Raw genomic sequence first — 115,343 nt, 5'->3', positions numbered from 1 at the left:
AAGTCGAAATGTGCGCGATCGAATTGTTGCAGAAACCCTACAACTCGCTCGACAGCAATTTCATAATCTGTTGTATTCGCTTCGCTCGTCATGATTGCACCATCCCCTGATAAGGACGCTCCCAATAAACATAGCGCCCTCGCAAAGTATTAATAGCCGCATTCAATCCCTCACGGCTCATTTCAAACATTGGTACGGAACGGGCAATTTTGCCAGCAGTAGTATCCTGCCAGCTATCGTTCGGCATGGGATTCAACCAGGCATAATAACGGACTGACTGTTCGAGCTGTTTTAAAAATTTTACCGTATACTCCTCTCGTAGTTCATTCAAATTTCCCCGTGCCGCTCCTGCATCGCTGACTATCAATACCCCTGTCCTGCTATCGATCGCTCCTAAAACGTCTGTCACTAGCTGATATTTGAGCCGATTGGGGTCAGTATATAGATATTTTTCAGGATAGTTATAAAAGTAGTAAACGCCGATTTTTGTAAGATTTCCACCCTGCTGTGCTTTATCTATTAATTGACGGGACAAATGATGAAAAGGCACCATCGAACCGCCTTGATCAACGAGTAACACGAGTTCCGCTCGATTTTTGTAGCTTGGCATCATCACGGGTCCCAGTAAAACCCCTTGCTGACAAATTTTTTCTACCGTACCTTCCACATCCAATTCTGCTAGCGAACCTTCCCGCACTCGACGGCGGAGAAAACGCCAATTTTGCTTTATCTGTCGGGGAGTAACAGGCAAGTATTCATCGACGGAATTTTGGCGGTAATAGCTCATTTCTAAGCTGTTATCCCAATTTTGCCGAATCGCTTGAATTACCTGTTCTGGTTCGTCTATGTCTAGGGGAATTTCAGTAGATGAAGTGGGTTGAGATATAGATTCTTCTAGTTTTTGTAATGGAGTTTGAGAGGAGGACTGTTCTGATGTTTCTGGAACAGTTTGTGGCGATTCAGTCAGGGTGGATTGAGGGATTTCCACAGGTTGCTTTATGACTTCATCGAGCAGTCGTTTTAACAAACAAGCTTCTGTTTTAGATTTTGTCCACAGCGTACAGCAAAGTCGTTCCAGAGAGTTGCGATCGCCGATACCAAAACCAGCTTGGAGCGATCGCACCGCCAACATATACTCTTCCACACCTAGAGGAAAACCCCACTTTCGCAACTCCTTAAAAAGACTCAGCAAAACATTCAGTAAATGCACTTCAGCCGGATTCATGTTTTCTCCTCCCCTGGCGTGCGTAAGTAGTTCCGATAATCTTTCCAAGACTTCAGCAAAGCGCCAGCAAAAGGCAGTTCTCCATTGAGTTTAGCTAAGGCTTGGTCTTCAGGATATTGTCGCAGGATAGTAAACCAATCAATTAACTCACTGGTACTCACCTTTTTACCTGTTCCACTATAGTCTCTTTCCATATGTCCTCGGAGTATTTTAAAGCGGGAAACTGCTTTTTCGATGACCTCTGATGATGGATCGGGAAAGTGAGCCTGAAGAATCTTAACCAATTGTGATTCAGAAGGAAATTCAATATAATGGAACAAGCAACGGCGTAAAAAGGCATCCGGTAAATCTTTTTCGTCGTTACTGGTGATAAAGATAATAGGCGGCTGCTTAGCCTTAATTTCCTCTCCTGTTTCCTGGATGATAAACCGTCCTTCATCTAACTCCTGTAGTAAATCGTTGGGAAAGTCAATATCGGCTTTATCAATTTCATCAATTAGTAGCACAGTGCGTCGATCGTTTTGAAAAGCACGACCCAAAGGACCTAATTTAATGTACTCGCTAATATTTTTGACTTTAGACCGGTGTTCGTCATCAAATCGTGCTAGTTGAGCATCGTGAAGGCGACCAACTGCATCGTAATTGTAGAGTCCTTCTTTTGCTCTAGTTGTAGACTTGATATACCAACGTTCACAAGGTAAGCCTAACTCGCGAGCAACTGCCTCTGCTAGTCGAGTTTTACCGCATCCAGGTTCGCCTTTCAGCAATAGAGGACGTTTCTGCAAAAAGATAGTAAGGTTGACCGCTTCAATCAACTCTTCTGAAGGGTAGTAAGGCTCTATTCCAAGTTCCCGCTCTTCTGGAGACGGTTGCTTTGTACCCGTATATACGCGAGGAATCACTGAATCTGAATTAACCATTGTGCCAACCTCCTTCCCAACTACAACCGCAGTAATGACAAATTTTTTGATAAACAAGTTCTGGAACACCATTTTGAGACTCGTTTAGCAATGTCTTAACTGATAAACATTCTGGTACGATTTCTGCTACTGTTGGTCTGTCCAACCATTCATGAATGTTTTCCTCCGAAAATCTGCTTATTGGAGGCAAACGCAGAGGAATTCTGGGGTATTCCTGCTGACACACTTTCCAAGCTAAAGGCATTCCAGATTGACAGACTTTGCCTTTATTATCCACTAGAAACATGACCAAGTAAGTTTCCTTTAAATTAACTCTATCTACGATCGGTTGCCAAAATTGTTCGATTAATTCAGGCAGAAACCCAATATAAGTACGGTGAACTTCAGTAAAGATAAAAATTAAGTGCTGAGTTTGCAAACATTCAAGAATTAAAGCCATAACTTGCTCTGCCGAAAAGAAACTAACCGGGTTGAAACCCGTTAATTCAGCAGCAACTGCATTCCATAACTCGGAAACGTCACCCATACCAACCATTGGAATCGGGATGCGCCGACCGTTCCGCAACTTCGATAATAGAGAGAGTCTATGAACTAAAGTTTTTTGTCCAAACTCTTGCTCACCATGAATTAGAAATGCGCCTGCTCTCTTGAGCGATTCTTGTAAGTTTAGAGCGTTGTTTACCTCCTCTGTCTGGTCTTTAAAGTCTATTTCTAGAATGGAGTTAAAGAGTATTTGGTCACGCCGATATCTTTGAGAATACTGTACTTTAGGCTGATTGCTACATGACTGTATCTTAGAATATAAGTCATTCAGTCTGCTTTGACGATCGTCATCTTTATAACGGGATGCCAAAGCTTTCACAAAAATAGGGAATACCCAGCCATATCGTTGATGTTTACTTTCAAGTAAAAGCGGTAAATTGAGGTTAAATAAAGATGAGGGACTAGCGTCTTTGCCTTTGAGTTTAAAAGTCAAAAAATGAAACTCTTCTCGCACTCTACAAAATGAACGGAGGCTGTCGTAACTCTCAAATTCGTCGCAGATCAAAAAGACCTCCTCGCATAGGTCGCACAGTTCATAAGGTAATCCTTCCACAGTCAATCTCCTGAAAGATTATACTCCTCAAGCAATTGCTGAGAAACCTCCAATGCACCCTGATAATCTTGAACCAACTTGCTAAGTTCTTGCTCAGTCCGCACACCGAGACAATCTTGCAACTCAGGCGGTAATTCTTCCATCCCAAAGGCTTCGTTCGCTCTTTGTGGTGCTAACTTGTCATCTACTTTAACTTGAGCCGCAGCAATAATTTCTCTGATTTCTGGTAATAAGAACCCCCGTTGCTTGCGAGCTAATACCCGAACCTGAGTCAGCGTAGAACGCCAGTCAATTGAAAGCTTGCGACGTTCTTGATCGTTAGCAAGTTCAGCATCCAGGATTTGTTCTTTGACAGCTTCCAAAAGTTCCCACCAGGGTTCGTCACGAGCTATTTCCTGTCCGCGCCGCTTTAATGCTAGGACTTGAATAACGGCATAAGAAATACGCGAAAGCGAACTCCCACTAACATCTGTCAGGTGTCCGTTTGCGTCGATTTTCAGTGAAGTCGGCAAAATTTCATTGCTGTGCGAGCCAACTAAAACATGATAGCCCGCCTTCAAATCTTGGAGGTTGAGGTCAATCGTGGGGGAGAAAATCTCCTGTTGGGAGCCTTCACGTAGTAGGTAACTCACCAATTGCCCAACAATTTTGCTCACTTTAAGAGCTACGGCCCAATCTGGCCGAAGTAACGATACTTGAGCGACTAAACCAGTTTGTTCGAGTTGAGCCATTAAATTCTGTAAGGGTTTATCCTTCCATACCGTATATTTCAAGTTGATACGCAACCAGTCAGTAGGGCGGGCAGGCAACCAGTCAGTTAAATTGATACCAAGACCCAAGCGACAAGGCTCATTTTTTTGCACAGAGTAGATTTTGTGCAGGCTTTGGGTCGAGGAACTTGGCTGAAAGGAGCTTTCGACTGACGAACTAAAAGTGACAAATTCAGGCTCAGTTAGCAAACCAGCTTTGTAAAATGCCTGGGAATCGTGCAGCTTAACCAGAAAGTAGCTGTTGTCCAAATCCAGGTTTAATCGGGGGTTAGGTTGGTTAGGATAAAAAAGTTGACTAGCACCTGTTGCCATAGTTCACTCCTTGTGCGATTTTTGTGCTTTCATGATTTCTTCGTACAATTGAAGACGATTTTGCTTCAGATCGGATAATATATCACTTATTAGAGTAGCTTCCCGCAGAGCTTCATTTTTCTTTTCCCCATTATGCAGCGCTATTACCTGCCAGTTGTTGGTTTTTAGAACGGGCGCTCCAGAAGTTCCTTTATCAGTAGGAGCATTATAGAGAATGCAGTTAGTATCTGGGGCAATCTTTACAAAATATCCACTACTTCCCTGCTTAGGCTCACCTTTTGGATGTTGAATAACAAATAGTTGAGTTTGAACTGTAAGCGGAGCATTTTGATTCGTTTCTAACTTCAAAAAGCCTCTTGACTCTAAAGAGAAATTTTCATCCTTTAATCGCAGCAAAGCATAGTCAAAATCTCGATTGTAATGTTCCAACTTTTTTACGCCATATTCAGTTCCTTGACCTGGTAATATATTGTCAAAAAATAGCAAGGTATTGGCAAGTTGTGCTTGAATATCGACCTCGCTAATACAATCTTCTCTATAACTTCTGGCCTCGATAACATGCCAACAGGTAAAGGCTAATTCAGGAGTTACTAACCAAGCTGTACCTGTAGGAACTTTAGGAACTTTATCTATGCATCCATTAATAATTTTCGGCACGCTTATCCGGGCAACTGAAGCGGCACAAGTTAATATTTTTTCATATTCTGAAATATAAACCATTGACTCACCTTGGGGATTAGCTTCTTGTGCCAAGCGATCTGTCGGTGAACTTTCAGAATGGGCAATATCAAGTTTCTTTGTAAAAGGTACAATTTTGGAGTTGTTATTAGAATCTGAAAGAACACTATTAAGTTCCTGTGCTAGTTTATTTAATATTTGATGACGACTATCTGCTGAGTCTATTCGATTTGCTAGTAGACGTACCAAGATAACTAGCGCATTTTCCTTAGTATCATCGCGATGTTTATCACATAGGTAGCCGATCGCCTCTTGAACCAGGTTAGATGGGCTGCCTTGTTGCCAATAGTTTCGCCAAGGGTTGAGTGGAGCGTTCCCCTTAAAGAATTTCCGCAATGTTCCAGCGTCGTCAAACTGGTCGCAATCTAACAACGCTTCATACAATCGATCGTAGATTTCAGAAGGAATCCCAGACATATTATTTTTTAAGGCATTATTCCCATAATAATGTAATTCTTTTTGCAAAGCAAGTGCCGATTTACACTCCTGCTCTCCAGACCCCTGACCAGACCAAGGTTCGCTAGCAACGGGTTCAGTGGTAATACTTTCCCAGACTGTAGCTTTTAGACGTTGCAGGCGATCGCGCCCTATTCTCTGAGAGTCCCGATCTACTTGAATTTGCCGTTGAAATTTATTGCCAACATGACGCAAAAACTCTTGACAAAAACTCAGCTTAGTGTGTGGGAGCTTCTCTAGCTTTTCCAAGTAAGTTTTGTAATTGATGTAGTTGATGGCGATCGTCTTTTCGTGTTCTGTCAAATCATCTAGGTAGTTAGTATAATCCAGCTCCACTTGTTGTAACTCAGCGTGCAAGTTTATTAGAGGCGATCGCCGATTTGTTGCTTCAGAAATTTGACTAAAATTGCTTCTATACTTCTCGTAGCTGCCATATATTTTTTTAGCTTGTTCTAGACAATGGCGAGACTGTTGATAGACATAGAGAATTTTATGGCGACACCACAGTAGATGAAGTAGGATTTCAGCTACCCTATCCATGTGGTTTGAACTCATATCGTGGCATTTTAACCAAACTAGGATATGAAGTTTATTGGCTAGGTTAGTTAATCCACTTTCATACTCAAAAATTGGATTGCCCAACAAACTACCTGTATCGACTAACTCGCTTGAATATTGACCTGGAAATAATTGAGCAACGCAAGCATCTGCTAAGACTTGATAATTATCTTCTTGTGTTTCTAAAGGTTGACCGAATAGCAATAGTGTTTTTCCCAAAGAAGCCTGAATATTTTGTAATATCAGGTTTTGGGGATTGAGATACTTTAATTGTGATAGAGTAAATGTATCTTGAGAACATAGGGTCAGATCGATCGCATAAGTATCGTGCAAGCGAAAAGGGCAGAGCAATCCCTGAAGTTCCAATCCGCCCGGTTGAGGAGGGACTTGGAAGTCGAGACTGGGTTCGTTATTTTGTAATAAGGTTAAGTATTCTGCTCCCAAAGTATCTTCAGATTCTGGTAAATAGCGCTCGCCTTCATAACATATCAATTGTTGTCGTAAAGTTTGTAATTCCAGAATGTTGAGTGCATTTCCAAAATCGACTAACTGTTCCCACAACCGGGGTGCTGCTGCTACGGTTGGCTGTAGTCCCTGATTGATGCTGTTGCGGAGGTGGAACGCATAGAGGGTGAGACTGGGAGTTTGCAGTCTCATATTCTGGGAAATTTCGTTCATGATTTGGGCTGCTTGGACTGGAAATATCGGGTCTGTGCTTCTATCGATATTGTTTCATTATTGACCGATCGCACAAAATGCAGCCCAGTGAAACGGGTCTTGAAAGGGTTTTTGGTCATCTTGCAACTTGTGCAGCCTTTTATTGAGATTCTGCCGCATTGTGGGGTCAAGTGGAAGGGAATTAGCTGCGATCCAGGCTTTTAATTCAGCTTTTGTAATGTTCCGCAGCCAAATTTGAGCTTGATTAATCGCCAAAACCACAGCCAAACCTTTTTGGAGGTTTTGATAAAACTGAATCATCAAAAATGTAGTGGATAAGTCGTTTACTGTCCACAGACTGCTGACTACACTGGGACTTCCTGCAACTATAAAGCCGCTAGGTAAACCTACATATTCATCGCTGAGTATGCGAAAATCGATAAAACCCGTTTCGCACGCTGATAGGGTAACGAGACGACATTGACTGAGATCGAGTGCAAAGATTTCTCCTAAAGTCAGACATTTAGTCAAGTCGATTGCACTGCCATCCGGAAAAGAAAGACAATATGGAGGATTATGGCTAGAACCGGCAGGAACTTGAGAATCATTCAGCAAGAGCGCTGAGAGCATAGAAATGTCTGAGTTGAAGTAGCCATGACAAGAAAAGTGGATACAATTGGCGGCGCCAAACAGCCGATTTTCAATCAATTCTTTCTTAGCTGCTTTTTTAATGAGAACATCATCATAGGGGTAAAAAAAATTCCGAATAGTTTGCACTTCAATATCACTATAACTCAGGTCTTCAGTGGGATTCTGAATAGCAAACAGATGGGTAAAGTTTGAACGTTTATGCTTTAGGCTCACCTGTAGTACCTGACAACTAGGCGCGTAGCTTACCCCTTTAGAAAAGCGGTCTAAAAGACAAGAGTCATCAACAATTGGAAGGGCGTGTAAGGGAAATAGGTGGAGGAAAAGATGGGGAATGATAATCAATTCTTGGCAGCTATTGGGTAAGTTACTGAGGATGTCATCAACATGAAGGATTTGAGCTAAATGCTGAAGGCTTTCTGATAATTGGCTCTGCCACTGATTTTTGTTTTGAGCGTAGTCTGAGATATATTCTTTTATCCAATCCAACAAAGCTGTTTTTTCTGCGAGGGAAGATTGCCAAACACGAGGATACTCCGCTTGCTGAGTAACCATGAATGTAAAGATGGCTTCACCAGTAATGTACCACTCAATAAGAACCGTTTGGTCATCAGTTAGTAATTGCCTAATTTCCTCAAACGAGATAGATTCAATTTTATGGGTAACGCTGAAGTCAGGGTCTATTGCCTCAATCTGATTTAGCAATTGATTGAATTCTTGCTGCAATGAATGCAATTCTTGGTGTAACTGCTGCCGATAGATGCGATTAGTTTCGTCTAACCGTTCAAGTTCTACTACTAGATCCAGTTGGCGCTGTTTTGCTGAAATTCCTCGGCGCAATCGTTTCAGTTCGTTGATGATGTTTTCGGGAATATCACCTTTGGTATAGAGGTCAAGGCTGGCGAGAAGTTCCACTAAACTCCGCGCTTTGCTACGCTCTACATACTCGATAGCCCTGGCGTAGTATTGTGGGTCTGCAATCGCCAATTCCAGGCAAACTTCCACCATACTCCAGTAATACCTAGCCCACTGCGAGGCTAATTTTTGCTTAACTGGCTCCCCAGAGGTGATTTTTCCGCTTTGGTATTCCACACATTCAATGGCAGAGTTAAAAGTGCTGTAGGCATCGTGAAGTTGCCCGAATTGTTGGTAGAGCAAACCCAGGGTAAATAAAATTCTGGTGTAATCTTGAGGAGAAACATCAAGGGTATAAAACCGTAGAGCTGACTTACAAGCAGCAATTGCTGCCTCCAAATTTTCCTCGCGACTACCGCGAATTCTGTCATAGTATGCAGCAGCCAGATTGGATTGCGCTCTAGCCCAATCTTCAGGAGATGTTTCGTAGGTAAAAACTTGCAAAGCCGATTTACAAGCAATAATTGCCGCCTCTAGATTTTCTTCGCTATCACCACGAATTCTTTGGTAGTACGTCCCTCCCAAATTAGTTTGAATCAACGCCCAATCTAGAGGAGATTCTGTGGTAGTAAAAACTTGCAAGGCAGACTCGTAAGCAACTATTGCTATCTCTAAATTCTCTTCTCGGTCTCCTTTAATTCTATCCCCATAGGCATTACCTAGATTACTTTGGGTTTGTCCCCAACTTTCAGGGAAAGTCTCCTTAGTATAGACTTGAAGTGCTTTTTGGTAGAAAGAAATAGCCAGTTCTAGGTTTTGACTACGGTCTCCTAGAATGCGACTGTAATGAGCAGAGCCAAGATTAACTTGGATTCTTGCCCAATCTTGAGGAGAATCTTCGCGAGTGAGAACTAATAAAGCAGATTCATAAGCAGCAATGGACATCTCTAAATTTTCAGCTTTGTCCCCTTTAACTCTTTCCTGATAAGCACTAGCCAAATTAGTTTGGGTAAGTGCCCATTGTTGTGGATATATCTCGCGGGTAAAAACTTTTAGAGCTTCTAGGAAAGCAGCAATTGCTCTTTCAAAGTTTTCACGGCGATTGCCAAAAATTCGAGTACGATAGGCATTTCCTAAATTCATTTGTACTTCAGCCCAACCTTGAGGAACCGTTTCGCGAGTACGAATTTGCAACGCTTCTTGGTAAACAGCAATCGCGACCTCCAAATTTTCGGCTCGGTTCCCTCTAATTCGCTCTTGGTAGGCAGTTCCCAAATTGGTTTTGGTAATAGCCCATTCTTGGGGAAAATCATTCTGGGTCAAGATTTGTAATGCCTCTTGACAAAAAGCGATCGCCTGTTCAAGATTACTAGCTCGGTCTCCATAAATTCTTTCACGGTAGGCATTGCTCAGATTAGCCTTAGTCTGTGCCCAGTCTGAGGGGACTGTCTGGCGGGTACGGATTTGTAATGCCAAATTGTAGCAGTGAATTGCTTCTTCCAAGTTCTGAGCGTGTTCTCCCTGGATTCGATCCAGGTAAACGTTACCTAAGTTATTTTGCGCTAGTGCCCATTCTTGGGGGAAAGCTTCAAGAGTAAAAATTTGTAGAGCAGCTTGATAATAAGTTATCGCTTGCTCCAAATTATTTCCGCGATTCCCATGAATTCGGAGATGGTAGATATTGCCTAAATTAATTTGAATCCCAGCCCATTGTGTAGGGAAAACTTGGCAATCGAAAAAGGTTGCTGCGATTTCACAGCCAGTCAGGGCAATTTCTAAATTACTAGCTCTACTCCCCACAGGAAAATCCTGTAGTATATTACTTAAGTTAGCAATTCCTGCGGCAATTTTCCCAGCGGATTCTGACGCAGCTCTGGATAAATTTGCTTTCGCCCATTCCTGTAACTCTCTCACACATCCCCGATCGAGTTTGTCTAAATTGTTATGAAGGAAAGGGTAGACAGTTTGTGGATTGCTGTCGCTTTCAAGAACTAAACGTAATGCTTCAGTTAAGAAATCATTGTATTCTAAGGAGTGTATTGTAGGTGATGTCTCGCCACTTTTATCAGTAGATTCTGCTGCCAACGACTCCAAAGCCCCAGCAATCTGACTAGCGACATTAGTTAAAAAATCAGCAGTGTTTTGCTCTCCTCGCTGTACGCAAACCGCTGCTACTTGTTTCATAACCTCCACCAATCCAATGTCAATGAAATCTGGGTTGGCTGCCATTATGACCTGCGGTTCTTCTCCGCTAGGACAGCCAAGCAGGGCATCGATTATCTCAAGATAGGCTTCTTGACGTTGTTCATCCATAATTACTTACCGATCGCACAAAATGCCGCCCAATGCCGAGGATTTTCAAATGGTTTGGCTTTATCATCTAACTGATGCAACCTACGACGTAGATTCATTTTCAGAGTAGCATCGAAAAATGTCTCATTTGTTTGCACCCAAGCTGCCAATTCTATCTTATTGATTCCCAGCAACCAGCGCTGGGCTTCATTAAGGGCGATCGCAGCCGCTACTCCCTGCTGAAAAATTTGGTAGAACTTCACCATTAACAAGGCGGTGGACAAATCGCCTACTGACCAGAGAGAGACGATTACACTTTTGACCCCAGCAGCGATCAAACAACGAGATAGCCCAACTACCCCATCTCCAGTAATTTTACCCTGCCCGGTACTGCAAGCGCTCAGCACTACCAGTTCGGCGTTTAGTTTCATCTCGTAGATTTCGCCAGCAGTAAGAAAGCCATTATCTTCGTCGCTGGGAGCAAGAGCGATCGCTCCTGGTATACCTAACTGTTTGATATCGCTTAATAACCCATGAGTGGCTAGATGAATCAATCGTGCTTTGAGCATCTGTCGCACAATCTCTACCTTAGTTGCTTGATGACCTGTGAGCGCTTGAGTATTGAAGAATGATGCGATCGCTTTCGCTTCTGTTTCGGCTCCTGGTAAACGCTCTAAGCATTGAGGTGGTTGCGAGAGAGGGATGATTGGCATTATTGGATTGCCAACTATAAGAGCATCGACGAAATTGTCAGCAGCTTGTCCCTTTTTCTGCTGACAGATCGACTCCAACACCAGAATGGATGGAGCCGTTAGAATCGCGTGTTGTTCGATTAAATAAATACCTGTGGCATCTTGCAGTGCTGTGAAGGGAACAAGAAATAAGGCTTCCTGGGGAATGAAGATTACAGGATCATTGGGTTCAGTAGGAAGAAAGTCAGCAATCGGCTCAATTAGGTATTGATGCAGTTGCCGTAAAGGCGGAGAAATATTTGTAGCTAATGAGATAGCGTCAAAGCTATTACCTGTTGCACCATCGCGCAGCCTTTCCTCGATACCAAGGGATTGACGGGCTTGCAGAACTAGATTTAACAAAACTGAGCGAAATGGGATAGTAGAGGATATATTTAGTGACTGTTCCAGCGGTTTTAAGTTAACTGAGCGAAAGATAATTTCACCACTGGGGCGGATAACCCAAATATAGAGTTCTTGCTCGAAAACAAGTGAATATTCAACGAGAGTTGCATTTTCTGCCTGAGCAATTTTTTGGATTTGAGTAATCGATGGGGTGGGCGCTGTAGTTGAGATTTGCTGTGTTCTTGTGGATAGCCGTTGGTCTAATAACTCTACAAAAGCCCGGGTGCGCCCCCGCTCGGCAATTTCCAGAGCAGTTAATGGTAGATTTTGTGCAACTAAAACGTTTTGCAGCAGGCGGTAAGCAGCGGTCTGCGTATCAAAAATTGACACTTTATTGATATCATTTCTACCCAAGTCTTTCCGTATAGATTCCCAGATTTCTATTGCCTTATATAGGCTGGTCTCCGCTTTGGCTAATTGACTAGATTCCCAAAAGGCCACTCCTAGATTGTTTAGAGATGCACCCTCTTCAAAGCGAGCGCCGATTTCTCGTGCGATGACTAATTGCTGCTCGTAATTCTGAATGGCTTGCTGGTATTGCCCTAAAGCGTAGTAAGTTAAGCCCAAATGACCCAGACAACTAGCTTCTCCACGGCGATCTCTTATCTCCCTAGCAATAGCTAGGGAATTTTCGTGATTCTCAATAGCCTGTTTGTATTGATGGTGGAAGTAGTACACGTTGCCCAGATTGCCCAGACAAGCAGCTTCCCCCGAACGATAGCCTATCTGGCGTGCAATGGCTAGCGACTGCTCATACTTACTAATAGCTTCTTGGTATTGGCTTTGGGCGTAGTAAGTCAAGCCCAGATTTCCCAGAGAAGTTACTTCTCCAAGGCGATCGCCTATTTCTCGCACGATAAGCAGTTGCTGTTCGTAATTGCTAATTGCCCGTCCATACTGCCCTAAAGAACGATAAGTCAAGCCAAAATTTCCAAGAGCACTGGCTTCCCCAAGGCGATCGCCGACCGCTCGTGAAATAGTTAGATTCTGCTCGTGATAATCAATCGCCTGCTGGTATTTTCCCACACAGTGGTAAACCAAACCCAGATTGCCCAGGGTTTTAGCTTCCCCACAACGATCGTCTATTTCTCGTTTAATCACTAATGATTCTTCATACTTTTCGATAGTCTGTTGATACTTGCCCTCGGAAAAGTAAGCACTGCCCAGATTATTTAGAGAATTGGCTTCCCCAAGGCGATCGTCTATATTTCTTGCAATGACCAGTGACTCGCCATACATTTCAATAGCCTGCAGGTACTTTCCCAAAGAATCATAAGCGGTGCCTAAATTGTTCAGGGCAGTGATTTCCCAACTGGACTTATTTACCTCCCGTGCAATTCCTAGGAACTGTCTGTGACTTTCAAGAGCTTCTTGGTATTTTCCTTGAAAATTGTAAGTGTTGCCTAAATTATTCAGTACAGTCGCTTCTACTTGCCAATTGCCTATTTCTCGTGCAGCTAGTAGAGATTGTTCGTAATATTCAATAGCCTGTTGGTATTTCCATTGGGATTCGTAAGCTCTACCCAAATTGTTTAGAGAATAGGCTTCTCCCTCGCGATCGCCTATCTCCCGCGCAAGAGTCATATCTTGCTCGTGGTATTCAATAGCTTGCTCGTAATTTCCCTGCAAGTAGAAAGTATTACCCAGATTGCCCAGACATTGGGATTCTCTCTGGTGATTCCCAAGCCTTTGATAAAGTGTTAAAGCTTGTTGCCAGCAGTGTAAGGCATCTTGAAATTGATTTGCCTGAAAGTGCTGAGTCCCTCGCTCAAAAAGTTTTTCTGCTTCAGAGTCAGCAGGAGTTGACGATGATATATTGTTCATAGTGTCAGCCACTTATTCATTCATAATTACTGTCCAATCGCACAAAAAGCTGCCCAGTGAAAGGGCGATTTAAAGGGTTGCTCCTTATCTGACATTTTATGTAGTCTGTGGCGCAAACGTATGTTGAGAGTTGCATCTAGAGAGATTTTATTTTCTGAAATCCATTCTTGCAGTTCTTTTTTGGTCAGGTTTCGCAGCCAAATTTGAGCCTGGTTGAGGGCGATAGCTACGGTCTCATACAACGACATATTTTGATAGAACTTAATCATTAAAAAAGCTGTTGATACATCTTGAACTGTCCATAAACTGCTGACAACGCTAGGACTTCCTGCATAGAGAAAGCTACTGGGAATCCCCACGTATTCATCGCTGAGGATTTTGTAGTTAGTTAGACCTGTTTCGCAGGCAGAAAGGGTAACAAGACGACATTGAGAAAGGTCGAGGTCAAAAATTTCGCCAAGGGTCAGACGTTCCCCATCTGCTAATAACAGGGCTGAGTCTAAAGGAGATTCAAAATTAAACTCTGCATGACAAGAAAAGTGAGCGCAGTTTGCTAAACCGAGTTGGGAGTTTTGAATGACCTCTCTCGTTCCATTATCTTTAATCTTTACTTCTACAAGAGTGGCTTTTTGGGCAGCATTTTCAATAAAAACATCAGTATGGGAGAAGTAATGCTGGATAGTTCCTACCTCAACAGTTGTATAGCCTAAGTCTTTAGTGGGATTTTGAATAGCCAAGAGGCGATTGAAATTTCGTCTCTCTTGATTGTGAGTTAGTTGCAATAGCTGACAGGAAGGAGCATAGCGCACGCCTCTAGGAAAGCGATCTAGAAGACATCCCCCTTCAGACAAAGGCAAAGCATGAAGGGGTATTAGATGCAAAAAGCGATGGGGAATTAGAATTAGTTGATCGCAACTCGCTGGAAGATAACTCAGGATTTCATCAATATGTATAATTTGAGCAAGGCGTCGGAGGTTTTCTGAAAGTTCTTCAATCCATTGCTGACGATTTTCCTGGTAGTTATGCAAGTATTGCTTAAACCATATTTGCTCCTTTTCAAATTCTTCTCCACCTCTTTCTTCAGTAGGAGAGGATGACCAGATGTAAGGACGCTCAAATTTTGTGGTAATGATAAAAGTGTGAAAACCATGATTTGTGAGATACCACTCAAGGATGGCAGTGCGGTCATCTATAAGAGATAAATTTTCATCTCTGCCTATAATTTCTTCAAAAGAGATCGGCTTAACTTGTTGAGTAATCTTAAATTTATAGTCTATAGGATCAATTTCATTAGTAATCAACTCATCTAGTTGTCTAAGTAATTCATTCAGCCGGTTACGATCTGCCAGCCAAGATGAAGGACTAGCCATCGATTTACTAATTCCAGAAATTAAGTTGGTTGTTCTATTCTGTTCAACAACATCCAGGTTACGTTGTTCTGTCACAATTTCCTGGCGCAATCGCTTTAGGTTATCCAGAACGATTGTTGGGATATTTCCCTTGGGGAATAGGTTACGGGTAGCAAGAAGTTCCGCTAGGTTGCGTGCTTTTATTCGCTCAAGGTATTCAATTGCTTTTTCTACCTGACCAGCTTTGATGCAGGCATATAATATGCCATCGTATACATCAATTCCTTCTGATAAAATGCTCTGGCGTCTGACCTCAGTTCTCGCCCATAGACGGCTTTGCTCGACGGCTTCAATAGCGAGGCGATATATCTCAATAGCTTGTTTCCACTGATTGGCAGCTAAAGCTAAAAAGCCGAGTTGACGTCCAGTTGTAAGGCACTCTAAAGGAAATGCAGTAGCGGTACGAATTTTCAGGGCTTTGCGGAAACACACCATTGCTTTGGCAATCGGCCCTAAATTAACGTAAGTCATTCCTAAATTGCCTTGGACCATCGCCCATCGTTCGGGAAACTCGTCTGTTGTATAGACCTTTAAAGCAGCTCTGTAAGCTTTAATTGCCTGCTTCTGGTTCTCTATCCATGCTTCCTTAACTCGTCCACTAATCTCTTGGTAAGGGTTTTGCGTCCATCCTTTCTCAGAATACTCACTGTAGGTAGCGCCCAGTAGCATTTGAGTCCAAGCCCATTGTTCTGGAAATACTTCAAAGGTGTAAACCTGTAAGGCGGCTTTATATGCTTTAATCGCTTGTTCCTGATACTGCTCCCAGTCCTCTCCAGTATTTTCGCTGTAAGCATTACCCAAATTGTTCTGATTCATCGCCCACTCTTCTGGGAATGTTTCAGGGATATATATTTGCAAGGCAGCTTCATGATATGCAATTGTACGTTCCAAATTGGCGGCTCGATTTCCTCTAATTCGCTCTCTGTATGTAACACCTAAATTGTTTTGGGTCATCGCCCATAGTTTGGGAAATGTTTCAGGGGTGTATATTTGCAAGGCAGCTTCATAAGCCACAATTGCCCGCTCTTGATTCTCTTCCTGATCTCCCCGAATCCGTTCGCTATAGGCATTGCCCAGATTGCTCTGAACCATAGCCCAATATTCCGGTAATGTCTCTTTACTAAAAACAGTGGCAGCAATCTCGTTACCTGTAATAGCAATCTCCAAATTATCAGCTTTGCTACCCAGTGGAAATTGAGCTATTAACAGGCTGAACTCGTTTATAATCTTCGCTATCCATTGGGCTTTTTCTGGCTCTGCTTCCGAAAGATTGGCTGTAGCCCAACGGCGCATCAGTTGTGCAAAATTATTATCCAGTTTGTCAAGATTTGCTTCCAAGAGTGGATACACTACTTCGGGGTCAGTATGACTATCTTCAGTTGCCTGGAGTACCTGTAGCAAAAACACTCCACAAAGATTGTTTTGAACTTCCTCCCATTCTTCTGGGAATGCCTCACGAGTAAAAACGGAAGCAACCACCTTGAAGCCAGTAGTGGCAATTTCCAAAATTCTAGTTGGTAAACCACACTGGAACTGAACCATCAGATTACTGAATTTCCAAATAACTGACGCAAGTTCTTGCGCTACTTCTGAATTTATTTCGTGCAACTTAGTGCTTGCCCAGTTATCCAAAACCTGAGCAAAATTATCATCCAGTTTGTCTAAGTTTAATTGCAGCAGCGAATACACTATTGTTGGATCGTCACTGCTCTTTATAGTTGCCTGTAAGACTTTAACTAAGAACTTGCGCTGTTCATCCAGCGTGATTGCTGAGGTTTCACCTGGTTTAGATATTCTATCCATTTTTTTTTGACAATTTAAAGTCTTACCAATTTGATAAGCAACACGAATGAAAAAATCAATCTCATTCTATACCAGTCCTAAATCAGTCGCAAAATCGATCAAGGTCAGAATCCTTGCAGTGTGAGCATCTTGCTCGCGTATAATGCAAGCAAATCATTTAGGATTGCTATAGTTTCCCATGAGTGCTAAATAGGGCTTGCTGAATAAAAGTAGAAAGCTTGCCAGATAAGGGGTTTAAGCTTTTTTTGCTTGAAAAAGTGCAAGTTATAGGATTATAGAGGCTCAAAACCCTTGCAATGAAAGTTGTTGATTTCTGGATAAATTTGGGATTTTAGCAATAAACCTACTATTTTTTAAGCTGTGTAGCCTCGTTTTTCCACTACGTACACTTTTTCAGCAAGCCCTAAATACTGATGCTGCCTGTTTATAATCTGTACTACTCTCCTCATGAATCAGCTCTATGATAACATTCAAGTGTCGGGTTTTGAAATTATGGTACAGCTCGCTAGCGCATTAATTGAATTCAAATAAGCTTTTTGGAGGTGTTCATTCATAAGCCACTAACCAACCGCACAAAATGCTGCCCAATAAAAGGGCGATTTAAAAGGTTGGACATCATCCTCTAACTTATAAAGACGACGACGCAGATCCATCCTAACGGCTGGTTTCAATGGTAACTGGTTTTCTTCAATCCATATTTCCAAAGCCCTTTTGGTTAAATCCTTTAACCAGAGCTGAGATTGATTGAGCGCCAAACCCACAGTCAAACCATTTTGTAAATTTTGATAAAACCGAATCATCAAAAAAGCACTCGATAAGTCATTCACCCTCCAAAGAGAACTAACTACACTAGAAGCACCTGCAAAAAGGAAACCACTGGGCAAGCCAATATATTCGTCGCTGGTATTCCGAAAATCAATCAATCCGGTTTCGCAAGCAGATAGAGTGACGAGCCGACATTGTTCTAGATTCAGAGTGAAAATGCTATCTAAAGTAAGACACTTATTTAGGTCAAGTACGCCACCATTTTCCACACTGATATAATTTTCTACATCGGATTGTGTCGGTGCAGAATTTAGCTGGGAATCAGCTAGGAGGAGGGCAGATTTGCGCGGTTCCGTTCCGTTAAAGTAGCCGTGACAGCTAAAGTGAGCGCAGTGAACAGTATTAAGAGAAGTATCCTCAACAGCTTCTTTGGTTGCTATTTCCTTTTTGAAAATAGTCCTAGCGTTAAAGTAGTTTTGAATTGCTTCGACTTCTACATCAGCATAACTCAATGGTTTCCCGGAATTAGTTGGGTTTTGAACGGCAAATAGGTGAGTAAATTCTGGGCGTTGTCGAGTTTGAGCGAGTTGCTGTAATTGACAGCTAGGGGCATAGCTGACTCCTTCAGGAAATCTCTCAAAAAGGTTGGAATCTCCCTCAAGTGGCAAAGCATGAAGAGGTAGTAAATGTAAGTAGCGATGGGGAATTAGAATTAACTTGTCGCACTCTGTTGGAATTTGCTCAACAATTTCATCAATATGCAGAATTTTTGCCAACAGATGTAAGCGGGTAGTTAAACGGCGCTGCCAGTGAGATTTTTTGTTACTATAGGCTTTCAGATAGCTGTTTGCCCAATTTGCTAATTTGTTTTGGTTTATTAAATCGGGTGATAAAACGATAGGTTGTTGGGTTTGGTTGGTAATAATGAAGACGAGTAGCTTATCGGTTGTAATGTAAAATTCAACAATTGCAGTGCGATCGCTCAGAGCTAACCGGCATGGGTCAAGCTGAAAACCAGAACCGATTGGCAGATATCGATCTTGCAATTCGTTGCGCTGCTGTCGAAGCTGTTGGAGATGTTGGGCTAAAGTAGTTGGATCTTTTGCGGTGGCATTTTGGAGTTCGTACTGACCGCTGGCGATTTCATCTCGAAGTCGATCTAGTTGAGTTACCACTTCTGCGGGGAAGATAGTGTGGCGATCGCGTGTGAGGATAAGCTCAACTAAGTTTCGGGTTTTGCTGCGTTCAACGTATTCTATTGCTTCTGTAGCATTGTCCAGTTTTAGACAAACTTCCACCATACACCCATAAAGGTTATTCCAATCTTCAGCTAACTTCTGTTTATCTTCTTCTCTATCAGAGCCATAAGTAATTTCATATCGTAGGGACTCAATACTATTAATAGCAGCGAAAAAGGCATTGTAGGCATCAATCCACTGACTCGCTTCTCGGTAGGCTATACCCAGACAAAATTGCGTGTTTATATGGTCTTGGGGGAAAGCTTCATAAGTGCGTACTTCTAATGCTTTACAAAAACAAAAAATTGCTGATTTCAATTTTTCTTTTTCTATATCTTGGCTTTGCCTGCTGTGGTGGTAGGCTAAATAATAAGCAAGCCCCTGATTTTGCTGGCTCTCTGCCCAGTATTGAGGAAAAACTTTGCGGTTGAGTACCTCCAAAGCAGATAAAGAATAGCAAATTGCCTTTTCTAAGTTTTCTTCCTTGTCTCCTTGGATTCGGTAAGTGTAGATTAAACTTAAACTATTTTGACCTCTTGCCCATACTTCGGGAAAATCAGAACGGTTAAATACTTCCAAGGCTATAGAAATATAACTAATGGCTTCTTCCCGATTTGTTGATTTATTTCCCCGAAGGCGATGAAGGTAAGCAGCACCGAGATTGTGTTGAAGCTTTGCCGACTCTTGGGGGAATTTTTCGCGTTTAATAGTTTCCGAAGCAGATGATAAGTAATGGATGGCTTTTTCTAAATTATCAGCTTTGTCTCCTCGGATACGGTGAGCGTAAGCATTACCAAGACTAATTTGAGTTTTTCCCCAATCGTCAGGAAAGTCTTCATAGCTGTACACTTTTAAAGCAGCTAAACCAAATTCAATTGATTTTTCCAAATTATCAGCTTTTTCTCCAAGAATTCGATTTCGATATGCCTCACTTAAATTGGTTTTAATATTTGCAAAATATTGTGGAAATTCTATTTGGGTATGTACGGTCAAAGCTTCATAAAAACATTTAATTCCTAATTCTAAATTTTTTGCTTTCTCTTCCTGAATGCGTTCGAGATATGCAGTTCCTAAACTGTTTTTTGTCAAAGCCCATTCTTTTGGACATTCGTCCCTGTTTTGAATACTTAAGGCTGCTAGGTAATGGTTAATTGCTAATTCTAGATTATCTGGCTTGTCACCTCGAATGCGTTCGCAGTAAGTATTACCCAGATTATATTGAGTATTTGCCCAATTTTGTAAAGATTTTGTCTCCCAAAAAATTTTAGCTGCAATCTCATAGCCTGTTATAACAATTTCTATATTTTCTGCTCGAACTCCTAGTTCAAATCCAAATAAAAAGTTACTGAATAGTCCAATATCCGCTGCTAATTCATGTGCTGCATTAAGAGTTATTTTTTGTAAGATAGAGCTTGTCCATGATTTTAATAAGGACACAAAAGTATGATTAAGTTTATCTATGTTATTCTGAAGTAACAAGTATAAAAATTGCCGCTCGTCGCTAACATGATGAGCTGCCACCAAAACCTGCTTGATTAATGATAAAGAAGCAGATTGCTCTGATGAAAGCTGCATTGCATTAATTAATCTAGTAGCAATATTCATTAAAAAATTAGCTTCATGGAGATGTCCTCTTTTTTTTATAATTTCAGCTTCTTGCTCCAGCTTCTGTATCAATCCAGCATCAATTAAATGTGAATTTTTTATCAAAATCGCCTCCTCTAGCTCAGAAGGACTAATGAGTAACTGGTGAATCAAATTTAGATACGCTTCTTGGCGTTGTTTATCCATAATCATTGACCTACCGCACAAAATGCTGCCCAATAAAAAGAAGACTGAAACGGATATCGATTCTGCCTAAACCGCCGTTGCAGCGACATCTTCAGCGTAGGATTCAACGGCAACTGTTGTTCTTCCATCCACTGTTGTAACTCATCTCCAGTAGCGTCTCGCAACCAGCGTTGAGCTTGATTGAGCCCCACCGCGACGGATAATCCCTGTTGCAAATTATCATAAAACTTGGTTATTAAGAATGTCGTGGATATATCGCTGACTTCCCAAAGAGAACTTACAACGCTGGGAGTACCAGCGTATAGAAAACCACTGGGCAAACCCGTATATTCATCACTGATGCTATCAAGTTCGCTTAAACCTGTTTCGCAAGCTGAAAGAGTAACAAGGCGTGTCTGCTGCAAGTCTAGCGATAAAATTTCTGCTAATGTTAGCAACCCATCTGCTAATTGCAACCCAGATTCTAAGGGCGATACAAAATCAAAAAAGCCGTGACAAGCAAAGTGGATGCAGTGGGCATTTTTTAGACTGTTGTTACTCATTATAGATTTAGTTACTTCATTGCTTTTGAAGACAGACGAGCTCTCAAACTTGCAGGTAATTCCTTGAACTTCGCTATCAGCATAGGCAAGATCGTTTGTAGGATTTTGAATAGCTAAGAGGTTAGTCAAGTTAGGTCGCTGTCGTGCTTCAGCTAGTTGCAAAAGCTGGCAACTGGGGGCGTAACGAACTCCTCCGTAAAATAAATCTATGAGAGTATTCGAGGATACAGGTAACGCATGAATTGGTAAAAAATGCAAATACCGATGGGGGATAAGAATTAACTGATCGCAGTTTTTGGGCAACTGCTTGATGATGCATTCGACGTGCCAAATTTTGGCAAGTCTAGCGAGACGCGGCGTCAGTCGTTCGAGCCAACTATTTTTATCCTCGTAATAATCTTTTAAATATTCTCCTAACCAAGTCGTTAATGCTTCCCATTCTTCTGTACTAGACTGGAATACTGAAAGCTGCCACTGGTTTTCTTCAAATGAGAGAATTTTACGGCTTGCAATCTCACTGGTGTCAAGAAAGGGAGAATGATTTTTCGATGTGAGGATAAATGTGAAAAATTTTCCGTCGGCAATAAACCATTCAATAATCGCTGTGTGGCAATCCAAACTTTTGCATAAAGAAGATAAATCAAAACCTGAACCCACAGCTAAGTAGCGATTTTGTATCTGATTGCGCTGCTGTCGCAATTTCTGGAGACTTTGAGATAAATCTACAGAGTTAGAAGTTCCCCCTAATTGGATGCAGTTTTGTCCTTGTATAATTTCGTCTTGTATCTGTTGTAACTCGTTGGCAACCTCTGGAGGAAAAATGCGGTTAATATCGCGACTGAGAATTAGTTCTACTAAAGTTTGGGTTTTGCTACGTTCAACATAGGCGATCGCTTTTGCAATATAGTACGATTCAGCAACAGCTAACTCAAGACAAACTTCTACTATATTTAAATAAAGGAGATGCCATTCTTCAGCCAACTTGCGCTTAGTAACATCTCCTGAAATAATTTCACCTCGCAAAGATTCTACTATATCGATTGCTACTGCAAAGGCAGAATAAGCTAATTCTAACTGCTTGCTCTCTTGATAAATCAACCCCAAATTAAGTTGAGTTTCGGCATAAAGGTAAGGGAAAGCAACGGCAGTGCGTACTTGTAATGCCGCCTGACAACAATTGATGGCTTTTTCTAAATATTGCTTCCGTTTACCCAGAGTGCCATTGCTGTAAGCCACAGCTAAGGCATTTTGAGTTTCAGCCCAAGATGCTGGAAATTCTGTTTGGGTGTAGATTTGTAGGGCATTCTGATAACAGACGATTGCTTTTTCTAAATTTTCCGATTGTTGCCCTTCAAGACGTTGCCAATATGCGACGCCTAAACTCTTCTGAGTTTCTGCCCATTTTTCTGGAAAATCAGTTGGAGTAAAAATTTGCAGGGCATTTTGCAAATAATTAATAGCACGTTCCAAGTTCTTACTTCGCGTTCCTCGTTGGCGTTCGCTGTAAACTATCCCCAGATTTTTCTGAGTATCTGCCCATTCTTGCCCAAAAACACTACGAGTACGAACCCTAAGACTGCGACGAAAATAAGCGATCGCCTGCTCCAAATTATCAGCCTGTTCCCCCTCAATTCTAGACCTGTATGCTACTCCCAAATTATGTTGTGCCATAGCCCAGTTTATAGGAAAAGCCTTGTAAGTGTAGATTTGTAAGGCGTTTTTGTGACAGATAATTGCCTGCTCTAAGTTAGCCGATCGATCGCCTAAAATTCTAGCACTGTAAGCCGTTCCAAAATTGTTCTGGAGCATTGCCCACTCTTGGGGAAACACCTCTTGAGTGAAGACTCGAAGGGCATTTTGATAGCAAGAGATCGCTTGCTCTAAATTCGCGGATAGCTCGCCGCGAATACGATTGTTGTAAGCGACAGCCAGACTATTTTGCGAGATCGCCCACTGTTCTGGAAACTGGTCTTCAGTAAGCACTTCCAAACCGACTTCATAACCTGCGATCGCGATTTCCAGGTTACTTGCCCTGCTCCCCAAGGGAAACTTAAACATCTGATTGCTAAAGTTAACAAGCAATCCGGCGATTGCAAATCTTGACTCCGGTACTGCAAGGGGTAAAGTGCTAGCTGCCCAGTATTGTATGGTTTCAGCTAAGCGATCGTTGAGCTTATTTAGATTAGGCTGCAACAGGGATGCGATCGCTTGAGGATCGCATTGGCTTTCTAAAATCTTCAACCACACTTCATTCCAAAAAGGCAAGGCAGTCTTGACATTTTCAAGCGCAACCAATTGAGCTGCATAATCTCGCAACGCATAAATCTTTTTAACTCCCTTCAAGTTACCTTGTTCGGCTATGCGATCCGCTGTTTGTTCTAGCATTTCTACCCAGCCATCATCCACCCATTCTCGCCTTTCTTCCAAAATTGCCGATGCGAGATTGGAGTTGTAGCTAAGTAACTCTTGAGTCAATTCCAGATATGCTTGGCGGCGCTGTTCATCCATTATTCACCTATTGTATAAAATCCGACCTATGTTTCATGCTTTACGTTCTGAAAGTAACAGATTTTTGGGCGTTCATAACACCGCGCTAAGAGAATTATTAGTCAGTAATCTAATTCTACTATTGTTTAATTTTACCTGCAACCTTTTTTGCTATTACACCTTTACTATACAAGTCGGCTGCAAGCGGAAACGAGATCAACGCGATTGGGCAGTATCTCCAAAAACTGATAGCTTAGCCAGAGTTGAGCTTTGAAAATAGTCCGTCAAATCTAAATTCCAATTGATTGATTTAAGGAGATGTCGCGCTGCAATTTCTTTATCAAGAAATTGACCTGAAAACCTATCAAAACAAATCAGGTGCTCGATGCACAGTTAAAAACTCATGTCAATCTCAAAAGCAAAGCGAGATTTGATTTCGGCACTGCCACTAAAACATTTGAAGGATATACCACCTTCAACTGAGTTGCCTGCAAGTTTTGCCAAAATTCATCCCCCGCGCTTTGAGTGCGGCGAGATGGTGCGCTGGACTGATGTTGGCAAAGAAGCTGATTGGGGAATAGTTATCGGCAAATTTTACAACTGCGAACCGCGTCAGTGCTCCTGGATGTGGTGCTACATAATTTGGCTTGCTTCTAATTCCAAAAGTGCGAATTGGTGTCAATTTGATACGGCGTGGGAGGAAGATTTAGAGAGGTGTGAGGATGAAAAAGCCGCATACTATGACAGATAGAGAACGCAATTTAATTGCGGTTTACAGCCAATGCCAATTGGGTATGACGCCGAAACAGTTTTATGTCAAGTGGGGGGTAAGTTACGAGCAAATTGCCGAAATTTGTTCCCGCTCTGATTCGACAGTGCAGGGTTGGTTTAAGCGGGGGAAAAATCGAAGATTTCCTACTGCTGTAGATTTGCGCCATTTGGCTCTAATGGATTTTCTGCTGGAACACTTTGAGGAGATTCCCGACGTACTGGCGGACTTGCTGTGTCCGCCTTCCGAAGATAAGAAGCTGCGTTAGAAGAGAATTTGAGCTGTTTGAACCACAAACCTAATTAATTGTCAACATCAGCGTGACCTGTCTTTGAGAATTTCTCTTCACTAGCGTAATGGCAAGCACTGAAAAAAGAACGCAACCTGTTACTGTTATCAGGAGGTTAAAATGACTTATTTTGAGAAGCTGCACCCGTGGTGCATCATTAAGCTGCTACCTAATTGTCAGCGTATTGTTGTGGCGCGATTTCGCAGGAGGAGGGATGCAGACGATCATTTTCGGGTTTTGCAGCGGTTAGTCAAAGAATTCACATTTGTGATTGTTTTTGACATCCCACCCAAGCCTACTTTGCCTAAAGAATAACGGCAAATGCAGCTCTGTCTGAAATCAAATTAATCGAGATACTTGCGTTAGATTAATATCAGGAATTACCCACAGACTCTATCCGTAGGGTTCTCCTCGGCGCACGTTACCGCTATGAGTAGTGTGTTAAGCCAATTTTTGCGTAAGTCCTGAAATGAAATATCCGCTTTGCCGCAAATTCTCCCAGTTATAGAACCAACTAATAACTGGGAAAATTTTTTATTCATTAGGTACTGTTAACTCCATAGATTGTCAAAATCAGACTTGTTAAAGTTTACTAACAAGTCATTTGCTGCAATTCAAGTAAGAACCACTGGTTGAGAAAATCACTAAAATTTAAGCTATTCCCTAGCGGGAGAAGTTGAGGGATAACCAACTTTTTACCGTTATGAATACTAACAACTCTAATATCAACCCCCACAAAACCTTTCCTGAATCAGCCAGCCAGCACTCCCCTCAAATCCAAGAAGTAGTTGCAGTAATTTTCCCTTTCCTCCCGGATGCACCTGCTGAAGAACATCCCTTCAGGTTAAACGATATTGTTAAAACTGGCAATCAATACGGTACTGTTACTTCTCTCAAAAAAACTGAAAAACCTGTGACAATTACTTGGGACGCAAGTTCGGGCGAAGATTCATTTTCTTGGACTTATAACCTCGACGAAATCCGCGCCCTCAAAATCTCCATCGTTCCTCAGTTTATCCCTCAAAAAACTGCTGGAGAACTTCCAACTTGCACAACCATCGTACTCGCTAATTCCGAACAGGTACAATTGGGAAACGCAACTCCTTTCAAAGTAGAATCGCTGAGCGAACACCACATTCTCATTTCCACTCTCGACCAATTGTATCGCTTTCCCCTTAATTTGTTTCCCGGATACCCGACAAGTTGTACTATAGATATTCCTGCACCCCAGCAATTAAAAGATACCCGCTGTTTGTCTGTCAATGAACTCAGAATCAGAGCTAAGACCTATTTAGCTCTTGAAGTGACCGACAACTTCTTAAAATTCGTTATACCAGTCCAAAAACAGCAATTGAAAGAAAAAATAGCTCAACAATTGAGCGAAGAAAATTATGAAATTCTCGACTTTGACATAGCTTGGGAAGAAGCCTGGATGCAGCAGTTAGAAAACCTAGCCAAGAAACAAGGATTCTACGGATTTAGAGAGGGAGATTGCATATTACAGCACCGAGAAGGATTTCAACGAATGGGGAAAGTCCAACGCTTGAATGTTGAAGAGCCACGTCCATTTCAAATCCTGTGGAACAGCGGAGAAATCCAATGTTACAGCTTGAGAGAACTCAAAATTTTGGGTATTGCCCGCATCGAACCTATTGTTAAATTATCGCCCAATGTGGCTTATCAAATTAGCGAAGACGGCTCCTACTTTACAGCTTGGATTGGGTTCCGTACTAAAGCACTAGCTAAGGCGTGGCTAATACCTGTCAAAAAGCTAGTCGGCTACCTGAGCAACTTAATTGATTGCCAATTTTTGGAACTTCAACATACAGGTTCTAAATACGAGTATGCTGTAGAATGTCCCCGCCATAAGACATTAAACAAGCGTTTAGAAGCTCTGGCTAAAGTTGCTGAACTTGATTTAGAAAGGACGCCATTTAAGAGATGAGTGGGAATTGGCGAACACTCCGTAGGGATTGAAGAGTGTTTTTTTGCTGAAACAAAAATCGGATTACTTAATAAGCGTCGAATTCCCCCATTTCCCACTCCCCAGTTCTCTCAAAAGTGGGTTTTTCATAATTAGGAAATTGAGGGTAAGTAAGTGGCGAATTTTAAAGACATAAAAAGTTGAAATCCGGGCTTTTTTGCTTCTCCCCGTCTCCTTCTCTCCGTCTCTCCTTCTCCCTCCCTCTCTTCCTTGCCCGGAATCTAAAAAACCTACTCTTGAAAGACTTCCCCGTCAAGCTAACGCTTAATCTGAGGTTGATAAAATTAGTAATGGACACTAACTAATGATTCAAGCCTTACTAGAACAACCCCAGAAACTTACACAATTTGCCTTCACACTCAAACCGCAACAGCAGCAAGCCCTCGACAAATTGAGAACCTTTCTAACCACTACCGAGTCATTCTTCTTGCTGTGCGGCTACGCAGGAACTGGAAAATCCACAATAGTCTTCCAAATTATCCAAGAACTTTTGAGTCAAAGCAAACGCATTGCCCTCACAGCACCTACGAACAAAGCAGTCGGTATCCTCAGAAAAATGGCAGCGTCTCAAGGCATTTTCGGAGTAGATTTTATGACGATACACCAACTTTTAGGATTAGGCATGGTCAGAAAAGAACAAGAAAAAGCCTTGTCACAGACAAGTTCCAGCAGCCTTCACCTCTACGATATCATCTTCCTCGACGAATGTTCGATGGTCGGAAGCGAATTGTGGAAATGGATAGAACGCAATTTTGAACGCACGTTCTTCAATCACCGCAAGCTAATTTTAATGGGCGATCCCGCTCAACTCAATCCTGTAGGAGAAAAAAAGTCGCCTGCTTTTAGCATTGCCAATAAAGCTGTATTGACCCAAGTTGTCAGGCAAGCAGGGGAAAGCCCTGTACTCGATTTCATAACAGAATGCCGCTCTTTTGTCAATAGCAGAGCCGACATATTTTTGCCGCATTCCAAATACAAGAAAGGAGACAAGTCGAACGGTGCATTCAAAGTCAAATCAGAAACGCTGCTACAATATGCCGTCAAAACGATCGATCGAGAATTTGGTCAAAATCCCGATCGCTTCAGAATTCTGTGCTGGACTAACAAACGAGTCAAATACTACAATCAGCTTATCAGAGAGCAAGTCTACGGTCAAGCTGCACCCAGATTTGTACCGGGAGAAAGGTTAATTACCAAAAAGCCCGTCATGGCACCCGACGGCAAAACTGTAATTTTGCCGACTTCAACGGAATTTACCGTCAAAGAAACTGAGATTAACCAGCACTGCGGGTATCGAGTTTGGCTGTTAAAGATTGTGACTGATGGCGGTTTCTTGCGGCAAATCTTTGTCCTGCACGAGTCCGAAAATAAGCGTTACCAGGCTGAACTTAAAGAAAAGCTCAAGAGTGCCAAACGCAATGGATTCCTTTGGAGGAAATACTATTGGTTCAAAGATGACTTGTTTGCTGAAATTGACAATTGCTTTGCTTTGACAATTCACAATTCGCAGGGCAGCACTTTTGATGAAGTTGGCATTGACGGAAGCGACCTTTTTAGCAGATTGTTAATCGGCAAAGATTTGAGCAGTCAACAGAAACTTAAAGAGTACCATCGACTTTATTATGTCGGTGCAAGTCGCTGCCGATATCGGATATTATTTGTTGCCCCCAATGACTCGTACTCAAACAATAAAATTCTCAAGTACAATGTAAACTTCTCAACCAAGAGGTAAAGTCTTCAACCAACAGGTAAAGTCCTCAACTAACAGGTAAAGTCCTCAACTTAACAGGCACATATAGCCGAGTCTCAGTAACATGAGGTGCTCATAGGGCATAGGGCATAGGGCATAGGGCATGGGCATACCTCACTTTCTTGAGAACCGCTATATGCACCGATTTTGATACAAAATGTCCATGCTTCACTCCTATGCTTTTAAGCGTGGGTTCCTTGCCATTCTTCTTCCCATTTTCTTTCCCATTCTCCTTCCAATTCTCCTTCCCATTTTTCTTCTTCTCTTTCTCCTTTCCCTTCTCACTCCCTTTCTCAGACAGCATAACAAATGCTGCTACCGCAGCGGTCAATCGCACCCCTGACACCAGACTAATTATGGCAAAATCTCGACTGACAGGAACACCGCATAAAAAGGAAGTATTGGAGAGAGCAGTTAAGAAAAAACGCTCGACTGCAAGAGCCACTAATTCTGCAAAAACTGTGAATAAATCAGTCAAAGCAACAACTAAAACTGACTCGGTTTGCGAACCCTCAACAATCTCTCCACAAGAAGGAGAAGCCTCGCAAACTTGCCCAAGTTTTGTAGAACTTCCAGCCGTCGATGCTCCTTCTCTAGAAACATTGTCAAATGAGGCAACATTGCCTTCTTCTTCCCCTCTTCCCTCAGTTATTGAAGTTGCCTGCGATTCAAGAAAATTCAACGATTACGTGCAAGTTCTGAAAGGCATCATTCCCAGCAATAGCAGCCATCCCATTTTATGCAATGTTTTGATTGAAGCTGATGCTGAAACTCAACATTTGCATCTGACTGCTTACAACTTAGAATTTGGAATGCAAGTAAGCTTTGATGCCAATGTCAATCAATCTGGAAAGCTTACCCTCCCCGCACCCATACTTGCTGACATTCTGGGAAAATTTCCTAACGGTAGCCTCACCTTAAAGAGTTCTTCTGAAATTATTAAAGGAAGTGACGTTCCATCAGTCAGTGCCACTCTGAGTGCGTCAAGGAGCAAGCACGCCATTCGCGGGCTAGCTGCGGACGAATTTCCGGCTATCCCCAGCGTTAAACAAAAACTTGTAACGCTTCCTGCTAGCGTGTTAATTGCTATCCTCAAAGCTAGCTTATTTGCTGTTAGTTCTGAGGAAAATAAACGCATTTTAACTGGAGGTAATTTTCAACTCAGCCACGACGCAGACAGAGGACTCGATAAACTGAGAGTTTGGACGACTGACGGGCATCGGGTAGCAATGGTTTTAGGATTGAACGAAAGCAGCAATTCCCACCTTGTGAGCCGTCAAATAGTTAATTTTACTGTCCCTGCTAAGGTACTTCGGTTATTGGAGCGTTCTTTGAATTCCACTGACAAAGTTACGATTTACTATGAAGGTTTGCCGGATCAACCTAGTAATTTTGTCGCATTCGAGTGGAAAAATTGGCGGTTGACAGCGAAATTGCTCGAAGGGCAATATCCGATTTGTGACCAAATTATCGCTCCTTACCGACCTGAATTTAGCCATCAAGTGGTGGTTGAGAGGCTGAGCTTTTTAAAAGCCTTAGAGAGGTTAGCTTCTCACAGCGACAAATCTCACGTAACAGCTATTTTAGAATTCGATTTAGATGCCCAACAAGTGCGAGCATCACTCAACAATACTCTCAGTTCAGGAACTGAAACAGTTGATGCTAAACTCTGGGGCTGTGAGTTTCGTCTCAAGTGCGACATCCGCTATTTGATTGATACAGCCAAAGCGATTTCCAGTTCTGATTTGCGGGTGTTAATGGCAACTCCTACCGCTCCCTTACTGATTGCACCGTTTGGAACGCCTGCGTCGGGTACAGAGGCTTTAGAGTGCGAATATATTGTCGCTCCGCAAGAATAGTCGTGCATTTGGGGAGGGGCATCTAAATTTGATGCTCTCCCTTACCGCAATCGTATAGCCAAAATTACGCAGAGTGTTCGTATATGGTGTAATAGGAGGCCAACCCCCCGATAAACAGCCCCGTCTGTGGTGTTGCGTAAATTATGTATAAATCCTACAGATTATGAAGTGCTCTATCATCAGTTTGACCGACCTCATGCCGTTCTTGTGCCGATCGCCCGGAAAGCCTAAAAATCGTTTACCGAAGTGTCCCCAATTCAGATTTAATCATCCCGCCCTCCTGCACAAGAGCAAATGCTGCTTCCCCCAAAATCCGGTGTGCGGCAGTCGTCGGATGAATGCCGTCCCAAAACAAAAATCGATCGGCACTACCACAAACACCTCCACCCGATAAACACGCACTCGTCACATTAGTCAAGCCATATTTAGCCGGAGAAGCGATCGCTTCCCGATAAAGCGCATTAGCATCCAGAGTCGCAATCTTTAAGCCAGAATGCTGTTGACTTAATACCTTAACCGTTCGCCTTAAACCCTGATTGTGTGCTTGTGTTAATACAGTGAGCCTTGCAGAATTAACGCCTGTTCGCGTCGCCGGTAACTGCCCCAAATCTGGTAAATTTGCCAGCAGGATATTTTTGGCACCCACACCAGCAAGAGACGCGATCGCCCCCGCCACATTTTCAACGGGAATATTCGCATTATTTGCCCCCTGCAAATAGTCATTCGCACCCGCCCACAGTACATACACCGCATGAAGATTTGCCTGTTTTTGGGAGTTAGTCCATGACTGAACTTGAGTTAACAAACCCGGGACAAGGCTATTGCGATCGCTTCCGGTTGTTGCACCTCCATAAGCAAAATTAGTGACTCGTTCGGGCGGCAATTTCAGGCGCTCGGCAAGATACTCTACCCAAACTTTACCATTCGAGTAACGCCCTTGAAAGTAAGTCGATCGAGGCGGATATTGACCCCCGGTCGATCGAAACACCGTTCCCATATCCGAAAGACTGTCCCCAAATACATAGAGTTCACTGACAGCCTCAGAACTTTGAGCTGATAGGATAAGTGCAACCATAAAAGATAAAAGCGCAAGAATTACTGCAAAAAACTTTTTTTTCAACATTGTTAAAATTTTTAAATAACTATTTAATTTTAATTTAAATTGAGCATTTTTTTGCCCTATATGTACGTTATAGCGAACGAATTGGCGATTAAGTAATTACAACAAAAACTCAGTTTGTTACCTCATAACTTTATGTTCATCATAAAACTAAATGTTATTTTTGATAAATTAATTGCTAATTCTTCCTCCGATATTTGAAGTTTTTGAAGTATAATAAACCAATGGTAATTACGCCTTTCGCCTTTCGCTATTTGTAATCAAAGCTCGCAATTAAGAATTGCAAATTAACAATTATGACTTGTTCAGTGAATGAAATTTTACTAATTGTAATTGTTGGGAATTGCAAATTAACAATTACGACTTTTTCAGTGGAAGGAACCTCTACAAATTGTAATTGTTGCGAATGGCTAATTAACAATTACGACTTATTCAGTATTGGAAGAACCTACTAATTGTAATTACGAACTTCGCATTAACAATAGTCCGGACAGTTTTTATATGGCCCAATGGCTTATTCTCGCTTGACTTTGAGCCACTGTGGATAATTAAATCAATGTCAGCTCCACCCCTGGCTTGCATTTAATTCGACTTTATTTATGATCCTTGCCCTGTAAAGCTTGTAGTCTCGTTCCAAAAACTGTCCGGAGTATTGCATTAACAATTACGAATTATTTTGACACTTTTCTAATGGTATCTAGCTCATAGCGCTGTGGAGGGGACGTAACCGTACATATTTTGGGTAATTACCCCATAAAGTTAGGCAAGAGTCGAACAACCGGACGATCGATCGAACTGCTGCTGGGTAATGCCTCCCCTATCGGGGAATAGTCAGCAGAAGTATTCTAACCACTCAAAATGTACCAACCACTGCACCTCAAATACCGCCCCAAAAGCCTGCAAGAATTAGTGGGTCAAGACACAATCAAAACAACCTTGACCAATGCCATCACCTCCTCCAAAATTGCTCAAGCTTACCTGTTTACTGGCCCCAGAGGAACAGGCAAAACCTCAACCGCTCGCATCCTTGCTAAATCCCTCAATTGTTTGAATAACAAAAAGCCAACCGCCACTCCTTGCGGAGAATGTTCAAGCTGCAAAACCATTGACTCCTGTTCAAGCTTAGACGTAACTGAAATCGATGCTGCTTCACATAATGGCGTGGATGATGCCAGAGAATTAATACAACACAGCAACTTTGCGCCAGCGATGAGCCCTTACCGCATCTGGATTTTAGATGAGTGCCACCAACTCAGTACCAGCGCTCAAAATGCTCTCCTCAAATGCCTTGAAGAACCTCCGGCTCATGTGGTGTTTATTCTCTGTACGACTGAAGCACATAAAGTCCTGCCGACAATTATCTCCCGCTGCCAAACTTTTAACTTCCGAGCCTTGTCAGTTGATGCTATTGTCGGACAATTGCACAAAATTAGCTCCGCTGAATCTATTGCGATCGCAAGTGAGGCCATGCGGGCGATCGCTCGCACCTGTGACGGGGGGTTAAGAGATGCCCTGCAATTACTTTCTCAGCTTTCACTGCTAAACTCAGAGATTACCCTAACTCAAGTTGCAGAAGTATCTGGCAGTATCAGCGAGCAAGAGTCGATCGCCCTTCTCAAAGCCATTCATTCTGGCGATACCCTAAGCGTACTGCAATCTTCGAGAACGCTGATTGACAGCGGCAAAACTCCCAAACTTATTCTCAGTAGCTTGCTAGCAGCAATGAGAGATTTGCTTATTGTCAAATCAACGCGCCACTGCCAGAATTTAATTGCAGGGCCAGTAGGCTACTCACAACTGCGATCGATCGCTAGCACTCTTGATTTTGAAACAATTGATGTGGCTTGTGCACAATTGCAGAAATCAGAATTTCAATTGAGAACTAGCACTAATGCGGCTACCTGGTTAGAAGTCTGCCTGCTGAACTTGATGCTGTTAAGTAAACCCGCTGCCAAGGAAATGCAATTGCCTGCAACTTTCTCATCTAATCAGCCTGACAAATTTGATAAAACCCCTCAAAAAATAGAGGCAGATTCTCCTGACTTTGAGACAACTTGGGCGCAAGTAGTAGCAGCAGCGAAACCAGGCAATCGTAGCCTCTTAAACCGCGCTCAAATTGCCGAACTTTCGGCTGATTCATGTGTGTTAGCAGTAGAAAGAAAATACGCGAACAAGTTTCAGAGTCACCTTGAATCCGTGCAGCGGATCGTTACTAAAGCTTTAGGCCGCTCTGTTACTGTTACTGTTAAACAACAGGAGGAATTAGCAGCATGATTAGCATCCTAATTGGGAATGATACTTACGCAATTGAACGAGACGTTGAAAATTTTAAGACTCAAACTCATCCTCTCTGGCGAGATTTCAACATCCACCGCTTCTCCTCTTCTTCCCTGGATGCAGCCCTCTCTGCTGCTGCTTCAGTTCCTTTCGGCGGAGGAAACAAACTTATTGTCGTTGAAAATTGCGATTTCAAGCAATTTGGAGAAATGGGGCTAGAATTGTTGCAAATTTTGCCCCAATTACCTGTTACAACGCACTTAGTCTTCACTGCTGCTGTTATCGACAAACGGCTCAAGGTAGTCAAGCATTTATTGCTGTTTGGTAAACTTAAGGAGTTTACTCTCATTCCCCCTTGGCGTACTGATTTAATTGAAAGTGCGATCGCTACTACGGCTAAACAAAAGAATCTCTCAATTGCCAGAGATGCTGTCAGCTATCTAGCAGTAGCGATTGGCAACGATTCTGCTAGAAGAGTCAGTGAACTGGAGAAATTAGCTATTTATGCAGCGGGCGAGCGCATTACGAAAGAAGCTGCTAAAATCCTCGTTCCAGCTACCACAGCCAACTGTTTTCAACTTGCCGAAGCTCTTTTAAAAGGTCAAGCAGTGGCGGCAATTAAGGTGCTTGATGAATTGCTATCTCGGGCCGAGTTTCCTTTAGCAATTATTGCCACTCTCCAAACTCAGTTTAAAACTTGGCTGTGGGTAAAAGCTACTATCAATTCCGACCAACAACGTTCTGATAGCGAAATTGCTAGTATGTGCGGAATTAGTAACCCCAAACGGCTGTATTTCCTTAAGCAGGAGGTTAAGGAAGTATCTGCGAACTTCTTAAGTCGATCGCTCTCCATTTTGTTTGATTTAGAAATTGCTCTCAAAACAGGAGATAAGCCTGACTCGATGTTGCCTGCTTTGCTCAGCATCACTCAACTCACTCACCTTAAATAACCGGAAAGCGCTGCCGAGTTAATTCGGCAGTCTTTCATTAACAATCTTGGAGGCAAAAACTGCTTTGCAACACTATTGGTAGCAATAAGGTGCGCGGCGTACCCTACAGATAGAGTTTATGCGTAAGTCTTAATTAACTGTAGTGATAAAGAAGTTGTTTTTATCATTAATTTATCAAAGAAGTTTTTGAGTTTATTTATCGCACTAGGTCGCTATTTTTGTTTAATAACAGCTCATCTTTCCTGCATCATCCAAACGAGAAAGCCCAAGATTTGCTCAACAGGAGGTAGTGGATAATCTGTAAGGTCAATGGACGCGCATTGCTCTTCTAGTTTAAGAAACCGCCAGACAGTACCGCTAGTTACCGTTCCGTAAATCGTCGATATCGGCTGTTGCTTTTGTTGGTTAAAGCGTTGAGCTGCAACCATTTCTGCAAGGCATTGCCCAAGAGCCGGTTTAAGGTCTTCTTTTTTGGCTTCCACCAATATAACCGCAGGGGCTTTGATAAATAGTTGCTCCGGGGAACGACTAAGAAGAAAGTCAACATACCCTGTGAGTTCAGCCTCCGGTTCTACATTGAATTCCTCGCCTGAAAAAACGCTAATCTGTCCTTGAAGCTGGCGTTTTACTTCTAGTAACACAGGATTGATAATCCCCTCAGAACGAGCTTTTTCGCTACTCACCGCGATCGCCCAGGGAATCGTTTCTTTAAGAGTATCCTGTAGTAAAGGGCTAGGAGTGACAGGGGAAATTTCTGGTAAGAAACGCGAGCCTTCAATGATTGTGAGATGGAAATCATCTACAGCTTTGCTGAGAGTAAACTTACTGTAAGGCATAGGTTTATTATTTTTAATCGGATATTATAACACTTCGGGGTTAAATGAGGTAAGTCTGGTAATTGGTAAGCTGTCGCGTCTTTAAATTATATACTTAAATCCTTGTAGAAAAAGCGTAAAATTTTCTCCCTCTCTCCCCTTCTCCCTTTCTCCCTCTCTTCCCCTCATTCCCAACATACACTTTAGATGCGTAGCAGCTTAGGCAGTTGACATCTCACTTGCTTGAGAATCGCTATATACATGGCAAGTGTACTGTGTTAATGCTAGCGTCTCACGAGGCGGGGCGATCGCGCAGTGAGGTGGAAGTCTACCGCTTTGTTGGTTCCTGAACCAAAACCCATAATTGCTACCAAAATCAGTCCGACTCCCAGTTTTTTTATTAATTTCTTCTCTCGTTCTTTTTCCTACCTATCGGTAGTAAGAGAGAAAAGATTCATTCTTAGAGTGACCAATGCCTCCCAATTATATCAACCTTCTTTCCCAACTAATAGCCAGACATGATTTTCACCAAATTAACTTCCCAGAAGCCAGCCACTTGCAGCCAACTGCAACAGCCGATTTGTGTGAATTTTTAGGCGAAGAGGTTATTTATCAGACAATCGCTACTGCTATAACTCCTAAGCTCTACAAAATTCCTCAAGACTTGCCGCCTTCAATAATTTCTGCTTTGCACCGCCAAGGCATTCAACAGCTTTATTCGCACCAAATTAAAACACTCAAAGCCGTGCGCCAGGGCAAAGATGTCATCCTCAGCACAGCAACAGCTTCTGGCAAATCTTTAAGTGCGTACTTGCCTATTTTAGAGGGCATTCTCCAACATCAATTTACTGCACTCTCTATTTATGGTTTGAAAGCTTTAACAGCCGACCAAAGTCAAAAACTTGCCGATTTGCTCCAACTGATTCCTGAGCCTGCGCGCCCGCGCCTTGCCCTTCTAACTGGAGATACTCCTCCCAAAACCCGAGAACAATTATTAGCTGCAAATCCTAGCATAATCAGCGCCACACCAGAGTTAATTCACTATGCGCTGAAAGGCGTTCACTGGAGTCAGCCTTGGCAGCATTTTTTAAGTCGCCTCCGCTATATTGTCCTAGATGAAGCTCACACTTTTAACGGAGTTTACGGAGCTAACATGGCTAGCTTAATTCGCCGCTTAAAATTGGCAGTAGACGAGCGCGGAGGTTCTTCTCAAAAACTGCAATTCCTGATATTGAGTGCTACCGTTGGCAATCCCGTTAAATTAGCGAAGTTACTATCTGGTAGAAGTCGAAAGCGAAATATCAATAAACCCGAGCGGTTAGTTTGGATTAACTCTAGCGGAGCTGCTGTCCCAGAACGGCAATTAATTGTTACTAAACCGACTCATGATGCTAATTCAGATGTTGCTCGCATCATTATGTTTTTGTTGCAGCAAGGGCAAAGCGGAATTTGCTTCGGTAACGGCAGACAAGCAATTAAGAACTTGTGGGCAACTTTTAAGCAAGAAGCTGTAACTCAAACTAACTCGGGAATTGAGTCGCAAGTAGCAATTTTCTACGGCAGTTTAACAAGCGAGCGCCGCATGGAAATTATTAACTCTTTGCAGTCAGGAACAGTTAAGTGTATCCTGAGCACTAGCGCTCTCGAAGCAGGAATTGATTTGCCTCAACTTGATTTTGCTATTATTAGGGGATGGCCGGGAAGCTTGCAAGCTTTCAGGCAGAGGGCTGGCAGGGCTGGTCGCGCAAACTCCGGTTTAATTGTCTTCATTCCTATTGCACAATCACCTTTGGATAACTATTTTGCCGAGCGCCCTGAATTGTTGCTGTCCGCCGAATCTGAATTGGTGAGCTTTAATGCCAATTATCCCATAGATATTGCCAAACATTTAATGTGCGCGGCTGTTGAAACTGGCATTCCTGCCAATAAGCTCAAGCACTACTTTGGCAAGAGCGCTCATATAATTGCAACGGCTTTAATTGAGCAAGGTGTTCTTCACAGAAGCCGGGATAAATTATGGGCTAAGGGCTTTCCCCATAAAGATGTAAACTTTCGAGGGGGAACGGGTTCTAGCACGATACAACTGGTGGATGCGGAGACTCAAGAAGAGATTGAACTCCTCAGTGCGGAGATTGCTTATCGAGAGGTATTTCCTGGTGCTATTTACCGCACGCAAAACTCAGACGGCTGTTTGGTGACTTATACTTCGCGCTCGCTCTTGAATGGCAAAGCTATTTTGCAAAACACCCCTGAAACTCGACTGTTTACTGTAGCGATTAGCCACACTCATACCAGCCTCAAGCAGAATTTGAGTTTGCCTCAACAAATCCCGTTGGTCATTCCAGAAGTTGAAGGAAATGTTCAAACCAATTCAACGGATAGTAAGGCAATTCCAGCTCAAGCTATTCTGGAACTGGTTTGGGGAGAAATTAGCCAACTCGTCACTGGTTATCAATTATTAACTCGCAATTACGAGTTAACTTGTCTCAATAGAAAGTGTGTTAATTACAAAGAGCATTTACCAAAATGTACTGCCTGTCCTCTTTGTGGCAAGAGAACTCGCTCTGCTGAGCTAACATCGGTTCTTAATGAGGTAAACTTTGAGCAACCTTACGAAATAAAATTTGCGACTCCTGTACTGCAAATTAGTTTTAATTCCCCGGTTGAATGTTATCTGCAACAGGTAGTAACAGCTACTCGCCAGGAATTGCTTCAATCTCAACAGCAGATTCCGCCCGGATATCAGCAGTTGTGGGAGTACCCCGCGAATTTGTTGGCTATTCACAGTTTCGGTCATCAAATTTTAGCAGCTTTACCTCTGACTATTTTGGCTTCACCTAATGATGTGAATTTTCTGGTAGAGAAGAGAGGTGCAAATGACTATGCAGGACTCTTTTACGATTTAGCAGAAGGAGGTTCGGGAACCTCGGAAGCTATTTTTCGTTCTCTCCCTCAATTAGCTCATGCGGCTGCTGAGTTAGCCCGCAGTTGTTCTTGCAGTTCTGGCTGTCCTAAATGTTTGATTCAGTCGGGATGCCCTGATGGTAACAAAGCTTTACTCAAGCAGGTGGGGCTGCTGCTGTGCGAAGCATTTTCTACTCCTTAAATATCAAAAGATTGGTGGAATAGACGGCTGAGAAATGGGAGGGAATGGGAGAGAGAAATAGGGAAAATGGGAGTGGGGAATAGAGTGTAGCTTTTTTAAAACAAAAAAGCTACGCTCTATTCCCAATTTGTTTTTACTGTTTTTATTAAACAAGACGCTGCTTGCATCAACATAAAATTGTGCGAACCGCTACTGCGGTTTTTAGGGGTGCATTTTTCAGACTTGTACTCATGAAAAACAAGCTTGTCTTGCCAATCATTGACTCCAAAATTAGAGAGTCAACGCTGTTACATTTCAAAAATCAACCCTATAAACAAAAGAAAAAGCAAGCTTTAATCCCCAACCTCACACGAGATTTAAAGCATGGCTGGCTTTTAACAATTCTCGCACAAATAGACCGATGTTTATGGGGAAGGTGGGATTATTGGGCTTTGTGTCAAGCTGTCCCCGCTCATGCCTGGATGCGGTGGAAGATGGAGCCAATGCTAGCCATTCTGGAGAACAGAAAACCAGAAATTTTACCCAAATTTGTAATTGAGGAAACTTTGCCAGCAGAACCGATTCCCCAAATCGAATGGCAGCATTCTCCTACCGCAGAAGCCATGTTAGATAATAGCCTCAATTGCATTCCTCAACATGGAGAATGGAAAACTTGGTCAGCTTGGGACTATTTGGAGTTTTTCTTGGACTGGGTTTTGTTCGCATTCGGACATCCAGCTTACAAGATTTTACCCAAAGAACCTGCCGGCTGTGAAGGTGCATCAATGCGTCTTTATCAGATGTTTGACCTGTCAATTCTCATGCTGTATCCTGAAGATTACATGGGCCGGCTGCTACCCCAAATTTGCGGAAAGACTGCTCAAAAAAGTTCAGGGTTTTATCCGACACCCTTAGCTTTGTGTCAGTTCATATCTAAGTTAGTCAGTGGCGATAAAACAGAGCGAATTTCCAGCTTCAATGAACCTGCGTGCGGTACGGGTGCTTTAATGTTAACACAGTCAAATTACTGTCTGAGCGGTATCGGTCAAGATATAGACCCTACTCTGTTAAAATGCGCTTTGTTTCAGTTTTATCTGTTTTCACCTTGGCTGGCTGTTCCGATTTGGTGGTTGGGTCAAACTGATTTGCTCCTTGGCAATACTTTAAGTAGCGATCGACCTCAATCAACGAACGCCACTTATTGGTATAATGAGTGGTTTGAGCCTGTCGAGTCTCCGGCTAAAAATCATACTGATTGTCCAGTCGAACATGAAATAAGTTCAGGAGAAAGCTCAGAAGTTATTGACTTGAATGATCAGACATCAATTCACTCAAATTCAGTAGTGCAAGAAGTTGTTAAGGGCAAACGCCGACCCAGAAAGACGACGATATCGCCTCACCAATTTACGCTATTTAATTTGGACGATTTCTAGTCCAATACTACTTACCAACTGCTGCTTGAAGGATTTGTGCTGCCCAATCTACTACAGCCAGCCCTTGAGTTTTAGCCACATCTTGCATCTGGGCTTGCAGGTGTATCGGGAGCTGTATAGTTAAAGTAAAAGTATCTCGTTGGGCTCGTTTTGCCTTTTTGACTAACTCTGGCTCGATCCATCGATCGAGCCACAATTTACATTTAGATCCTCGTTCGTTACCATCTTTCTCAATAAAGCTTAGTTTGCCTAGCTTTTGACAATAAAAACTGTGAGGGTCGTCTTGAACAGGCTCAAAACTGCAATGATAGCAATTCCAGCAGCTTCGGCATTGACTTTCTGTCTGACTGGATGTTGCTCCCAATTCCCCAGCATTCTTTTGAGTGGCTGCTGAAATCTCACGGTTTGACGGATGATTGGCTGTTTGAGTTCGTTGGTTTTTGGAACTGTTCTCGTTGTTAGACTTATTCCTCGAAATTTTTTTCTGGTGTTCTTCAACAACTCGGGCAACGTGAAAAGCCGTAAGTTTGCCGTTCGGAGCAGTAGAAACGGCTTGGGCCCAAGCCCTAGGCTGCTCTTGGGAGGGTAGTGCTGTTAGAGGGCGAACTTGGCGCTCATTGGCGGGAAGGATTTGTGCGCCATGGCGCACATTTTCGTACACGGTTGCCGCCTCGATCAATTGGTAAGCCCAGCGACGAGACATTTCCCACCGATTAGTGCAATAGTCTTCAAAAGTCGAGAAGTCTTGTCGGTAGAGACGTCGATCCCGGATATGGCGCAAAGCTTGCCCTATTTCCCAAAAAGCTTTCAAGCTCCGTTCGACTGTAGCTTCCAAGCTGCTTAATTCTAATGCTTCAGCATCAGTGAGCGTGCTCTGGGCAGACAAATCTTTAGCGTCGGCTTTGTTTAGCTGGCAGTCCTGTGCAACTCTCGCAGTGAGTTCAGCGCTGCGAACAACAGAGAAGTTATTTGCATCAGAACCGCGAACTGTGTTGGAGGATGACATTGATGTTCCGTCCGTCTTGCGGGGTGCAAGATCAAGTATTGCATAATGCAAGAGTAGTTGCGTAATCGATTAAGGCTTTGATGGCTCAAAGTTTGTAGAAAGGGGGTAAAATAGCGAAAAACTATCGGTTTCAACGCAGCAAAAAGTAAAATAGTGTACGGTAAAAGCGTCAGTTGACATCCTCCGGGTGCGTTCGCGCACGGGGATTCCAAAGACCGCTCTTTGGGCTACCTCTTTCCACGACTCGGCTTACAAAGGAGGAGTCTCCTCACCCAAACTCTTGTCGATGTCTCGCAAGGGCGTTAGTTCCCGTGTGCCCCAGGACTTTAAACCTAAATTTTCGGTAAGAAATTGTGACTGTTAGCTCTGTATCTTCTCTTATACTCGATCGCCAAAAGCGGCTGACTCAGTTGATCGAGCTGCTGCTGAAAGAAGGCTGGACTCAAAGCGCTTTAGCGTCCGCTATCGGAGTAGATTTTTCAACTGTATATCGGTGGTTAAAGGGGAAAACGATACCCGAATCCGATTCTAAGAACTTTCGGCAACTGGCAAAGTTAAGCGGTGGCAGTACCAAGACTCTGCAACTTTATTTGGATGGAGAAATATCCCTATCAGTTTATCAACGCGGTTTGGATGAGGTGGCGATCGGTCAAGTGAGTGGCAGCAAGAGGATAGGCTCTGAAAAAATTAAAAAAGAAGTTTTAGCAAAGATTTATTCCCTCGATCCAGATGATATTGCCGATATCATTTCTTCATCAGTAGCATTTTTAGCCAAACTTGTATAGTTGGTAACAAGCAGCCTGCACCCTTACGGTTTTCTGTTGAGAAGCCGGAAAAATCACCGTCTCATTCCCCACTCCCCCCAATTGGTGACAACTTAAGTTAAGGAAGCATTTGTCAATCAGCAATTACGATCTGAATTGACTCGGATTTTGACTAGAAAACTCAAATCGGAGCGATCGAAAAATCGTTAAGTATCCGAATCCTGACTCCTGACTCCAGCGAGCGGTCTTAAGTTGTCAGCAAAGACTCTCCCGGACTTTTTCTGTGGCGATCGCCGCTATTGCGAGCGCCTTTTATGCTCGCTCGCAATGTACCTTCTTACTCTATCCGACCTCAATCAAACTATTCATAATAGCCAATTACAAGAGTCACCTCTTGTTCCTTCATATCTGCAAGAACGCTTGCAACTGCTTGTCAAGCAAAATTTAATGGGATTACCTGTCGAGCCAATTCTCAACAGTCACCCCCAGTTCCAGCAGTGGGTTTTCCAACTCAAAGAACTATCGCCATCACTGTTTTTACCGCAGCGAAAACTATTTGTTGACATTCCACTTCAAACAAAACTAGACCGAACAAAAAGGGGAGTGACAGAAGAAAACTCTTCCCCTTATCCTCCATTCAAAGTGATACAAGTCCGTACAAATGTGGGTTTAGTCAAAGGAACACCCAGACTATTTGAGTGGGCGATTCGCCATCCTGTACTGACTTGGCAAGACCGAGTTAAGTTATGGGTAGCTACCGAATTTTTCGAGCTTGAGCCTCACAAGCTGCAACTGATTGTTTTGGCACTGCACCCGACTCAACCAGCAAAAAAAGTTCAGTTTGCTTGGGATAGCAAACAACACCGAAAAACTCAAAATTGGCTTTTGACTACCATTGAACGAGAGACAGAACAAACAGTTGTCAAACTCAACGGTTATCTAACATCTCAACCGAAAGAAGTAGTAACAGCTATCAATTTGGATGAAATTAATTTGGATGAAATCAACGAAGTGTCGATCTAATTTGTTCAGACTGTATGGGTCTCCTGAATTTGTGGTGAAAACGGTAGTGTGAGCCTCTCGCGCGGGCTTTCTGCCCCGCATCACGAAAATTTTTATTATCACCTAAAACTCAGGAAAACGGACTTTATTGCCATCCTCCTATCGAGAGACATCCACTCTATTCCAGACGAAATTGCCCAAAAATTAATACTTTTATTCTCTCGATAGGAGGATGACACTCTTTAATGTCAAGAAAAACAATATAGAATGGATAAAATGTAGTAGGAATTTTAACCGTGACTGCAATTACCCCCACCCAACCAAAAACAAGCCAACTAAAAACCATCCTGATAGTTGAAGATGACCCGATGATGCAGCTCGGTCTAAAGCATATCCTCAATCAGCAACCCCATTTAACAGTTGTCGCCCAAGCTGTTAACGGTAACGAAGCCGTCAGTGTCGCACTGCAACACCAACCAGACATTGTGCTGATGGACATTGACTTGCCCGGAATCGACGGTATTGCAGCCGCGCAGCAAATCAGAGCCGCACTGCCGCATACTCGCATCCTGATGCTCACCCACCACAGCAATCCAACTCAAGTTATGGCTGCTTTGTCAAGCGGCGCTCACGGTTACTGCGTTAAAGGCACTAACGCAGAACAACTTCTACTAGCGATTGCGACTGTGCAAGAAGGTGGCAGCTACCTGGACTCTAAGATTGCCGACTGCGTGCTGCAAAATCTCAAAACGCTGCCCGATAACTGTGCGAATGACGACATCAAGCTGACAGAAAGAGAAATGCAGGTTTTGCAGCAGCTAGTTGAGGGTAGAAGCAATAAACAAATCGCTGCTCAACTAGGAATGAGCGTCCACACCGCCAAAGGTCATGTAGAGATGATTCTAGCTAAATTTGAAGCGAACGATCGCACCCAGGCAGCCATTAAAGCACTGCGCTTGGGGCTGGTTTAACCGTTAGAATAGAGAAAGTGACATTTTCCTACACCTGTAACCGAGTTACTAAACGGTTCAAAGATTACTGTTGCGGTTGCCATTTTTCCGAAAACTCCCAAGGTTGCTGCATATTCTGGAGTGACAGTCGGACTGAAGTAAACGTTAATTTCGCGTATTTAAGAAGTGATATCAATTCCGTTTATACCGGAATGATATCATTTCAGATTTGATAGAAATATGTCATTGCGAGCTCTTAGCGAAGCAATCGCAATCGCTATGATATCATCCCGATGCTGCCGGAAGTGATATGACATCGCGATCGACATTAACTGTTCCTAGTGGAGACAGCAGTTATTAGAGATATTCTTTGGCTTGCACGATAGTGAATAATAATACCAAATCCGGTTGGCTCGGAATGATTTAACCGCGAAGGCGCTAAGGATGCAGAGGAAGAGAGAGAGGAATAATTTCGAGGCCAACGGATTTGATATAAATCGGGTCAGTAATTTTTTTTTATTGTTCTCAAATAGGCGTTCATATTTGATAAATTTTAGTCGTAAAACAATTATAGTTTATGATATCTTGTCACTCTTCAAACTTTGGCAAGGTCAACCAAAACCTCGCTCCTTTTCCCAATTCGCTATCAACACCAATCTCTCCGCCTTGAGCCTCAACAATTTGCCTGCAAATGAAAAGTCCCAATCCCAACCCTTGCCTTAAAGTAACCCCAACTCCCCTCGTATAAGGCTCGAATAATCTTGCACATTGCTGAGGAGAAATTCCGGCCCCATTGTCTGCAACCGTACAGCGAACCATCTTACCTTCCTTTTTAGCTTCTACAGTCAAAATAAACCCAGACTGATTGTATTTAACAGCATTGTCGATCAGATTGCCAAACACCCGCCATAGCTGCTGGGCATCAGCATTGACTAAAGGCAAATCTGCTGCAAAAAGCTGCTTAACCTTGACTCGATGCTGGTTGAGAATTGGTAATCTTTCAATAAGAATATTTTGGACTAAAGTAGCCAGTGACAGCGGCTTCATTGCTAAAGAAGCACTTTTTACGTCAAACTGCTGTGTTGCTGTTAGTGACTCAATCAACTGGAGTTGGCGCGAACAACTTTGCACCATAACCTCCACAGTCCGCCTATCAATAACAATGTTGCTGCCAGCATCAGCTAGGCGATTTTGCAGCAGCAGCGACATTCCCGATAAAGGCGATCGCAAATCGTGAGAAACAGCGTGCAACAGCATTTTTAAATTAGCTTCTGCTTGCTGTCTTTCTTGAATTTCCTGGCTTAGTTGAACATTTTGTGCAGCCAATTGCACGTTAGCGCAGCGAAGTTGCTGCTGCAAGCGCTGCATTTTAAGTTGGGCAGATACCCGCGCTAACACTTCAACAGGCTCAAAAGGTTTTATAATGTAGTCAGCACCGCCCGCCTCAAACCCTTTTACTTTGTCAAATACGTCATCTAAAGCGCTGATGAAAATTACAGGAATAGCACAAGTAGCTTCAGATGCTTTAAGTTGACGGCAAACTTCATAGCCATCCATACCGGGCATTTTTATGTCGAGCAAAATCAAGTCGGGCGCTTGCAACTCTACTGCTTTTAAAGCTCGCTCTCCACTAATCAGCTTCCTGACTTTGTACCCATGTTCAATTAGCACTTGAGACAGCAGTTGAATGTTGGCTGGAATATCGTCAACAATCAAAATGTCAGCCAAAAATTGTTTAGTTTGCTCCATCATCTATCGCCACCAAAGGACAGATTTTTAAGTTTTTTCCGAATATTGTCAACCGCTATTTTTTCAGCCGCGCTGTTCGCACCAGCAGCATTGACTGGCGACTTAACATCAGCCACAGTCACGGGTTCTTCTGGATCGTTCGGATGTGGCAGCAATTGGTAAGCGAATCGAATCCGCTTGTCGAGCTCTTCATCTATATTGAGCAGTTTACCCGTCTGCTGCTCTACTGACAAAGCTTTCGCCCGCCTTTCAAGCTGCGGTCTGATGCTGCTGTCCCACAGTTGTTCAGACTCTTTAGCTCGCTTTATGTCGCCGGGCCGCACCGGAATCTTGAGAGGGTAGGGAAATAAAGCTTCCGTTCCCGTTGCGTAAGCCGGTGAAGTGATGACGCACTTGCCTTGAGGAAACCTCAGAATTTCGTCAGGACTAATCAGCGGTTTCTTTTGCAACTGTTCGCTCCAGTTGACAGAACAGCTCGTTTGCTGCCCCGTCGAGCTGCCGGTCGATCGATTTTTTACCAGCACTTCCACTTCCCCGTACCGCTTAGAATATTTCTCGGCTGTCTCAAAATCGCCGGGGTTAAAAAGGACATGAGTTGACAGAGCACTGGCGATCGCAGCCCCTTTTTTATCCCCATAGAGATTATAGAGTTGATTGAGTGATTGAATGCCAACAATCGGTACGCCGCCAGCAGAACGATATTCGTTAGCCCACTGATCCATTCTGTCAAACTTGAGAGACGGAAACTCGTCTAAGCAGTACAAAAATGGGTCAGAACGTACCCGACTCAAATTAGACACCACACATAAATGAATAGCAGCAGCTAACAGCGGCCCCACCACAGTGCGCCTTTGGTCATCTAATTTGAAAATAATGCACTTTTTGCCTTCTAAAGCAATGGGAATTGTGCTGCGACCGATAAATGCCCGCAGCAAATCTTTTTTATATAAAACTTTCGATTAGCTTTGGAAGTAAACTCTACAAAACTAAAACTGCAAACACACACCCTACTAACCTGAACTTCTGTCAGTAGCGAAACGGCGGATTAACATTGTCTAAACCAAGAACACTGCTTATTATGCCATTCAAGTACCTGTTTACTTGGTCGGAATTGCTTGTCTTTTGGCAGCAATAGTTTTCTACCTGACAGCTTGCCGTATTCGGTATCAATGAGATCACGAGCAACACACACTTTTCTTGTTAAGGTATCAATTGTGATCAGATACTTGTCAAAAAGTATATGGATATCTGCTCGTAATAGTAGACCATTGGAAACATGATAAGATTTAAGACCACTACTGATGTGAGCAGCTTCTAAATTTGCAGATCCCACTTCCTCATAACCAGTAATCGCACATTTCCTGTTATAGACGCTGAGTAAGTGCTCGCGAAAATCTCTTTGTTCTGGTCGTAGAGGTACATCTACATTAGTCGTCTTTCTATCATTCCTAGTGAGGGCGGAATCCAAAACTTTATTTCTGGTCTGAATAGATTCCTCTAAATCATCAAGGTATATATCATTTAACTCATCATCTTCATCCTCTATCAGCTCTTTATTTTGAGTACCTATTTCTCTAGGATTAGTAACCTGTAAGGTTGGACTGGTAATAGGGTGTTGTGAGTTAGAGGGAGAGCTTGTTGACCGAGACTCCATAGACTGTTCGGTGCTACTATCGCTACTGGACAATTCCCGTGATGACTCAGCTTTAGAATTAGCGGAGGTCGTTGGGAGTAGCGACTTATTCGGCACAATAGCTGTACTTCTGTGATAACTGCTATTGTTCTGCTTAATTGGTAGAAAATTTGTTTCTGGTTCAGTTTCAGGCAGTTCATTTTCTTCCCTATCCTCTTGCTGAACATCATTGAAATTATCTATAAAGTTAAAACTATCATTGCTATCTGGCTCAAATACTTCCTCATTTTTAAAATTAATTTGGGGAAGTTCGCCTTGGATAGTTCGCACATTTTGAGTGTTTAGAAAACTTTTAATATCTTGTGGATTTTCATCTAGAATAGCTACTAACAAGCTTCCCCGATCGCCAACCTTACACTCATGCTTAGCTAGTTGCTGATTTAGGCTTTCTATAAGGTACTGACGCATTGTACTTTTTTTATTGTCACAACGCAAGTAAAATGTTTTTTGCTCTTGATGGAAGTAAAAGTGACCCGGAACCTCCGAAGCAATACAATCACCATCTAAAAATAAAGAAGTTTCTATAAAATTAGCTGGTTTAACACTACTTTCTGCTAGCCACTTTAGGTTAATTGACCAGTTGATACCTCGTTCATCTAAAATCAGTCTTTTGAGAGCTTCTTCAACTTCGGGCGATCGTAAACTTTCTTGCCATTGCTGACACCACTCAATTGCTTGTTTATCTTGAGATTGTTTGATATTTTGGCACTGTTCTGTTACATCTTTAAGTAACGATCTGCTTCCAGCAATCTCAGCAAGTTTTTGACTAACATGAGGGTGAAGTAAATTAACTTTGTCAGAGTTAAGATACTGTATGCGCCAATCAGCATCTGGGATAAGGACTTGGCGGGCTGGTAACAGTCGATTATCATTGGTGAGAACTAACTTTGGATTCATCATGGGTTCTTTCTTATACTCAAATAACTATGCACTTATCTGACTGATTCTACTCGGTTATTTTAAAACTTATTCCTCATTTTTAGGGAATCGCTCTTCATCGATAATCTGCAAAACTTTAACTACGCATTTTGCATCTTCCTCATTTAAAGGCTGGTCACCATAATCCTTCCTGATTTCTTCCAAAAAATCTAAGTAATCGTTTGTCGAAGGCGATCGCTTCAACCCTAAAAATTCATATACTTCGCGAATAGGCGAGTTTTTACTCATAATAATTCGGCGTTTACCGAAAGGTACTGGTTGTTGAAATGCGTGTTCAGCTTTCCATAATTTATTGTTGTCCCACAAGCATGGGCGATTTTTGCACCACTGCTTAACCCATGCTCCATCTGCACTACCTTTGATAAAAATTATATAAAAATACTCATAAATTTTTAGAAGTGATTTGTTAAAGGCAACGCTGTTACTGTCTGATACACCTTCTTGTTCAAAGAAAACAATAAGTTTCTCAAAATGAGCGACGACTTCCTTAGCCTCGACTGGCTTAAATCCGAGCGCTTGTCCTACTTCTCTTTTACATTGACCTTTAAATAAAGGTCTTTGGCTAGCAACTTGGTAAGCATCTTCAGTAAATGCAACTTCGCTAGGACAGTACAGTCTTATTTCAGGTGTCATCGCAGCCGGGTATTGCTGTAGTTCTTCAGGACTTTGTAGCACAGGCAGCCATCGTTCAGACTTCAGCCAACTATTCAAAGGTTTATTACCATAAGTTGCTTGATCTTTTAAACTATCCCACTGTTCTACAAGGTGCTTGAAGACTTTAGCGCATTCACGAGCAACTAGATTGGGGTTTTTATTCTTATACGCTTTTTCTCCAAGACTTCTGATATAATCTAAAAAGTCTTTAGCACTGGGAGTATCAGCCATTCCTAGGGTTCTAAAAAAATCTAGCCATTTCTCATGATTATTGGAATAAACTGCCTCGATATTGGGGTAGAATACTCTCTCACCCAGAATGTCTTGGACTATCGAGCTAGTGGGGTCATATATAGAGTTTGCTGGATGCAAATTACCATCTGTACAGCGCACTAGAGCTTTATTAGCAATTTTTTGTTTGATAATATCAAAATTTGCACCTTGCCTTTTTAGCTCAGATTCAGCAATTTTAATGTGCTCGCGAATCCACTCTAATGCTTCTACCTGTTTCGTCTCACTAAGATTCTCATATTCAGGAAGTATCAGTTTACAAATCGAGTCTGTAGTATTGGGGTTCTTCATCCCTAAGTTTTTGAAGAATCCAAGCCAACGCTTAGGCTCATCGGAGTAAACGCCTCCAATATCTGGAATAGATAATATATCTTTGAAGAGATGGCACACAACTTCGTTGTTGGGATCGTAAACTTGGCTAGCGGAGCGTAATTCACTATTTGTGCAGTGTACCAAAGTCGCTTGGGAAAGTGATTCCATGAGATCGTCATAATTTTTGCCTTCCTTAATCAAATCAGTTTGTGCTTTGTCTAACTCATCTCGAATCCATGCAAGAATTTCTAATTGTTGATTAGTGTTAAGTCTTTCGTATTCACTCAGAAATTTTTTGATCAAGCTGGCTCGATTGACAGTTGCTACTGGTAAGCGGTCAAGTAGGGGTTTCCATTGTCGATTCGTACCCAGTTGTAGTAAAAGTAAATTACCAGCAAAAGTTGGTGGTTTATAGTCCCCAGGAATATAGATACTGGAGTCACTTAAAGTTACAATCTCACCTGAACTTGTGATAAAAATTTTCAATTCACACAACTTATCTAAAATTTCTTCTGTATATTTTTTTACCCAATCAGGGTGAGTAAGGAAGTCTAGCAAACTCGTATATTTTTCCACAGCAAGAACAGGTATATTTTGAAAATTTTCAGAATATTGACTATGTAAATTCTCTATAACTTTAATGGGACTTAAAAGCGTAATTAAGGGTTGAGTAGGTTTTTTAGAGAAAAAACCCTCAATAGCTTGTTTTAAAGCTTCGGGAGCTTCAATGAAAAGAATACCAAAAGCTTTTAGAGCCTCTCTAGTTTCTGATTCAATGTTATTATCGCAAAGTAAAGGAGATTGAGAGCGACTAGCTTGGTGGAGCTTGCCATCACTGCCTGGAACGATCGGAGAATCTTTAAGCTGCTCGAATAGCGTAGATGAGAAAGAACTTTGAGTAAAGTAGCAGTAAACTTGAGTAAGCCAGTTCGCATTGGGAAGAGTATTTCCATCCGGTTGCCATCGGCATCCTCCTATTTGTCCTTTTCCAAAAATTACACTTAGCCTTTTTACTACCTCTGCTGGATTCATCTTGAGAAGGTTAATTTCAGGAATTTCTTCAATATCAGAAAATTCCTTTTGCAAATCAGGATGTAAAAACCATTCTAATTGATTAACAAAAATCTCTCTCTCCTTCTTATCAGCTAGGTAAATAAATCCTGGCGCGTTATAGTCAAATGCTTGCAGAGTCCCATCAGCAAGAATTGCCAAGGGTAGACCTTTCAAATCTTTATAGTCTTTATCTTGAAGGCAGTAGCGAAGTAGATTTATAATCCAATCCCGCTTTCGCAAGCACGGTTTTGGTGCTTGCGATAGAGCAACGCCAAGAGGAGTTGTAATCTTCAAAAGCTTACGCAAATCAGCGGGTCTTAGCTCTACAGGGTTTAATTTAACGATTTTAAAAGCTTTTGTGATTTCTGTTGATAAGGGTGGGTCGGGGAAAGTAAGTCCCTCCGCACACAAAGGCTCCATTAAATCTCTCGCCTTTTCAGGAAGTACATAGACATCCGAGATTTTGCGCCATTTTTTCTTTCCCGTTGTACTAATAACCTCTCTCTCGTGTAAGAGCTTCACTATATGATTAGGTAGTTCTTTAAGTGGCTTAGGTAGCTTATCACTGCTTACTGGCCACAAACTATAGTAATCGTCTGGCTTGTTTTCGCCGACATCCTGAACCAAGCTAGTAATCAAATTTGCACAAGCATAAGATAAGACATGGTTAGTCAATAGACGATTCCATGTAGTTTGGAGTTCATAGTCTTGAGCGTCGATAAGCAGGTGTCGCCGGGAACTATCCAAATCGAAATATCCATTGATATGAATATGTAAACCCGTCTCATTTTCTTGCTGTGGAAGTGGTAGAAAACAGTAAATATTTCCTTTTAAAGATTTAGTAACTAAATCACTCTTGGAACTGGCAATACAAGCAGCAGCACCCCCCCAAGGTATGGCTTTATCCTTTTGCTTGCTGGAAAATATTTTATTCATTACACCAATCAGTTCTCCACCTTGATCGATCCTAATGAGGCTAGACACTCTCCAAGTCGAAGTTGTAGGCTTTCCTTGGTTATTGACTTCAATTTTATGAAGATAAGATACTGACGGTAGGGATTGCGGAGCGGTGTGGCATAGTTGTAGCAGGTTTTCAGGCTTATGTTGCACCACCGAAAGCAATTTTTGTCGCTCGTTTCGCACTTCTTCACTATTTTTAGTGGTGATGCTGAGGAGTTCTTCAATAGAACCATCGCCATTTTCAGCAATTTGATAAACCTGAAGTTCCTCAAGATTTTTGAGAAATATAAAATTTTCTTCACCATCTTCGATAAGTTTATCTAAAAGCTCCTTTACTTGTGATTTATCAAAAACTTTTGCTGAAATTTCGCTGCGACTGGCGTGTTCCGCTGTCCGTAACGGAAAACGAAAAATTGTATTGTTAAAGTCATCCAATCCAGGTGGTAAACCTATTTTATAAAGTTCCAAAAAATTAGGATAAAACTTAGTGTTTTCCCTTTGAAGAGGCCAGCCTTCACCGAGTTTACCTAAAATCGAACAATGGGGATCGAAGAAAATAATCCTGTCACCGGAAACAAAGCTTGGATAATCTGTTATATTGTAGACTGAATTAAATCCTAAACCAAACTTTCCGGTCTTCCACAAGTTTTCTCCGTCTCGTTTACCACCAATGCCTATTTCTTGGATTCCTTTAAAATCTTGCTCATTGAAAACTTTATCATTATAAACTAAGAGTGCTGGTCCCATTAGCTCAGTCATTTTAGCCAGAGGAAGCTCATCAATTGAGTGGTTTCGCCAATCGAAAGTAAATCGTATGACTGTGGCTCCAGCATCATCGGCATTCTGAATCAGCTCTTTGATAATGCCAATCCCTCCAGGATAAAGCCGAACCAGTTCTTGCAAACGTGCTATCAAGTCTTGGCGTGGCCCAGCATAAAAACCCTCACCGTAATTTCCGTAGTTAGACATCAGAAATTTTCCTCCGTTGGTTTTATATTAATAACATAACTCACTAACAATTAAAAAATTGAGTCAGTTTCGATTAAATCGGATCGTAAGCAGGTGGCTGATACTCGAATAATTCTTGCTCTCAGACCGCAAATAAAGACCGATCGCCCGCCCGCAGTTGCCAGATCCTTCGGTACAAACCATTTCGCCAATAGCTTCGTAGTCGCCGCTGCTTGCACTTTCCAAATTGGCTATCGCCTCTCCTAATAAAGCCGCATCCACACCGCTAACGTAAGTTGCGGGATGCGCGCACTCTCGCTTGGATTCAGGTAGAGGCTGAGTTGGTAAAGGGTTTTTTTTAGCTTGATTGGAACTCAGCGGCTTTGAAGGTTTTGTTTCAGATGCGACACCTTTTGAACGCGAAATACTGTTAGAAGAACCGCCCTCTAATCGACCGACAAACATAGACGAATTAACGCTGTAACTGAGAAACGGAACCGGGCCAATAATGTAAGGCGATTTGCCGCAGGGCAAACTAAACCTGAAGTACAGGGCAGTGTCAACAGTATCGCTGGTTTCTGACGGTTCCATTACCACTACTTTAAACACTTCTCCAAAAGGATGCCGGCCCGTCGGTTCCCAACCTGTCAAACAGCCAGAACCGCCTCGCACTTCCTGATATTTGCCGCTAATCCACTGCTTGCCTTCTAGCGGCCCTGTGGCGCGGCGACCGGCGTTTTCCATGTCGTCGAGTTCGATATAAGCGCAATCATTCTCGCACGCTACCGCAAATCCTTCTACATCAGAACCGGAAATTGTGTTATTGCGTTTGCTTTCGTACCGACTGTAAATCGTGTCAATTCGCATGATTGTGCTGCCAATAGACGCAATAGGAACCGGAAAGCTAGAAAGCGGGACTTGACTCAGCAGGGGAATATTGCTGATGAGTTCCTCTGACCAGCCAGAGAACTGTTCTAAATTTACGCTATTAAGGTTGGGGATTTGGGCGAGCGCAAACTCAGATAGGTCAATTTGGTTAAGTTTTGCCTGCGCTAGTTGCGGTACTTGTTTGATAGCTTGACCAATTGGTAATTGGTTGATGTTAGGGTTCACTGCGGCTATTTGAGAAGATAAAGAAGCAATTGGAGGGACATCGCTCAATTGAAATTGGCTAAGATTGGGAACAATTTCAGCCAAGTGACCGACAGTTTGCTTACCAGCTAAGGGAAATGCTGACAAGCTGATATTCTCTAAATTGATATCCCCTAGTGCCAATTGTTCAATTGCTTGCAAAGACAGAATTTCAGGTTTTACATCGTTAATGTCCCCCAGCTTCAAGATGTTGTCAAGAGAAGTGCCAGCTTGCCAGCTTCGACCGCCAGAACTTCCAGAACTAGCAACGGCTGGTAGGGAATTGAAGGTAATCTGGCTCCAATCTGGCAGCAAAACTCTAGATTGTTCTTTTTCCCAAATTTTAGTAGGTAAGGAACTAGCGCTAGCCATTGATGGAAAGCTTAAGAAAATAATGCAGATGAAAGCAAAAATTAGGCAAAGTGTACTGGCAGCTATTAAAGCCGATTCTACCTGGCTTAATTTTATTAACTGCTTTGGACTGTTCATGGGAATCCTATTGATGTTAACTCAAATCAGGTTAAAAAGCTGCTCTATTGTTTCTGGTTTAGAAAACATTTTTACTGTGTTTAAAAGATTAGGAAAATTAGAGCAGCCTTGCAGAAATAACCAATCAGCTAAACCTCCCTATCCCTCTCTCCCTTTCCTGCTCTCCCCTCTCCATTTTAGGACTTACCCAAAAACCCGGTTTTTGAGGGTAAGTTCGTCATTTTAGGTTGAGAATGAGAACAACAAACCGGGTTTTTTAGGTTGATGCGTCCAGGACTACATTTCTTTAATCAAGCTCCAGCTCCAACTGTGGATTCGGGCGGACTGCTGAATCTGTCCAAGGAGTATCTGCTAGGTTGGACAAGTCATAGACATTTTCTTGGTAAGCGTTGTCAAAATTACCTTGACGAACTTCTGTGGATGATGAGTAACCAACTGTCAAATCAGGTTCGGACTCGTAACCCGATTTGCTATAGCCAGAATTAGGTTCAGTCCATGAATTGTGCATGGTTTTTGTTATTTTATGTGGTAAACAATTCCAATTTAAATCGCATCTAGTTCCTGCAACTTCATTCCTGTGAGCGATTTTGTTCAGTAAAAATTACCCCCTCTAAATGGAGGGGGCAGCTTTATGAAAGTTGCCTAACGGCTCTCAGCACTGGGCAATTCTACGAAGTCGGTACAAATGTCTTTTAAGAAAAACGATCGTTGCCATTACTGAGGTTTCCTCTGTCGGCGCTGCCGCGATGCGGCCTTGATTGCTGACATATCCAGCGGAGTTGCTTCACCACTGTCTAGCCCTACCTGAATTTCCTGCCGCAATTCCTGTAAGCGAGTTTGTTGGAATTGTTCCCGTTCTTTCAGCAGGCGCAACCCTTCACGGATTACCTCGCTAGCAGAATAATACAGTCCGCTTGAGACTTTCTCCTGGACATACTGCTCTAACTCCGGTGTCAAAGACACGTTCATGCCTGAGTCCTCCTGTAATTTGGGCTATTCCATTTTCGCTTTAATAACAGGGAATAGCAATTGTTGTTATTATTGCACTAAAAAACTCGCTCTTGTGTACAAGCGAGTTGAGCAATTGCTAAAGTAAATCTCGCGATCGGTCGAAATGAACCAATAGACATCTCCAAAAATGAATCTGAAACCCTTATCGTGCTTAGACTTATCTGTAATTTATGGAGATGTATAATCATGCCCCAAGCATCATTGGTAACAAGTTAAGCCTGTATGCCAGTTGTCAAGGGGATTTCAGAAGAGGCATCAAAGAAAAATTGGTGATTGCCTCGCTGTCGATCAGGGAAAGGTGAAACAATTAACTTAACATTGGGCTTTCGTTGAGATTTAACAATACCTAAATCTTGGTTTTCGGGCGCGGCGAAATACTCGATCAAGTCAGTTGCCTTACCTTTTTGATGAGCCACATAAAAATGGTAAAGACCCCGGTAAATCATTTCTAATGAAATCGAATCTATTGGTAAAGAGAGTTGGTCAGCAACGGCATCACCTAAATCAACCAAGAGTGCATAAAATATCCAAGTCCCCCAAATTTGAAGCTGGATGCCGTTGAGAGAACCTGTCCACAAATAACTTAATCCCAAAAGCCTTTTTACGGTATTAAAAGCATCTTCAATCCTCCAGCGCCTGCGATATAAATCTGCGACGACGTAGGGAGGTAATACATGAGGATCTAGTACGCTTGTCAAATAAGAATGCCAAATTTTACCGGAACGAACTTCAATCAAACGTAAGGTAATAAATGGAGTTTTTGAAGTTCCTGAGCCTAGCCGTATCCGACTATCTCGGAGTTCGTAACTCTTGGTATATACTTGCTCTACTTTAATTGATGCTCCTTTTTTCAAACGAGTAATTAAGTGGATATCTCGTTCAATTAATTTGAGCCAAAAACTAAAATGATAAAATCCTCTATCCAGTAAAAGTAAGGTTTGAGTTGGGACTAATTGCAGAATATTTTCTTCAAGCTTAACATCAGAAGCTCTGGGATTTTCCAAAAACCAAATCTCGGCAGGAAGCCTGGTCATTAAATCTATGACTGTTGCCATTTTTCCTGCCAACTGCCCTTTGGGTATATCTTCCAGGCTTTTGAGCTTACAAAATAATGCTTCGAGTGTTGAGCTATCCACTATCCAAATTCGGGAAAATTTAGTCAAGGCAAATTGAATGCTTTCTGGTAGAGGTCTTTGGTTTCTCTGATACCAAGCAGTTCTTAAACTTGGTAATAAATTTTTGAAGACTCCTTCAAATAAAGTGGCAGGAAAACTTAAAAATCTTTGAGACATTGCTTGTTGAGTGACTGTTGTGGGTCCGCACCACAAAAAACCTTCTCTTGCTAGCATTCTTGTGAGTTCTGTCACTCCAGCTACGTCTCGCCATAGCAAGGTTAATACTGCTGCTACCATCAACGGTAAGTTGAGAATTCTACCTCGTAAACCCAGTTGACGGTAGTAATTTTCTTGTGAGGTGATGGCTGGTGTTAATAATGCAGATAGTTGCGAGGCGATTGCCTCATCTTCCACCATCGGTCTTGTGGTTTTTTTGGCGTGGTCACGGTTGGTTTTTTGACTTTTAGCCATATTTACTGACCTACACAATCGCTCAATTATTTGTCAATTATATCGTTTGATCATACCAACGCCCGCGACTCTTATCGATCGCCCGCGACTCTTATCGATCGCCCGCGACTCTTATCGATCGCCTGCGACTCTTATCGATCGCCTGCGACTCTTATCGATCGCCCGCGACTCTTATCGATCGCCTGCGACTCTTATCGATCGCCCGCGACTCTTATCGATCGCCCGCGACTCTTATCGATCGCCCGCGACTCTTATCGATCGCCTGCGACTCTTATCGATCGCCTGCGACTCTTATCGATCGCCCGCGACTCTTATCGATCGCCCGCGACTAGAGTCAGCGAACAACTTATTAATAATGATAATCACTGCCGGTGGGAGAGTCCGCCGTCGGGGACTCTCCCACCCTTACCCCTTGTTTGATTATCATTATTATTCAATTATATTTCTACATAAAGGGGTATTGACAAAATCTACTTCCTTCTAACTTGTTACCAATGGACCGGAAAGGGAATAAAGTCACGGTGCTGCGGGCATGAGGGTGGGGTCAAATCAGTGGCATTTAGTCCGGACGGCAAGACGATAAGGCTGGATTGAAGCAATAGACCTTCTTTTCAGGACATAATAACACTATGTCCCCGGAAGCGATTCTCCTATCCTGAGTTGTATTTTTTGTTCATGCAAGAATCTTTCTCGATCGAATTTGCCAACGGTCTGACGGCAACAGCTCTCTATCCTCAAGCCAATGCCGACCTGACCTTAACTCTAGAGCAACTGGGACTCTCTAGTCCGCGTCCGGTCATCGTGGTGGTGGGCGGTGCCAGTAAACTCAGCGAAGTCGATCGGGAACGGTTGCGATCGCTCTTTCTAACAGTCCTAGCTCCTCTCGCCGAGTCCTTAAATGCCTACGTCCTCGATGGCGGAACCGATGCGGGTATTATGCAAATGATGGGGGAGGCTCGTTACCAAACGGGTGGCACTTTTCCTCTGATTGGCGTTACCGCCGTCGGTTTGGCAACATTACCGAATCAGCCACCTCCAGCAGAAGATGCCTGTGCCTTAGAACCCCATCACACCCATTTTGTTCTGGTTCCGGGTTCGCAATGGGGGGATGAGTCGGCGTGGATCGCACAGATTGCCCGCACCTTATCTGGCTTTTGCCCCTCGGTGACGGTGTTGGTGAATGGCGGAGAAATTACTTGGAAAGATGCACAGGAGAGCGTGAAGGCAAAACACCCGATCGTGGCGATCGCAGGCAGTGGACGAACGGCAGATATTTTGGTGGCGGCGTTGAATGGAACGGTGGAAGACGATCGGGCCCCCGCACTGGTGGATTCGGGCCTGCTACAAGCGGTGAATCTGGATAACCCCAAGGCGTTAGACCGAATTCTCAAGCAAATTGTAGCAACTTGTAGTGGTACCTCAAGCTGAAACCTTTAGGGTTTTAGGACTTACTTCTGTCTTCACTCCCAGCAAATAGAGTTTTGAGTTTTTAGGTCATTTTACCAGCACCTATTTCCTTCGGGAGTGGGTGCATTTTTTTGTGCAATTTTAAAGCAATTGAATTTCGCGATCGCCACGGACGCACTGATGAATCTGTCGGGCTGCAAAAGAGAGTCCGGGATCTGCCTATCGATCGGTTTACTTACTTCTGTCTTCGGCTATAAGTCCTTTTACCGCTCGCGAAATGGCGATCGCCCTCTCTGTAAAATGAGTGACACTCATTGGAGTGTCACTCAAAAAAGTGACTGACAAGGCATTTTCTTCAGGGTTATACCTAAGAAATAAATGCAAACAAGGGGTCACGCAATGCTAGATGGAGAAACAATGCAACACGAATTGGAACGCGAATTTGAAAACGAATTCGAGGGCGAAGGAAATTACGAATACGAAAGCGAATACGAGGGCGAAGAGTTTTTTGGTAGCCTGATGCAAGGAAGTGGTGGCGTATTGGGAGGAATGGGTGAAGGCGAGTATGAGTACGAAAATGAATATGAAAGTGAAGCTTTCTTCAAAAAAATTCGTGGATTTGCTCGCAAATTAGCTCCCATACTCAAACAAGTTGCACCCATCGCAGCTCGAGCTGTGGGTACTGCGATTGGTGGGCCCGGTGTGGGTCAAGCAGTAGGGGCGATCGCAGGTCAACTTGCGCGCGAAAGCGAATACGAATATGAGAGCGAATACGAGTTTGAAGGTGAATTTGAGAGCGAGTACGAATCCGAATCTGCACCGCAGCCGGAAGCCTTAGCAGAAGCACTCGCAGCCATGGCAAGTCAGGTACAAAGCGAAGCAGAAGCAGAAGCCTATACAGGTGCTTTTACTGCTCGAATTATCCCGATTAAATCCCATTCAATGCGGCAAATTTCGCCCAAATTAGTCAAGGGTGCGGCCACATTAACCCGGACTTTGCGCAAATCTCCGGCCACTCGCCCACTGGTAAAAACAGTACCCACGATTGTTGCCAGAGCTAGCAATACCCTAGCGCGGCAAGCAGCTCAAGGAAAACCCATCGCACCGCAAACAGCCGCTCGCGTCATGGCTGCTGAAACCCGCAAGGTATTAGGAAATCCCATGACTTGTGCCAAGACTTTAATGCGATCGTCCGGCGCTGCTAGCAAAGTTAACAAACCATTACCTGCAAAAACACAGAAGCGCAGAAGACAGCCCGTTTACGAGTAAGAGCAGTTGGAGTTGCCAACACACAGAAACAGAGGTGAAAAAATGTTTGAATACGAATTAGAAACCAATCTCGATCGCGAATATGAATGCGAATTCGCCAGCGAGTACGAAAGCGAGGAATTTTTACCTTTCTTAGTCCCCTTGCTCGCCAAAGCTGCTCCGATGGCAATTAAGGCCATTGGTGGCTTAATTGGAGGGCGACGGAGAAATCGGCAGCGAGAGTTTGAATTCGAGTACGAAGGGGAGTACGAAGGCCAGTACGAAAGCGAATACGAAGGCGATCCTTTTATCGGCAATTTGCTACAGGGATTGGGAAGTGCGATCGGACTAGGCGAAGGCGAGTATGAGTACGAATACGAATTTGAGTCCGAATTTGAATCTCCTTCTAGTTCTAGTTCGCGATCTAGTTCCATGAGCGAGTACGAAATGATCATGGAAAATCTGGCTTACAGAGCAGCTCACAGCGAAAGTGAAGCCGAATCAGAAGCTTTTTTAGGAGCCTTAGTGCCGATGGCAACACGATTGATTCCCTCAGCGGCTAAAGCAATTTCTGCTGTCGCTCCCCAGCTAATTCAAGGAGTAGCAAAAATGGGTCGTGCTCTGTACAACAGCCCCAGTACGCGCCAACTTTTGCAGACTGTTCCAGAAGTTTTGAAAGGAACTGTCAAGACCCTAGCTCATCAAGTAGCACAAGGCAAACCACTCTCACAAAAAACTGCTGTGAGGGCACTAGCAGCTAATACAGCTAAAGTCTTAGACAACCCCAAAAAAGTTAACACAGTAATGAAAAAATCCCATAAAGTGCAACATCAATTGCAGCCGAAAATTAATGGGAAATGCCGCTGCGCTTAAATTAGGTTTGGTTGAAGTAACGAAACTCAACATAAGAACTTTAAAATTAGATCAATAACTTTTAAATTGATGATGTTGAGTTTCCCTAGCGCTCTGTCCAATTTATTAAAAGCATACTTCATGCTTAATTATTCATTTTTCCTTCGGCTATATCTGGTTCATGCTTGGGGATAAAAAATATGAACGGACTGTTAGAAACATTAACAGATTTAGAAACAGATGAGGATGCCTATGAATTGAAGATTTTGAATGGTTTTGAACACAATAACTCTGCACTTAAATCACAAATAAAATTGCCTAGTTTAAAACCTTGGCTGAGAGTACAAGCCCTCAATGTTACCAGACACGCTGCTGCTTTGCGTCCCTTCCAACACGACGAGTTTGGTACAGATCCGGCTAGTCCTTCTGACGCTCACATCGATGCTGTTAATGAGCTAATTAGTTCCCTGAGAGTGCAATTGATGGATATGTCGAAAAAAGTCGGGAATATCGCAGAAATAGCCATCCGCGAACCGGATACCAAACACCTGCAACAACTGATGTCTCGCAAAGATCGTGCTCACGATTGGGTAAGAGCGATCGAACAAATTTGGGATTTTTATTTCGAGTTGTTCGGACAAAGACAGAGTAAATTTGGTAATTGGTTACTGGGTTGCGATCGCATTGCCCTTGACTGCTATCAAGACGTTTATATGGGATTGGGAATTGCCCAATCAATTCCCGCACCCGCACCATTTTCGTACATGAAAACAGGATTTTCACCAGCGACATTTAGGCGCGGGATTCCTCTCAGCAAACTCGGACAGCAAATCAATCCATTTCCGTTAATTCAATTACCATATCACCGCTTGATTAATCCTTGGACATTGGGAGCAGTTTTGCATGAAGTTTCGCATAATTTACAAACAGATTTGAACTTGCGACAGGCTATTCCCAGGGCGATCGCCCAGCGTTTGCTCAAAGCTGGAATGAGCCGAATGGTTGCCACAACTTGGACTAACTGGCATAGTGAAACCTTTGCCGATATGTCTGGTTTGCTGCTAGGTGGGCCTGGAATTGTAGCATCGCTAATGGATATTGCTGCGCGATCGACTCAATCTACTTTGTACTTCCATGCTGGTGCGCCACATCCTGTTCCTTATCTGCGAGTATTCATCAGCATTGAATTGCTGAAGCGCATGGGATTTCCCGAAGAAGCTGACAGATATAGCCAGATGTGGCAGCGCATTTATCCCAATCCCCGCGCCGGGAATCTTCCCTCAGAATTACTATCAACATTCAGTCAAGCAAATCAACTGGTAGTAGACACTATTTGCTTTACCCAATACCAACAACTAGGCGGTAAAACCCTAGCTGAAGTAACTGGATTTAAGCCACACCACCAGCGAATGATTGAAGAAGCAGGCGAGCGTTTAGCCAAAGGAAATGACCCCGGAATTATTCCCGAACGGTTCTTAATTCCTGCCTCTAGGTGGGCCTTAGATAAAAAGTTAGCAGAACCGGGAGTAATTACCGACAACTTCTACAAAGCTTTGGCACGCAGATAGTTTTTAGTCAATAGTCAATAGTCAACAGTTAGTAGTCAATAGTAGAGGGATTAAGTGATATCTTGCATCATTCTTAATAGCCTGTAGGGGCGGGTTCACCAGCACTCTTAAAGGTTGCAAACAGATTAAATAAACCCGCCTGACGAAAAAACCCTTTATTGACATTGATGCCCATGACTAATGACCAATGACTAATAACTAATGACCAATTACCAAACAGGAGAAATGAGAATGACAACTTATCGCATTCGGGGACAAGTAATCACAAATGTTCCAACACAAATACCAACACCAACACCAACAACTCAATCTGCCCCAGAAGCAGGTTTAAGAGTCGAAGCTTGGGACAAAGACTTGAAATTTGACGATCGCCTAGGCAGCGGAAAAACAGACTCCAGAGGGTTTTTCGAGATCGAGTTTACAGACGAAAATTATCGGCCAGAACCCCTAGAATCTGAAACTAGAATCGAACTTTTCTTCCAAGTATTTCGCGGCCGAGAACTTGTTGGCATTAGCGACAACGGCAGGACTTCCAATATTGCGATTGTTCTGCCAACACCGGGAGGTTTTTTTTCTAGTTCAGTACCTCTGTTCGTAGACACAAATAATCCCAGTGAATACAGCATTGAAACACTCAGAATTGAAGAACTAATTGACCAAATTACTCAACGCCAAATCATCGAAAATCGAAGAATTACCGAAGATACAGTGGTGGATATTTTGCCAACTTTAGACCAAGTTTCTAGCTCTGGGATTCGCAATTCTTATGCTGTTATTGATAGTCAAGGTGGCTCGTTGCAGCAGATGGTAGATAGTGCTTTTAGTGAAGTTTTAGGCCGCAATCTTAAGGTAGGAGATGCACAAATGTTGCGCGCTTCTATAACACAAGCTTTTGCACCTCAAGAAAGTAACGGGCGCACTGATTATGTATGGACTCCTCGTGCTTATGCCACCGTACAAACTGAACTCGGTGGTATGCTAACGGGAGCGCAAGCTAGCCTTTATCACCGCGCCAAAGCTGCTTTCAATGAAATGCTGCCGCTACTGAACAAACTCTATCCACTAGATACAAATGCCGATGGGCAAAATCTTGAAGCTACTCGCTCAATTGTGCGCACTGAAATCACTGAATTAGTCAACGAAATGGGAACTCAAGGCGGGCCTCGCGCTCAGCGAGTTGAAAGCTTATTCCAATTGTTAATTGGCGATGTTAATCCTAATGAACCGGAAATAGTTGCAGGACAGCTTAAAGATTTAGCTGATATGTTTGGGCTGACTCGATCGCGCATTAACACCGTCGATGAAGAACAAAATTACAGCAACTTTTTGATTATCAGAGATTACATTGCTTCTCTGAGATCTAGCTGGAATGCTTATATCAATAATTCTGGTGCTGGTGCTTTTGTCGGGCCACAACTGGTGCTATTGTCGCAAGCTTTGTCAGTGGTTGCAGAATCAGTTCAAGAAGTTTATCGGATTATGGATCTAGTCTTCCTCGGTCCTGCGGAAAGACAGGCAGTATGGCTTGATTTCACCAAGGCAAGAGATGAAAAATTGGATAGTGGTGAGATTGCTTTCCTGCTGCCGGATGGTACTGGATACCCCATTTCCCAAGTCAGACAATTAGTCCCACCAATGACAGTGGAATCATTGCTCTCATGGGCTTTGCTGGCGGCGACTAAAGAATGGCCGGCAATTGCTAAAGATGGTGGCAAGTTAGGCATTGCCAAAACCATTGCCGAAACGGCAGAAAGACTGATGATTTTGGTGCAAGCTGCTTCTTATATTCCCCTTCGCAACACTGCTTTCAATCGGGCAGGTGTCCTGCGTTCCCTGCGCGATTTGGCATTCCAAATTTATCAAGTCAAACGATTAGCATCAGCCTTAATTTCACCTATACCGCCTTACTTTATCGACGACCGGGATGACATTTTGGCGCTAAATAGTGGTGAAACAAATAGCCTACCAGGCAGATAACTTCTGTCATAAAAAATTTTAGCTCACAAACACTCCGCTGGGAGTGTGTTCGCAAATTAACAGCAACTCGCCTGAAACTTTCAGCTAGGAGACTCAATTATGTCCACGACTGGAGACAATCAAAGTTTATACGATCGCATTGCTGCTCTGAGGGAAACTCTCACTGAAAAACTCGCCCCTCAGTTGATCCAAAACCCACAGCTAGCCGATGCTTTAACTCAGCAAATCGAGACCATAGTTTCGCAACTGGTAGCTGCCGATAGCCAAATTCAAGCGCCGCCAGATGGTGGTTTAGCCGAATTAATCGGTATTGGCAAAGATGCCGCCACTAAAGTCAGTTCAACTCGCTTGCCCGAAAAAGTTGAAGACTACGACGAGCAAGTTGCTTCCGAACGAATTCTAGCAGTTGCTGACCTTTACTATCTCTATCAGCACGAGAAATTAGGGGTTTTTCGCTCTGTTTGGAAACTGCAAGAATTATTCAATGCTGGTACTGTGAGATTATCGACTGGTGATGGTGCTTACGGTTTGTATCGGTTCGATCGCCGTAGCGTTTTGCGCTATACCCAAAAACAACGGATGCAAACCTATCGACGGGTATTGGGATATACTCCTGTCGAACTGATGCCCAGCGCTCAACCTAACACTAAATTTCACCCGTTATTCACGCAATTCATCAATAATGTAGCCGAATTTTGGCGCGATAAACGGATCTCAGATGTGATTCGCGATCGAGCTTTTGACCCCAGTTTTGGCAGTATTGCTACCGTCAGGCGAGCGGGTTTAGATTTGCGAAATAACTTGAAATGGTCTTCCTACGGACACGTCAATGTCTTTCGGATTGAAGTGCTGCAATTGCTGGAAGAAGCATTCACAATTCTCAATGCTGAAGATGTGAGAAAACTGTTTGGTGCAGACAATGCTTGGGATGTTGTGGAAGAAGTAATGCTGCGTTATTTCAAGGAAAATGTCGATGCTTCTCAGCGTCACCGGATGGCTGTTTCTGGACGAGAACTGATTCGCTGGTTGGCGCACAAACACATCCTCAAAACATCGCGTGCTGAGTTTGAAGCTTTGCTGCGAGAAATTGCAGATAATGCCGAAGAATGGCTGACCAGTGCTGAAACTTTGGGCATAGCTTTTCGGGGTCATACGCAGCGAGTTGTGCCGCTTGATTCGCGTCGCAATGGTGGGAGAGGTTTGAGAAGTGCGGAACCTGGTTAAAGTGGAAATTTAAATTTACCTCCTCTATTTTTCGGCGGTTGAAACCGCTTCTTGCCACAGGAATTCGGCTTCCGCAGACTAAAAGAATTGAGGGATTATTTCCGCCGGATTTAGGTTTGCACAACCATTCCCAGGTATTCGCGACACTGCTTCGGTGTCCGCTTTGGGAAACAGAAAAAGGACGAAAAAACTAACAACTAAAAACTAGGAGCAATGACGATGTACGGAACTATGTCTGAATACGAACTCGAATCTTTATTAGCAGGGGAATATGAATTTGAAAACGAATGGGAAAGCCAATTACAAGGAGAGTTTGAAGGTGGAGATGGGAAGTCGCCGCCCGCCCCAAATCCAGGGTGGAAGAAGATAGCCACCAACAGTGCGAGAGAGGTTCTGGTACAAGGATTGCCTGCGGCAGGTGCGGCTTTGGGAGCGGTGGCTGGCAGAAAATTGCGTGTTGGCCCAGCAGCATCAGCAGTTATGGGGCAATCTTTGGGAGCGGCTTTAGGTGGAGGACTCGCGAGTCTTTTGCCCAAGGATAATGAGTTTGAGTTCGAGTTGGAAATGGCAGGGGAAATACAGCACAACCAGCAGCACTATACCGATGGGCTGATGGAACACCTGGGATACGCGGCAGCTACGGCAGAAAGCGAAGCTGAGGCAGAAGCTTTTATTGGGGCATTACTGCCACTGGCTGCACAGCTTATTCCTCAAGTTGCTCCTGCGATTATGCGTGCTGCTCCTAATTTAATTAGTGGGTTAGCTGCTGCTACGAAAAACTTGCGACGCAGCCCTAGTACCCGTCCGTTAGTACAAACACTTCCTACTATAGTTCGTCGCACCGCAGCCAGCATTAATCAGCAACGCGCTCAGGGAGTTCCGGTGACACCACAAACGGCTGTACGATCGCTCGCAAAACACACCTACGGGGTTCTGAGTAGTCCCCAGCAAGCTAACCAAGCACTGCGTCGATCGCGTGCTATCAATCAGCGCTATCAGCACGAGATGTTGCCTGAAGACAGGGAGTTGGAAGGGGAACTCAGTTCGGCTCAAGAAAAAGAGCTAAAACAGTGTCTTAATGCCGCTGTTTTGAAGCTGGTACACAACAGCAATGCAAGTCCGAGCAATCTTGCTAAGCATCAGAAGGGAATAGCGAGAAAAAGACAGGATATGTGGAATAAAGCCCTGCGGATTGCTGACCAACATGGTTTTCAAGCTGCGAAGAAATACTTGGATTGCTGATTGTGATAGGACTTATGCGCGAGTGTTAAGAAACCGGGTTTATTTGTAAAATCGTCACTTTGGTACTATAGCTTTTCTCAGTTAGGTGGGTATAGGGCATTACTAATTACCTATTAGCAATTACCTATTACCCATTACCTATTACCAACGCATCTATCAACCGGGGGATTTGACCAATAGCAATCTGGAGGCGATCGCCAAAGATGCGATCGGAGACACTTATAAAATTGCGGTTGCCAAAAAAGTTAGTGAAATAGGAGATGGATATCAACGTAAATTATAACCCATATAACCGATTTTTCAAATTAATCTCTAGGTTTAGTCGCGATGAAATGTTGAATACAACTTGCTAATTGGTAGGGTGCATCGCGATGAAATATGCGAGAAAACTTGCAGATCGTAAATGACGAAGCACCTGACGCTAAGGAAATATTAGCTGTTTTCAACCAAGTGCTAATTTGTTGATTCTACCGTCTGATGAACAGGCCGACATCCCGACAATATACCGTGCAAATTGACGACATTTCCGATTACCGCGATCGCCGGTGCTGCAAATCCAGTCGTCTCAACTTGCTCTACAATTGTAGCCAAAGTTCCGATCAATTCTTCCTGTTCCGGTCGCGTTCCCCAACGCACCAAAGCTATCGGCGTTTCGGCACTCAATTCGGCTGCTGTCAACTGGCCGATGATGTATGGTAAATTGTGAATTCCCATGTATATTACAATGGTTTCGGAGCCGTGGGCGATCGCCTGCCAATTTACCTCTGGTCGATATTTTCCCGCTGATTCGTGACCGGTCACAAAAGTGACAGAGGAACTGTACGATCGATGGGTTAAGGGAATTCCCGCATAGGCTGCTGCTGCAATCCCAGAAGTGATACCGGGAACTACTTCTACAGAAACTCCTGCTTTGACCAAATCTGCCATTTCTTCGCCACCACGGCCGAAGATAAACGGATCGCCACCTTTGAGACGAACAACGATCGCATTATCTTGAGCTTTTTCGATCAATAATTGAGTAGTTTCGTCTTGGATTAGGGAATGGCGGCCGCGACGTTTCCCCGCATCTATTCGTTCTGCTTGGGGGTTGATTAATTCCAAAATTTGAGCGCTGACTAAAGCGTCGTAAATCACGACATCGGCACACTGTAACAAAGCTTTTCCTTTCACCGTCATCAAACCTGGATCTCCTGGCCCTGCACCTACCAAATAAACTTTACCAACAGACATTGTTACCTCTTGTTTTTGTTTTGCCTCTTGTGTATCTTTGCGGTTCATTGTTTAATTAACTCCCCAATTAAGTCTGCTAACTCTACAGTTGCTCCTAGAGGATTTGCTAGATGAATTTCGGCTGTGGAAAATTGCTGCTGTAATTCTGTAACTTTTTTGGCGATCGCATCTGTAATTCCTCCCTTAAATAGGAAGTATGGCACAATGCCAATTTGCTGCTGTCCATCACGAACTAAACTCTCAATTTGTGATTCCAAACTCGGCTTTACCGACCAATAAGCTGCTACAGCACCCACTTGGTTAGCTATTTCCTCCACTGTCAAGTTCCCGGACGGACGGCGACTACCATGAGAGAGTAAAATCCATTTTGGAACTCGCAAATTGGGGAGAAAAGCCACCTCTTGCATCTGAGTTTTCACCAAGTTAGCTAAACCTGCTTCTTGGGTTCCCAAATGGGGCAGCAATTCAATTTTCAGTTTAGGAGAAAGAGTTTTTTGGGCAATTTCTACCTCTGCCGGTATGTCTTCAGCGACATGAACACCGGGCAATAAAAATATGGGTAAGATTTGTAATTCTGTCAATCCCAGGGAGAGGGTATCTTCGGCAAAACGGCAAATTTGCTCGTGTAGTGGCGCCGGGCCCAACTCTAAGGTGGCGGTTCCGACTGTGGGAACACCGGAAGCGCCAGAAGTGCTCCACATGGGTAATTTTTGAGACAGCAGTTGAGCTAGGTTTTCCAAAGCGACTTGGGGTCGGGGGTCACGACTGCCGTGAGAGACTAATAAATAGGTCGATCGCAATTTCAATATGGATGTGATGTTAATGGTCGATCGGAATCTTCAACAACTATAACATCTTCCAGCCGAAACTACTCAACAAACAGAACACCTAGAACCCCGACTTCTTTAAGAAGTCGGGGTTCTGATGCAATTCTAGTTGCCAAATCTTCTAATTAACCTTGAGGAGCAGGATCGGCGATATACTTGAAATTGGGTTCTGAATTCAAAGCAGTGGGTTGATCCTTGCCATCGCTAGACAAGTTAAAGAAAAGATCCACAGTGGAATCTGGCGGAATATTACCAAACATGGGATCGGTAAGTTTGCCCATAGATTCCAGAGCATTCATAAACATTTCAGTGTGAGAAATTTCGCGAGTCAGCAAGAAGTGCAGCGTCTTTTTGGTACCCGCATCCGGTGCCAGATTAATCAATGCTTCGTAGGTTTGGCGAGCTCCGGCTTCCGCACCGATATTAGCACGTAAATCGCGCACCACATCGCCACCTTCGTTGACATAAGCTCCCGTCCAAGCTTGACCTTGGCTGTCCAACAAATGGGGGCCTACACCTCGCACAGCAAACAAAGTGCTTTTGTAAGCTTCTGTTTGGTCAACATTTTTGGTGTGTGATTCGATGAGTTTGCCAACCATTTCTAAATGGCTGAATTCTTCGATCGCAATATCTTGTAGCATATCCTTAATCTGTGGATCTTCACAGTGAAAGGACTGCACCCAGTATTGCAGAGCTGCTGTCAGTTCTCCGGTAGCTCCCCCAAACTGTTCTAGTAGTAGTTGGGCAAAACGAGGGTTGGCTTCGTCTACCTTTACCGCAGCCATCAATTGTTTTTTATGAAAAAACATAACTCTATCTCTCCACTGAGTTCTGTTGTTAAAATCTGAGCAATTCAGACTTTAGCTGTGTTCACCTTCGTCATCCATTGTGCGATGGGCGATAGGATACAACCTCGGTCGTGAGTTACATATAATGAGCTTAATTTCTCTGCTTTGAGGTAGAGTAAAAATTATCAAAATTACTTAATATTTAGAAGTAATTACTCTCTAGTAGAAATATTACTGCACTGGGTTAATCTTGTTGAGATGGCATCCAGGTGTCGCACCCATTGAACACCGCCTACCCAACTACGAGATGGCAGATGTCCTTGGGGTGCTTGTTGGCTAAATTTAAGCTGGCTCAAAGCAGTAGCAGAGTTGTAGGTTGGCCAGTTTACCCGATCGCAAAATCTGATATAATCTCCCTTAACACTTTGGTAAACTTGGTTTTGGACACTAAATCCAAACTGACCTTGACTGTAGTGTACCCACAGGCGATCGACTATTTGCAAATCTTCGCACGGTAACTGGTAAATCTGGCTAACCTCTAGTTGAGTTCCCGCTGTCAAAGAGAGGGCTTGACACATCAGTACCCAAGTTTCTCGATCCGCTGCTTGCCACTTTTTACTAGACAAAAAATCCTGCAATTTATGATAATCAATTCCCTTTAATGAAATTAAATTTAATGGCCAATTCAAATTCACAGCTCCCGTCGAATGTTGCAGGGGATTTGTGAAAACTTTTGGGGATATCTGAGCTTCAAAAGTTGGCGATAAACTCAAATTAGGCGAATTGTCACCATTACTAAGATTAGGGATAATTTGAGGTTGCTGCGAATTAAGTTCAGCAATAGTCAGTGGCGAAACTGCCTGAATATCTTGCAAAACTTCCACAGCAAAACTATATCGCTGATTGAGATGAGTTTGCAACAATTTATCTAAGATTTTACCTAATTCCGTGCTAATAGTTGTACCTTTTGGGAGGTAATCGCGCCACCACCAACGCTCAGTGTGGCAATCATACATATCCAAGGGCGGAACTTGGGTCATCATCCGAATGCAGGTGACACCTAAACTGTAAAGGTCGCTGGCCGGAAATACTTTGCCCCGCATTTGTTCGGGAGCTAAATAATCTTGGCTACCGATTAAAGTTGCGGGACGGAGTAAGGCCGTATCTGTCAGCAGTTTCGCAATCCCGAAATCAATCAATACCAGTTTATAGTCCGACTGGCGGCGAATAATATTTTCGGGCTTGATGTCGCGGTGGATGACGCGATGCTCGTGGATAAATTGCAGCACTGGCAATAAATCTTGCAACAATTGCCAAACCTGATTTTCACTATATGTATTCTGGTCTAATTCTTGTTTGAGAGTCGGTCCTTCAATAAATTCTTGAACTAAATAAATCTGGGTTTCTTGTTCAAAGCAGGCTAACAAATTGGGAATTTGCGGATGATTGCCGAGTTCATCTAAACGAATAGCTTCTTGACGAAATAGTTCAAGGGCTTTCTGGAAAATTTCGGGATCGCGATCGTAAAATTGAAATTGCTTGACTGCACAGCGGGGTTGGGATGGCAAGTCTTCATCCACTGCTAAAAAAGTTTTGCCAAATCCACCTTTCCCCAGGGGTTCTATGGGACGATATCGCTGTCTGAGCAATAAGTGAGAGCCACAGTTTAAGCAAAATTTGGCAGTGCTAGAATTTTGAGGCTGGCGACATTCTGGATTGACACAGTAGCTCATATCGATTGGGGATGGGGATTGGCGATTTGGGATTCGACGACGGATAAGAATTAGAAATCGCTATAATTTTATAAGAAATACCCTGAAAACCCCGTGACTTGAGTCCGGGGATGAAAGGGCGTTGCAGGATTTATCCTGCCTACTCTCTTTGTGCTTCAATGTAACGCTTAACGGTAGGAGAAAATTTAGCCATATTCCTTGACTTGTGTTTATAGACACTGTATGGTAAACGCAAGCTAAAGACAAGAGGTGAAACACAATTGTTAACCAACTACGTTTACAAACTGCGTCCTAATCAAACGCAGACCTCAAAAATGTCAGCTTGGGTGAATATGCTTAGGAGCCATTATAATTGGTGCTTGAATGACAGAATTGTTCAATACAACCAACAATTCATCCAGGGAGATTATTGCGACATTAAAACTCGCGGTGAAGCTTCACCACTCACTTGCTTTGTCAGTAAGAGCGGTGCAACTGGGAATCCGTGGAAAGATTCTAAGTCTGACAAGGAGGGCAACACTAGAAATCCTCGTCGAAGTGCGACGGACATTCAGATCACAGCATTGCCAGAATTAAATTTGATTCTGAAGATCGAGTATTTAGCTGCAAAGCAAGGAAAGGTTGTAATCAAAGTTAATCCCAAATACTCCAGTCAAAAATGCAGAAGTTGCGGGCATATCGACCAATCCAACAGAGATGGTGAAAAATTCATCTGTGTTGAATGTGGGTATCACGAACACGCAGACATTGGCGCAGCAAAAACCATCAGAGATCGAGCTTTGGAAATAGTACGTGGGGACTCCGCGAAACTTGGTGCTTGTCACCTAAACGCCCAAAAAATATCACCACGCTCGAAGAGCAAACGTGGTGAGTTTGGGAACCTTGGTAACAAGGATATTAAGACCGAAATGTCTTAAGAATCCCCTCGGCTTCAGCCAGGGGAGTGTCAATTTAATTGTTTCGTTCTTATTGGTGTTCTGGTTTGTCGCTGGGCTGCTTCTAGCCGAGTCAGAGTGCTGCTAGGACTGAGTAGTTGGTGAATCTCACCGCAAAGGCGGTAACAACTCTTGGATAGAGTGCCGGCCCGTTTGGTGTCTCTGTGTATGGATTTGAGGCGGTTTCTATGGGATGGGTGCTGGGGCGATCGCAAATTTTGGAAAAAATTTTCAAAATATGGTTGCTTTACCCATAAACCTGTGCTAAGGTAGCATACTATAATGAAAACAACACGGCGAGCGTAGCCAAGTGGTTAAGGCAGTGGTTTGTGGTACCACCATTCGTGGGTTCAAGTCCCATCGTTCGCCCTTTTAAATCTCCATTTTTAATTGGTTCCTAGGTTCTCCCTCGGAACCAATTTTCACATCCAGAGCTTCCCTGACGGTATTACCCTGCACAACCCTGGGATTTGGTAGACACCTGGTGGGTAGACCTGCACAAGTTCCGATCGTGCTAACGTTATATTTATCGAGGCGACAAACAATCATAGAAAATAAAGATGCCATCTTTAGTCACAGAAGATTGGGGATACAAATTTACTGGGAATCGGGCGATTAATAAATTTATTCGCGATGTTGAAGGGGAAGCAGCTTTAGCAAAATATTGCGATTGGGAATGCAAAGAGCGTGCGGAAATTCTGATGTCAGAGATTGTCGGTAAATCTCATAATATTTTCTATCTGCGTCGCCAACAGGTAAATCAGAGATTTTCGGAAGAAGAAATTTGGGAATTGATCGTTGCTACGGATCGAGATGATTTTGAATTCCCAGAATTGCTGCAAAAAAGAGACTGCACTTTACGCTTATTAGCAACAGTACGCTGCGAAGATGGCATTGGTGGCCTCAAGTTATTGGATGCTGGTTTAGTAAATCAGCTAAGAGGTAAGAAAGACGGTTATGTTTTGCCCCAGAAACTGCGACTTTTAGGTAATAGTAAAGCCGGGGTGCCTCGCAAGTCGATCGCCCGCGTACAACAACTGCCATTTTGGGAAGATAGACACATACCAACCGAGGAACAACTAAAAGTTTGGCACAGTTTCCTAAAAGTTGAAAAACGGATTGCGGAAGCTCGTCAATTTTGCGTCCCTTTCCGAGGTCATAATTACGGTTCGACGCTCAAAATCATTACTTTAGAAATTGATTCTAGTTCCGCAACTCTAGATGGCTATGAAGAAAATTGTTTAGAATTGGGCGACTTTCGAGAAAGGCTAAAAAATGCCCGCCATGAAGAAATTACTCTGTTTGATTCTGCGCCAGGAACCAGAAGCAGCCGAGATGGAGAAACTTTAGGTTCGATCGCTGAAATTGACTTTGAACGTAGCAAATTACGCATCAAATTAGACCCAGATTTAGCTGTGCGCATGGCTGGCGATCGATATTTATTACCTAAACAAGGATTTTTGTATTTTGAGGCTGCTGGCGATATCACTCAGATTAAACGCAAAGAACAAGCTTTGAAAATGTTGGCAGATGGCCGGGCTCAAAATCCCTATTTGAGCGATTTTTTGTTCGACGCTTCCCAAGCAAGGTTGCCACAAAAAAATATTAAACTAGAACGGGAAAATTTATTAAATTCCAATGCTAATGCTGACCAAATTTCTGCGGTAGAAACAGTGCTGGCTGCACGAGATTTAATTCTGATTCAAGGACCTCCGGGAACTGGAAAAACTACGGTGATTGCCGAGATTTGCTATCAAATTGCCCGTCAAGGTGGCAAAACCCTGATTGCTTCTCAGGCAAATTTAGCTGTAGATAATGCTTTGAGTCGCTTGGTTCACAATCCGGCGATTCGGGCATTGCGGAAGGGAAAAGCTCATAAGGTGCAGGAAGAAGGACAGCCGTTTTTGGAAGAAAATGCGATCGGCACTTGGTTACAAAATACGGCGACGGACTGCGAACAAAAACTATTAAATCGTCAGCAAAATGTCACTTATTTGCGAAATTTATTGACAGAATATGAAAGATTTCCTGATTACTTTGCAGCGGAATTAGATTTTTATAGTCAACAAAAACACCTGCACAATGCCAAGGCAAATCTTGAGGCTAACTGCAATCTTCAAGAAACAGCATATCAGGAAAGTTTAGCAGAGAAACAAGAGATTGAAGTTTTATTTGTCGGTTTACAAAAACTCCTGGATTCACCAAAGATCGATTGGGAATCTCCCGAAATAACCGAATTTTTACCCAGACTTAAACCTTATTCAGAAGGTAATGTTTTAGTCGAAAACTTTATGGTAAATGTGCGGATAGCAGCTAATCAGGCTACTCAAATCGGCTTTGTTAGGCCCGCTTGTGGTGCTTTTGGGATTGCGGTTTGGTTGCGAGAAACTGTAGCACCACAAATAGCAGAATTTCAAACAGCCTTTGATTGTGCTGATGATGTGTGTCATGCTATGTCAGGAGTTGCGGATTCGCGGAGGGTGTCGCGACAGATTTCTGATGCTTTGAGTCAGCTACAATTGGGCGATCGCCAAAATCAGACAAATCGCCAAAATTTACAGCAGAAAATCCAGAATTTGGAACTGCGAAAAGCAGAAATTGCCGCCGTTGTTGTCGCCGTTGCAGAGTGGATTCAGACTGCGGATACTCGACTGGATGCAGTGGTCAAATCTTGCTGGGAAACAGGGGCGCTGCTGACCGATGACATGGTAGAATTGCCTGGGGGATTGTTGAAAATTGCCCGATCGCTCAAATTGCCCATCGTCCCCCCCAAATGGAAAGTTAGTTTGCCCGATTTAGACAGACTACAAAAGGCGATTTCCCATGAAGCCAGCGGGGGTTTTAAGGACCTTCAAGGTCAACAATTCCGATTTAGCGAGTTTTTGCACCTAAATTTGAGTCAAACGCCGATCGTACTCTCCATAGGCGATCGAACCCAATGGCAACAACTAGCCAAAGACTTTGATAACTATTCCCAAATCAGCCGAAGTCAACGCCAATTTATCATAGAAACAGCCAGCACTTTCTTCGCCAATATTCAAAAAATTTACAGCGCATCTTTACAGCCACATAACATCCAGACAACCCTCGATCGTCTCGCCAAAGAATTGCTGCACACCATCCTCGAAAATGCACGCCAATGTGTGGTTCCCCTCAAAACAGAAACCGAACAACAACTACAAAAACAGCAACAGCTATTAGAGCGACTAAACTTCAGCTTAAATCAGCCCGAAATATCCGCCCTTCAACTTCAGCTAGAAACAGCACAACAAGCAACCAATTTAAAAATTAACACAGCAACTAATCTCTTGCAAGCAATTGTCGCCCAGCCAAACCTCCCCGAAAAAATGCGAGCCTTAGCCGAACAATATCTGAGCCGCACATCTAATATTTGGGAACAACCACAACAATTTATTCGCCAATTTGAGGCTTGGAAAGAAATTACTTCTCAGCTAGAAAACTACATAACAGCCCTCGATCCTTTCGGTATCTTGGAACTAATTAAAAACAGTCTCAAAGACCATTTATTGCCGCTGCAACTAGCATCCAACAACGGGTTACAACAACTCCAAGAACTCCAAAAAGAACTCAGCGAAGTTCTGGACAAACTCCAACAGCAGCAGCCAACACCGGCATTAATTTTGTCCAGAACTTGGTGGGAGTCCGCATGGCAAAAATTCCCAGATAAATACAAGCCAGAAGTGAGCAGTACGGGATTGTTCACTGTGGATTTTTTACGCAAAATTAAACGACAATTAACTAAATGGAAACAAGAATTAGAACGAGATGAAACAGAACTAAATCGCTCTCAAGAATTTGTAAGAGACTGGATTAAAAAACTCCACAATCCTTCGGAAAAAGACCAAAGTGATTTAAAGCAAATTTATATAGACAATGCCAATGTTATTGGCATTACTTGCGTACAAGCAGCCAGTTTCGACTTCAGCAAAAACTTCCCCAGCTTTGATGCCGTCATTATTGACGAAGTTAGTAAATGTACGCCCCCAGAATTATTGATTCCCGCTTTGAAAGGCAAAAAATTAGTATTAGTAGGGGATCACAGACAGTTACCGCCTATGTTCGATCGCAATACCATCGCTGATATTGCCGAAGAAATTGGCTGTAGCGGAGACGAACTAAGTTTCATCAAAGAATCCCTCTTCAAAACGTTGTTTGAAAATGCCAACGACAGCATCAAACAAATGCTGACAACTCAATACCGAATGCACCCGCAGATTATGGGAGCAATCAATCAATTTTATGACCAAAAACTCAACTGTGGTATTGCCGAACCAGACACCAGACGCGCCCACAACCTGGCGGGTAAAATCCTTCAAGACACTAATCACATCCTGTGGGTAAAAACACCAATCGGACAAGGTTTTGAAGAAGAAAAAAATGGCACTTCCCGCTTGAATATCAAAGAAGTAGATGCCATTGAACGTTTGTGCGAAGAAATGGAAATAGCTTGGCAGTCAAAAATTGCCGATGGTGAACCGCCTAAAGAAATCGGAATCATTACTTTTTACGGCGCTCAGTTAAGGTTAATTCAAGATAGAATTGAACCGGAAAGATTTCCATCTCTGAGTATCCGTACTGGGACTGTGGACATATTTCAAGGCATGGAGCGACCTGTGATTATTGTCAGCACAGTGTGCAATAATAATAGGGGAGATATTGGATTTGCTAAGGAACCCGAACGGGTGAATGTGGCATTTTCCCGCGCTCAAGAATTGCTGGTAGTTGTGGGCTGCCACGATTTATTTACCCAACAAACAGGTACTGTCGGCAAAATGTATCAGGAAGTTTCAAAAACGGTGCGTTACTGTGGAGGTTTTCTAGATGTCTCTAGCTTCCTCAACTAAACCCATTGACTCTAACTTAAGTTCCCTAGTGGCACAAATTGAGCAACAAAATCCCGGCTTGTCAGTTTTAGCTGCGCGTCAATTCCGCTGTGCGAATCGACAAACACCTTTGGAGGTGACAATTAGCGAACCTCGCAAATTTAATGTACTCGAAGAGTTTATTCTGCGGGCTTGTATCGAGTTTGAACCTCCGCCCACCTTGAAAGAATTGGCTGATTTGCTGGGTTTAGATGAGGTTTTTGTGAAAACTACGGCGACTACTTTGGTGAGTTTGGATATCTTGGAGGTGTCTGGAATGGGCAAAATTGCGATCGCACCGGGAGGAAAAGATTTTTGCGATTTAGGTGCTGTTAGTAAGTCGCAAATTCAATCAATTTATGCCATTTCCGATCCCTTGAATCAAACTCTTACCTTTAAGTTAGATCCTCTACGGGCAGAAAATATCGACTTACCAGATTTAGCAGATTTAATATTACTTGAACATAAAATTGGGGATCTTGCCAATTTAAGTATCACAGAAATTCAGCCATTAATTGAAAATTCTGGCTTAGGAATTCACATCCCAGCCGACGGCAAACTTGTCACCAAGTGTGATGTAATTGGCGATGATGTGAATATTTGGCAAAGCATATCTATTTTTGTGTTGTTTGATGCGATCGAAAATCAAACTACCATCCAAGTACGACAGGAAAAACAAATATTAGAAACAGCATCAAACTTACTCAACGAACTCCAAGCTCAAGCAAAAATATCCTTAAATGACTTCTCTAAAGGCACTGAAAATGTTGTAGTTCAAGAAGCCGAAATAATCGCCACTCCCCAAAAAAAGAAACAAGCATCTAAGCAAAAACCCAAGAAAACTGAGTTAAGAAAAAAGTAATTTGAGTAAGAAATTCCTCACTACAAACCTGTTTGTAATAAGGAATTTAGTCTGGCTCGACTCCGAACTTAAAACTGTGCTTTACTGCTACTGAGCCTTAACACATTTCAACATCCGCAAAGTAGCCGCCGCCGCATAATTCCGTTTTGCAGAATCATCGGGAGCAAACCGATTTCCAATTTCATTCAGGGACGAAGCAACTGAACAATAACCAGACATTTGATTAATAATTGCCGCCGCCCAATGACTTTGAGTATCAGAAAAATTTTTAGCAGGCTGTTTTGGAATTAAATCTGGCTTCATTCCCCGCGCCGACAAACCAAATTCTGCGGAACGACGGAGGACAGCCATCAATTCAGCACGAGTGACTGGTTGGGTAGGTTTAAAAGTTCCATCTTTATAGCCGCTGACTATGTTATTGTCCCGTGCAAATTGAACTTTAGCCGCACTCCAACGGGAGGTATCAACATCCCTATAGGGACGAAAAGAAATATTGGTAGGAAATTTGATATTAGCCCCTGGTATTCCTTTCAAACCTTCTAATACTAAAGATACTAATTCCTCTCTAGTGACAGCGACTTGCGGTCGAAAAGTATTATCTTGAGAAAATCCAGCGACAAACCCAAGGCTTACAGCTTCTTTAATTTCGGCAGCATAGATATCGTTGCTAATATCTTTAAAGGTAGGAGTACCAGTATTTCCGCCAGTATTTCCGCCAGTATTTCCGCCAGTATTTCCGCCAGTGTTTCCGCCAGTATTTCCGCCAGTGTTTCCGCCAGTATTTCCGCCTATATCCCCAGGTGCAGCTTGATTGCTAGTGAAATAAAAGTGACCTAATATTTTGCCTTGATAAGATCTTTTGGTCAAGCGCCAAGCTGGATCTAGAATAATTTTCATAAAGCCATTAGCATCACCATTGGTTCTACCAATAATCACAGGTTCGCCTTTGAGATCGATGGGAGTTCCCATGAGTAAAACATCACCATTGACCTGCTGTAAATCTAGGGCGTATTTTAATGCTAAATCAGTGCCGGCCATGCGAATAGAAAAACCGTTACTGTCAGTAGCACGACCGCAAATACCGGTAAAATCAAAGGAGATCAATAGCGGATCGACTTTCACGGGATTAGAGCCACTTTCGCTCCAGCACGCTCGCTTGTCAGATACCTGTTCTACAATTAGTAATTGGTAGCCACCAAAACCGCGGGGTTGAGCAATAGCAATCACTCGGTCTTGATTAATTTCTGTTTGGTCAAAAGTAAATGCTAGGGCGGAACCGATCGCCCCGATGTTGAAAAGTGCGGAACTAGCCAGGGCGGCTGCTGTACGTCGCAGTGAAAGTTTGATCATGTTTCTTGATTTTCCCCTTACTTTAATTCAACCTTTCTCAAATAGACATCTCCCATAATTGTTGGGTAACAGACCAGAAAGCCTGTTCAAACCTTGGCTTTTTAGGAGAAGTCTAATTAAAAGATTAGCGTCTTTCAGACAACAAGATATTGAGATAGAATTTTACCATTTGTTGTTCCTGATATCAAATCATCTCTTCATCGTCCTGTATTAAACTCTCTCTTTTCTTCCTTCGCGTCCTTAGCGCCTTCGCGGTTAAATCATTCCGATATAAAAAACTGGCGCGCTAAATAGAGTTAACGCACCAGACTATGTACATTAAACAAATAATTTTTGGCTCTAGCGGAACATACTGCTGACAGAACTATCTTCGTGAATCCGCCAAATAGTTTCTCCCAGCAAATTCGCCACCGAAAGCACAGTTAACTGCTCGAAGTGCTTGTCTTCTGGTACAGGGATTGTATTGGTAACAATTACCTCTTCCAAAACTCCACTAGACAAACGTTCGATCGCTGGAGGTGAAAACACCGCATGAGTAGCACAAGCATAAACCTGTCTTGCACCCTCGCGACGCAACAGCCTCGCCCCCTCACAAATCGTGCCAGCAGTATCGATCATATCGTCCACCAACACGGCTGTTTTGCCTCGAACATCCCCGATCACATTCATCACTTCCGCCACATTGTGAGCTTGACGGCGCTTGTCAATAATTGCCAGTGGTGCGTCATTGAGTTTTTTCGCAAAAGCCCTAGCCCTAGCGACTCCGCCCACATCCGGCGACACCACAACAATATCTGTCAACTGTTTGCTCTTAAGGTAATCTAGGAGTATGGGAGAGCCGTAAACATGATCGAAAGGAATGTCAAAATAACCTTGAATTTGAGCTGAGTGTAAATCCATTGCCAAAATGCGACCAGCCCCAGCTTCTGTAATCAAATTAGCGACCAATTTCGCGGTAATTGACTCTCTTCCTGCGGTTTTGCGATCGGCTCTAGCATACCCATAGTAAGGAATCACGGCAGTAACTTGTCTGGCCGAAGCGCGGCGACAAGCATCGATCATAATTAATAATTCCATGAGGCGATCGTTCACCGGACAGCAAGTTGGCTGAATCAAGTAAACATCGCAACCTCGAATCGATTCCTGAATTTGAACATAGAGTTCCCCATCAGCGAACCGCTTGCGAACCATCGGCCCCAAATCAATCCCCAGATAGCGAGCCACCTCTTGAGCGAGGGGAACATTAGCAGAACCGGAAAACAACCGGAGACGATCGTGAGAGGAAATGGGCGGCTCTGGAAGCGGAAGCGGTAAAGTAGCAGAACGGATCACAGCAGGCCTCTTGCAAGACGTTTATTTTACCGCTATCTTACCATCGGAAACTAGAAATATAGCAACCCTAATTGAGTCGTTTCAGGAATAAACTTGCAAAAAACCGCAAAAAAAGTTAAGAATTTGAAGCAGACTCCTGATTTTTGATATCGGGCAAAAAAAGGTGAAAATCCATGAGCTTAAGAGAACGCATTGACGCAGAAATCAAAGCCGCTATGAAATCCAAGGACAAAGTTCGGTTGGAAACAGTACGTGGCATCAAGAAATTTATTCTCGAAAAAGAAGTCAGCCTCCGTCCCTCCGGGCAAGACACCCTGACAGAAGCTCAAGAGATGGAGATTTTAATGCAAATAGCAAAACAGCGCCGGGATTCGATCGAACAATACCGCAAAGGCGGCCGCGAAGATTTAGTCGCACAAGAGGAAGCGGAGTTGGCAATTGTGGAAGAGTATTTGCCACCTCAGATGTCAGACGAAGATATCAGTCAAGTTATTGATGCAGTTATTGCCACGGCGGGTGCTACTTCTGCCAAAGATATGGGCAAGGTGATGGGAGCAGCCATGCAGCAGCTTAAAGGCAAAGCAGACGGCAAGAAAATTCAAGACATGGTGAAAGCGAAGCTTAGTCCTTAAGTCAGCAGTCATTAGTCAGCAGTCAGAATCCAGGGGCAAACCCCCCGTGGTTGTCCCTGTTTAAATCTGCAAAAAAACCCGGTTACTGAAAGTTGTACAAAAAAATGTAAAATGCTAACTTCGATCGGGACTGTCAGCTAGAGACGGTGAAGTATGCTATGGAGCCTTAAACACATAACAGTCTAAGTCTGTCCGCGATCGTCTATTTTTAAACAATGTCTACTTAAATTTATGCAGCCACCTATTGCTATTGGAACTCTCCTACAAAGCCGGTACCGCTTACTGAAGATTTTAGGTCAAGGAGGATTTGGCCGCACTTATTTAGTAGAAGACTTAGGGCGATTTCAAGAACATTGCGCCCTCAAGGAATTTATTCCAGCCCAAAGCGGTGCCTACGTGCTGGAAAAATCCAAGGAATTGTTTCAAAGAGAAGCAGCCATTCTTTATCAAATTCAACACCCCCAAATTCCTCAGTTTCGGGCAATATTTGAGGAGAATCAGCGTTTATTTTTGGTGCAGGATTATGTGGAAGGGAAAACATACCGGGAACTACTGCTCGATCGCATTGACCGTGGCCGCACCTTCTTGGAAACCGAAGTGCTGGTATTTATCCGGCAAATGCTGCCAGTGCTAGCTCACATCCACGCCCGCGGCATCATTCACCGGGACATCTCCCCAGAAAACATTATTCTGCGTGAAAACGACAAAATGCCCGTACTGATTGACTTTGGAGTAGTGAAAGAACTCGCCACCAAAGTGCAGTCTCCCGAAGGCACAGCCCACGCCACCACAGTGGGTAAAATCGGCTACGCACCGCTGGAACAGTTGCAAAGCGGGCGAGCCACAGCTAGCAGCGACCTCTACGCTTTAGCAGTAACGGCGATCGTGCTGCTGACAGGGAAAGAACCCCAGGAATTACTCGATCAAACCACCCTGCTGTGGAATTGGCAGCAGCGAGTGCAGGTGAGTACGGCTTTAGCTTTAGTCTTAAATCGGATGTTGAGTCGCACTCCAGCCGATCGCTATCAATCAGTCAGCGAAGTCGCCCAAGCACTAGACGGACAAATAAATCCCTATGCTAACCCCCAAACCGTAGCCCCCACTGGGCCACCGGCATCGTCCAATGTCTCCCAAGTAGCCACAGTAGCCGTGGGTAGACGGCCAGATCCGATCGGTCAAAGTTCCCACCCCCAAAACCAGCCCAATCCAGTCATCGAGCCCCCCACCAGCTCTATTTGGGACAATCCCATGGCGGCGATCGGCATCGGTGCAGGTTTAGTCATCTTAACCGGCTTCGGTTCCTGGGCCTTAGTAGGTTCATTCCTCAACAATCAGCGCCCGCAGCCCACTCCAACGGAGGTGAACACAGAAACACCACTGCTACCATCTCCCACACCCAGAGTAACTCCCACACCAACCCCGGAACCGTCACCAGTACCCGATCCCGTGCCCGCACCAGTACCCGATCCCGTGCCCGCACCAGCACCAGATCCCGTGCCCGATCCGATACCAGAACCAGTACCCGATCCGATACCAGCCCCAACACCAGAACCAGTGCCAGAGCCGACACCAGCCCCAACACCAGAGCCCGTGCCCGCTCCGACACCAGCCCCAACTCCCACACCAAAACCGACTCCCACACCAAAACCGACTCCCGCACCAACTCCCACACCTTCGCCCTCGCCAGCACCCGCACCCGCACCCGCACCCGCGCCGGAACCCGCACCGTCGCCAGCACCCGCACCCGCACCCGCACCCGCACCCGCGCCGGAACCCGCACCGTCGCCGGAACCAGCCCCGTCGCCCGCACCCGCACCGGAACCTGTCGAAAATCCCACTCAACCATCGCCTGCTCTGTAATTGATGATATTTGGTAGCCGAGCGATCGCTGTTACCAAGGTAAATTTTCAGTTACTTTGATTGCAACCTACTATACTCAGTTCACGAAAAATTACCCCTTACCTATTAGCTATCCATGAACTCCCTGCTAATTACTGGAACTGATACCGACGCGGGCAAAACGGTTTTAACGAGTGCTCTGGCTGCTTATTGGCAAACCTATTTTGCCGATCGCACTTTGGGAATTACCAAGCTGTTGCAAACAGGAACAGGCGATCGCGAACACTACACCCGTTTATTTAACCTCGACCAATCCCCCCAAGAACTCAATCCACTGCACTTTGATGCGCCTCTAGCACCTCCAATCGCCGCCGAACGGGAGGGGAGACCTATTGAACTAGAAAAGGTGTGGACGACGCTACAAAGCCTCCAGCAGCGCAAAGACTTTGTATTGGTGGAAGCTTTGGGAGGGCTCGGTTCCCCTGTAACGCGGGAACTGACGGTGGCGGATCTGGCGAGAGATTGGCGGCTCAGGGGGGTATTGGTAGTACCAGTCAGGTTAGGGGCGATCGGGCAAGCTGTAGCTAATGTTGCCCTTGCCAGACAAAGTGGCTTTAAGCTCAAAGGTATTGTCCTGAGCTGCGTTCAACCTGCTTCCGAGCAAGAAATTGCCGATTGGGCTCCGATCTACTTAATTGAGTCCCTTACTCAAATACGTGTGTTGGGTATTTTGCCACATTTAGATAACCCCCATGACCTGACTAAACTAGCTAAAGCAGCGTCAGAATTAGATTTAGAACGATTATTACCTGGGGTAAATTTAATTCCTCAGATTGCTAAATAACGGTCTTGTAAACACCTCTCTTTTTCAAGATTCTCTTTCTCTGCGTACTCTGTGCCCTCTGTGGTTCATTAAAGACTAAGATTTTATTTTAACCGCAGAGAGCGCAGAGAGCGCAGAGAGTGCTAAGAAAGAAAAAAGAGAGTTTTACAAATTATTTAACAGCTTGGCATCTAGAGCAGGTAAAGATTAAAATAAGTAGGAAAATAACAAGTAAAAAGTAACCAATAACATGATTTATACTTTGCCGAATTTAACTTCTGTCGATTTATCGAAGTTGCGGCTGGAAATTAGAAATTTGCAGCCTCAATTAGTGGAATGGCGTCGCCGTTTACACGAAAAACCTGAGTTGAGTTTTGAGGAGAACTTAACCGCGGATTTTGTTTCCCAAAAGTTGCATGAATGGGGCATTGAGCATCAAACTGCTATTGCTAAAACGGGGATTGTCGCTACTATAGACAGTGGCAAACCAGGGCCTGTTTTGGCAATTCGGGCTGATATGGATGCTTTGCCAATTCAAGAGGAAAATCAGGTTGATTATCGATCGCAACATAACGGCATTATGCACGCTTGTGGCCATGACGGACACACCGCGATCGCCCTCGGTACAGCCTGTTATCTCGCCAAGCACAAACACAGCTTTTGCGGCACTGTAAAAATCATCTTCCAGCCCGCCGAAGAAGGTCCAGGTGGCGCAAAGCCCATGATTGAAGCTGGAGTTTTAAAGCATCCTGACGTTGATGCGATCGTCGGCTTGCATTTGTGGAATAATCTGCCTTTAGGCACTGTAGGCGTCCGTAGTGGCCCGCTGATGGCCGCCGTAGAAATTTTTGATTGTACAATTTTGGGCAAAGGTGGACACGGTGCGATGCCGCATCAGACTGTAGATGCGATCGTAGTTGCAGCCCAAATAGTCAACGCTTTGCAGGCAATTGTAGCCCGGAATATCGATCCGATCGACTCCGCAGTAGTCACCGTCGGCAAATTCCACGCAGGCCAAACCCACAATGTCATTGCCGATACCGCTAAAATCGGAGGCACCGTCCGCTATTTCAATCCAGCATATCAAGGTTATTTTAACAATCGAATCGAACAAATAATTGCCGGAATTTGTCACAGCCACGGAGCAAATTATCAATTCGATTATTACTGGTTGTACCCCCCAGTCATCAACGATACCAAGATGGCTGAATTGGTGCGTAGCGTAGCAGAAACCGTGGTAGAAACTCCAGCCGGAATCGTGCCAGAATGTCAAACAATGGGCGGTGAAGATATGTCATTCTTTTTGCAAGAAGTCCCAGGTTGCTATTTCTTTTTAGGTTCAGCTAATCAGGAGAAAAATTTAGCCTACCCCCATCATCACCCCCGATTTGATTTTGATGAAACTGCTTTGGGGATTGGTGTAGAAATGTTTGTGCGGTGCGTGGAAAAGTTTTGCGAACATCAATGAAAGATTGTGTACTCCCATGGGGGCGGGTTGATGAGATTATTTATTTTCGGCAATTATGGTTGGTAAAACCCGCCCCTACAGCCATCCTATCTATTTAACCCCATCTCTTGCACCCGCGGTCAAAAACCTGTAGGGGCGGGCGATTCCCTGCCCTTCGAGTACCCACAAAAGTCTTTTTACCTAGTTTGAAATATATTTTGCACCATCTTCTTATCTACCTTTGCCGCCGCTTTATCCAATTCTGCAATCTCGCCAGAGTCTAATTTCCACCCTAAAGCACCAATATTCTCCGCCGCCTGGGCGACAGATTTCGCCCCCGGAATCGGAATAGTTTCTTTACAAATACACCAGTTAATCGCCACCTGGGAAATAGTCTTGTTTCTGGATGTCGCTATTTCTCGCAAACACTCCAAAAGCGATCGCATTCCTGGCAATATCTGTTTACACGCCAAACCTCGGATACCTTTAGGAATGGGACCCTTTTCCGAGTATTTCCCCGTCAACAATCCCAAGGCTAAAGGACTGTAAGCAATTAATTTTATCCCCAGTTCGTCGCACACTTCTTTGAGACCAAGTTCCGTAACTGGATAGGTAGAAAGTAACGAATATTGCACTTGCAAAGTAACAATAGGAATCTGGCGATCGCGAAATCTTTCATATACCCATTTTAAGCGTTTAGGCCCATAATTAGATAGACCTACTCCCTTCACCAAGCCTTGCTCGTAAAGGTCAGCCAAACCATCTAACAGAGCCCCTTCTTGCCAAGGAGCATAATTAGCTGTAGACCAGTGCATTTGCACCAAATCTACATTTTTACCGAGGCGGGAAGCTGAGGCTTTACCAGCAGATATCATAGATTGTCGCGTCAATCTCCAAGGATAAGCAGCCAGTTTAGTCGCAATACAAATACTATCTTGATTTACACCTTGATAGGCTTGAGAAAACTGCCCTAAAAGCATCTCACTACGTCCATTTAATTTCCCAGTTCCATAGGAATCACCAGTATCAAATAAAGTGACACCATTACTCACACAAAGATTGAAAACGGCTTGCAATTGGGCATCCATACTTTCATCATAACCCCAGAGCAATCTGTTGCCCCAGGCCCAAGTGCCACAGCCCATTGTTGGTATAAAAAGTTGTTGGTTTGTTTGCATTTTTGGTAAAATGATAAACACAGATCAAATCTCATTGGGTGCATCTGTGTTTATCTGCTGATATCTACGTTGAAAATTTCCCAATCTAACTAATTGGTTTTAACAGCCCTTCCAAGTCACAGTAAATCAGCCAAAACGACCGCTGACATATTCCATAGTAGAAACTTCCTTGGGATTTTGGAAAATCACCTCAGTCCTGTCGCACTCCACCAGATAGCCAAAGCGTTTGCCATCATCAGAAAGTTTAGCATTGAAAAAAGCAGTCAAGTCAGAAACACGAGAAGCCTGCTGCATATTGTGAGTCACAATCACAATGGTATACTGCTCTTTGAGTTCCCGCATCAACTCCTCAATTTTGATCGTAGAAATCGGATCGAGAGAAGCGCAAGGTTCATCCATTAATACTACATCAGGATTAATGGCGATCGCCCTAGCAATACACAAACGCTGCTGCTGGCCACCCGAAAGCGAAAAACCACTCTGCTTCAGTTTATCTTTTACCTCATCCCAAAGATAAGCTTGGCGCAGCGACTTTTCCACCAACTCATCCATATCGCCCTTATAGTTATTCACCCTCGCACCGTAAGCAATATTGTCATAAATCGACTTCGGGAAAGGATTCGGCTTTTGAAACACCATCCCAATCCGACGGCGCACCTCCACAGCATCAATATCAGGATCGTATAGATTTTGACCGTGATAATAAATTTGACCGTTTAAACGAAAACCATTAACCAAATCATTAAGACGATTAAAACATCGCAAAATTGTACTTTTTCCGCACCCAGACGGTCCGATAAAAGCAGTAATCCGATTTTTAGGAATCTCCATCGAAACATTTTTTACAGCTTGAAAACCGCCGTAAAAAATATTGATATTGTCTACCTGCAAAACCGTTTCCGTTTTCTCTTCCAACAATTCCATCATACAATTAATACTCCCATCAAATTTTACAAAGGACCAATGACCAATGACCAAGGACTAATAAACTTTTTGGCGAGTTGCCCAACGAGAAAGAATACTCGTCAGTAAAACCATGAACACCAAAATTAAAGAAGCCGCCCAAGCTAATTCTTTCTGTGCCTTAAAAGGAACTGTTGCAAAGTTGTACACCAAAACCGAAAGCGAAGGAGTTGGCTTATCAAATCCTGCTGGCCAAAAAGGCGAATTTAACGCAGTGAAAATCAAAGGAGCCGTTTCTCCAGCAGCGCGGGCAATTGCCAGCGTCACACCAGTTAAAATAGCCGGAATAGCAGCAGGCAAAACCACCTGCAACACTGTTTGATAATTAGATGCACCCACACCAACCGAAGCCCATCTAATATCTTGAGGGACGATTTGTAGAGCTTCGTCAGTAGTTCGCACAATCGTCGGCAACATCAGCACCGCCAGCGCAGCACCGCCTGCAATTGCCGAAAAACCTCCCATATTCACCACAAACAAACCGTAGGCAAATACCCCCGCAATAATTGAAGGAACACCGCTGAGAACATTAGTAGCAAAACGCACCCAGCGAGCTATGGAGCCTTTGCTAAATTCAGACAAATAAACTGCTGCCAATACACCAAAAGGTACAGCAATCAGAGAAGCAATTCCCACGGTCATCAATGTACCGATAATTGCATTAGCAATACCGCCTCCCGATAGTCCTGGGGGCGGTGGTAGCTTAGTGAATAAGTCTAAATTCAGGCGATTGAAACCTTGTATAGTAACGTAGGAAAGCACTGCAAACAAAGGCAACAGAGTAATTGTTAAACAGGCTCCAGCTAATACTGTCATCGCCATATTGAACAGCGATAGGGGACTGTTTTTAACTTTTTTTAAATTACCTGTCTTCGAGGCAAAAGAATCAAGACCTTCGGAGGTTCTGTTTGACATAAATTAAAAATGTAGGGGGATTTGGCACCAATTTTTAGTTGTACTTGGCTCTAACTTGAGAAACAATCCACTCTGCAAAAATATTAACAATCAGGGTCATAATAAACAAAATTAGCCCCGTGTACATCAGAGCTGCTACTTGCAACCCGGAAGCTTCGGCAAACTGATTTGCCATCAAAGAAGCTATAGTATTGGCAGGAGCTAGCACCGAAAGACTTAATTGATTGGAGTTGCCAATTAACAGAGTTGCAGCCATTGTTTCTCCCATCGCGCGTCCTAAACCGAGCATAATTCCGCCGACTATACCGGAGAAAGCAGCGGGTACGAGCACCCTAAAAATTGTTGTCCAACGAGTTGCTCCTAAACCTAAAGATGCTTGCCGCAATTCGGGAGGCAGACTTGCTAGAGAGTCACGGGAGATAGCAGTAATAATCGGCAAAGTCATGATTCCCAAAATTACTCCGGCGGGTAACATTCCGGGTCCCACTGGGGGGGTGCTAAAAATTGGTAGCCATCCGAAAGTGCCGTTGAGAAACTTGCCGAGGTTGGTAAGAATGGGAATCAATACAGCAATTCCCCACAAACCGTAAACTACGCTAGGAATGGCGGCTAAAAGTTCTACCAAAAAAACCAAGGCTGTGCGGATTGGTAGGGGTAGAAAATCTTCGCTCAGGAAGATCGCAGTGCCTACTCCTAATGGTACTGCAATTAGGAGCGCGATCGCCGAACTGACGATCGTCCCGTAAATCATCGGCAGGGCACCGTACTCTTCTTTAACTGGGTTCCAGCTACTGCTTAATAGAAATCCTAAACCGTACTGTTGAATCGCAGGTAATGCTCTGAAAGCAACTGTGAGTGCTATCACCAGCAAAATTACCCCAATTCCTATGCCCAATATCCTAGTTAGCCAGATAAAAGCTTGGTCTAAGGATTTTTCTGCCACAGAGCGCGATCGGCTTTCCGATTGAGAGTTATTATTATCTGAAATCATAGACAAAACAACCAAGTCATAGTTTTGAAAAAAACAATTTTAGGAAAAAGTTAGCGGGAAGGAAGCAGAAAGAAAAAACATAAATAATATTCCACAGGAGTGGGTGGATTAATCGCCCTGACTTTTTCACAAATATTTCTGATGAAAATCGCTCCTTGTATTTGGAAAGAGGTAGATGGCGATTTACCGTTGGGTGGGGGCGGGTTTATGAGATTATCGATGTTAGGCTCATATTGTTGGTGAAACCCGCCCCTACAGAAATATCCCTCTTCCTTCTTCCTTCTTCCTGAATTTCCCCCCTTGGGGGGCAGGGGGGGTTCTTCTTCCTTCTTCCTTCAATCCCTATTTGGCAACCTCAATCTTGTAGTCGGCGCTGATGCCGTCAGCAGCCGCGGCCACTTTTTCTTTAACGCTTTGGGGCAGAGGAACGTAGCCCAATTCGGAACTAACTTTTTGACCTTCGTTCAAGCCATATTCCACCATGGCCTCGATCGCTTTGGCTTTGTTGGCATCCGCAACTGTTTTGGGGACTAGCATCCAAGTGTAGGTGACAATTGGATAGGATTTAGCACCTTCTGGGTCTTCGATAAATGCTCGCAGATTTTCTGGCAGTGGAACTGTTGCTAGAGCTTCTGAAGCTGATTCGTCGTTAGGTACGACAAATGTACCTGCTTTGTTTTGCAAAGATGCAAATTTGAGATTGTTGTTTTTGGCGTAGCCGTATTCTACATAGCCAATACCACCGACGGTTTGCAGGACTTGGGCTGTGACACCTTCGTTGCCTTTTGCACCGACAAAGGTCCCTGTTTTGGGCCACTCTACTGTTTTGCCGTCGCCTACTGTGCTTTTCCAGTCGGGGCTGATGGCACTCAGGTGTTTGGTGAAGACGGCGGTGGTACCGCTACCATCGGAACGGTGTACGACGGTAATGGCTTGGTCTGGTAATTTAGCACCAGGATTGGCTGCTGCTATTTTGGGATCGTTCCACTTGGTAATTTTACCAGCGAAGATTTCTGCGTAAACATCCCGTGGCAGTTTGAGTTCCGGTACGTCTGGTAAGTTGTAGCCGATGACGATGCTGCCGGCTGTCATGGGCAACAGGATCACGCCTTTGTCTGCTGGAACTTTGGCGATTTCGTCGTCTTTCATGCCCGTGTCGCTGGCCCCAAAGTCTACAGTGCCTTTGGTAAATTGTTCGACTCCGGCTCCGCTACCTACTGATTGATAGTTAATTTGTACTTTGGGGTTGATTTTGTTGAAGTCTTGAAACCAACGCTGGTACAGGGGAGCGGGGAATGATGCGCCGGCTGCGGTGAGGGCGACGTCTGAGGCTAGGGCGAGTTTGCTGGGAGTAGCAGTGCCGGTGGCCGCCACGGGGGAAGCGCCGGGACTGGCGGCGCTGTCACTGGGGCTGGGGCTGCTGCTTGTGGTTGTGCTGTCGCCACCACAGGCTGCTAAGCTGAGGGCGATCGCCATTGCTGAGATTGCGGTCGTCAGCCTGTGGGAATTAATCATGTTGATACGGAAAATCATGGGTGTAAAGTTTTAGACGCTACATAGGGGGTTGGGCCCTAGCATAGCGCTCGAAAGTAAAGCTTTGGTTAAGATTCTTTACATTTTACACTAAATTAAATTTTTAGTTCAAAACAAACTTGACAGTTTTGGAGCAATAAGATATTTGAAAGGGTGGGGACCGCAGCCATCGCTAGATTGTCGATCGCTAACCTACCACTACCCCCAAAATTCATAGTGAATTGTAAAATATCCCGGAGAGAGAACCAGAAAACCCTACAATGGTGGTTGTTTTCATAAGGTGCAAGAAATGGTGCAAGCGCCACTGCCAACATTTTCTCAGAGTTCGATCGACATGATGTCGGAGAAATTACCGCTGCAACTACAACTAGATAGCCTCGTAGATCGAATAGTTAAAGGATATCGGATAGGTAGAGACGAAGCCCTGGCTTTGACAGCCATCGAGGGCCAAGAAAATATTTTATTGTTGTGTTCGGCAGCCGATCGCGTGCGTCAAGCTTGCTGTGGCAATACGGTAGACTTGTGCAGCATCATTAATGTCAAATCTGGTAACTGTTCGGAAAATTGCGGTTTTTGCTCTCAGTCGGCTCACCATCCGGGAGAAAATGTCCCGATTTATGGCTTAAAAACCTCCGATGAGATTTTAGCCCAAGCCAAGGTGGCCGAGGAAGCCGGGGCGAAAAGATTTTGTCTGGTTTCTCAAGGGAAAGGGATTAAACATAACAGCCCGAAATCCTCGGAATTTGAGCAAATTCTTGAGACAGTGCGCCGCATTATTGAGGAAACTAATATTAAGCCTTGCTGCGCTTTGGGAGAAGTGACTGTCGAACAAGCTCAAGAATTGCGAGCGGCGGGAGTAACTCGCTACAATCACAATTTAGAAGCGTCTGAGCAGTTTTTTCCGAATATTGTGACAACTCACAAATGGAGCGATCGCACTGCTACCATTAAGAACTTAAAAGCAGCAGGCATTCAAGCTTGCAGCGGTGGCATTATCGGCATGGGCGAAAGTTGGGAAGATAGAATCGATTTAGCTTTGTCTTTGCGCGAGTTAGAAGTTGAGTCAGTACCGGTGAATTTGCTATCTGCTAGAAAGGGTACACCTTTGGGTGATTTACCTCCACTAGATCCTTACGAAGCATTAAAGGCGATCGCGATTTTTCGCCTCATACTTCCTGTTCAAATCATCCGCTATGCAGGGGGTAGAGAAGCTGTCATGGGAGAACTTCAACATTTGGGCTTAAAAGCTGGAATTAATGCTATGCTCGTCGGTCATTATCTGACTACTATGGGTCAACCCGCAGAGCAGGACCGATCGATGTTGGAATCCCTAGGACTTCAAGGTGGCGAAGCACCAATTCCCGGCAGTTTTCCTGGTTAAATATTGAGTGGGTAATTTTGAATTAAATTCATTCTACCCAGATTCCCGACTTGTTTAAAAAGTCGGGAATCTCACATATTGATCGGTGGAAGTGATATTATTTAAGGCGGTTTCTCTCTGAGGATGAAACCGCTACCAACAGATTTTCTGTAGTCTAAAATCTCCAGCTTATGCTGAGCGAAGTTGAAGTATCTAAAATTTAAAATATAAAATCGAATGCCTGTTCCCATAGAACTAATTTGGGCTTTTATTGGTTTACTCCTCACGATAGGAGGCGCGTTTTTTCCTGCCTTTGTTACTACTCCAATTGGGTTTTGGGACAATCGAGGATTTCAGGCTTATTCTTTAGGAGTCAACTATCAAATTGGAGCAGTTTTGCTGGTAGGCTGCATGGGTGGTAAAAATGCGGCTGCTTTATCACAAATTGCCTATTTAATTTTAGGACTAACTTTGTGGCCTGTTTTTTCTCAAGGCGGCGGCATCGGCTATATTAAAGAACCTGCTTTTGGTTATTTACTGGGTTTTATTCCCGGTGCTTGGGTGTGTGGCTGGATGGCTTTTAAGGTGGCTTCGCGTCTGGAATCTATTGCTTTTAGTTGTTTGTGCGGTTTGTTTACAATTCATGCGATCGGCTTAACTTATCTGGTTTTAAGTCACTTGTTGGTGCTACCCACCAGAACCATAAGTTTGTTTGAGCAAATCCTGAAATATTCAGTTTATCCTTTGCCGGGACAGTTGGCGGTAGTTTGTGCGATCGCATTACTGTCATTTGTTTTACGTCGAGTGATGTTTTATTAATCGTAAAATAATAGAAAATTGAGCCTATAGCCTAGGGCATAGGGAATTGGTAATTGTGCAAAATTGGGTTATACTGTCATTGCGAAACACAAAAATAATCTCGCTGCGGTTGGGATTGCTTTCCTGCACTGCATCCTCCTCGCCATCACCCGCGAGATTTGAGTAAATTCTCCCATGCCCGATGCCCTATGTTCTACTTTCTAATTCATGCGTTTTAAAAAAAATCCCTGGTTCTGGGTTGCTGCTATTATCAGTCTAGTTTTAGACCATCTGACTAAATTTTGGGTGGTGCAAAATTTTGAATTGGCTGTTCCTCCGCAAACACAGCCACTGTTACCTGGGGTGTTTCACTTCACTTATGTTGTTAATACGGGTGCGGCTTTTAGTTTGTTTAGCAATGGTGGCGCGATTTGGTTGCGCTGGCTGTCTTTGGGCGTTAGTGTGGGATTGATGGTACTCGCTTGGTTCGGACCACGAATTAATCGCTGGGAACAAGCTGGCTATGGCTTGATTTTGGGCGGCGCACTGGGAAATGGGATCGATCGATTTGTGTCAGGATATGTGGTGGATTTTCTCGATTTTCGCTTGATTCGGTTCCCAATTTTTAATCTTGCTGATGTTTTTATTAATGCTGGAATTATCTGTTTGTTAATTGCAACTTTCCACAGTCCACCTCCTCGAAAAAAGGACGAAAAAGATTATATTTCTGAAAATAGTTGAATAAGTGAATCAATTAGACACCTCCAATAATTACTAATGACTTCTAATCCCTTTGTTGAAGAACGCTTACTATTTGCCCCAGCAACCCCCAATGTTGACGCTATCCAGACGATTTTTGCTTTTCCCAACGAGTACACTGTTGGTATTACCAGTCTGGGCTATCAAATAGTGTGGGCAACTTTGGCACTGCGCCCAGATATTGAAGTTTGTCGTTTATTTACTGATATCCACGAATCACTTCCAAGAACTCCTGAATTACTGGGATTTTCTTTTTCTTGGGAACTCGATTATGTGAATATTCTCAATTTATTGGAATCTCTAGAAGTGCCAATTTGGGCATCTCAACGCACAGATAGTCATCCTATAGTCTTTGGTGGTGGTCCGGTTTTTACTGCCAACCCCGAACCTTTCGCTGATTTTTTTGATGTGATTTTGCTCGGAGATGGCGAAAATCTGATTGATAATTTTATAAATGCTTTTAAAGAAGTTCGTACCGCTGACAGAAAAACTAAATTACGCCATTTAGCGCAAGTTCCGGGAGTTTATGTTCCCAGTTTGTACGAAGTGACTTATCTGGATGCCGCGGAGGGTATTCAATCAATTAATCCCATCGATCCAGCAATTCCCAGTGTGGTTGAAAAACAGACTTATCGTGGCAATACTTTATCTGCTTCTACTGTGGTGACATCCAAGGCTGCTTGGGAAAATATTTACATGGTGGAAGTGGTTCGGAGTTGTCCAGAAATGTGTCGCTTCTGTTTGGCAAGTTATCTGACTTTACCTTTTAGAACTGCGAGTTTAGAGGCTTCTTTAATTCCGGCAATAGACCGCGGTTTAGCTGTGACAAATCGGTTGGGTTTGTTGGGTGCTTCCGTGACTCAGCACCCGGAATTTGAAGTTTTATTAGATTATTTAAATCAGCCTAAATACGATGGTGTACGGCTTAGTCTTGCTTCAGTCCGTACCAACACGGTGACGGTGAAACTTGCGGAAATTTTGACCAAAAGAGACAGCAAATCTGTGACGATTGCGGTGGAAACTGGCAGCGATCGCCTCCGCAAAATTGTTAATAAAAAGCTCACCAATGAGGAAATTATTCAAGCTGCTCTCAATGCTAAAACAGGGGGGTTAAAGGGCATTAAACTCTACGGCATGGCGGGGATACCGGGGGAAGAAATGGAGGATTTAGAGGCGACTGTAGCCATGCTGCGGGCTGTCAAAAAAGCTGCTCCCGGTTTGCGCTTAACTTTTGGTTGCAGTACGTTTGTCCCGAAATCTCACACTCCTTTTCAGTGGTTTGGAGTCAATAAAGATGCAGAAAAAAGATTGAAGTTTTTAGATAAAGAATTGCGGAAGTTAGGTTTAGAATTTAGACCGGAAAGCTATAACTGGTCGGTGATTCAGGGTTTGTTATCCAAGGGCGATCGACGCTTGTCTAAGCTGTTAGAATTAGTGCGGCATTACGGCGATACGTTGGGCAGTTATCGGCGGGCTTTTAAGGAATTGCGGGGACATTTGCCGGACATGGATTTTTATGTTTTCCAGGAGTGGGAACTGGATCGGGTTTTGCCTTGGAGTCACTTGCAAGGACCGCTGCCAGAAGCGACTTTGAAGAAGCATTTAGCTGAGGCGATGACTCATACAAAAGGATATGAAAATTCACTAATTCACGTTTAGTAAATTAGATTATAAAGGAGAACTGGAAAAATGACGACTGGTTTGAAAAATCCTAGTAGCTACTACAAAGCACTCAAGACCGAGACATTCGCCAAGCAATAGAATACTGGACAAATTATAGGAGTTAAAAAAATGCCTAAAAGTTTACCGTATCATGACTTTTTGATAGCACGCCTAAAAAGCCCCAGTTATGCGGCAGTCTATCTGGAAACTCATTTTGAATTAGATGAAGGTGAAGAACCTGACGAAGCATTGCTCAGACTTGCTCTCAGCGATGTAGCAGAAGCTCTCGGTCAATCAAAAATGACTCCAGAACAATATGAATTGCACTTAAAAAAACTGGATGAATTGCTGTCTGAACAAGGAAGTGATGCGATTTATAGTTTGGGAACTTGGCTAAAAGCTCTGGGATTGAAACTAACTGTTGCTGTTTGTACTGAGACAGAGGATAATGATGTAAATGCTGATATTCCAGCGCAATTAACTGTTTAGTAAGATTTGAATAATGCCTAATTTTCGATATTCATCGCTAATTGATGCGACGGTTGAAAGTGTCTGGAACTTTCACGAAAGACCGGATATTTTGCAAATATTAACTCCGCCTTGGCAACCGGTGAAAATCATTCGCCGGGAGGGCGGACTTGGTGTGGGTGCTATATCGGAATTTCGTCTTTCATTGGGGCCGATTCCGGTAAAGTGGGTGGCGACTCACACTGAGTGCCAAGAGTATAGGTTGTTTGTTGATGAACAAACTGAGGGACCGATGGCGAGTTGGACTCATCGACACGAGTTTACCACAGAAAATGGTAAAACTAGATTGACAGATGCGATCGCCTTTTCGATACCCGGTGGCCCGATGGTCGATCTATTATTAGGTTGGTGGGTGGAAATGCGACTAACAGATATGTTTCGTTACCGCCACGAAGTTACCAAGAAAGAGTGCGAAAAAAATGCAAACAACGGCTGAATATTACTGTGCTTTTTGTGGTGAACCTAGTACAACTTTTGTAGATATCAGCGGGGGAATGGAGCAATCATATATTGAAGATTGTCAAGTTTGCTGTCGCCCGAATGTTCTGTATATCAGAATAGATGAAGATACCCTTGATATTGAAATAGACACTGACTATCAAGAATAAGTGACTATCAAAATGTATGGATTTGATGTGAACTTGACTTGGTGGAATTCATCAATTTTGAAGCTGCTGCTTCTACGAAAGCCCGAAAAATTCGAGAGTTTATCAAACATTTTGGGGACATTTCTGGGTGCCATTGAATTGCAATCATCCAGGGGTGATTTTGATACTCCATTGCTTCTACCAAAGTGTCAGATGCCTCGGCTACAATTCGCCAATCGGATGTTACTTTCCGCACAGCTTGATGATGCCAAGAAACAACGGTTGTGGAAGTTGTTCCCATAATTTTTGCTAGCCGACTATTGGGTTCAATTTCAATGCTATGCTCCATCGCACGAGGAGGAATTCCCGCTCCATGACTCACTTCCTCTCCGTAAGCATGGGGTACGTGAGTCACCAAACTACCACCGCTAGCTACATTCAGCATTTGCATTCCCCGACAAACTCCTAAAACAGGTATGTCAGCTTTGAAAGCTAGTTTGGCTAAGGCTAGTTCAAAGTTATCACGTTCTGCATCGATCGCATAAACTGTGCGATCGATCGTACCGCCATAAAGTTCTGGATTAATATCTCCGCCACCGGAAAAAATTAAACCATCTACTACATCAAAAATACTAGCTGGATTTAATTGATTGGGCGGTAGTAAAATCGGGATGCCGCCAGCGGCTTGCACGGCATCAATATAAGATCCATTTAAGCGATATTCGCCTGCTTGACAGCGGTTATAGGTGGTTATGCCAACGATGGGAAATTTTTTCATGTTGTGGAACAGGCCAGAAAGCCTGTTTCTAGTATGATGACATAAAGTCCTAAAGTAAACTGATAATTGTCAGTCATGCTGTCTAATTTGTAACAGTTTGCACTGTATTTTCCGGCAAGGACTGGCGGGTACACAAATAAACTAGAGGGCCGAACAAAGGAACTAATGTTACCGCCCAAAAAACTGTGCTATTGTGCATTCCTCGGCGCGCCATATCATCTCCCAGCAATGCCGGAAATAACAGGGAAAGCATACAAAAATCTAAACTCATTACATGAATAAAGCGGCTAGTCTGCCATTGGCTAATAAAATCTGACCAATCGCCTGTTGTCAAGCCAAAGGCAACTAAACCAGCAGCGCCTAATGTTAATATAATTCCCGTAAACCGGGAGTCTAATACCTTTAAAAAAGTATTTTTATTCCCAACAAATTCGGGATTTGGTTGCCGTAGGGCTAAATAAGGCAATAAGGCAAATGCACCGACACCAAAGGATAAAATGGCAAATAACCAGGCTGGTATTTTTTGTCCTCTACCGTCAGCAAATAAGACGCAACTGTAGATGATTGGCCACACACCCATGATATTAAACAAGGCGACAATTAAAGGGTTAATTTCGGCTATTTTTCCGGTGGAAAGATTGGTAATTAAGGTGAATGTTTCGGGGCTGTCGGGAGGTGCAAATACAAAAGCGTAGGTGCTAAAGGCAATCCAAATCAGCCAAAAAGCAATTTCTCTGAACATATTTAGTCTTTACTCCTTTCTGCGGTTACTACTATCATAAATCAGAATTCTCCTATTTTTCAATCTGCGGCTAGTTGAATCTTCTATTTTTTTAGGTTAGCAGAGTTACTCCGATCGCCTTTTTGCCAAAATACTAATTTTTATGTTTAAATTTTTGCATAAATTGGCGATCGATCCAATCTTTCCAGTACCAGAGTAGCCGGGATTCCCACATCCAAGAGCCACGAGAGGCGATCGCCAATTTATTCCCAGTACCAATTAGCCCTAAATATTGGGCTTGTGGTGCAAAGGGTTTTAGCGGTTTGGCTAACAAAAATTTCTGCAAATTTTCAAATAAAGGCGGGCCCTGGCGCACCGCAAATACTCCTGCTTTGGGGCGCGGATAATTAATCATCGTGCAGATATCCCCAGCGGCAAATACATGAGGGTGAGAGACTGATTGCAAGTAATCATTGACTTGGATAAACCCGTTGGAGTCCGTGGCTAAACCCGATGCTTTTATCCAATTAGCTGCGGAGGCTTGTGTCACCCAAAAAATCCGCTCTACCTCTAATTTTAAGCCTGATTCACAGGCAATTTCGTAATTGGGTATGTGGCATTCGTAACTTTTATTTATGTCAATTCTTTGGGTGTTTTTGATACCCACAACTTTTTCCCTTAAGTGCAGTTTGATACCGCGATTAATGATAATCTTTTTGAGGCGATGACGGACTCTTTGGTTGTGTTGTGGCATTAATTCCGCACCGCTGTGAACCAAATTAATCTGATAATTATCGGTTTTTTGAGCCAGACGAGATTGCATATTTAATGCTAATTCTACCCCGCCGGCACCACCACCCACAATGGCAATATTCAACGGTTGATTTATATAATTTCCTGGGGATGTAATTAACTGATTCCAGTTAGCTAAAAACTCCGGGACTGGTTTAGCTGGAATTGCATATTCGTTAGCACCCGGTACGGATAAAGTCGCTGGAGTGCTGCCGATGTCGATCGAAAGCAAGTCAAAACTAACGGGGGGGCTATTTTGACAAATTACTTGATTTTTGTTAAAGTCGATCGCGATCGCCCGATCGACCAATATCTCGGACTGAGTAAATTCACAGAGAGAACGCAAATCGATGTGACATTCCTCATAACTGTAAAAACCCGCAATGTGTCCCGGTAGCATCCCCGAATAGGGTGCGTATAGCACGTCGGTAATCAGAGTCAAATGCACTCCCGACAGGGGTTTCATGCCGAACATTTTCAATACAATAGCATGACTATGACCGCCACCAATTAAAACTAAATGTTGTGGCATGGATATTTCATGTATCAATCTTAGACATCTCCAAGAATTTCTGTTAGGAGTAGGGGTTAGACATCCAGCCAGCCCTTGACAGCCTTTTTGGGACAAGTATATTATAGTTGCCCAAAGTGCGATCGCATCGAAACGATGGGACCATTTCACTCAACCAATTAGCAAATCAGCACAAATGGTTGTAGACTGTAGAACGACTAAATTTCATTAGCAAATCATGCCAGGGTGTGTTTCGATAACCGTCTCCAGAAAAGCCTGTCAAGGGCTGGCTTTCGGGCCGATCCCACCATCATTTTTGGAGATGTCTAAGAGCTAACTCACCACTTAACACTATGATATTACGCATCATTCCTCGCGGTTGGCTGCGATCGATTAAACCTATTCTCCCGCTTTTATTTGCCATCTCATTCATGATAGCACTGCTGGGGAACAACTTGATTCCGGCGATCGCCCAGCAACCCCGTCAGGAAATCCGTGGAGTTTGGATGACAACAAACGACAAAGACATCCTCAGAGATCGGCGCAAAGTAGCAGATGCAGTCACCAAACTCAAACAATTAAATTTCAACACTATTTATCCCGTAATTTGGAATTCTGGCTATGTGATGTATCCTAGTCATGTCGCCCAACAAAGAGACATTCAACCCTTTGTGTACAGAGGCTTGGACGGACAAGATATGCTAGCAGATTTAATCGAGAAATCTCATCGCCAAGGATTGTTAGTAATTCCCTGGTTTGAGTTTGGTTTCATGACTCCTCCCAGCTCAGAATTAGCATTAAATAATCCCGATTGGCTAACACAAAAACAAGACGGAACCCAGACATCAAACGGTGCGGGTGGCGAAGTAGTTTGGTTAAACCCTTTTCATCCAGAAGTGCAGCAATTCATTACCGAACTCGTACTAGAAGTCACTACTAAATACAATGCTGATGGCATTCAATTTGACGATCACATGAGTTTGCCATCGGAATTTGGTTACGATGCCTACACCGTTGCACTGTATACTAAAGAAACCAAAAAAGCTCCTCCAACAGATTTTCAAGATCCAGCTTGGGTGCAGTGGCGAGCCAATAAAATTACGGCATTTATGTCACAACTAAATCAAGCTGTAAAAGCAGTAAAACCCAATGCAATTTTCTCCATTTCTCCCAATTACTACGAATTTGCTTACAAGCATCACCTGCAAGATTGGCTAGCTTGGGTAAGGTTAGATATTGCCGACGAGCTAATTGTGCAAGTTTACCGCCCAGATTTAGCCTCGTTTATTAACAAAATAAATCGCCCAGAAATGCAAGAAACCCAGAAAAAAATTCCCACAGGAGTTGGGATTATGACTGGTTTAAGAAATCGCCCAGTTCCCATGCACCAAATTCAATCTCAGGTGAGAGCAGTCCAAGAATACGGCTTAGGTGTGGCTTTTTTTTACTACGAAAGTTTGTGGGAATTAACACCGGAATCTCTTGAAGATCGCCTGTCAAAATTTCAAACTTTCTTTCCATTTTCTGCCTTCCGAACAGCTCTACAAATACCCAGACGGGCCGCTACTTTTCCGCCGCCACCACCACCAAAACCAGAACCCAAAAATCAGCCACAACTGCCTAAAAACAATAGTCAACCTTTAGCATCTCCCACTACTCAAAGAAACTAAAAATTTCCAATCAAGATGAGATCGAGTTTCTCGGTTTAAAATAGCTTTGGCTTTCTTTGAATACCCAAATTTGATACAGAGTCTAAATTGATGTGGCAGTTTAGTCGATCGCCCTCGCAGAAGTAAGCAGCCAAAGCTACACCTTCACGGTTACACACTCGAACATTGTATCCATCTTCCATGGCCGCCATCCCAAACCGATTGACAAATTGATAGCGGCCTACATAATCCAATCCACTCCAAAGCTGGCGATTGACTAACAGGATCACCCAACTATTGCGAGAATTAGAATCCACAAACCAGCGATCGAGTAATTGTCCCCCAAATTGTTTTTGAGCCAACCACAAACTCGGAACACTCTTTTGGGTTTGAGAAAGTGGAGGCGAGGGCAAATTAGCAATGTCACCCCTAGGACAACCAGGCTGTTTTCCCAGTGCAGCAGGTGGTTGCGACAATAATACCGAAAGAGAAATCAAACAAGCTATATAAAAATAAATATGTTTGCTCAATGGGATATAATACATTTGCCTAAATCCTTATTCCTTATATCAAATCCGGTAGGATCTCAATTATTCATCTCTCTATTCTCGGACTCTGTGTCCTCTGTGTTCTCTGCGGTTAAACTATTCCGATGCAACCAGAAACGACATTATTTCTTATTCCTTATTCCTTCAAAATTCATAATTCATGACGCTTGAATAAAGCCGCAGGCAGAAAAACTTTAAAAGTAGAACCGGAACCAATTTTACTTTCAATTTCAATATCGCCACCCATCATCTGACAAAAACGCTGACTGATAGTCAGTCCCAAACCCGTACCGCCGTACTTGCGGGTAGTGGAATTATCCGCTTGAGTAAAAGGTTGAAATAGTCGTTCTTGCTGCTCTTTAGTCATGCCAATTCCTGTATCTTTAACTCGGAAAATTAAAAAGTCTGAATCCAAAATTAAGATTTGAGTAACTGTCGGTTGATATTTATTTTTTAATGCTTCACTGGTAATTCTGGTGACATCAAGTTCAATCCTGCCTGCTGTCGAAAATTTAGCAGCATTGCTCAATAAATTCAGTAGTACCTGCTGCACTTTCATCAAATCAGCGTGCATAGCACCGATGCCATCGCCAATATTTACGTGCAAAACATTACCGTTTTTCTCCATCAGTGGTTTGACTGTTACCGCCACTTCCTCAATTAAGCCACCTACATCGAAGCTTTCGAGACAAAGTTCCATCTTGTCAGCCTCAATTTTCGAGATATCCAAAATATCGTCAATTAATCGCAACAAATGTTTGCCAGCATTACGAATTTTGTTTAAATCCGATACAGTCTGTTCGTTCCCTAACTCTTGGGCATCTTCGACCAGTATATCGCTGTAGCCAATAATCGCGTTCAGGGGAGTCCGTAACTCGTGGCTCATATTTGCCAAAAATGCACTCTTGGCGCGGTTTGCCAGTTCAGCCGCTTCTTTGGCCAACTGCCACGCTTCCTCAGCATCTTTGCGTTCGGTGATATCCCGCAGGGTAGCAACCACTGCTTCCACGCTGCCGTCGGTAGCGCAAACCGGGCTCAGAATATACTCGTAGTCCCGTATTCCCCAGGCTGCGGTAGGGACGATTACTTCGCCTTTGGCGGGGATGGTGGTAGCAAATACAGCGTCGCACTGTCGGTGAACTTGCTCCATAATTTTGGGAGACCAACCCAATTGTTGCCAACTTTTACCAATCATTTCTCTGGGATTCAAGCCAGCAGCTTGAGCCGCCGTGCGACTGACGTAAGTGTACCTTCCTGATTGGTTAACTAAAAAAATTAGGTCTAGGGATGCGCCCAGAATGCCGTCAACAGTTCTGGCGTGTCTGGCCACTTGAGCTGTCATTTGTCTGACGGTGATGGAACCACGGACTCTGGCTGAGAGTTCTAGCTGCAATAGTTCGTTGGATTGTCTCAGGAATACGGTGCGTTCTTCGACTTGTATTTCTAGCTCTTTTTTAGCTTTTTCTAGGGCAACTTCTGCCAGTTTTCGATCGCTCACATCTGTAGAAATTGTACCAACTGCATAAGCAACTCCTTGGGGGTTGTAGAGAGGAAATTTGAGGGAAATGTAGGTGTGCTGTCCGTCGTCTTGAGGGACAACCTCTTCGATGCTGAACGGTGAGTCCTCCTGGAGAACTTTCAGGTCGTTTGCTCGCAAAGTTTCCGCTTTTTCTTTGGGAAAAATATCCCAATCAGTTTTACCTGCTATTTGCTCTTGGCTGATATGAAATAAGGTTTCAAAATAGCGGTTGACTAGGAGATATTTTCCTTCTAGATCCTTAATGTAGATCACTGCGGTTGAGTTGTCTAAGATTGCTTGTAGTAATCCTTGGCTATTTTGTAGCGCTTTTTTAGTGTGTTCGCGATCGACTATCTCTCGCTGCAATTCTAAGTTGAGGCGGTTTAAGTCTTGCAAATTTTGTCCAGTCTGATTAAGATCGATCGAGCAGCAATTAGTCTCTTCTGTTCTGGATATTTTTTGGTCTGAATTGGATTCAGCGACTGGTAATTCTAGTTGTTTGAAACTTAAAGGTTTTGGGGAAAAAGCCTTAGACCCATTATCAATCAATAATTTTTTGTAATTAAAATCGACTGTTAACTGAGGCTCTAAAATGAATGGTTTTGGAAATAAGTTGGGAAATTTATCAAATTTTAACTCGTCCAACACTGGCGAATTATCCCCGCCCTGGGTCTGAGAAGGAATTAACCCAGGGGCTGGTGTTTCTTTAGTTCCCCCATCGCACAGTCGCGATCTCCCATTGGCTTGGCGGGCGATCGCCATTGCCAAGGCCATTGGCAACCCTAGGGAAGCCCCACACAATCCCACAATCAGCCCATAATTTTCCAGCCCGGTTTGGGCGATTCCCCTGACTAAAATTACTGGGGGGTTTTTTCCTGAAGAATTTAGGGTTTTTGCTGCTACTGTATAGGTTTGATTGCCTATTTTGATTTCCTTGGCAACTGCTGTACCACCGGCCATCCGTGCTGGTTTTAGTAGCAATTGTTCCATAGACCGTAAGTCTGGCAAAACTTGATTTTTGTTGACGGTTTGTGCATTTACCAAGACATATTTGCCCTCCTTAATCGGTGCATAAATACCGTAAAATCCATCGACCATTGCCTTGACACTTTCCCTAGGGGCAACCATCGGCTTTTTGCTCAGATTTTTGCCGAAAACTAAAGTAGCAATAACTGTCTGATTTTGGGGAGTATTTACGGGAATTGCGGTGTAAGTAACCAAGACATTGGTGGCGCTAAATCCCGCCGACTGCCGGGTTGGGAATTGTTTTTGTATTGCCGATTGACCAATAATTTCGCTGATGGTAATTGGTTCTTTTTTCGCTAATACTCGATCGACTATTTTTTGAGGATTAAATTTTTTTCCCTGCTGCTGGGGATTAGTGCTAACAATTATCTTGCCATCTTTGCCTACTAAAAAGGCACTGTCTATTTCCCCTATTTTGACTTGATTTTCGAGAATTTGCTTGACAGATTTTTGCAAATATGGTGATTTTTTGCCACTATTGTAAGCTATGGCTGTTTGGGCGATCGACTCAGTATCAAAAAAGTTTGGCAAACTCCAAGCCCAGCGATCGAGTTTGAGATTATAGTTAATTTCACTAACAGCTAGTTCTGATTTAGCTTGATTTTGCCGTTGGCTAAGTCCCGCTGTCCATATCATCCACAGCGCCGCACCTGCAAGTCCCACTGGCAAGAGGATTGCTAAAACCACGAGTCCCATTAGTTGTTGGCGGGTGAGAAACAACTTTTCATTCCCACCAGGGCTGACAACTGGCGTGAATTTTTCGGAACTTTCTGTGATATTTGGCTGCGGACAATTTGACTGACCGTTGTTTAACTGAGTCTGAGCCATAGGAGTAGATGCTAAATCGGTAGTAGATGCGGGCTGCCTAATCTAGAGGATCGGAATGTTACTGTTTAAATTCTGCTCTTAATTACCTTGAAAAACCAGTTTTTTTTTAATCCCACAACCGCCTGCCCCATTTGCCACCCAGTCGCTGGTGACTATCTGCCAGCAGGCCCGGAATATCTAACTTTTCGGGACAGCGGGGCAAACAGTCGCCACAATCTGTACAGCGGTTGCCCTTGTTTCCGGGAAACCAATGTCCAGCGTTTTCAAACATAGCGTAGCGGTATTTCCCAAAGTCAGTCATGTCGCAGCCGACAGCGAGATTGCGAAGTCGTAATACTTCAGGAATGTTGATGTTTTCTGGGCAGGGCAAACAGGCATAGCACTGGCTACATTTGTTCGTTCCCAGACTGGATGCCATTACAGATTCTAAGCGATCGAACGCAGTAATTTCGATCGCACTCAAGGGAAAGTCGCGATCGCCACATCTGAGTGGTTCCTCTAATTCCATCGGGTTGGCTGCCCCCACACTCAAGGTCCCAATCCTAGTATCACTCAATAAAAACCGATAATTCAACTCTAGGGGTGAGAACGGCCGACACATTTCTATCAGAGTTTCGGGCGGAGTGTAGAGTTGCCCCCCTTTGTCTGCAGGAGAAATAATAAAAATGCCCAGATCTTTTTGGCTGGCTAGTTCAATGGCCGGGGCGTTGCGCTGAAAAAAATAGTAATAATGCAGATTGACAAATTCAAACAAATCTGTATTGATAGCGGCCAGAATTAGCTCCAAGGGTCCGTGAGTGGAAAAGCCGACGTGCCGAATTCTGCCATCGGCAACAGCTTTGTCTACACTTGCCATACAGCCTGTGTCTGCTTGTACCCAAGCCAAATGTTCCCAAGTATTTAAACCATGAATTGCCAGACAGTCTAGGTAGTCTAAATTCAGCCGTTTTAGCGACTCATCAATCGAGCGTTCCATTGCCTCCGCATCGGGTGTTGGCGAAATTTTCGTGGTGACGTGCAAGCGCGATCGATCCACAGCCAACCCAGCCGACAGGGCGACACCGAGATATTCCTCGCTGCAACCATAACCAGAGGCTGTTTCTATGTGATTGATGCCCAGAGACACAGCCTGCTGTACCGTCTGGCAGGCAGTTTCCTCAGAAGCCAAATAGCGCATGGTTCCCAAGGAAAATACGGACAGTGGCAAGTTCGTTTTCCCAAACCTTCGATAGCGCATATAGCAGAAGTAAGAAGGCAGAAGGCAGAAGGAAAATCCAATAAAATCAATGGTTTGAGAAATTAAAATTTTCCTAACTGCCGAGAACGTTTCTATACATAACTACACTACACTACTACGAAGTTTCTCCCGAACTAAAGCCACTGCCTTTAATCAAATCCTCTGGACGAAGATTTGAGATAAATTCTCGGAAAGCTCTACGTTCGGCTTCATCAGCATCTCGATCGACCGGTATGGAAGCATCAGCGATCACTTCTTCCATCACCCAGATGGGGCTATTTGTCCGCAGGGCGAGGGCGATCGCATCGCTAGGTCGGGCATCGATTTCTTTTTTAACTTCTCCCTGACGGGCGATCAGTACGGCATAGAAGGTGTTATCTTGCAGGGAGTGAATCACGATTCGCTCCAATGTGAGATTCCAGGCTTCTAAGAAATTGACCATGAGATCGTGAGTTAAAGGTCGAGGAGGCTTGTGGCCTTCCAGAACACTGATAATCGCCTTGGCTTGCTCTTGACCAATATAAATAGGCAAGGCGCGTCGCTCTGTAGCGTCTCTCAATAAGACAATAGGACTGCGCGTGGCTGCATCTAAGGCAATTCCAGCGACTTTCATTTCAATCATTCGATCGGCCTCATAGAATACTGTAAGGCGGTGGAAAACTTGGACATCAAGATGGCCTGAATCCAGTATGACTTGATCTTCGCCTGAATCTACAACCGATCGCACTCAAAATAATCTACCGAAAGAGGTAATAAAACCAGGGATTGCTACCTCCCATCGAATTTTGGCTGTGGTTTGACGTGAATCCGCGATCGAAATACCATAAGATACCCATGTTTACAGGACTAATTCAATCTCTCGGACAACTGAAGTCCCTAGGAAATGACCGCTTTCAAATTTCCTGCACCTCCAGCAGCTCGCACCAGATTTTACACGATTTGGCGATCGGCGATAGCGTAGCCGTCGATGGTGTCTGTTTAACAGTAGTGTCCGTTTTGCCCCAAGGTTTTGTCGCCATCGCTTCCCCCGAAACCCTCAGACGCACTAATCTCGGAGCATTCCCCGATGCTATTGTTAACTTAGAAACCTCCCTACGCGCCGGCAGTAAGTTAGGCGGACATTTTGTTACCGGGCACGTAGATGCGATCGGCACTTTAGCCACATCAACCCAAACCGCCAACGCCTGGGAAATGCGGTTTACTGCCCCAACAGCCATCAATTCAGGATGGCAACGTCAAATAGCACCTTACATTGTTCCCAAAGGCAGCATCGCCGTCAACGGCATCAGCCTGACTGTCGCAGATTGCGATGCAGACGGCAATTGGTTTGAAGTTGCCGTAATTCCCCACAGTTTTGATGAGACAAACCTTCGCTATTTGCAGCCAGGAAGTTTAGTTAATTTAGAAGCAGATATTTTAGGCAAATACGTCGGCAAGTTCCTCCGTAGCAGTTATCAACTACATCCCGAAGCCTGGGAAGAAACCCCAGCCATTAACAGTTTGGCAGACATTACCCCGGATTTTTTAGCCGAACACGGCTTTATTTAATCAGATTTATTTCTGAGTAGGTACAGCCGGAAAAATTTTTAGGTGGTAAGTAAATCCACCTAATTAAACGTAAGATACAGGTGGCTAAAAAGCTTGCTGTATCAGCATTCTTCACCTCTATCTTCCCCCCTTGGGGGGGGCTAGGGGGGGTTCTTCTTCCTTCTTCATTCTTCCTTCTTCACATCGATCTTCTTCCTTCTACTTAGCAGTTTCAACCACCTAGTTTCCGAGCCTCATAATCCTTCTTTTCCCATAACAATCCCGCCACAATCGCCACCTGTGACAGCAAAAATAACCCGGCAATTAATAGCTTTTGAATACCTGCCGTGTGTTTCCAGGGGTAAGCCAGTAAATTCAAATAAAATGACGGACTTTGCAGTTTCCCTTTAGTCGCAGTTTGAGCAGTAACTTGCTGAAACAAGAAAGCACCTTTACCGTAATTGAATTGCTGTTGCCAAAATTGGTGCAGTGTCAGTTTGTGGGCATGATAGACAATAACTTCGGGAGCATAAATGGCGTTATACCCAGAATTAAGCCACCGATGGCAAAATTCCCGGTCTTCTCCAGCGAAGAAAAAACTTGTCCCAAAGCCACCAATTTTTTGGAAGGATTCAGCCGGAAGGGCAAAATTGTTGGAAGTGAAATATTTTGCGCGATCGGGAATAGCATTATAATAACTGTAAAGGTAGTCGATTAATTGCTGGCTTGCCGTAGAATATATGTTATCAGTAAGTGCATTAATAATTCGACCTCCAATTAAACAATTTGGTGTTTGGGTAAATCTAGTTTCTAGAGTTTGCAGCCAGTTAGGTGCTACAGTACAATCATCGTCGGTAAACACTAGAAATTTCCCCGTGGCTGCACAAGAACCAGTATTTCTGGCTATGGCTGGTCCTGAATTACGCTGGGTTAAAAGTATGAGATTTAAGTTGTTTTGAAACGGAGCAACTGTTGATACTAAAGATATTTCGGTACTATCATTAACGACTATAACTTGAAAGCGATCGCGGGGATATTCAAGTTTAGCAAAAGACTGGAGACAGGTCGTCAATTTTTCAGGACGAGCATAGGTAGGAACGATAATTGAAAATAAAATTGGCTCTAGGTTCATTATCACTGATATATTTCAATTTTTCAAACGATACAGCACTGGTGCGGTATTAAAATCTCTACCGAAAACTGGTTCCAGCGGGCCCTCGGCACCAGTCAGCTTAGATAGAGCTTTTCTGGTGGCTGCGTCTGTATCAGTCAATGGCCCGAATCCAATTATACTAACCTGATTTTGCCGCAGGTTGTCAATCCATCCAGAAAGTCTATCTGCTCTAAAAGGTACATACAAAACTTGCCTATTCAAATTTTTTCCGTAAAAAAGGTAGCTACGACTACTCAAAAAAAATCCAATTTTTTCAGAGGGCACAGTATTCTGATTAAGATATTCGTCAATACCACGATACAGTGCTGTGCGAGCAACATCTCGCTGTTCCCTCCAATTCCCAATTACTATCAATCCTATACAGATACCAATAATCACTAGGTAATTTAATTTATGCCTGAATTTAAATAAATTATTTTCCCAGCCTAAGCGGGGATTTGTTTTTAATAATATCCCAGCCACCACTGAGATTGACACCAGATACAATATCGGGTAGATAAAAATATCGTTCCAACTGCTAGCCAATATTTTTCCTATAGTCTTAAGAGCTTCTAATGGATTAGACTTAAAACTGTCAATCAGCAAACCTCCCCACACAATACTATCTCCCGTAAAAGAAGCATTTTTAATATAATCAAAAATTGTATTGCTCATAATTCCCAAAAAAGTGCTAATCACCACCACCTTCACCACAAAACCATTGCGAGTTTTCAACAGAGTTGCTGTAGCTGCGGCTGCGATAGCCAGTACACTTAAAAATGGAAATCCGTATCTGAGGTTAAAACCGAGTAGCGGACTTATTTCACCCATCGACTCTCCCCCAGTACCAGAACTGTAAGGTGTAATAAGATACATAATTCCTGTACTGGCAAGCAGTACACTCAATATAATAGTATTTTGATTAATTAGTTTATTTTTAGCTGTTGCTAAAGCCAGAGGTGCGGCCAATACCTGCAAAAAAAGTGCCATGAATGGCACTTGCAATCTAATCATAATTTGCAAGCCGAGAGTTTTCCAGTGATCGATATTGCTAGGATTGAATTGAGCGGCTAAAGTGCTTTGCCAAATCTTGAAATGTGGCGAATCTGGCTGCTTAGGGAGTCCCGGTGTTGGTGGCTTTACTGTGGATGGTATGGTAACTGGTTGTAAAGGAAATTTAATCTCTTTACTATCAACTATAGGATGATTGATATGCAACAAATTTCTGCCATACCAAAAACCTCCTAAAAGTAAGAAAAAAACTAGACCACATAGCAAGATAGGCTTAAAAAAATAAATGATTTTAAATTGATTTTGTGTAGGAGTTTTATTAACTACAAGTTTATGAATTTCTAAGATTCCTAATCCGATTAAAAGTGAGACTGCATAGACTAGACCAGTTATTTTAATTCCCGCTAGCATTCCCGTGGTTGCCAAAAATAGGGATAGTTCAGATAAGGAACGGCTTTTATAATAAGAAAAACCTAAATATAAACCAACTGTAAATATGGCAGATACCGGTAAATCAGGGTGAATCGTGTTAACTTGGTTCAGCATCATTGGCACTGTCAAGACTAAAGCTGACGCTGCCATCCCATGAACTCTAGTTGCGCCAAAATTAACACTCAAAAGATAGACTGAAAGTCCCTGAATTACCCAAGCAATTAGCAGGGGAAAGGCTACTAAGAAATCTGATTTGAAGGGAAACAAACACAAGACAGACAAAATATGCCAATTGTAAGGATATACTCTCGCTTGTTCTTGTTCAAAAATCCAGTTGCCCGTGGCATCTAATAAAGTCAATGAACCAGTTTGATACCATCTCGCAATTGCAGGCAGATGAAACCACAATGAATCATAATTGGTTATCGGTTTAGTGGCGAGATTTCCCAATAGAAAAAATCCTACAAAGCCCACTGAAAAAATAATGAGCCATTCCCATTGATTGAGAATTTGATTGACGAATAATTGGTGGGGATTGAAAAATTGAATAATTTGATTCTTTAGTAAATAATTTAGAATCAAACCTAATAGAAATATTCCCAATTCTGCTAAAATAACTCCCGCAATATTTAAGACATCAAAACTTCCTAAAATCAACCCTGTGGAGACTTGTACAATGCTCCAGCCAGTCACACAAATTAGGCAAAAATGGGACAATGAATAGTTGTTTCTTTGTTGATGATTGAGAAGTGCCAGAAAAAAAATTAAGGGAATCGGACTGACTAAAATCATCAGAAATAAAATTAATTCCCACAAATGTTGTGCTACGAGCATAGCTACAATTTACTCCCTATTTTGATGACTCTGTTTGAATCGTGTTCACTAAAAATCGGGGTGGTTGGAAATATAATTGGCGATTTTGGCGATCGACTTTCGCATTTCTGTATCGCTGCCACGGCTGTTGTCAATTACAGTGATCACATAGGCTTCACCGTCAATACTCATTGCTAAAGTTGTGCCGAGTACCAGGGAATTTTCTCCAGTTTTTTCACCTAGCCACTGTGCTTTAGTTCCTTGCAAAGCTGCAAATCCCAAATTGCGATCGTACTGTCTGTTGAGAGTCTCCACTAACAGTTTAGCACCGGGTGTTTCGCCGTTGTAAATTTGTACCATCATTTCGGTCAGTTCGTTAACAGTCAATCGGTTCGCACCACTACCAGGGTTACTAGGCATAATCTGCGCTCCCATTAATTTGAAGTTGACACGGGTTACTTGGTAGCCACGATTTGCTAAGAATTGATTGATGTAATCGGAACCCAAGTAATCGATAAGTTGATTGGTGGCAATATTGCTGCTGCGATCGATCATTTCTTCTAACAGTTTCTGTAGCGGGTAATTGCGATTGGACAAAATCGCCGTCGATGAGTCTTCAGTAAAATTACCCGAATCAACAAATACTTGTTTGTTAAGACTGATTTTTTCTTGTGCCACTTTTTGCATCAGGGCCACAGCAATCGGCAGTTTAATTAAGCTAGCTGGACTCGCTGGAGGTGAATCGCCTCGCAGGTGAACGCAGTCTCTGGAAAGGTGGCAAATGCCGATCGAAGCTTGATTGGATAAGCCACTTTCCCTGGCAACAGAAGCCAAAAAATCGGATTTTGCTTGTTTGACTTCCAAGCTGCTGGCCGTCAGATTGTTGCGGTATTCTTGAATTTTTGAAGCCGTTAAACTCGCTAAAAATGAATTTTGTGGAATTTCGTACAAATTGTTCAGGGCTTGTTGCCACAGAAATTGAATTTTCTGCGCATATTCGAGAGACTGATTTGGCTCTCGTCCAGCTTCTGCCGCTTCGTTTGCTAAACGAACTGCTTGCTGTAAGTTATCGTTAGCCCGTTGTTCTACTAATATTTGAACCTCGACAGATTGCAACTCCTCTATGAGTTTTTCAGGAGTATTCGCATTGAAGGGAACTAAGCGGGAAAGTAGAGTGGGTTCGGGAGAGGGAGACGGAGGTTGTTCTAATTGACTGATAATGCGATCGCGGATTTTGTAAAGTTCGTCCAGGGAACGCTGATTTGATGATTGAGAAAATGAACTGGCGATCGTTAATACCTGAATCAGTCCAATTCCAGCTACTACTGCGACAGTCTTGTTTGTTGCCGAAAAAAAACTCTTTATCCCCAGCATGGTCAACTCCTGAACACCACCACACTCAATATAAGCAGCTATGGTTACAAGAGTCAAACCATTTTAGATTGTAGATTATAGATTCTCGATTGGAGACTGAGGAATCCTATGCAAACATCAACGGCGACGCTAGATCAAAAAAGGGCGATCGATCAAAGGCGATCGCCCCACACTATATACTAGAAATCTCTCATAATTCCGGTGTTACAGGCCCGACAGCCTGCTCAAGACCAGCTTTTTGCCAGATATCTACTACATACGATCTACTTTCGCCGTCGGCGCCGCCCATCGACACCCAAGCGATTCAGGTAGTCCCAGCCACGTTGTGGCCAGACATGAGTGTTACCAGTCTTTTCCGCAATCCAGCGAGCTACTTTGGGCCCGGTCCAATTTCCTCCATCGGGGGCTAACCCTTGCAGCGCTTGTCGCAGTTCTTCTTGCTGTTCTGGATTCAGCAAAGATTTAGCAGGAGGTGGCTGGCGGTCTCCACTGCGGTTTCTCACAGAGTCAGGTCCTTCCCGGTTATAGCGCTGGACAATTTCTTTGGCATAGTCGTAGTTAATACCTATAACTTGAGCCGCTTCTTTGATAGTCCAATTTCTGGAAACCAATAATAGCAAGTGCCAGCGACGGGACTCTGTAGTGTTGTCGGCCTGCCGGTAGCGAATTTTGAGTTCCTCTGCCGTCAGGTGAGATTCTAAGTGGGCTTTAGGTGGCATTCCTCCATCGGGGCATCGGGAACTTCTCTCCATATATCTTTGGCTTTGGCTATTATTCCGGATAAAATCCTGATTCGGAGATATTTCGGCAAATAGAAAGCTTGTTTTACCCCCGATGGTAATCCTTGGGCGACAACCCCCCAAGGACTAGGCTAAGTGGATGGATAAACGTAGTCCTTAGACCTTCTTCCCGCTTCTAAAATTAAACCCTAACGTTCTGCCAAATCTTAATTGTTTTATCACTACTACCGCTAGCAATCAATTGTCCTTCTGGGCTAAAATCAACAGAAAAAACCGAATTTGTATGACCACCAATATTACAAATTTCTTCGCCATTTTTGAGTTGCCAAATCTTGATAATTTGATTACTACTACTGGCAATAGTCTCGCCATCAGGACTAAAAGCAATGGAATCCACATACCAAGAATGACCTGTAATACTTGAAATCTCTTGCCAATCTTTCACCCACCAAATTTTGATAGTATTGTCGTGACTGCCACTGGCAAGAAACTCTCCGTTGGGACTAAAAGCGATACAGCGCACGCAGTCTGTATGTCCAGTAAGCGTCCGAAGTAGTTTCCCATCTTTGACTCGCCAAATCTTAATTGTTCTGTCCCAACTACTGCTAGCCAAAATTTCTCCATCGGGACTGAAAGCAACAAAATAAACTAAGTTTATGTGACCCGTTAGTGTGCGAAGTTCTTGCCCATCTTTAACTCGCCAAATTTTAATTGTTTTGTCCCAACTACTACTAGCAATAGTTTCGCCATCGGGACTAAAAGCCAAGCCATAAACTGAGTTAGTGTGACCAGTAAGGGTGCAAATATCTTGCCCATCTTTCATGCGCCAAAATTTGATATTTTTGTCCTGGCTGCTGCTAGCCAGTATCTCTCCATTAGGGCTAAATACTACTGTCTGAACGGAGTTAGTATGTCCGCTCAGGGTAGTAATTTCTGCTGCTGTTTCTACTTGCCAAAGTTTGATGGTTTTGTCATCGCTGGCGCTAGCAATAACTTCTCCGTTCGGGCTAAAATCAACACAGGAAATTAAATTTTTATGACCTGCCAATGTGTGAATACATTGCCAGTTATTAGTCTGCTTTTGGCGCGGAGTGACCGAGGATATAGGTTGAGTGGGCTTGCTATTTATTTGGGGAGTGGTCAAATTTATAGTAGCTTTGGGATTCAATATTTTTAATACTTCAGCCGCCGTTTGATAGCGGCGATTAGTAGCATTTTCAATCATTTTGTCTAAAATTTGACCCAATTCTTCAGAAACTGGGTTGTTGCCTAAATAATGTCGCCATATCCACGTATCTTCACCTGGATCGAAAAGGTCAAATGGGGAAACTTGAGTTAGTAAATAAAGGCAAGTTACGCCTAAACTGTATAAGTCGCTGGTGAAAAATGCTTTACCTCTGGCTTGTTCTGGGGCGATGTATTCGGGGCTACCAATGCTAGTTCCTGTTTTGAGTAATGCTGTACCTGTGGCAATTTTGGCAGCCCCAAAGTCTACTAAAACTAATTGTTGGTCTGGGCGGCGAATTATATTTGCTGGTTTGATATCTCGGTGAATAACATTGTGTGAGTGAATGAAGTGAAGTACGGGCAGTAAGCGATTTAGTAAGTCTTGAATTTGACTCTCTGTGAAAATGCCTTCGGTTTCTAAAATTTGCGCTAGGTTTTGCCCGTCGATAAATTCTTGGACTACATATTGTCGGTTGTCTTGGGTGGAATATGCTAATAATTCGGGAATCTGAGGATGTTTGCCTAATTCGTCTAATCGCATTGCTTCTTGTTCAAAAAGTTCGGCTGCTTTTTTGCTGTTGCGATTGCTGGCTGACGGTATTAGTGGCGTTTCCGGGGGTAAAAATTGTTTGATGACGCAGCGAGGCTTTGAGGGTTTGTCTTCGTCAACGGCGAGCAATGTTCTCCCAAAACCGCCTTGTCCTATCGCCTTGAGTGCTCGATAGCGATCGCGCAGCAGCAGTTTCGAGCGACAATTTTTGCATAGTTTGGCTGCGTCGGGGTTTTCTGGCTTGGAACAGTTAGGATTTAGGCAGTAACTCATGGGATTTTGAATTTGGGATTTGAGATTGGTGACGATCGCGCCTTGAGATATCCCCTTACCGCCAACGCTGTTTGATTTTTCGGCTGGATTGAAACGGAAAACTTTTTTAACTCTTGATCGACAATCTTCTCTAGGAGCAGAGTTTACCACGGAGCGAAAAACCTCTGTTGCCAAAGCTCGATCGCGCTTACTGTAGGCTGGTGTCTTTTTTTTTCGAGTAAAGCCAATTTGGTCAAGGCCCGTGAGATGGTGTGTGAGTGGAGAAAGTCCTTCCCAAGGTAATGCCATCTCAAGTGTGGTTGGATTTTGAGGAGCCTTAGCTGGTTTCACTTCATTTTATGCGATCGGTCTTTCGATCGGCATTACCCGCCAGCTACCAAAGTACCACCCTGGGAAGTCAGCTATTTGGGCAGACCTTCACTCCCTTCTCTAATCAATGGACTGCTTTAGCCATAACTACATATATATGTGTACCGCTAACCTGCTGACATTATTACTCCCATGTTCCACCCAGATCAATGCTATCTACCCACAGCAGAGTCCCGCCCCAAAACCCACTTTCCGGGTCACTCTTGATACTAACGGCGAAAAAGGGATCAGCTTGTAGGATAGCGGAGGGATTCTTAAGAGCCGAAAGCCATAGGGTGTATAGGTTCAAAAAAAACTCAAAAATATTTTCACAAAACGCTTGACAACATCTTGCGGAATAAGTATATTAATAAAGCGCCGGAAGGGAAGCGGTTCACTGAACCACCACCGGAAGGCAAACA

The 115,343-nt window shown here is 43.5% G+C and carries 84 protein-coding genes and 1 tRNA gene (1 of these 85 running past the window's edge); 38 read left to right on the top strand and 47 right to left on the bottom strand.

Translation table 11 applies throughout. From position 1 onward, the window contains the following. The 11 genes from AAFP14_RS08355 to AAFP14_RS08305 form a co-directional block, all read right to left on the bottom strand. Positions 1-92: the start of a hypothetical protein gene (locus AAFP14_RS08355; RefSeq protein ID WP_341731825.1), read on the bottom strand. The gene continues 2,506 nt to the left of window position 1, outside the view; only the first 92 of its 2,598 coding nucleotides appear in the window; its start codon is at positions 90-92; its stop codon lies beyond the left edge, outside the window. Next, positions 89-1,225, bottom strand: coding sequence for a hypothetical protein (locus AAFP14_RS08350; RefSeq protein WP_341731824.1), 1,137 nt, complete (start codon positions 1,223-1,225; stop codon positions 89-91). Before AAFP14_RS08350 ends, AAFP14_RS08355 begins: the two co-directional genes overlap by 4 nt. After that, positions 1,222-2,145, bottom strand: a complete 924-nt coding sequence (locus AAFP14_RS08345; RefSeq protein WP_341731823.1) for an AAA family ATPase — start codon at positions 2,143-2,145, stop codon at positions 1,222-1,224. Before AAFP14_RS08345 ends, AAFP14_RS08350 begins: the two co-directional genes overlap by 4 nt. Beyond that, a complete protein-coding gene (locus AAFP14_RS08340; protein ID WP_341731822.1) occupies positions 2,138-3,241 on the bottom strand; it encodes a hypothetical protein in 1,104 nt (367 codons plus the stop codon). The genes AAFP14_RS08345 and AAFP14_RS08340 overlap by 8 nt, the downstream gene beginning before the upstream one ends. A 2-nt stretch (positions 3,242-3,243) precedes the next feature. After that, on the bottom strand, positions 3,244-4,323 hold the full coding sequence (locus tag AAFP14_RS08335) for a hypothetical protein (RefSeq protein ID WP_341731821.1): 1,080 nt from the start codon (positions 4,321-4,323) through the stop codon (positions 3,244-3,246). A 3-nt stretch (positions 4,324-4,326) separates the two neighbouring features. Beyond that, positions 4,327-6,753 carry a trypsin-like serine peptidase gene (locus AAFP14_RS08330; protein ID WP_341731820.1) on the bottom strand — a complete coding sequence of 809 codons (2,427 nt, stop codon included), beginning with the start codon at positions 6,751-6,753 and terminating at the stop codon, positions 4,327-4,329. Between the two features lie 57 nt (positions 6,754-6,810). Further along, positions 6,811-10,548, bottom strand: coding sequence for a CHAT domain-containing protein (locus tag AAFP14_RS08325; RefSeq protein ID WP_341731819.1), 3,738 nt, complete (start codon positions 10,546-10,548; stop codon positions 6,811-6,813). Between the two features lie 2 nt (positions 10,549-10,550). Then, complete coding sequence (locus AAFP14_RS08320; RefSeq protein ID WP_341731818.1) at positions 10,551-13,487, bottom strand: CHAT domain-containing tetratricopeptide repeat protein; 2,937 nt, start codon at positions 13,485-13,487, stop codon at positions 10,551-10,553. 26 nt (positions 13,488-13,513) lie between these two features. Further along, entirely contained in the window at positions 13,514-16,699 is a 3,186-nt protein-coding gene (locus AAFP14_RS08315) for a CHAT domain-containing protein (RefSeq protein WP_341731817.1), read from the bottom strand. Between the two features lie 560 nt (positions 16,700-17,259). Further along, the gene (locus AAFP14_RS08310; protein WP_341731816.1) at positions 17,260-20,493 is read right to left on the bottom strand and encodes a CHAT domain-containing protein; all 3,234 of its coding nucleotides are present in this window, start codon (positions 20,491-20,493) and stop codon (positions 17,260-17,262) included. A 2-nt stretch (positions 20,494-20,495) separates the two neighbouring features. Then, a complete protein-coding gene (locus AAFP14_RS08305; protein WP_341731815.1) occupies positions 20,496-23,543 on the bottom strand; it encodes a CHAT domain-containing protein in 3,048 nt (1,015 codons plus the stop codon). Positions 23,544-23,925: 382 nt separating this feature from the next. On the opposite strand from AAFP14_RS08305, the gene AAFP14_RS08300 reads away from it, so the two are divergent. The 5 genes from AAFP14_RS08300 to AAFP14_RS08280 all read left to right on the top strand — a co-directional run bounded on the left by AAFP14_RS08300 (position 23,926) and on the right by AAFP14_RS08280 (position 28,296). After that, the gene (locus AAFP14_RS08300; protein ID WP_341731814.1) at positions 23,926-24,273 is read left to right on the top strand and encodes a hypothetical protein; all 348 of its coding nucleotides are present in this window, start codon (positions 23,926-23,928) and stop codon (positions 24,271-24,273) included. Beyond that, positions 24,263-24,559 (top strand): helix-turn-helix domain-containing protein, encoded by a 297-nt coding sequence (locus AAFP14_RS08295; protein ID WP_341731813.1) that lies wholly within the window; start codon positions 24,263-24,265, stop codon positions 24,557-24,559. The genes AAFP14_RS08300 and AAFP14_RS08295 overlap by 11 nt, the downstream gene beginning before the upstream one ends. A gap of 141 nt (positions 24,560-24,700) precedes the next feature. Beyond that, a complete protein-coding gene (locus AAFP14_RS08290) occupies positions 24,701-24,895 on the top strand; it encodes a hypothetical protein (RefSeq protein ID WP_341731812.1) in 195 nt (64 codons plus the stop codon). Between the two features lie 388 nt (positions 24,896-25,283). Next, positions 25,284-26,525, top strand: a complete 1,242-nt coding sequence (locus AAFP14_RS08285; RefSeq protein WP_341731811.1) for a hypothetical protein — start codon at positions 25,284-25,286, stop codon at positions 26,523-26,525. Between the two features lie 343 nt (positions 26,526-26,868). Next, positions 26,869-28,296, top strand: coding sequence for an ATP-dependent DNA helicase (locus AAFP14_RS08280; RefSeq protein WP_341731810.1), 1,428 nt, complete (start codon positions 26,869-26,871; stop codon positions 28,294-28,296). Positions 28,297-28,387: 91 nt separating this feature from the next. Here AAFP14_RS08280 and AAFP14_RS08275 read toward each other — a convergent pair whose 3' ends face one another. After that, on the bottom strand, positions 28,388-28,792 hold the full coding sequence (locus tag AAFP14_RS08275; protein WP_341731809.1) for a hypothetical protein: 405 nt from the start codon (positions 28,790-28,792) through the stop codon (positions 28,388-28,390). Between AAFP14_RS08275 and dnaN the strand changes: the two genes are divergently transcribed. Continuing rightward, positions 28,776-30,173 carry a DNA polymerase III subunit beta gene (gene dnaN / locus AAFP14_RS08270; RefSeq protein ID WP_341731808.1) on the top strand — a complete coding sequence of 466 codons (1,398 nt, stop codon included), beginning with the start codon at positions 28,776-28,778 and terminating at the stop codon, positions 30,171-30,173. The two genes, AAFP14_RS08275 and dnaN, sit on opposite strands and share 17 nt — an antisense overlap. A gap of 238 nt (positions 30,174-30,411) precedes the next feature. Here dnaN and AAFP14_RS08265 read toward each other — a convergent pair whose 3' ends face one another. Then, positions 30,412-31,248: an SGNH/GDSL hydrolase family protein gene (locus AAFP14_RS08265; RefSeq protein ID WP_341731807.1), complete on the bottom strand. Its 837-nt coding sequence runs from the start codon at positions 31,246-31,248 to the stop codon at positions 30,412-30,414. A gap of 903 nt (positions 31,249-32,151) precedes the next feature. On the opposite strand from AAFP14_RS08265, the gene dnaX reads away from it, so the two are divergent. After that, on the top strand, positions 32,152-33,567 hold the full coding sequence (gene dnaX / locus AAFP14_RS08260; RefSeq protein ID WP_341731806.1) for a DNA polymerase III subunit gamma/tau: 1,416 nt from the start codon (positions 32,152-32,154) through the stop codon (positions 33,565-33,567). Then, positions 33,564-34,520, top strand: a complete 957-nt coding sequence (gene holA / locus AAFP14_RS08255) for a DNA polymerase III subunit delta (RefSeq protein WP_341731805.1) — start codon at positions 33,564-33,566, stop codon at positions 34,518-34,520. The genes dnaX and holA overlap by 4 nt, the downstream gene beginning before the upstream one ends. Positions 34,521-34,753: 233 nt before the next feature. Here holA and AAFP14_RS08250 read toward each other — a convergent pair whose 3' ends face one another. Next, positions 34,754-35,356 (bottom strand): hypothetical protein, encoded by a 603-nt coding sequence (locus AAFP14_RS08250; RefSeq protein WP_333432294.1) that lies wholly within the window; start codon positions 35,354-35,356, stop codon positions 34,754-34,756. Between the two features lie 451 nt (positions 35,357-35,807). Here AAFP14_RS08250 and AAFP14_RS08245 point away from each other — a divergent pair, with 451 nt between their 5' ends. Further along, positions 35,808-38,441: a DEAD/DEAH box helicase gene (locus tag AAFP14_RS08245; protein ID WP_341731804.1), complete on the top strand. Its 2,634-nt coding sequence runs from the start codon at positions 35,808-35,810 to the stop codon at positions 38,439-38,441. A 230-nt stretch (positions 38,442-38,671) separates the two neighbouring features. Further along, on the top strand, positions 38,672-39,853 hold the full coding sequence (locus AAFP14_RS08240; protein WP_341731803.1) for a DNA methyltransferase family protein: 1,182 nt from the start codon (positions 38,672-38,674) through the stop codon (positions 39,851-39,853). Between the two features lie 7 nt (positions 39,854-39,860). Here the strand turns inward: AAFP14_RS08240 and AAFP14_RS08235 are convergent, their stop codons facing one another. Next, positions 39,861-40,859 (bottom strand): hypothetical protein, encoded by a 999-nt coding sequence (locus tag AAFP14_RS08235; RefSeq protein ID WP_341731802.1) that lies wholly within the window; start codon positions 40,857-40,859, stop codon positions 39,861-39,863. A 353-nt stretch (positions 40,860-41,212) separates the two neighbouring features. Here AAFP14_RS08235 and AAFP14_RS08230 point away from each other — a divergent pair, with 353 nt between their 5' ends. The 3 genes from AAFP14_RS08230 to AAFP14_RS08220 all read left to right on the top strand — a co-directional run bounded on the left by AAFP14_RS08230 (position 41,213) and on the right by AAFP14_RS08220 (position 43,596). Further along, positions 41,213-41,644, top strand: coding sequence for a helix-turn-helix domain-containing protein (locus tag AAFP14_RS08230; RefSeq protein ID WP_193975537.1), 432 nt, complete (start codon positions 41,213-41,215; stop codon positions 41,642-41,644). A 306-nt stretch (positions 41,645-41,950) separates the two neighbouring features. Continuing rightward, positions 41,951-42,646, top strand: a complete 696-nt coding sequence (locus AAFP14_RS08225; RefSeq protein WP_341731801.1) for a hypothetical protein — start codon at positions 41,951-41,953, stop codon at positions 42,644-42,646. 275 nt (positions 42,647-42,921) lie between these two features. Continuing rightward, positions 42,922-43,596, top strand: a complete 675-nt coding sequence (locus AAFP14_RS08220) for a response regulator transcription factor (protein WP_341731800.1) — start codon at positions 42,922-42,924, stop codon at positions 43,594-43,596. A gap of 567 nt (positions 43,597-44,163) precedes the next feature. Here the strand turns inward: AAFP14_RS08220 and AAFP14_RS08215 are convergent. The 8 genes from AAFP14_RS08215 to AAFP14_RS08180 all read right to left on the bottom strand — a co-directional run bounded on the left by AAFP14_RS08215 (position 44,164) and on the right by AAFP14_RS08180 (position 56,337). Next, entirely contained in the window at positions 44,164-45,327 is a 1,164-nt protein-coding gene (locus AAFP14_RS08215) for a hybrid sensor histidine kinase/response regulator (protein WP_341731799.1), read from the bottom strand. Continuing rightward, positions 45,324-46,259 carry a type IV secretory system conjugative DNA transfer family protein gene (locus AAFP14_RS08210; RefSeq protein ID WP_341731798.1) on the bottom strand — a complete coding sequence of 312 codons (936 nt, stop codon included), beginning with the start codon at positions 46,257-46,259 and terminating at the stop codon, positions 45,324-45,326. Before AAFP14_RS08210 ends, AAFP14_RS08215 begins: the two co-directional genes overlap by 4 nt. A gap of 110 nt (positions 46,260-46,369) precedes the next feature. After that, positions 46,370-47,917 (bottom strand): HNH endonuclease, encoded by a 1,548-nt coding sequence (locus tag AAFP14_RS08205; RefSeq protein WP_341731797.1) that lies wholly within the window; start codon positions 47,915-47,917, stop codon positions 46,370-46,372. 66 nt (positions 47,918-47,983) lie between these two features. Further along, the gene (locus tag AAFP14_RS08200) at positions 47,984-52,195 is read right to left on the bottom strand and encodes a sacsin N-terminal ATP-binding-like domain-containing protein (RefSeq protein ID WP_341731796.1); all 4,212 of its coding nucleotides are present in this window, start codon (positions 52,193-52,195) and stop codon (positions 47,984-47,986) included. A 63-nt stretch (positions 52,196-52,258) separates the two neighbouring features. After that, positions 52,259-53,794: a hypothetical protein gene (locus tag AAFP14_RS08195; protein ID WP_341731795.1), complete on the bottom strand. Its 1,536-nt coding sequence runs from the start codon at positions 53,792-53,794 to the stop codon at positions 52,259-52,261. 286 nt (positions 53,795-54,080) lie between these two features. Next, on the bottom strand, positions 54,081-54,302 hold the full coding sequence (locus AAFP14_RS08190) for a hypothetical protein (protein ID WP_293228635.1): 222 nt from the start codon (positions 54,300-54,302) through the stop codon (positions 54,081-54,083). A 206-nt stretch (positions 54,303-54,508) separates the two neighbouring features. Further along, entirely contained in the window at positions 54,509-54,763 is a 255-nt protein-coding gene (locus AAFP14_RS08185) for a type II toxin-antitoxin system ParD family antitoxin (protein ID WP_293228632.1), read from the bottom strand. 254 nt (positions 54,764-55,017) lie between these two features. Beyond that, positions 55,018-56,337, bottom strand: coding sequence for an IS4 family transposase (locus AAFP14_RS08180; RefSeq protein WP_341731903.1), 1,320 nt, complete (start codon positions 56,335-56,337; stop codon positions 55,018-55,020). A gap of 84 nt (positions 56,338-56,421) precedes the next feature. On the opposite strand from AAFP14_RS08180, the gene AAFP14_RS08175 reads away from it, so the two are divergent. From AAFP14_RS08175 to AAFP14_RS08140, 8 genes are all read left to right on the top strand, one after another. After that, positions 56,422-56,811, top strand: coding sequence for a hypothetical protein (locus AAFP14_RS08175; protein ID WP_341731794.1), 390 nt, complete (start codon positions 56,422-56,424; stop codon positions 56,809-56,811). Between the two features lie 255 nt (positions 56,812-57,066). Beyond that, positions 57,067-57,819, top strand: a complete 753-nt coding sequence (locus AAFP14_RS08170) for a hypothetical protein (protein ID WP_341731793.1) — start codon at positions 57,067-57,069, stop codon at positions 57,817-57,819. 396 nt (positions 57,820-58,215) lie between these two features. Further along, a complete protein-coding gene (locus AAFP14_RS08165; RefSeq protein WP_341731792.1) occupies positions 58,216-59,067 on the top strand; it encodes a hypothetical protein in 852 nt (283 codons plus the stop codon). Between the two features lie 42 nt (positions 59,068-59,109). Then, a complete protein-coding gene (locus AAFP14_RS08160) occupies positions 59,110-59,919 on the top strand; it encodes a hypothetical protein (protein WP_341731791.1) in 810 nt (269 codons plus the stop codon). A gap of 179 nt (positions 59,920-60,098) precedes the next feature. Continuing rightward, positions 60,099-61,466, top strand: a complete 1,368-nt coding sequence (locus tag AAFP14_RS08155) for a hypothetical protein (protein WP_341731790.1) — start codon at positions 60,099-60,101, stop codon at positions 61,464-61,466. 231 nt (positions 61,467-61,697) lie between these two features. Next, the gene (locus tag AAFP14_RS08150) at positions 61,698-63,443 is read left to right on the top strand and encodes a transthyretin-like family protein (RefSeq protein ID WP_341731789.1); all 1,746 of its coding nucleotides are present in this window, start codon (positions 61,698-61,700) and stop codon (positions 63,441-63,443) included. Between the two features lie 99 nt (positions 63,444-63,542). Beyond that, positions 63,543-64,667, top strand: a complete 1,125-nt coding sequence (locus AAFP14_RS08145) for a hypothetical protein (protein WP_341731788.1) — start codon at positions 63,543-63,545, stop codon at positions 64,665-64,667. Positions 64,668-64,886: 219 nt separating this feature from the next. Next, positions 64,887-65,909, top strand: a complete 1,023-nt coding sequence (locus AAFP14_RS08140) for a hypothetical protein (protein ID WP_341731787.1) — start codon at positions 64,887-64,889, stop codon at positions 65,907-65,909. 453 nt (positions 65,910-66,362) lie between these two features. On the opposite strand, the gene cobA is transcribed toward AAFP14_RS08140, so the two are convergent. The 4 genes from cobA to AAFP14_RS08120 form a co-directional block, all read right to left on the bottom strand. Continuing rightward, positions 66,363-67,187 (bottom strand): uroporphyrinogen-III C-methyltransferase, encoded by an 825-nt coding sequence (gene cobA / locus AAFP14_RS08135; protein WP_341731786.1) that lies wholly within the window; start codon positions 67,185-67,187, stop codon positions 66,363-66,365. Continuing rightward, positions 67,184-67,939 carry a sirohydrochlorin chelatase gene (locus AAFP14_RS08130; RefSeq protein ID WP_341731785.1) on the bottom strand — a complete coding sequence of 252 codons (756 nt, stop codon included), beginning with the start codon at positions 67,937-67,939 and terminating at the stop codon, positions 67,184-67,186. Before AAFP14_RS08130 ends, cobA begins: the two co-directional genes overlap by 4 nt. 152 nt (positions 67,940-68,091) lie before the next feature. Then, entirely contained in the window at positions 68,092-68,775 is a 684-nt protein-coding gene (locus tag AAFP14_RS08125; protein ID WP_341731784.1) for a manganese catalase family protein, read from the bottom strand. Between the two features lie 191 nt (positions 68,776-68,966). Continuing rightward, positions 68,967-70,487 carry a serine/threonine-protein kinase gene (locus AAFP14_RS08120; RefSeq protein WP_341731783.1) on the bottom strand — a complete coding sequence of 507 codons (1,521 nt, stop codon included), beginning with the start codon at positions 70,485-70,487 and terminating at the stop codon, positions 68,967-68,969. 260 nt (positions 70,488-70,747) lie between these two features. On the opposite strand from AAFP14_RS08120, the gene AAFP14_RS08115 reads away from it, so the two are divergent. Continuing rightward, on the top strand, positions 70,748-71,404 hold the full coding sequence (locus AAFP14_RS08115) for a zinc ribbon domain-containing protein (RefSeq protein ID WP_472851032.1): 657 nt from the start codon (positions 70,748-70,750) through the stop codon (positions 71,402-71,404). 91 nt (positions 71,405-71,495) lie between these two features. On the opposite strand, the gene AAFP14_RS08110 is transcribed toward AAFP14_RS08115, so the two are convergent. Next, on the bottom strand, positions 71,496-71,657 hold the full coding sequence (locus tag AAFP14_RS08110; RefSeq protein WP_341731781.1) for a hypothetical protein: 162 nt from the start codon (positions 71,655-71,657) through the stop codon (positions 71,496-71,498). 61 nt (positions 71,658-71,718) lie between these two features. On the opposite strand from AAFP14_RS08110, the gene AAFP14_RS08105 reads away from it, so the two are divergent. The 3 genes from AAFP14_RS08105 (at position 71,719) to AAFP14_RS08095 (ending at position 77,167) form a co-directional block, all read left to right on the top strand. Further along, positions 71,719-71,791, top strand: a tRNA-His gene (locus tag AAFP14_RS08105). A 191-nt stretch (positions 71,792-71,982) separates the two neighbouring features. After that, positions 71,983-76,287, top strand: coding sequence for a DEAD/DEAH box helicase (locus tag AAFP14_RS08100; RefSeq protein WP_341731780.1), 4,305 nt, complete (start codon positions 71,983-71,985; stop codon positions 76,285-76,287). Further along, on the top strand, positions 76,265-77,167 hold the full coding sequence (locus AAFP14_RS08095) for a hypothetical protein (RefSeq protein ID WP_341731779.1): 903 nt from the start codon (positions 76,265-76,267) through the stop codon (positions 77,165-77,167). Before AAFP14_RS08100 ends, AAFP14_RS08095 begins: the two co-directional genes overlap by 23 nt. Positions 77,168-77,254: 87 nt before the next feature. Here AAFP14_RS08095 and AAFP14_RS08090 read toward each other — a convergent pair whose 3' ends face one another. Further along, positions 77,255-78,517, bottom strand: a complete 1,263-nt coding sequence (locus AAFP14_RS08090) for a DUF3747 domain-containing protein (RefSeq protein WP_341731778.1) — start codon at positions 78,515-78,517, stop codon at positions 77,255-77,257. Between the two features lie 339 nt (positions 78,518-78,856). After that, complete coding sequence (locus AAFP14_RS08085) at positions 78,857-79,849, bottom strand: ribose-phosphate pyrophosphokinase (RefSeq protein WP_341731777.1); 993 nt, start codon at positions 79,847-79,849, stop codon at positions 78,857-78,859. 173 nt (positions 79,850-80,022) lie between these two features. Here AAFP14_RS08085 and AAFP14_RS08080 point away from each other — a divergent pair, with 173 nt between their 5' ends. The 4 genes from AAFP14_RS08080 to AAFP14_RS08065 all read left to right on the top strand — a co-directional run bounded on the left by AAFP14_RS08080 (position 80,023) and on the right by AAFP14_RS08065 (position 84,611). Continuing rightward, positions 80,023-80,481 carry a GatB/YqeY domain-containing protein gene (locus tag AAFP14_RS08080; RefSeq protein WP_341731776.1) on the top strand — a complete coding sequence of 153 codons (459 nt, stop codon included), beginning with the start codon at positions 80,023-80,025 and terminating at the stop codon, positions 80,479-80,481. Between the two features lie 231 nt (positions 80,482-80,712). Beyond that, complete coding sequence (locus tag AAFP14_RS08075; RefSeq protein WP_341731775.1) at positions 80,713-82,341, top strand: serine/threonine-protein kinase; 1,629 nt, start codon at positions 80,713-80,715, stop codon at positions 82,339-82,341. A 115-nt stretch (positions 82,342-82,456) separates the two neighbouring features. Further along, complete coding sequence (gene bioD, locus AAFP14_RS08070; RefSeq protein ID WP_341731774.1) at positions 82,457-83,164, top strand: dethiobiotin synthase; 708 nt, start codon at positions 82,457-82,459, stop codon at positions 83,162-83,164. Positions 83,165-83,393: 229 nt separating this feature from the next. Then, on the top strand, positions 83,394-84,611 hold the full coding sequence (locus tag AAFP14_RS08065; protein WP_341731773.1) for a M20 metallopeptidase family protein: 1,218 nt from the start codon (positions 83,394-83,396) through the stop codon (positions 84,609-84,611). A 176-nt stretch (positions 84,612-84,787) separates the two neighbouring features. On the opposite strand, the gene AAFP14_RS08060 is transcribed toward AAFP14_RS08065, so the two are convergent. The 5 genes from AAFP14_RS08060 to pstS form a co-directional block, all read right to left on the bottom strand. After that, entirely contained in the window at positions 84,788-85,768 is a 981-nt protein-coding gene (locus AAFP14_RS08060; protein ID WP_341731772.1) for an aldo/keto reductase, read from the bottom strand. 126 nt (positions 85,769-85,894) lie between these two features. Next, positions 85,895-86,695, bottom strand: a complete 801-nt coding sequence (gene pstB, locus AAFP14_RS08055) for a phosphate ABC transporter ATP-binding protein PstB (RefSeq protein ID WP_341731771.1) — start codon at positions 86,693-86,695, stop codon at positions 85,895-85,897. A 54-nt stretch (positions 86,696-86,749) separates the two neighbouring features. Further along, positions 86,750-87,646 carry a phosphate ABC transporter permease PstA gene (gene pstA / locus AAFP14_RS08050; protein WP_341731770.1) on the bottom strand — a complete coding sequence of 299 codons (897 nt, stop codon included), beginning with the start codon at positions 87,644-87,646 and terminating at the stop codon, positions 86,750-86,752. 34 nt (positions 87,647-87,680) lie between these two features. After that, entirely contained in the window at positions 87,681-88,637 is a 957-nt protein-coding gene (gene pstC / locus AAFP14_RS08045) for a phosphate ABC transporter permease subunit PstC (RefSeq protein ID WP_341731769.1), read from the bottom strand. A 342-nt stretch (positions 88,638-88,979) separates the two neighbouring features. Continuing rightward, positions 88,980-90,170 carry a phosphate ABC transporter substrate-binding protein PstS gene (gene pstS / locus AAFP14_RS08040; RefSeq protein ID WP_341731768.1) on the bottom strand — a complete coding sequence of 397 codons (1,191 nt, stop codon included), beginning with the start codon at positions 90,168-90,170 and terminating at the stop codon, positions 88,980-88,982. 289 nt (positions 90,171-90,459) lie between these two features. Between pstS and bioB the strand changes: the two genes are divergently transcribed. From bioB to AAFP14_RS08005, 7 genes are all read left to right on the top strand, one after another. Further along, on the top strand, positions 90,460-91,551 hold the full coding sequence (gene bioB, locus AAFP14_RS08035; protein ID WP_472851031.1) for a biotin synthase BioB: 1,092 nt from the start codon (positions 90,460-90,462) through the stop codon (positions 91,549-91,551). 216 nt (positions 91,552-91,767) lie between these two features. Further along, positions 91,768-92,349 (top strand): biotin transporter BioY, encoded by a 582-nt coding sequence (locus AAFP14_RS08030; RefSeq protein WP_341731767.1) that lies wholly within the window; start codon positions 91,768-91,770, stop codon positions 92,347-92,349. Between the two features lie 207 nt (positions 92,350-92,556). After that, positions 92,557-93,069 carry a signal peptidase II gene (gene lspA, locus AAFP14_RS08025; protein WP_341731766.1) on the top strand — a complete coding sequence of 171 codons (513 nt, stop codon included), beginning with the start codon at positions 92,557-92,559 and terminating at the stop codon, positions 93,067-93,069. A gap of 36 nt (positions 93,070-93,105) precedes the next feature. Next, positions 93,106-94,746 (top strand): B12-binding domain-containing radical SAM protein, encoded by a 1,641-nt coding sequence (locus AAFP14_RS08020; RefSeq protein WP_341731765.1) that lies wholly within the window; start codon positions 93,106-93,108, stop codon positions 94,744-94,746. 132 nt (positions 94,747-94,878) lie between these two features. Continuing rightward, the gene (locus AAFP14_RS08015; protein WP_341731764.1) at positions 94,879-95,238 is read left to right on the top strand and encodes a helix-turn-helix domain-containing transcriptional regulator; all 360 of its coding nucleotides are present in this window, start codon (positions 94,879-94,881) and stop codon (positions 95,236-95,238) included. Between the two features lie 13 nt (positions 95,239-95,251). Next, positions 95,252-95,713, top strand: coding sequence for an SRPBCC family protein (locus AAFP14_RS08010; RefSeq protein WP_341731763.1), 462 nt, complete (start codon positions 95,252-95,254; stop codon positions 95,711-95,713). After that, positions 95,697-95,885: a CPXCG motif-containing cysteine-rich protein gene (locus tag AAFP14_RS08005; protein WP_194063809.1), complete on the top strand. Its 189-nt coding sequence runs from the start codon at positions 95,697-95,699 to the stop codon at positions 95,883-95,885. The genes AAFP14_RS08010 and AAFP14_RS08005 overlap by 17 nt, the downstream gene beginning before the upstream one ends. 7 nt (positions 95,886-95,892) lie before the next feature. On the opposite strand, the gene AAFP14_RS08000 is transcribed toward AAFP14_RS08005, so the two are convergent. From AAFP14_RS08000 to AAFP14_RS07990, 3 genes are all read right to left on the bottom strand, one after another. Beyond that, on the bottom strand, positions 95,893-96,642 hold the full coding sequence (locus AAFP14_RS08000; RefSeq protein WP_341731762.1) for a gamma-glutamyl-gamma-aminobutyrate hydrolase family protein: 750 nt from the start codon (positions 96,640-96,642) through the stop codon (positions 95,893-95,895). 82 nt (positions 96,643-96,724) lie between these two features. After that, positions 96,725-97,384: a DUF2834 domain-containing protein gene (locus tag AAFP14_RS07995; protein ID WP_341731761.1), complete on the bottom strand. Its 660-nt coding sequence runs from the start codon at positions 97,382-97,384 to the stop codon at positions 96,725-96,727. 133 nt (positions 97,385-97,517) lie between these two features. After that, the gene (locus AAFP14_RS07990; protein WP_341731760.1) at positions 97,518-98,687 is read right to left on the bottom strand and encodes an FAD-dependent oxidoreductase; all 1,170 of its coding nucleotides are present in this window, start codon (positions 98,685-98,687) and stop codon (positions 97,518-97,520) included. A gap of 332 nt (positions 98,688-99,019) precedes the next feature. On the opposite strand from AAFP14_RS07990, the gene AAFP14_RS07985 reads away from it, so the two are divergent. Then, positions 99,020-100,336 (top strand): glycoside hydrolase family 10-like protein, encoded by a 1,317-nt coding sequence (locus AAFP14_RS07985; RefSeq protein ID WP_341731759.1) that lies wholly within the window; start codon positions 99,020-99,022, stop codon positions 100,334-100,336. Between the two features lie 35 nt (positions 100,337-100,371). On the opposite strand, the gene AAFP14_RS07980 is transcribed toward AAFP14_RS07985, so the two are convergent. From AAFP14_RS07980 to AAFP14_RS07965, 4 genes are all read right to left on the bottom strand, one after another. Continuing rightward, entirely contained in the window at positions 100,372-100,860 is a 489-nt protein-coding gene (locus tag AAFP14_RS07980) for a hypothetical protein (RefSeq protein WP_341731758.1), read from the bottom strand. A gap of 154 nt (positions 100,861-101,014) precedes the next feature. After that, positions 101,015-104,236 carry a PAS domain-containing sensor histidine kinase gene (locus AAFP14_RS07975; RefSeq protein WP_341731757.1) on the bottom strand — a complete coding sequence of 1,074 codons (3,222 nt, stop codon included), beginning with the start codon at positions 104,234-104,236 and terminating at the stop codon, positions 101,015-101,017. Between the two features lie 106 nt (positions 104,237-104,342). Further along, entirely contained in the window at positions 104,343-105,473 is a 1,131-nt protein-coding gene (locus tag AAFP14_RS07970) for an aldo/keto reductase (protein WP_341731756.1), read from the bottom strand. Positions 105,474-105,588: 115 nt separating this feature from the next. Continuing rightward, positions 105,589-106,095, bottom strand: coding sequence for a bifunctional nuclease family protein (locus AAFP14_RS07965; protein WP_340524078.1), 507 nt, complete (start codon positions 106,093-106,095; stop codon positions 105,589-105,591). A 212-nt stretch (positions 106,096-106,307) separates the two neighbouring features. Here AAFP14_RS07965 and AAFP14_RS07960 point away from each other — a divergent pair, with 212 nt between their 5' ends. Then, complete coding sequence (locus AAFP14_RS07960; RefSeq protein ID WP_341731901.1) at positions 106,308-107,021, top strand: riboflavin synthase; 714 nt, start codon at positions 106,308-106,310, stop codon at positions 107,019-107,021. 211 nt (positions 107,022-107,232) lie between these two features. On the opposite strand, the gene AAFP14_RS07955 is transcribed toward AAFP14_RS07960, so the two are convergent. From AAFP14_RS07955 to AAFP14_RS07935, 5 genes are all read right to left on the bottom strand, one after another. Further along, positions 107,233-108,132 carry a glycosyltransferase family 2 protein gene (locus AAFP14_RS07955; protein WP_341731755.1) on the bottom strand — a complete coding sequence of 300 codons (900 nt, stop codon included), beginning with the start codon at positions 108,130-108,132 and terminating at the stop codon, positions 107,233-107,235. A 15-nt stretch (positions 108,133-108,147) separates the two neighbouring features. Next, positions 108,148-110,430 carry a hypothetical protein gene (locus AAFP14_RS07950; RefSeq protein ID WP_341731754.1) on the bottom strand — a complete coding sequence of 761 codons (2,283 nt, stop codon included), beginning with the start codon at positions 110,428-110,430 and terminating at the stop codon, positions 108,148-108,150. 48 nt (positions 110,431-110,478) lie between these two features. Continuing rightward, positions 110,479-111,840 carry a serine hydrolase gene (locus AAFP14_RS07945; RefSeq protein ID WP_341731753.1) on the bottom strand — a complete coding sequence of 454 codons (1,362 nt, stop codon included), beginning with the start codon at positions 111,838-111,840 and terminating at the stop codon, positions 110,479-110,481. A 206-nt stretch (positions 111,841-112,046) separates the two neighbouring features. Beyond that, positions 112,047-112,502, bottom strand: a complete 456-nt coding sequence (locus AAFP14_RS07940) for a helix-turn-helix domain-containing protein (protein WP_341731752.1) — start codon at positions 112,500-112,502, stop codon at positions 112,047-112,049. Positions 112,503-112,704: 202 nt separating this feature from the next. Continuing rightward, on the bottom strand, positions 112,705-114,903 hold the full coding sequence (locus AAFP14_RS07935; protein WP_472851030.1) for a protein kinase domain-containing protein: 2,199 nt from the start codon (positions 114,901-114,903) through the stop codon (positions 112,705-112,707). Positions 114,904-115,343: the final 440 nt, after the last annotated feature.

Origin of the sequence: Microcoleus sp. EPA2 (assembly GCA_020882975.1) — a bacterium.
Lineage (GTDB): Bacteria > Cyanobacteriota > Cyanobacteriia > Cyanobacteriales > Microcoleaceae > Microcoleus.
Note: the sequence above shows the minus strand (reverse complement) of the source record. Positions and strands in the feature narration are given on the sequence as shown.

Excerpts from the sequence above, each read along its gene's own strand:
- AAFP14_RS08335 (WP_341731821.1), bottom strand. The coding sequence starts at position 4,323 with ATGGCAACAGGTGCTAGTCAACTTTTTTATCCTAACCAACCTAACCCC.
- AAFP14_RS08120 (WP_341731783.1), bottom strand. The coding sequence starts at position 70,487 with ATGAGCTACTGTGTCAATCCAGAATGTCGCCAGCCTCAAAATTCTAGC.
- AAFP14_RS08000 (WP_341731762.1), bottom strand. The coding sequence starts at position 96,642 with ATGAAAAAATTTCCCATCGTTGGCATAACCACCTATAACCGCTGTCAA.
- AAFP14_RS08315 (WP_341731817.1), bottom strand. The coding sequence starts at position 16,699 with ATGGATAGAATATCTAAACCAGGTGAAACCTCAGCAATCACGCTGGAT.
- AAFP14_RS08075 (WP_341731775.1), top strand. The coding sequence starts at position 80,713 with ATGCAGCCACCTATTGCTATTGGAACTCTCCTACAAAGCCGGTACCGC.
- AAFP14_RS08225 (WP_341731801.1), top strand. The coding sequence starts at position 41,951 with ATGTACCTTCTTACTCTATCCGACCTCAATCAAACTATTCATAATAGC.
- AAFP14_RS08250 (WP_333432294.1), bottom strand. The coding sequence starts at position 35,356 with ATGCCTTACAGTAAGTTTACTCTCAGCAAAGCTGTAGATGATTTCCAT.
- bioD (WP_341731774.1), top strand. The coding sequence starts at position 82,457 with ATGAACTCCCTGCTAATTACTGGAACTGATACCGACGCGGGCAAAACG.
- AAFP14_RS08160 (WP_341731791.1), top strand. The coding sequence starts at position 59,110 with ATGTTTGAATACGAATTAGAAACCAATCTCGATCGCGAATATGAATGC.
- pstA (WP_341731770.1), bottom strand. The coding sequence starts at position 87,646 with ATGTCAAACAGAACCTCCGAAGGTCTTGATTCTTTTGCCTCGAAGACA.
- AAFP14_RS08010 (WP_341731763.1), top strand. The coding sequence starts at position 95,252 with ATGCCTAATTTTCGATATTCATCGCTAATTGATGCGACGGTTGAAAGT.
- bioB (WP_472851031.1), top strand. The coding sequence starts at position 90,460 with ATGGTGCAAGCGCCACTGCCAACATTTTCTCAGAGTTCGATCGACATG.
- AAFP14_RS08060 (WP_341731772.1), bottom strand. The coding sequence starts at position 85,768 with ATGCAAACAAACCAACAACTTTTTATACCAACAATGGGCTGTGGCACT.
- AAFP14_RS08090 (WP_341731778.1), bottom strand. The coding sequence starts at position 78,517 with ATGATCAAACTTTCACTGCGACGTACAGCAGCCGCCCTGGCTAGTTCC.
- lspA (WP_341731766.1), top strand. The coding sequence starts at position 92,557 with ATGCGTTTTAAAAAAAATCCCTGGTTCTGGGTTGCTGCTATTATCAGT.
- AAFP14_RS08125 (WP_341731784.1), bottom strand. The coding sequence starts at position 68,775 with ATGTTTTTTCATAAAAAACAATTGATGGCTGCGGTAAAGGTAGACGAA.
- AAFP14_RS08100 (WP_341731780.1), top strand. The coding sequence starts at position 71,983 with ATGCCATCTTTAGTCACAGAAGATTGGGGATACAAATTTACTGGGAAT.
- AAFP14_RS07990 (WP_341731760.1), bottom strand. The coding sequence starts at position 98,687 with ATGCCACAACATTTAGTTTTAATTGGTGGCGGTCATAGTCATGCTATT.
- AAFP14_RS08215 (WP_341731799.1), bottom strand. The coding sequence starts at position 45,327 with ATGATGGAGCAAACTAAACAATTTTTGGCTGACATTTTGATTGTTGAC.
- AAFP14_RS08310 (WP_341731816.1), bottom strand. The coding sequence starts at position 20,493 with ATGGATAAACAACGCCAAGAAGCGTATCTAAATTTGATTCACCAGTTA.
- AAFP14_RS08170 (WP_341731793.1), top strand. The coding sequence starts at position 57,067 with ATGCAAGAATCTTTCTCGATCGAATTTGCCAACGGTCTGACGGCAACA.
- AAFP14_RS08080 (WP_341731776.1), top strand. The coding sequence starts at position 80,023 with ATGAGCTTAAGAGAACGCATTGACGCAGAAATCAAAGCCGCTATGAAA.
- AAFP14_RS08180 (WP_341731903.1), bottom strand. The coding sequence starts at position 56,337 with ATGGTGGAAGATGAGGCAATCGCCTCGCAACTATCTGCATTATTAACA.
- AAFP14_RS08140 (WP_341731787.1), top strand. The coding sequence starts at position 64,887 with ATGTACGGAACTATGTCTGAATACGAACTCGAATCTTTATTAGCAGGG.
- AAFP14_RS07970 (WP_341731756.1), bottom strand. The coding sequence starts at position 105,473 with ATGCGCTATCGAAGGTTTGGGAAAACGAACTTGCCACTGTCCGTATTT.
- AAFP14_RS08150 (WP_341731789.1), top strand. The coding sequence starts at position 61,698 with ATGACAACTTATCGCATTCGGGGACAAGTAATCACAAATGTTCCAACA.
- AAFP14_RS08190 (WP_293228635.1), bottom strand. The coding sequence starts at position 54,302 with ATGCACAATTCATGGACTGAACCTAATTCTGGCTATAGCAAATCGGGT.
- AAFP14_RS08330 (WP_341731820.1), bottom strand. The coding sequence starts at position 6,753 with ATGAACGAAATTTCCCAGAATATGAGACTGCAAACTCCCAGTCTCACC.
- AAFP14_RS08005 (WP_194063809.1), top strand. The coding sequence starts at position 95,697 with ATGCAAACAACGGCTGAATATTACTGTGCTTTTTGTGGTGAACCTAGT.
- AAFP14_RS08285 (WP_341731811.1), top strand. The coding sequence starts at position 25,284 with ATGAATACTAACAACTCTAATATCAACCCCCACAAAACCTTTCCTGAA.
- holA (WP_341731805.1), top strand. The coding sequence starts at position 33,564 with ATGATTAGCATCCTAATTGGGAATGATACTTACGCAATTGAACGAGAC.
- AAFP14_RS08155 (WP_341731790.1), top strand. The coding sequence starts at position 60,099 with ATGAACGGACTGTTAGAAACATTAACAGATTTAGAAACAGATGAGGAT.
- cobA (WP_341731786.1), bottom strand. The coding sequence starts at position 67,187 with ATGAACCGCAAAGATACACAAGAGGCAAAACAAAAACAAGAGGTAACA.
- AAFP14_RS08245 (WP_341731804.1), top strand. The coding sequence starts at position 35,808 with ATGCCTCCCAATTATATCAACCTTCTTTCCCAACTAATAGCCAGACAT.
- AAFP14_RS08300 (WP_341731814.1), top strand. The coding sequence starts at position 23,926 with ATGTCAATCTCAAAAGCAAAGCGAGATTTGATTTCGGCACTGCCACTA.
- AAFP14_RS08065 (WP_341731773.1), top strand. The coding sequence starts at position 83,394 with ATGATTTATACTTTGCCGAATTTAACTTCTGTCGATTTATCGAAGTTG.
- AAFP14_RS08290 (WP_341731812.1), top strand. The coding sequence starts at position 24,701 with ATGACTTATTTTGAGAAGCTGCACCCGTGGTGCATCATTAAGCTGCTA.
- AAFP14_RS08350 (WP_341731824.1), bottom strand. The coding sequence starts at position 1,225 with ATGAATCCGGCTGAAGTGCATTTACTGAATGTTTTGCTGAGTCTTTTT.
- AAFP14_RS07965 (WP_340524078.1), bottom strand. The coding sequence starts at position 106,095 with ATGATTGAAATGAAAGTCGCTGGAATTGCCTTAGATGCAGCCACGCGC.
- AAFP14_RS08015 (WP_341731764.1), top strand. The coding sequence starts at position 94,879 with ATGCCTAAAAGTTTACCGTATCATGACTTTTTGATAGCACGCCTAAAA.
- dnaX (WP_341731806.1), top strand. The coding sequence starts at position 32,152 with ATGTACCAACCACTGCACCTCAAATACCGCCCCAAAAGCCTGCAAGAA.
- pstS (WP_341731768.1), bottom strand. The coding sequence starts at position 90,170 with ATGATTTTCCGTATCAACATGATTAATTCCCACAGGCTGACGACCGCA.
- AAFP14_RS07975 (WP_341731757.1), bottom strand. The coding sequence starts at position 104,236 with ATGGCTCAGACTCAGTTAAACAACGGTCAGTCAAATTGTCCGCAGCCA.
- AAFP14_RS08325 (WP_341731819.1), bottom strand. The coding sequence starts at position 10,548 with ATGGATGAACAACGTCAAGAAGCCTATCTTGAGATAATCGATGCCCTG.
- AAFP14_RS08145 (WP_341731788.1), top strand. The coding sequence starts at position 63,543 with ATGTCCACGACTGGAGACAATCAAAGTTTATACGATCGCATTGCTGCT.
- AAFP14_RS08195 (WP_341731795.1), bottom strand. The coding sequence starts at position 53,794 with ATGAACAGTCCAAAGCAGTTAATAAAATTAAGCCAGGTAGAATCGGCT.
- AAFP14_RS08165 (WP_341731792.1), top strand. The coding sequence starts at position 58,216 with ATGCAACACGAATTGGAACGCGAATTTGAAAACGAATTCGAGGGCGAA.
- AAFP14_RS07955 (WP_341731755.1), bottom strand. The coding sequence starts at position 108,132 with ATGAACCTAGAGCCAATTTTATTTTCAATTATCGTTCCTACCTATGCT.
- AAFP14_RS08095 (WP_341731779.1), top strand. The coding sequence starts at position 76,265 with ATGTCTCTAGCTTCCTCAACTAAACCCATTGACTCTAACTTAAGTTCC.
- AAFP14_RS08205 (WP_341731797.1), bottom strand. The coding sequence starts at position 47,917 with ATGATGAATCCAAAGTTAGTTCTCACCAATGATAATCGACTGTTACCA.
- AAFP14_RS07960 (WP_341731901.1), top strand. The coding sequence starts at position 106,308 with ATGTTTACAGGACTAATTCAATCTCTCGGACAACTGAAGTCCCTAGGA.
- AAFP14_RS07995 (WP_341731761.1), bottom strand. The coding sequence starts at position 97,384 with ATGTTCAGAGAAATTGCTTTTTGGCTGATTTGGATTGCCTTTAGCACC.
- AAFP14_RS07940 (WP_341731752.1), bottom strand. The coding sequence starts at position 112,502 with ATGCCACCTAAAGCCCACTTAGAATCTCACCTGACGGCAGAGGAACTC.
- AAFP14_RS08240 (WP_341731803.1), top strand. The coding sequence starts at position 38,672 with ATGAAAAACAAGCTTGTCTTGCCAATCATTGACTCCAAAATTAGAGAG.
- AAFP14_RS08305 (WP_341731815.1), bottom strand. The coding sequence starts at position 23,543 with ATGGATGAACAGCGCCGCCAAGCATATCTGGAATTGACTCAAGAGTTA.
- AAFP14_RS08265 (WP_341731807.1), bottom strand. The coding sequence starts at position 31,248 with ATGGTTGCACTTATCCTATCAGCTCAAAGTTCTGAGGCTGTCAGTGAA.
- AAFP14_RS07980 (WP_341731758.1), bottom strand. The coding sequence starts at position 100,860 with ATGTATTATATCCCATTGAGCAAACATATTTATTTTTATATAGCTTGT.
- AAFP14_RS07950 (WP_341731754.1), bottom strand. The coding sequence starts at position 110,430 with ATGCTCGTAGCACAACATTTGTGGGAATTAATTTTATTTCTGATGATT.
- AAFP14_RS08345 (WP_341731823.1), bottom strand. The coding sequence starts at position 2,145 with ATGGTTAATTCAGATTCAGTGATTCCTCGCGTATATACGGGTACAAAG.
- AAFP14_RS08030 (WP_341731767.1), top strand. The coding sequence starts at position 91,768 with ATGCCTGTTCCCATAGAACTAATTTGGGCTTTTATTGGTTTACTCCTC.
- AAFP14_RS08200 (WP_341731796.1), bottom strand. The coding sequence starts at position 52,195 with ATGTCTAACTACGGAAATTACGGTGAGGGTTTTTATGCTGGGCCACGC.
- AAFP14_RS08185 (WP_293228632.1), bottom strand. The coding sequence starts at position 54,763 with ATGAACGTGTCTTTGACACCGGAGTTAGAGCAGTATGTCCAGGAGAAA.
- AAFP14_RS08295 (WP_341731813.1), top strand. The coding sequence starts at position 24,263 with ATGACAGATAGAGAACGCAATTTAATTGCGGTTTACAGCCAATGCCAA.
- AAFP14_RS08320 (WP_341731818.1), bottom strand. The coding sequence starts at position 13,487 with ATGAACAATATATCATCGTCAACTCCTGCTGACTCTGAAGCAGAAAAA.
- pstC (WP_341731769.1), bottom strand. The coding sequence starts at position 88,637 with ATGATTTCAGATAATAATAACTCTCAATCGGAAAGCCGATCGCGCTCT.
- AAFP14_RS07985 (WP_341731759.1), top strand. The coding sequence starts at position 99,020 with ATGATATTACGCATCATTCCTCGCGGTTGGCTGCGATCGATTAAACCT.
- AAFP14_RS08235 (WP_341731802.1), bottom strand. The coding sequence starts at position 40,859 with ATGTCATCCTCCAACACAGTTCGCGGTTCTGATGCAAATAACTTCTCT.
- pstB (WP_341731771.1), bottom strand. The coding sequence starts at position 86,695 with ATGATGGAATTGTTGGAAGAGAAAACGGAAACGGTTTTGCAGGTAGAC.
- AAFP14_RS08020 (WP_341731765.1), top strand. The coding sequence starts at position 93,106 with ATGACTTCTAATCCCTTTGTTGAAGAACGCTTACTATTTGCCCCAGCA.
- AAFP14_RS08280 (WP_341731810.1), top strand. The coding sequence starts at position 26,869 with ATGATTCAAGCCTTACTAGAACAACCCCAGAAACTTACACAATTTGCC.